Origin of the sequence: Lacinutrix himadriensis, assembly GCF_001418105.1 — a bacterium.
In the GTDB taxonomy this organism is placed as follows: Bacteria; Bacteroidota; Bacteroidia; order Flavobacteriales; family Flavobacteriaceae; genus Oceanihabitans; species Oceanihabitans himadriense.
Map to the genome: position 1 here is coordinate 115,343 of NZ_LIQI01000031.1, position 115,343 is coordinate 230,685.

Sequence of the window (115,343 nt, forward strand, 5' to 3'; positions counted from 1 at the left end):
TGTTTTATTGGAAAAGTACGTCTTCCAGATTTCTTGCAACAACAATTAAAACCTAAAGAAGGAGTTATTGTAGAAATACCAGAAAGCAATGCATCCTTTCATAAAGAAGTACCTAGTTTTTCTAATAAAAAAGAGGAGTTAGTATACTTATCTGAAAAAGCAGATTTTAAAGTCGCAGATGGTAAGGTGGTAGGGAAACATCAAGGAGCACATTATTTTACTAAAGGACAACGTAAAGGTCTTGCTGTTGGTGGTACCGTAGAACCTCTGTTTGTTATTGATACCGATGTTAATGAGAATGTCATTTACACAGGACAAGGAAAAAATCATCCTGGTTTATATAAAAGAGCACTTTTTGTGTCTAATGAAGAAATTCATTGGGTACGTGAAGATTTAGCACTACAGGTAGATGAAAGTATGGAAGTATTGGCACGAATTAGATATCGTCAAGATTTACAAAAAGCTACGTTGCATCAAGTAGATTCTGGAATGTATGTAGAATTTGAAGAACCACAATCAGCAATTCAAGAAGGACAGTTTGTAGCTTGGCATCATGGGGATGAGCTTTTAGGTTCTGGAGTTATTTCCTAAATAAAGATATATTAAAATTTTAAGCCTTTTTTCAGTAGAAGAAAGGCTTTTTTTTATTTCCGATGGTAAAAGTTTTAAAATATAAACTATTATTTGATCTATAACATTTCTATTGCCCAAGTGTAATCAAATTCTTAAATTACCATCTTTAAAAAGAAACCTCTTATGGCAAATAGAATTACACAGTTATTCAATATAAAACACCCAATAATTCAAGCAGGAATGATCTGGAATTCTGGATGGAAACTAGCATCAGCAGCAAGTAATTCTGGAATTTTAGGATTAATTGGAGCAGGAAGTATGTATCCAGATGTGCTAAGAGAACATATTCAGAAATGTAAAAAAGCAACCGATAAGCCTTTTGGTGTCAACGTTCCAATGTTATATCCTAATGTGGAAGAGATCATGAATATTATTGTGGAGGAAGGTGTAAAGGTTGTATTTACTTCTGCAGGAAATCCGAAAACATGGACCAAATGGTTACAAGAAAAAGGAATAACAGTGGTGCATGTTGTTAGTAGTGTAAAGTTTGCTTTAAAAGCACAAGAAGCAGGAGTAGATGCTATTGTTGCCGAAGGTTTTGAAGCTGGAGGACATAATGGTAGAGACGAAACAACAACGCTTACTTTAATACCAATGGTGAAAGAACAGTTACAAGTACCATTAATTGCGGCAGGCGGAATTGCAACCGGACAAGCCATGTTAGCGGCAATGGTTTTAGGTGCAGATGGGGTTCAAGTTGGGAGTCGATTTGTTGCTAGCGTAGAAAGCTCAGCACATCAAGCATTTAAAAAAGTAGTAGTAGATGCTAAGGAAGGCGATACACAACTTACATTAAAAGAACTCGCTCCTGTTAGACTGATTAAAAATAAGTTTTATAACGAACTTCAAGAACTTTATAAAACGTCTCCAACGCCAGAACAACTTAAAGAATTACTAGGTCGAGCAAGAGCAAAAAGAGGGATGTTTGAAGGCGATTTAGAAGATGGCGAATTAGAAATCGGACAAATAGCAGGATTGATTCATGATATTAAAACAACAGCACAAATTGTGGAAGATATGATCCAGGAGTTTGAAGCAGCAAAAGCCGAGGTTCTTAACTTCTAAAATACGTATAGGACTACATTATCTAATCAAAAATAAACATATACATGTTCCCTTTCATTCAAATTATAATTCTACTATTTTTTTGCAGTGCTATCTTATTTCTTATTTCTAATGCAAAACTACGCACTGTTATTTCTGTAATACTGAGTGCCTTTTTTAGCCTAGAATGCTGTTCTTTATATTATGGTGGTAGTCTAATAGATTATAAGTTTTACCAACATTTTAATTTTAATGATGTATCCAAAAGTATATGGTTTTTATGGAAGGAAGCAATTTTCTTAATTGTATTTACCATAGTAGTCTTTCTTCTTTTTAAATTTATCTACACTAGATTTAATACTAAAATTAAAAAAACGTTCGTAATTGTTATTGCTTTAATAAGCTTTATTCTATTAAATATTTCGGATAGCGTTTTTAATAATATTTATAAAATATTTAAACTGAATACGGTTGCAGAAGTTACTCTAGATAATGCCTTAAGCAATTTAAAGATAGACGAAAAAGACTATGTATATGCTAAAGATCTAAAGGCTGAAAAAGGGAAGAATATTGTGGTTATTTCTTTAGAATCTTATGAAAGAGGATTTCTAGAAGACGATTTAAAGAAATTAACACCCAACTTAAATGCTTTTAAAAACAAGTATAGTTTTTTTAATATGAATCAAGGAGATGGTAGTGAGTGGACTACAGGATCGATGTATACCTATCTTACCGGAACACCTATGTTTTTTAAAGGTCAAGGAAATTCGATTTTTCAAAATGCCGTTGCTTCAAAAATAACAGGAATTAGCCATGTGCTTGATAAAGCAGGTTACAATCAATTGTATTTAATAGGTAATCCTGAATTTTCAGGAGTAAACGATTTGCTTAAAACGTATGGTATTAAGCATTTTGAGCAATCGTATTATGACGAAAAATATGGGAAACAATCTTTTGGTGTGCATGACTTCGATTTATTTACTGAAGCAAAAGAACAAGTCTTAGATCTGAACAATAAAAATGCTCCTTTTGCACTATATCTCTCTACTATTAGTACCCATTTACCAAATGGAAAATACGATGAAAGAATGGAGAAGCATATATCTAAAAAAGAAACCGATTTTGAGTTTATGATTGCTTCTGTAGATTTTATGATTCAAGATTTTATAAAATTTTTGGATACTAAAGGAATCCTAGAAAATACTACTTTTTATATTTTTCCAGATCATTTAATCATGGGGAATAGTATTAATGTTTTAGAAAAAATGGATAAGGAAAATAGATCTTTATTTTTATTGTCTAATGCTAATAAAGAGAACCTAAGTACAATAAAAGCAAGCCAAGCTATAGAGCAAATAGATCTTCCTAGAATAATTTTAGAAGGAGCAGAAATTAAACATAATGCGAAATTTTTAACCGACTATATAAAAGGAGACAAAAAAGCATTCATTGAAAATAATAAGAAGAAAATTTTAGCACTTAATGAAGCCTCTATTAGTATAAACGGTTTTAATAAAGATTTTAAAATTAGTTTAAAAGATTTTAAAGATTCACTAACAGTAAATACCATAAAGCTTAAAACTAACGATAATTCCCTTCAATTTGAAACCGATAGTTTGTCTATAGATGATTATAGATATCACTTCTTTGTTTTTGATGAACACATGAGAGTTAAACATTATAAAAGGAAAAACGATAAAGGTTTTAGTAATCATCTAGACGATAGAGTTAATATTGTATTGGATATAAAAGATGTTAATCGAGTTAATGTTTTTATCAGAAAAGGAGGTCTTATCAGTAAAGCAAAAAGATATTTTACAAACGAAATAGAGATTCTAAAAGAAGACTTAGAAGATTTAAAACTATTAGAGGAGTATGATTTTAAAAGTGAAACTATCGTTGAAAATAAATATTTTAAAGTAAATAATACCGAAGGTACATTTTATGTTACCAGTGCTTCAAATTTAGGGTCTATAAGTAGTGTTCCTTCTTCCATAGTATTAAATAATAGAAAATTAAAAATCTCTAAAGGATTAAATATTATTCAATTAGATAATCCTAGTTGGACCCAGTTGTTTAAGACTGATAATGTGTCTGTTAATAAGCTTATAAAAAGAATTAGACAGTTAAAACAGGAAAACAGCCGATTTATTATTGTCGCAGATAATGTAGAAGAGATAGGGTCTCATGAATTAAGAGTGGAATTAAAAGAATTAGGACTCAATAAACTTAAATCTATACATAAAGGGTATGCCTATATCTCCTACTTTGAAAACGGCGTATTTGTAGAGCAAATGGATGATGAAACACTTTTTTCTCAAATAAATATTACGCAAGATGACAAATATAAAAGTCAAATTAATACCATAAAAAAAGATCCCACAAGATTTATAGCACATGCAGGAGGAGCCGTAGATGGTAACACCTATACAAATTCTTTAGAGGCTTTAAATTATAATTATAGTAGAGGTTTTAAGTATTTTGAACTAGATATTATTAAAACAATAGATAATCATTTTGTTGCTGCTCACGATTGGGGTAAATGGAAAAAAGATAATTTCTTTAAACCAGAAGATACTATTACGCTTAAAACATTTAGGAGTGTGAAAAATAAGGGCAAGTATTCTCCTTTATCTATGGTCGAAATTAATGCATGGTTTAAAAACCATAAAGATGCCGTTCTGGTAACAGACAAAGTGAATACACCTAAAGAATTTGCAGACACATTTGTGGATAAGAATAGACTAAGAATGGAGTTGTTTTCTAAAAAAGCTATTATAGAAGCAAACAGTAATAATATTAAGTGTTTAGCAGCGCCAAAAGTTTTTAAAGGATTAAATATCAGTCAAAAAATAAAGCTTATTGAAGATCTAAATATCAAATATATAACGGTTTCTAGAAAATCAATAATTAGTAATAAAACATATTACACCAGCTTAAAAGATAAAGGGGTGAAAATATATGCCTATAATATTTCCTTTGATAAATGGAAAGATGAAAGCTATACCGTCTTAAACGAAATGGAATTTATTTATGGAATTTATGCAGATAACTGGAACTTTAATTAAAAGGAAGTACCTTCATTAATTCATAAAATTTATTCGCATAGCAAAAACCGAAGCACTACTTTTGCCAAATGGTATTACAAGATTATACAAAAGAATTTAAATATAACTGGAAACTTGCAGCTCCTGTAATGCTAGGTATGCTAGGTCATACCTTTGTTCAGTTTATAGATAATATTATGGTTGGCCAATTGGGTACTGCAGAATTAGCGGCGGTTTCTCTTGGTAATAGCTTTATTTTTATAGCCATGTCTATAGGAATTGGTTTTAGTACCGCAATCACACCTTTAGTTGCAGAAGCAGATGCTGCAAACGATTTTAAACAAGGGAAATCGGCTTTTAAACACGGTTTGTTTTTGTGTACGGTTTTGGGTGTTTCCCTATTCTTTATGGTATATTTTGCCAAACCGCTTATGTATCTTATGCAACAACCAGAAGAAGTTGTTGCCTTTGCTATTCCTTATTTAGATCTGGTTGCTTTTTCTTTAATTCCGTTAATTATATTTCAAGCTTTTAAACAATTTAGTGATGGTTTATCTATGACTAAATATCCCATGTATGCAACCATTTTAGCGAATGTGATCAATGTGGTTTTAAACTACTTATTTATTTTTGGAAAGTTTGGTTTTCCAGAACTTGGTATTATTGGAGCCGCTTATGGTACTTTAGTTTCCCGCGTTGTCATGGTGATCTATTTATGGTGGCTATTAAGAGGAAAAGAAAAATCGAAAGACTATGTTACCAATATTAAATTTTTCGTGTTAGAAAGTAGCATGATGAAAAAAATTATTGGTTTAGGAACACCAAGTGCTATGCAAATGTTTTTTGAGGTTGCCATTTTTACAGCTGCTATATGGCTAAGTGGTTTACTAGGTAAAAATCCGCAAGCTGCAAACCAAATAGCATTAAATTTAAGCTCCATGACTTTTATGATTGCAATGGGTTTAAGTGTTGCTTCTATGGTACGAGTAGGTAACCAAAAAGGATTACAGAATTATGTGGAATTGCGAAGAATTGCTTTTTCGTTATTTTTACTAGGAATCATTTTTGCAACCTGTTTTGCTTTGCTCTTTTTTGCATTTCGTAATCAGTTACCGAAGTTATATGTAGATTTTGATGATGCCAAAAACTTGGTAGACAATACCGAAGTAGTTGCTATTGCGTCTAAATTAATGCTTGCAGCAGCCATTTTTCAAATCAGCGATAGTATTCAAGTGGTAGTGCTTGGCGCTTTACGTGGTTTGCAAGATGTAAAAATACCAACCATTATTACCTTTATTTCCTATTGGCTAGTTGGTTTTCCAATCAGCTGGTTTTTTGGTAAAGAAGATGCTTATGCTAGTTTTGGTATTTGGCTAGGCTTACTTGCAGGACTAACAACTGCATCTATATTATTGTATATTCGTTTTAACTATTTGACTAAAAAATTAATTAAATCAAAACATGGAACTACCTAAATTTATACTTGGTGACAATACAGATCATCCAAATGCAATCTTTGTAATACATACCGAATTTCCAATGTTTATTATCAACTTGGAAGACGATGAAGTAGAATGGCTAGAAGATTTTGACCAACACGATCAAAAAGAACTAGAACTAGAAACAGAGAATCTAATAACAGAAGCGACTGCTTTTTACGATAGAGAAGTAGCGCGTTACGATGAATAATTGCGTTAAGGATTGCAGTGAAAATCCTTTTTTATTTTTCTTAAAAAAGATTGTAACGTAAAGCCTGACTTTTTGCTATTCTGAAGGATTAGTACTAAACTTGTTTTTGGTATCTAAACATGACAGATAGGAGCAAAAAGGAACGCCCAAAAAATAGAAAATGCTAGACCAACTGATACAATACGATAAAGAATTATTTTTATTTTTGAATAATTTAGGAACTCCAACTTGGGATGCTTTGTGGTTAATTATAACGCATAAACTCACCTTTATCCCTTTGTATGCTTTGTTGTTATTTTTAATCTATAAGCAATTCGGATTAAAAACATTAGTCTTTTCTGTTTTGCTAATTGCACTTATGGTTACGTTTACCGACCAAATAACCAATCTTTTTAAACACGGTTTTCAACGTGCAAGACCTTGCCGACAAGAAGGTGTCATGGAACAAATGCGTTTTATAGCAGAGCGCTGTGGACCTTATGGTTTCTTTTCAGGGCATGCCTCAAATACCATGGCAGCAGCAGTTTTTTCAGGTTTATTACTAAGACCTTATTATAAAAAACTCATTTTTATTTTACTTCTTTGGAGTGCAATTGTTGCGTATAGCAGAATTTATGTAGGCGTGCATTATCCTTTAGATATTCTTTGCGGAATGACTTTTGGCGCACTATCTGGTTTTATGTTTTATAAAATAATGAACTATATTATTAAACGCTATGTTGTGCCTGAGCAGGTTTAAATAAGAATCTGTATAAGTATTTAAAGCGAGAAATTCGTCTTATTTTCTAGTCAGCACATAATAATCACACATCAATCTGCCATTATAAGATCTAGAATCTGCAGCAACTTTGTTAAGGTCGTAAGTAGCTACTTTTTTTATAGTATATAAGGTGTTTAACTTTTTTTGATCTTCAGGATCTATACCATTAGCCAGCATACCAAAAGTGTTCTCTTTAGGAAAGTTATAGATGTTGTCTTCATTTTTTATCTCCGGAATTTTAGTTCCGAATTGCCAAATCATTTCTGGCGAAACATAATTAAAACCATATACTTTTAGTTGGTTTGCTGAAGCTTCTTCTTGCAACGTAGAAATAGGTTTATAGTTCGCACTAGTAAAGGCATTACTTAGCGGTAGAGCAGTTAGTAAAACCGAAGCGAAGAATAATACGGTATATATAAAAACCTGTTGTATGTTCTTCTTTTTTAAATGCATTAAAATCAAAATGCCGAGCGTTACTAAAACGATAGATGCCAATACATACCAAAACCAATAACCTGTTAAGTTATCTTTTAAAAACACATAAGCTATAACAGGAAAAGCGATTCCGATACAACCAATTAGTCCGAAATTAAAATAGACAGGAATGGTTTCTTTTTTATCTTTTAAGTCTTTAAATCTTCGGATTAAATATTCGATATAAAAACCAATGTTTATGGACAACGGAATTAGAACAGGCATGAGGTAACGCGATTTTTTTTCCGGAATTATTGAAAGTAAAACAACGGCAAGTACAGTCCATAAAAGGCTAAATCGGTAGGCTTTTTTGTTACGCACTCTATTTTTTAAATAGGGATAAAGTAAGCTGATAAATGCAGGGATGGTCCATAAACCACTTTGTGTAAAAAAGCTCCAATAGTAATAAAAAGGTCTCACATTATAACTCGACCAATTACCAGTTTCTTTTTTAGTAATCGCTTCAAAAGTAGCAGGATCTTGCAATCTTACATAGATAAACCACCAAGTCCAATGATTGCGGTTAGGATAATAATACTGACATACGAAAATGCTTTCGCTTTAAAATGGGTATATTTAAATGTAAATCCATACGCTATTAAAAACGGTAGTAGTAATGCATACATCGAAACGGGGCCTTTACACATAAAGGATAATCCAATAAAAATTCCAGAAATAATGGTGTGTTTCCAGTAGTTTGTCTTTTTATTAAAAAGTTGCAGCAAATGAAAAATAGCTACTAGCATAAAACCATGTGCAAAAATATCCCAAGGTGCTTCTATAATAATTCCAATGATATAAAAAGAGCTAATGGTAATTAAGGCATTTATAAAACTGTGCTGGTTATTTTTAAGTAGTGTATGCGATAATTTATAAACAAAAGTTCCAATAAGCATTACCATAATCACCGCTGGTAAACGCAAACCAAAAACACTTTTGATCCCGAAAATAAAACTGGAAATAGCAGCTAGCCAAGTTGGTAGAGGTGGCTTTTGGTAACGCGCGATGCCATTCATTGTGGTTAATAGCCAATTATTATCTACATGCATTTCACGAGCAGTAATAAAATTTCGAGCTTCCATAATAGAAACAGGAATAGCTTCTAGGTTCGGTAAAAGCATGAATGCTACCAATATGCAGATACTAATTACGGGGTATTTTTCAAGTGTTTTTAACATGACTCTTTTTTAGCAACATTAAATTCCGACTATAAATAACGGCTCCAAAAAGCTGTCCTATAAATAATACAGGATCTTTTCTAATAATAGCATAGGTTAAAATTAAAATAGAGCCAATTAAGCTTAGTAGCCAAAAACCTAAAGGTAAAGAAGATTCTTTTTGTTTTTCGGAATATAGCCATTGAAATACAAAACGTAACGTGAAAACTACTTGCGAAACAATACCTAAAGCCAATAGCCAAAACGGAATGGCTTCGTTTTTAAACAAGCGTTCTACGTCAATAGTATTGTTATTAAAATAAAATATAGAAATAAAAACAGGAACTAAAAGTAAGAACCAACGCATTACTTTGGGGAATTTCTCCCATTGCTTTTGCAATTGTAAATTTCTTATATAAATAAAATAGGTGAGTCCTTGACCTAGCATAATAGCAAAGTCATCACGTAAATAACCATATACAAATAATAAAAAGGAAGCGAATAAGCTTAGTGTCCAGAAAAGTGTAGGTGTCGTTACTTTTTTTTGTTTTTCGCTAGTAATCCATTGTATTATTAGTCGAGAGGAGAATAATATTTGTGCTGCAAACCCAATGCTATATATTATCCAAGTACTCATTATACCAATTTAATTATAAAATGTTGTTTCAAAATCGCAGGTATTTTTAAATGTAAATAGAACAAGATAATATGTTTTATGGTTAAATAGGTATTAACCTTGTTTTGCAACTTTATAATTAATGTATTTTCTTTTCATCCATAAATAAGCAAAGCAATCTGCCAAAGGACCAAGCAATCGATTCCATACCCCGAAATTTGCTTGACCAGCAATTCTAGGAAAGTGTTGCACAGGAATTTGAATTACTTTTCCGTTTTGCAATAAAATCATTGCAGGCAAAAATCGATGTAAACCTCTAAACATAGGAATACGTTTAGCGTAGTCTGTTTTTATCACTTTTAACGGACAACCAGTATCGTCCATGCCGTCATGGGTAAAACTTCGTCTAATGCCATTGGCAATTTTTGAAGACATATTTTTTACAAAGCTATCTTTTCTGTTAGCGCGTACTCCAGTGACCAAGTCGTAAGGACCAATATGCTCTAAAAGTAAATTAAAATCTTCAGGAGCAGTTTGTAGATCACTATCTATATAACCAACAAATTCGGTTTCCGTATAATCAAAACCAGCTTTAACAGCAGCACTTAATCCTCTGTTAGATTCGAAAGAGATAAATGAGAATTCGGGGTTTCTGTTACAAATAGCCTCGATTAATTCTTGGCTTTTGTCTTTAGATCCATCATTTACAAATAGAATTTTGGTTTTCTTTGTTGCTATTTTGGTATAAGCAAGTAATTCTTTTTCTACACGAAATAGATTATCTTCTTCATTATACACAGGAACAATGATGGTAAATTGGAAATTCATATATACGAAACTTAATACTGCAAATGTATTCTTTTTTGGCCAATAGAAATTCTTTGTAAAAAAAAATCTGTTTCTTTGTGTTATAAATCTTTTATAGGTAACATTCATAACCAAAACTTGATAAGCAAGAATACAGATTAAATGGATGTTACATATAACCTTTGAAAAATTATAGATATACACATGAAAATTTTAATAACTGGAGCAGCAGGTTTTATTGGTTCACATACAGCAGAACGTTTACGTAGCTTAGGCCATGAAGTTATTGGTGTTGATAATTTTTCATCTTACTATAGTTTAGAATTAAAGAAGCTAAACGAAAAAGCCCTTACAGATAAAGGAATTACTATAATTAATAAAGATTTACGTGATACCGATTTAGCGGAAGTTTTACCAAAAGACATCAACTATATCTTTCATTATGCTGCACAACCAGGAATATCTAAAACATCTACGTTTGAAGATTATTTTAGTAACAATATCATTGCTACCAAAAACCTGATTGATTATGCACTAACTTTAAGCCATTTAGAATTGTTTGTAAATATTGGTACTTCTTCTATTTACGGATTAGAAGCTACTTTTCCAGAAACAGTTGCTGTAAAACCAGCTTCTCATTATGGGGTTACTAAATTAGCAGCAGAGCAATTAGTACTTCAAAAAAGTAGAGAAAATATTTTTAAAGCCTGCTCTTTACGTTTATACTCTGTAATAGGCCCACGTGAAAGACCAGAAAAAATGTACACCAAACTTATTGCTTGTGCATATAATGACACTTCTTTTCCTTTATATAGTGGTAGTGCAACGCACTTACGAAGTTTTACTTATGTTGGTGATATTGTAGATGGGGTGGTTAGTGTGATTAGTAATGAAGAAAAAGTAAATGGTGAAATCATAAACCTTGGGACAGAAGTAGAGCATACTACACAAGAAGGTATTGAAGCTGTTGAAAAAGTAATTGGGAAGTCTATAAAAATAGATCATGTAGACGCTAGAATAGGAGATCAATTACGCACTAAGGCAAATATTGATAAAGCTAGAAAGTTGCTAAACTACAATCCGGAAACGACTTTGTTAGCAGGAGTAGAAGCGCAAGTGAATTGGTATAAAGAAAACTTTTTGTAGGCTTTTTTTAAGGTTGGTTTATGGTTTTTATTTAAGGTAAGTAATTCCTTTAAGAAATAGAATCCAAATTTAAAAGGTATAGTTTCACTAAGACATTCGGGATTTGAATTTAATGATGTATATTTATGTCTAGCATATCTATTTAATAAATCCCAAAAACATATTGCATGCATTCCTTTAAGTTATTTATTGTTTGTCTTTTATTAAGTGTTTCCGTTCAATCCCAAGAAAATAAACTTAAAATTGAAGGTGTTATTTTAGACGAATCTCAATTAAGTATTCCTTATGCTGCAATTGGTATACCCTCAAAATATCTTGGTACTTCAAGTAATGAAGACGGACGCTTTTATTTAGAATTATCAAAGAAAAATATTGCAGATACATTAGAAATTTCTTCTATAGGATTTATAACTTCCAAAATAGTTGTAAAAGAGTTTTTAGCATTAAAAGATAAAACTATAATCTTAGAGGAAGATATCGTATCGCTAGATGAAGTTAGTATCTTAAATCCGGAGCAATATGTTAGATTAGCTTTTAAAAATTTAAAAGAAAATACCGTAAGTGCTACGCATGAATTAAAAATTCTGAATCGGTTTTTTGCTGTGGAAAATGATAAAGCTAAATTTTTTATAGAACATTATGTCAAAGTTAGAGATATTGGTCCGAAAGGCGGACAAGAAGTTCGCAAAATAGAGGTGGTAGAAGGTAGAAAATCTGAAGATTATCGTCTTTACAAAAACGCAAATATTGGAAGAATTTATCCAATAAATTTTATGAATAGAATAGATCCTTTGCGAAGAGGTATTACTATTAATAATTATAAATGGACAAAAATAGGAGATACCTCTTATGATGGCGAAGATATTGTTATTATTCAAGGAGTCAATCAAGTGGAGAAAAGGAAAAATTATTTAGATCCAGTGCTCTATATTGGTGTCGATACGTATAAGGTGTATAAAACTAGAAACAGAGCTTCCAACGTGGTTTATATTTATAAAAAAAATAAAGATGGAAGACTTTATTTAAGCTATCATAACCATTATACAAGGAGGTTTATGGATTTAAGTGAAGAGCATCAAAAAATACTTCAAACCACAAATCAAAAAATAAAATTATCCAAGAGAAATGAGGTGATTGTTTTAGGAATAGAAACGAATAAGAAGAAATTAGACGCTAAAAACACCTATGTACATAAGACCAAGATGGAAGAGGTAGATGTAAAATATGACTCGCTTTTTTGGAAAAACTTCAACTTACCACCTGCAACAGAATATTACAAAAAGAGTGTGAAAGAATTAGAAGCAAATTTTGGAGTCGATATTCATACCCAGTTTGAATTGGTGAACAAATAAATAATTATTAGGTAACAGAATTATTACCAGGACTCATTATTAAAGGATAGGCTAATTGCAGTAGGCTTTCTTTTTCTTTTAACGATAAGGTAATTGGTAGTTGGGCTAATCCAATTAGTCGACGCATGACTTCAATACCGGTTATTTGGGATAAAAGTTCAGAATCGATAGTATTCGGATAGTTTTTTTGAATGATAGAAAGCGCTGTTTTATTTTTAGCGATTAAAATAGCATGCGCAGCAAGAACACCAAGATCAAATTCTGGGAAACCTAAAAAGCTAAATTCCGGGTCAATAATATACACACGTTCCTTTTTGTTCATCCAACTTCCAGGATAAAAGTCACCATGTATTAAAGTCGTACCGTCGGATAGATATTTACTTCCTATCTCCTTAATTTTTGCTTTCAGTAAGGTGTCTTTTTTGTAGGCAGTAGAAAGGTTTTCTAATCCGGGTTGTATCTCATTTAACGAAAAACCATTGTTTTCCATAAATGGAAGTTCAAAAATATGCTGATAATTCAATAGACGTAAATCTGTGTTTTTCGGATAGTCTTTAGGTGCCTTTGCATTATGAATATTAGCAACAATTTCAACCAATAATTCCAGTTGTTTTGTTTCTAATGTACCAGTGTTATACAAATACGTCATGTCTTCACATGCGCCTAAATCTTCAAGAATTAGTAAATGATTTTCCGAATTGTATTTTAATATCTTAGGAAAGTGCTTATTCAATAAAGTATTGCTAGCAATCGTTTTATAAAATTGATACTCCACATCAATACGTGCAATAGGCGCTTCAATATCTTTATATTTTTGAACAAACGGTCTAGATTGTTTTAAAATAAAGGAACGTAAATTAGTAGTAACACGTAATACGACATTCATATTCCCTTCACCAGGTTTGCTTACTTTGGTAATGTGTTCTTCTGTAGTATTAAAAAAGCCAATCTTTTGTAAAAGGCCTTTAATTGCTGCTATGGGAGTTTGTTGATCAATAAACATAAACGTATTCGATTATAAATTTTTTAAAGCGTTCCAGAAATTAGCTTTCATTGCAGGAACGTCTATTTGGGTATGTATACCAATGTTGCGCTGTGTGTTTTCCGGAGGTGTTGTAAATGGTTTGACAGTAGACAATTCTGGGTATGCTAAAGCTTCAATAATAGCAACATCCCACATCACCCATTTTTTCTTTTCAGGATCTTCTTTCGTCCACCAACGATCATAGGTTTCCCATCTGTTTATTAAATAACTGGCAATCCCTTTTTTATTTTTTAAATGGCTATCCACTTCTTGTTTTGTGAAAGTTAAATGCTGACTAGTGGTCGCCGTCATTACGTCAAGATCTAATGTTTTGGTGTTGAGCAAAACTTCTACAGCAATAGGATCATTCCCAGAGTTGAATTCTTTTTTATTATACACATTGGTATCTGGTGTGTGCCAAAAACCAAGATAATGTACTTTTAATTTCGGAATTATGGAAGGATCTTCTAAAATAGCGGAAGCTACATTGGTAGTAGAACCCAAAATAACGACATGCAATTTTTGATGCTCTTTCATTTGATGGGCTGTTTCAATGATAACACGAGAAGCTTCGGAAGGAGCAGGTATTCCATATGTTGTTAATGGTTTATTACTCCCCAACGGAAGCATAATTCCTTTCACATCCATTAATCGAATAATTTCTTCATTAATGGTTTGGCTTTCCATAACCGTATTTTCTGAAGCTAAAGGCGAAGTATGGAACTGTGCAGAAGTTATTGCGTGTAGATTAAATTTAGGCTGTAAAATAGCGCTTACAATAGCATATAAATCATCTACTTCATTTGCCGTATCTGCATCGATAATTACATCTATACTTTTGGCAGAATCTTGTGCTTTTACATTTAAGAAACAAAAAAGTAAAAGTCCGTTAAAGAAGTGAAAAATCATTTTTTTAGCAGAATTCTTTAGGTGTAAATTTTTTAATAATGTCATTATAATATTTTTATCTCCTTTCTTTTAAAAAGGATTTTTTTGATGGTTTCTATATAATTGTAACTTTTAGATACAGTGGTTATTCCAAATTTAATATCTGCAAAAGGGCTGCAATAAAATACGTGCTGTGTATGAGTCGTAAATTTTGTGTTTTATTACTAATATTAAATTATAAAATATAGAAAAACTAAAAGCACCGTTTTTAAAAGGTGCTTTTTTATTGATTTGTTTTTTTATCTGGTTAGTAAGAGATAAAGTTGTTTTAAGGGCTTATGTCATGTGTTAAACGAAATTCAATAGAAAAGAATAAATTCGAATGTGTTAAAAATTACAAGTCTTGCGCTAGTCCCAATAAATAATCTGCAGCAGCAAAAGGAGTCGTTTCATTGTCTTCAATTCGTTGCAGCTGTATTTGTAGAGCATCTTTAATTTTTTCATTGTTGAAGAAATCCGTTTTTAAACGGTTTTCGATAGTTTGAAGTAGCCAAAACTTGTTTTGCTCGTTTCGTTTATGGTTGCCGTAATTATTTTTAGAGGTAATAGAAATGTACTCTTCAATAATTGTCCAAATTTCTGCAATACCTTGGTTGTGTAAAGCACTACATAAAGTAACTTTAGGTTGCCAACCAGAATCTTTTTCAGGATAGAGGTGAAGCGCTCTGTTGAATTCTACTTTTGCAATTTTAGCACTCCTTGCGTTGTCGCCATCTGCTTTATTAATAGCAATAGCATCGGCCATTTCTATAATACCGCGTTTTATACCTTGTAATTCGTCTCCAGCTCCAGCGAGTTTTAACAGTAAAAAGAAATCTACCATACTATGTACCGCAGTTTCACTTTGACCAACACCAACAGTTTCAATAATAATAGTATCAAAACCAGCAGCTTCGCAAAGAATAATAGTTTCTCGTGTTTTTCTAGCTACACCACCAAGAGATTCTCCCGAAGGCGAAGGTCTAATAAATGCATTTTTATCTTTTACCAAGTCTTCCATTCTGGTTTTGTCACCAAGAATACTTCCTTTGGTTAGCGAACTGCTAGGATCAATGGCTAAGACAGCAACCTTTTTTCCTTGACTCGTTAAATACGTTCCAAAAGCTTCAATAAAGGTGCTTTTTCCAACTCCAGGAACTCCTGTAATACCAACGCGAACCGATTTGTTTGCATGGGCTAAACAGGCTTTAATTATGGTGTTTGCTTTTTCTAAATGCGCAGCGTTCTTACTTTCTACTAAAGTAATAGCTCTACTTAATGCGGTAATATTTCCTTTTAAAATCTGCGAAACTAAATCTGCAGCACTAGGTTGTGCTTTTCGTTTTTGTTTAATTTTATTTATAGAACTAGCATTGGTAATTTCATTTTGTGAAACTCCTTGCTTTTCTTGTAATGCAGATTTTTTTTGTTTTGCCACTTCGATGTTATTCTTAAACGTTCAAAATTTGAGCTATTTTATAAAGGAATAAATGTAAGGTTTAAGTACCTAATTTAGCAAATATAAATGGAATTTAAAATAGGATAAGATTATAATTGTGAGGAAAGAATGCATACTTAAAGTACTAACTTTCTCACTATTATTCATTTGTGACATTTCCATTTATAAACGTTTTTAAACATTTTATTTCGCTCAATGCGCTGGTTTTAGTCTGTAAAGGGTTTTTATTTAGGATAATAAAATCAGCATACTTCCCTTTTTCAAGAGAACCTATTTTATCTTCCATGTTAATTTGCCAAGCAGCATTTATGGTTAAAGCTTTTATTGCTTCCATTACGGTTATACTTTGGTTTTTACCTAATGTGTCTCCAGATATTGTTTTACGCTCTACCGCAGTTTGTATGAGTCTAAAAGGATTGCTTTCAAACATTGGTTGGTCGGCGTGCAAAGAGTATTTTATGTTATTATCTTGTACAGTATGTATTGGTAATATTTTTTCGGCTCGTTGTTCTCCTAAAATACCCGCTTTTAAAGCATCCCCATAATAATACAAATGATTTATATGAAAACTCGGCGTAATATTTAACCTTTTCATTCTATCCATATTTTCTAATGGAAATAGTAAACAGTGTTCTAATCGATGTCTTGATGTTGAGAAATCCAGTTCGTTTTCTAGTTCCTCGAAAGCATCCATCACTTCATTTATAGCCGCATCTCCTTGTGTATGCATTGCAATTTGCCATCCTTTGGAATGCTGTTTTCTAATAAAGTTTTTTAGACTATCTTTTTTAATCAAGGCTTTCCCTTTACTATTAAGTGGAATGTGTAGTTTGGTATTTGTGAGTTCTGTGTTTAGATAAGGTTCGCTTAGGTACATAGAACCAATGTAAGGCGAGCCATCATACCAATGTTTAATTCCTACAATATCATAAAAATCATTTTTCTCTTTTATCTGTTTTGGTAACAAATGTGCCATGTCATGTCGTAGATACATAAAATGTCTAGGTCTTTGTTTTCTTTTAGGAAGAATGCCAATTTTGCCTAAAAAATTCCCAAGTAATTCCGGTTTGTTATTCGATAAATGATTAAATAATAAAAGTGGTTTTTTATCCGAAATAGTAATTCCTGCAGATACGATAGTTGTGTTTCCATTTTTGGCATAGTCAGACATTACTTTAGAAGCTGCTTTTGAAAGTCTTTTTGGTGTTAAAACTTCTTCCTTTAGGATGTCGAAAAACGGTTTAACCGCTTGTTGTTCTACGATTAAACCATTAAGGTTGCCTTTTTTATCTTTACCATAATAACTATGATTTGTTGGATTAGGCGTGTTTTTGTGGATGCCTACAAGTTCAAAAGCCTTAGTGTTTGCCCAATAGTTATGTAAACTCTGACTAAAAAAAAGAACAGGGTTTTCTGGAGCAATGCTATCTAAGTATGTTATAGATGGGGGAATTAAATCGGATACTAATATAGGATCAATTCCTTTGCAGATTATCCATTCTCCGTTATTTGTTTCTTTTACGATGTTTTCAAAATCCTTCCAAACCTCGTTGTTAGAACGGTGTTTAAATCCGGATAAATCGTGCATTTCAGATAAAAACATACTTATAGAAAAGTGGGTATGCGGATCAATAAATCCTGGTAATACAGTAGCTCCTTTTAAATCTACAATAGATTCGCTTTTTGAGATGAGTTTTTCAAGTTGCTTGGCAGAACCAATCTCTACTATTTTACCATCTTTAATAAACATTGCTTCCGCAAAAGGTTGCTGTTGGTTTAATGTTATAATGTTACCATTGGTATATAGGGTAGGAGCTGTTCTTTTAAAATCTTGTATGAGGTATAGGTAAGAAATAAACAATAAACCGATAAGGAATAGGCTTATTTTTAGCAGTTTTTTCATGGATAGAACTTTGGTTATTGCAAGCCGTATGATATAAAGATATAATTAATAATTGGAATCTTTAAGAATGACTAGCTTGATTTAAAGAATCTATTTCATCCATGAGTGTTTCAAATAATATAAAAATATTAGATAAACTTTCGGAATCTTTTTTTCGAATACCCCCTTTAAAAAGGAAACTTTTCCCATCTAATTCTATGCTTGGATTTTTACTATCCATTAAACATTGTGTTTCTACATTTTCAAGAAGCAATTCCGAAAAAACACTTTTTTCACCTCTAAAATTATACGTTTCAGATCTGGAGATGAAAGTGAAAAATTGTGATTTACTAAGCGTACAGGAAAGGAAATTAGATTTTAAATCTGTTTTTCTGGAGTTTATAGTTATTGTTGTATTCCTTCTATTCCATTTTACAAATACATGAATAACCCAACTATTATAATTTTCAACAAAATGAACATCTCCTTTTAGAAGTGTTTTCATAGAGTTAATTATAGATGGAGTGTATTTATGTTTTTCTTCCAAACGATTTTTAAATGTTAATCAATAACGGATAATTATCAGGGAATACTTATTTAAGAGGCACCACAACCATCGTGTTATCCCAAGCCATCGTTAAAGATAAGTTGTCTGTAGAATTATCAAAACCAATAGTGAATTGCTCCACAGTAGTATCTATTTTCTTTACAGGAACACTAATGTTTACCACATCAAATTCTGGAACACGCATAGGTTTCATTTCCATATCTACGCCCCAAGAATATTGTTTGGAGTTAAACATGACATTCCATGTAGAATCATGAGGTATAGTCCAAACCGTATATTTTCCAGCAGGAAGCGAATCTTTACCAATTCTTAAAGGTTTATTGGTTTCAAAAGTAGTAGCTTCATTAGCTCCTGTACGCCAAACTTGATTGTATGGTACAAGTGCACCAAAAACTTCACGATCTCTTTTAGAGGGTCTATTATAAAAAACTTGTAGCTTAATATCTTCTACTTGAAAGCTTACTGTTTTTTCCGGACTTAATCTACTGCTTAATAAGCCGTCATTTTTATATGAATATATAGAAACGGCAACTAATGCAATAGCTAATAAACCGATAACCCATTTTAAAAACCTATTCATTTTTACAAATTTTTTAGTATAAATTAAGAATGTAAAGATACTTTAAAGTAAGCACCTTTAAAAAGGTAATGCAAATTTCTTACCAATTATTAAAAATATATTATCTTTTTTGCAACACTATGATTTTTTAATCGTCTTTAAGGAGAACAAACCAAAAACCAAAACTAAAAAGCGTGTTTCAAACAGAAATTATTGAAAAATGCAAACAGAACAACCGACTAGCACAAATGCAGTTGTACAACCAGTATTGCAATGGTATGTATATAGTTGCTAATCGGTTTGTAAAGGATGCAGCAGAAGCAGAAGATGTAGTGCAAGAGGCTTTTATTAAAGCATTTTCGAAACTACATCAATATAAAGCAGAAGTTACTTTTGGTGCTTGGTTAAAACGAATTGTTGTTAATAAAAGTATCGATTATTTAAAATCTAAAAAGCAACAAGTAGTTGCATTAGAAGAAGTGCACTTAAAAGTAATAGATACTTCCAATGATGACAAATGGTTAGTAGATGACACAACAACGGTAACAGAAGTTAAAAATGCGATAGATACTTTACCCGAAAAATACAAATATGTGATTACGCTTTTTTTATTAGAAGGTTATGATCATCAAGAAATCTCAGAGATTTTAAACATATCGCAAGTAGCATCTAGAACCCAGTTATCTAGAGGAAAACAAAAATTGCAAGAATTATTAAAACACAGAAAAGATGGCACAAGATATTAGAGACTTATTAAAGCAAGATCTGCAAGAGCAAAATAAAAAAATGCCAGAAAATCACGAAGCTAGATTTCTTGATAAACTAAACAAAGCATTGCCAGAACAGCAAAAACCTAAATTTAATTGGTTACAAATTGCTGCAAGTATGGTATTGTTTGTTGGTTTAGGTTATGGAGGCTTTAAGTATTTTAATAATCCAGTTGTACCTGTAGATAATAATACAACAGTTGTTGCTACTAAAAGCTTAGGAGATGTATCTCCAGACTTAAAAAAGGTAGAAGATTATTACTTAGCTAATATTAATCTAGAACTATCTAAAGTGAAATTAACACCAGAAAACAAAGAAATGTTTGATGGATATGTACAACGTTTAGAAGATTTAAAAAAGGAATACAGTAAGCTATCTGTAGAGTTAACAAACAATGGTCCTGACGAGCAAACCATTAATGCACTTATCGATAATTTGAAATTTAGATTAAACTTATTGCACCGATTAAAAGAACAATTAAAAACCTTAAGTACGTTGGATGCCAATCCAGATGTAATTTAAAAAGATATACTAAAATGAAAAAATCAAAGAATTTTCACGAACATTTATACCATAAGAATAACGTGAGTAAAAATTTAAGAATAACAATCCTAACGCTTTTTGTCGCTATAAGTAGTATGGCACAACAAAAGCTAGAAAAAATATCGCAATCTATCAACGTAGATAAAGACGCTATAATACATTTAAATACAAGTCATACCAATATTGAAATTGAAACTTGGAACAAAGATGTTATTGAAATTGAAGCATATATTGAAAGCGATATACTGTCTAATGAAGAATTGCAAAAAGCCTACAATGCTTGGCAAGTAAAAGTAGATGGTTCTAAAAATTTAGTTACCATTGAAACAGAAGGAGTATCAAACTCTTGGTCTAACGAAGGGATTGCTCTTTTTGATGAAAGCTCCATAGATGCTCTTAAAGAACTAGAATTTAAACTGGCAGATTTACCAGTAATGCCATTGGTAGAAGGTTTAATGGAATCTTTGCAAATAAAAGATATGCCAAAAATGCCTAACCTTCCAGATTTACCAGATGGTATGAATAACTTTAATTTCGACTATGAGAAATACCAAGAAGAAGGGGAAGAGTATCTAGAAAAATGGAGTAAAGAATACGAAGATAAATATGGTAAAGAGTATTCTGATAAGATGGAAAACTGGGCGAAAAACTTTGATGATAAAGATTGGAAAGAATACGAAAAGAAAATGGAAGCTTGGGGAGAGAAATTTGGAGAACAGTTTGGAAGTACGTTTGAAAAAAACATGGAAGCTTGGGGAGAAGAATTTGGAAAGAATTTTGAGCAAAAGATGGAAGCTTGGGGGAAAAATTTAGAAAAAACAATTGAAGAAAGCGACTTTGAAGAAAACATGGAAGCTTGGGGAGAGGCGCTAGGAAAACGTATTGAAGAATCCATAGAGCGCTCTTTAGGAGAAGGAGATAAGTATAACGATGCTCCTGAAGATCTTTTCTCTAGTTCTAAAAAATCGAACTTAAAAGTAAAGAAGACCATAAAAATTAAAATGCCTAAAAAAGCAAAACTTAAATTGAATGTAAGACATGGCTCGCTTAATTTAACATCTGTAATACACAATTTAAAAGCAGATATTTCGCATGCTAGTTTAACAGCAAATACCATTGATGGAAGCCAGACTTCCATCAATGTTTCCTATTCACCTGTTAGAATAACAAATTGGAATGCAGGCGAATTAAAACTGAACTATGTAGATCAAGCACTAATAAATTCTGCTACTAGTTTGGTTTTAAGCGCAAATTCTTCTAATGTTATGCTTAAAAATATTTTGAGCAATGCCATAATTGATGGTAGTTTTGGCGATTTAGTAATTGGAAATATTTCTAATGATTTTAAAAATATTAATCTTGTTTTAGAAAATAGCGAAGCCAATGTAAAACTGCCTCAAGGCGATTATAACTTATTTTATAAAGGCACAAAATCTTTATATAATAACGAAAGTACTTCTAGTAAAACTATAAATAGTGACAGTAATAAAACCATCGTTATTAACGCAAAGTATAGTAATGTAGTAGTGAAAAAGTAACCATTTTTAAACTATAATTTTTGTCCGTTTGAAGGTGTTTTCTATTCTATAATAAATGTAGAAGAACAAAACATCTCTTTTTAAACTTCAGTCATTTATGCTTACTTTTGAAAGAAACTAGATTAAATGAATGCTGAAGATTTCCTCTTATTCTTAAAAAGCATCGACACAAAACCGCTTCGTGTATTAGATGCTGCTATCCCGATTTCAGAATATACTCCTATCGATTTATCGGAAAACAATTCCGACTTAAATACTTTTAATGTTTCTTCTTCTCAAGCTTGGCAAACCTATGTCGAGCAATATCTAAAAAAGCACAATAAAAAAGTGGCTTTTGGTGGTTATGCCGAAAAACGAAATATCTACAAACGTAGCACGTATTTTAAACCCCAAAATATCGAGGAAGAGAGAAACATACATCTAGGTATGGATTTATGGATTGCTGCAGGAACTAAAATATACACACCTTTAGATGCAACAGTACATAGTTTTAAAAACAATACTAATTTTGGAGATTACGGACCAACCATAATTCTAAAGCATCAGATTAATGAGCAAGTATTTTATACGCTTTATGGCCATTTAAGTCTAGTATCTATAAATAACTTAAAAGTGGGGCAGCCTTTTCAAGCAGGAGCATGTATTGCAACCTTAGGAGATGCATCCGTTAATGGCGATTATGCGCCACATCTACACTTTCAGATTATAAGAAATATGGAAGATTATTTAGGGGATTATCCTGGCGTTTGTAGCAAAAAAAATCTGGACAATTTTATAATTAACTGTCCAGATCCTAACACATTACTAAAACTAAATTATTGATTAATTAGTACTTTAAAAGTGGCAACCTCGTTTGCTACTGATCTAATGGTTAAAAAATAAAGCGCATCTTCTAGATGTCGAATAGGAATAGCTATTTGGTTTGAAATAGGATTTATATCTTCTATTTGCTGGATACGTTTCCCATCGATACTGTGAATACTTATGCTGTTAATTTCTGAAGCCGTATTTGTTTTGATATAAAGCACATCACTTGCAGGGTTTGGAAATATAGAAAGACTTTCGCTAAAGTTGTTTTCTTGAGAGGTAAGTGTTGCTAGTATAATACTGTTTGAGCTACCAGTTACGTTTTCTAAAGCGGAATTTATAACGATGGTACCATTACCATTAGTTGCATTATCATATAATTGATGTTCAATCATGACACTTTCACTGGTGCTTATAACTTCAAAAACAGCAGTAAATAGAGGTGCTGTTCCAGAATAAGTAGCCCCAGCAGCGCCAGCACCATAGGTGATTTCTCCAAGCGTACCAATTCCTGGAGTACCAATATTAACTATTATAGACTCATCAGGTGTTAGGCTGTTTAATTGAATAACAGAGGGATTGTATTCTAGGTCAATTTGCAAGCCAAGGTATTCCGTTGTTCCTGCTACAGCTTGAAGTGAATACGTGAATGTCTGACCTATATTTAAAGGAGGAATTGCATCAACGCTAGCAACTAAATCTACAGTTTGTGCGGTAAGCATTAAACTACTAATGCTCGTTATTAGTAAAAATACTTTTTTTAGTGTTTTCATAATTATTGTTTTAATCGTTTTGTGAGTTTCCAGACTGTCCAAAGTTTAAGGATAGTAGTGCATAGTCAAATATGTTTATTATGTTATTATTATCAAAGTCTGATCTATCGTCATAACCCACTTGCATAGGTGATAAACCAAAGGATGGCGAAAGAATTCCAAGGTCAAAAATATTTATTATGTTATTGTTATCGGCATCTCCAGCTAATAATTCGGTGACAGTCTCTGTCTGGTCCCCAATTAAATTAACAGTTAAGAGGCGTTGTAAATACATAGCGTGTTTTACTAATACTTTGTAATTTCCTGGTAAGATTTCTGTACTAAGAATAATATTTCCAGAGGTATCTGCTGTCTCGTTTAAGTTATACGCTGGAGTAACTAAATCATTTATATCATAAATAATTACGGTATAATTACCGGAGTAATCGGTTCTGCCTTGTAAAGAAACATTTAGGTTTAAGCTATAAGTGGAAGTAACCGTTATGGTTTGTACACAAGTTAGCGAATCATTTCCTGAAGCATCTGTTGCAGTCCACGTTATGTTTGTGTCTCCTAAAGGATAAGGATCTGTTAACGGTAAGGCGTCATCTCTTATTCCGTTATAGGTAATAGTTGTGGTGCAATTGTCTGTTGCTGTTGGTTCAATAATCGTTATCGTTGCTTGGGTGATACCTTCAGCGACAAGTTCTTCTATATTTGAAGGACAAGTCATTACAGGTAATTCGTCGTCTGTAATCGTTATGGTTTGATCACAACTAATCGAATCATTATTAGCTGCATCTGTTGCAGTCCATGTAATAATAGTATCCCCAACTGGATAAGGGTCTGTTAATAATAAAGTGTCATTTCTTGCACCATTATAAGTAATAGTCGTGGTGCAATTATCTGTTGCAGTTGGCTCTATTATGGTAACAATCGCATTACAAGAAGCAGTGTCTGCAGTTTGTATAATGTCTAACGGACAGGTAATCACAGGAGGTTCTGTGTCTTCAATAACGTTCCACAGAAATGTTTCCGTAGCATCTGTACTACCAAGTTTAGAAACCGTAACGGTTACTTGATGTACACCATCACTATTTAATCCTCCAGTTATTGCACTAGCATCTATAGTTCCAAATATAAGCCCATTAGTTGGTTCAATTTGCAATCCGCTTGGTTGTCCGCTAATTGAATAGGTAAAGTTTTCAGTAGCGCTTCCGCCATTAGCAATAGCCGAAAAATCTGAAATTTCTAAGGCACAATTGGTAATATCTGCAATAGGATCGATAATAATATCCGAAGCTTGTAAAGCAAGAATTTCAATAGCATTTACCATTGGGTTTTCTAAGATTCTGAAAAATTCAATTTCTAAAATACCATCTAGTACAAGTACGTTTTTCTGAATCATACCAGCAACTCTGTGGCCATAAGTTCCAGAAGGATCAAAGTTCTCTAAAAATCGCTGATTTTCAATATCTACACTAAATAAGCGTTCTTCAGGATTTGAGGTTCCGTTATATAAGTTTGCAACATAAAAATTCACGATATAATCCCCATTAGGAACAGGGATAGAAAATATCATAGGAATAGAAGACGCGCTAATACTTCGTTGCGAATTCATAACTGTTTCATAAGTCGTTTGATCTATATAGGTAGGAATAGATGCATCTTTTGTTACATAATCTAAAGTAGAAATAACATATTTGGATCCAGAGGAAACAGAATAGGACGCGCCTGTATATGTTCCATTAACATCGTTTACTTCCCAATCTGGACCAGAATCACTAGCAGATATTAAAGGTCCTCCAGCGTTTATTCTAACTATTGGCGAAAAAGCATCTGTGATTTCTCCCGTTAAATTTATTTGAATAGGAGGGTTGTTACCAGAATGTACAATTTCTAAAGAAGCACTTTTTGCTCCTAAAATAGCATTAGAAATAAAGTGTATAGGAATATCTTCACTAGTTCCAGCATTAATGGTTAATGGTAAGGATACATTGGTTGAAAACATAGAGGCATCTGCTCCAGAAAAGTTAAGTGCTGTTATGGTAATGGCATCATCTGTTGGTCCGCCTTCATTATTAACGTTTAGGTGTTTTGTTCTTAACGAATTTGTAGTAGGAGTTAAGCCAAAATCTAAAGGATTTGGATTGGAAGTTAAGATGCCGTTTTGATTTTCATACACTTCAAAATAATCCCAAGTAGCAGTAAATGGATTTGATGAATTTCCAGATGCATCTTTGGCTGTTGAAACCATACCAATAGCTAAACCTTTGTTGTCTGTTGCGTCTAAAAAGTTTAATGGTAAGTTAATTGGACTGCCTAAAACTACTAGTGTTTGTCCGTCATCTATAGAATAAAATGGTTGTGCTGTATTTGCGGAAGGATTTATACTAAAGTATAAGCTTACGGAACCTGCATTTAATATTCCGGGAATGTCATAACTGTTGTTGGATGTAATAACGCCATTGTCTTCTAATAAAACTTGTAGTCCGCTCTCGGTATCACTATTACTAACACCATTCATTAAAACAAGTTTTAGGTAGTTGTCTTGATCTCCATTACCAAAACTAATACCATAAGACTGATGATCTATTGGTGTTGTTTGCGAGCCACTAATTCCGAAAAAAGGAGACTCTATTTTAGAATGAATGGTAAAAGGATTAGAATTGGTATCTACATTTACTCCAAATTGAAACCCGTTTTTTTGGTCATTCGTAACGGTGTCACCTCCAGTTGTTAGATCTACAGTTGCTTTTCCTGCAGCACCACCAAAAGATAAATTAACTTCTATGAATTGTGTTAAATAATCTGTAGTTCCAGAAGGGTCTAACATTAAACCAGTAAAGCCTAAGCCAAACAAACCAGTTCCTGGGTCATTATTCCAAAAAGGTAAATCTACTGGGAGATTTGTGTTTAAACCATTGTTGGCATCTAGAGCAAATACATCATTTACATCAAGTACACCATCGTTATCATCATCGGTATCATTTAAATCGGAAATAAAATCACCATCATTATCATTAGGCTTGCTTCCTTGGGAGCATATATTGGTGCCATTATCTAATTCATCTTGATTAGAAAATCCATCTCCATCGTTATCTGCAAGCGCATCATAACCAGGTTCACCGGGTTGCGTACAATCTAAATCCGATGGTTCAAAAATAGTAATGTTATTTGCGCCATAAGTTGCCGCCCAAACGGTACCGGGAAATACGTCTGCATCACCTTGAGCTGTAACATCTAAAGGTAAAGCACCAAAACCGCTAAATACCACTTCGTGCTCTAAAACACTATCTCCAGCGGCATTTAATGCATATCTATTAATGTCCCCATTAAAGGAAGCGGTTAATAGATTGCCTTGCATGATACCTCCAAAATTACTAGCCGTATATTCTGTTATTCCATTGGTAGAAGAGGATCTAAAATCTAGAATATTAATTTTCGAACTGCCAACAGGTTCATCTACTAGGTATTCTGCTAAACGAGGGTCATCTGGGAAATCTGCAATAGTAAAAGAAGTATTGAAGTATCCAGAGGTACCTGCGATAAGTGTTTGTAAATCATTAGTACTTGTTGCAACCCAGGAGCCACTTATGTTTTGATACGCTATAATACTCGCTCTAGAAGGAAAGGCGTTAATAGGAATTGGGTGTCCGCCATAATAGGTTTTATTGGCATCATTTACCGTACCAACAAAATGTAAAGGATCACCAATTAAACTACTTCCAGACTCATTCATTTCATTAGTTATATAATGATTTAACGGATCGTAGGTTACGGTGCTTTCATCTCCCAAAAACGTATTTGTTGCACTGTCGTAAATTTTAGGAACACCTCCCCAAAGAGAATTAGGGCCATTATCTGAAGTATAGATTCTTCCGCTTTCTGTAATAACAACATCGTAGGCATTTCTAAAACCAGGAGCAAATAGTTGCACTGGACCTCCAATTTCAGGAAAAGCCTGGTTTAAACTATTATGCCCTCCAAAGGGATCGTTGATATCGATGGTTGCATCTCGCAATGGGTGTCCAACTGGATATGGAAAATCTACATGCGTTTTATCGATATCTAATCTAGTAGGGTCATTTAAAGTTGGTAAATCATAAACGTAATCGGTATTATTTCTAGGGTCTGTATATACAGGCATCTGGTCTAGTTGCGTAAGATTTACGATTAGCATAGAACCGGATAAAAAATATTCTGGAGTACCAGCAAAATTATTACTTGGTGCTCCTTTATTGGTGTTTCCACCTTGTACAATTAAAAGGTAAGTGCTTCCGGAGCGTTCAAAAATATCCATACCGTTTATGGCGTGGTTTTCTTCACAACGAGGTAATCCTCTAATTAGATCGACTTTATTCCAAGTAGAACCAGTCCATTCTAATTTTGATAAAACACTAGAATTGGTGTCTAAGTTGGTGTCGCTTCCAGCACCTCCACCACCAAATAGGTAATCGGATGAGGTTACATATATAATTGGATTTGTAGAAGTTCCTGCGGTAACTATTCCTGTTATTAAACGTTGTTGTGTTGTATTCGAAATACCAGAATCATTATGATTAACAATACCTGTTTGAATGGCTGTAATCTGTTCTGTATTTGTTATTGTGTAGGTTCCATTTCCTGATGTAGCAGCATCTCTACTTATGGTGTATGCCCAAATTTTACCATCTTGTTGTGCAACATATAATCTGTTGTCTGGACCAAATTCTAAAGAAGTAGGGTTAAGTACCGATTCTCCAACCAAACCAGATGCACCAAAACTAATCGTTTGCGCAATAATATTGGATGAAAAAGGAAATGCAGAAATTAAGATAAATAGCACAAAATTTCGCTTTAATGTAAAGTAAAGCTTCATAATTTTTTTTCGTTTTTTATTAAGTGCTATTAATCGAAAAAAATATAGGAGTATGTGTTGCGTCTAGCAACGTAATAAATTTAAGAAATATTGAATAGACTACCTTGTATACCGAAGTATATTCGTTGAAACGAAATAAAATCGGTTGTTTTGTTTATTTGAAAAAAGAATTATTAGAGGAGAAATTTATTCTTCATTCATTTTATTAATAGCAGCTATTCTACCAAGAAAAAAAGCAGCAATAACAGCAATTATTCCTGTAATTACAGACCATGTTGGATGTGACATAGCAAAAGAGCCACCAATAGACCCTAAAATGATTATTCCTGCAACAATATATGCGGGAATTAAAGAAGTTTCTGAAACTGCTGTAGATGCTATCATGCCACCTATAATTCCGAAAAAGTGAGCTACAATAACTAAAATCATTGCTCCAGTAGGTATTAAATGCATGTTTTGTTTAATGGAATCTGGATCCATAGGATTTGCTCCTGGGGGAAAAGTGAAAAATTGAGGTCCTAAAATGTATAATAAAAACACTACTAATCCAGAAACAACTAGACCAACAGCAATAGCAAATGCGTTTCTCATATCTTCAATTTTTGGTTTGGTTTTTTAAAGATACAAAAAAATATTTGTTAAAAAATTACGACTTACATATTGAGGTGTTCTTTTATTTAGAAATAAGGCAATAAAAAACCTGAAGTGTGACCTTCAGGTTTTAATATTTTGAAACAAGTCCAATTTGGGTATTCTATTTTAGTTATTACTCCACTAAAACCCATTCGCCTTTTGCAATTAAAGGCTCTGCTTGTTTGTATTTTAAGGTTTTGTTTTCCCCACTCATAACGTGTTTAATAGTAACCTTGTCGTTACGTCCAACTTTTGGTTTGTCACGTACAATTGTTTCTACTACTTCTGGTTGACGTTGCGTGTTACCAGCAGCTCTGCTTTGTGCAGAACGTTCGTCCATGTTTGGGATTTCTTCTTTTTTCGTTTGTAAGTTTTCCTTTTTACGCGTTTCTTTTGCTTCTTGAATATTAGATTCTTGCGTTGGCAATTCTCCTTTAAATAAGAAAGAAATTACATCTTTATTTACTTGGTCTATGGTTGTTTTGAACAACTCAAAAGCTTCAAATTTATAAATTAATAAAGGATCTTTTTGCTCATGTACTGCTAATTGTACCGATTGTTTTAACTCATCCATTTTACGTAAATGCGTTTTCCAAGCATCATCAATAATTGCTAGTGTGATGTTTTTCTCAAAATCGGTAATAAGTTGCTTTCCTTTCGTTTCATATGCTTTTTCAAGATCTGTAACTACTTGTAAAGATTTTACACCATCTGTAAATGGTACTACTATTCTTTTAAATTTATCGCGTTGTGTTTCGTATACATTTGCAATAATAGGGAATGCTATTTCTGCATTACGTTCCATTTTAGCTCTGTAATGATCAAAAGCAGCTTTATATACACGTTGTGCAATATCTAGCACAGGAAGCTTTACAAATTCTGCTTCAGTGATAGGCGAACTCATAGAGAAATAACGAATCAATTCAAATTCGAAATTCTTAAAATCGGAAGCTCCTTTATTTGTTTCTGTAATGTTTTCAGCAGTATCATAAACCATATTGGCTATATCTACACGAAGACGTTCTCCAAATAAAGCATGATATCTACGTTTGTAAACTACTTCACGTTGTGAGTTCATTACATCATCATATTCTAGTAAACGCTTACGTACACCAAAATTGTTTTCTTCTACTTTTTTCTGTGCTCTTTCAATAGATTTTGAAATCATAGAATGCTGAATCACTTCACCTTCTTCTAATCCCATTCTATCCATCATTTTAGCAATACGTTCACTACCAAAAAGACGCATTAAATTATCTTCTAACGAAACATAGAACTGTGAGCTACCAACATCTCCTTGACGACCAGCACGACCACGTAATTGTCTATCTACACGACGCGAATCATGACGTTCTGTACCAATAATTGCTAAACCACCTGCTGCTTTTACTTCGTCAGATAATTTAATATCTGTACCACGACCAGCCATATTGGTTGCAATAGTTACTTGTCCAGATCTACCAGCTTCGTCTACTATTTCTGCTTCTTTTTTATGTTGTTTTGCATTTAATACATTGTGAGGTACTTTACGAATAGAAAGCATTTTTCCTAAAAGCTCTGAGATCTCTACATTGGTAGTACCAATTAAGACAGGTCTTCCTGCTTGTGAAAGTTTGGTTACTTCATCAATAACAGAATTGTATTTTTCACGTTTTGTTTTAAATACTAAATCTTGTCTGTCATCACGGGCAATTGGTTTGTTTGTCGGAATTTCTACAACATCTAATTTGTAAATTTCCCAAAACTCACCAGCTTCTGTTACCGCAGTACCTGTCATACCAGAAAGCTTTCGGTACATTCTAAAGTAGTTTTGAAGCGTTACTGTTGCAAAAGTTTGCGTAGCATCTTCAATTTTCACATTTTCTTTAGCTTCGATTGCTTGGTGTAAACCGTCAGAATAACGACGACCATCCATAATACGACCCGTTTGCTCATCTACAATCATTACTTTATTATCCATTACCACATATTGGTTGTCTTTTTCAAAAAGAGCATATGCTTTTAGTAATTGGTTTAATGTATGTATACGTTCCGATTTGATGCCGAAGTCTCTGAATAAATCTTCTTTTTCTTCTGCTTCTTCCTCTTTACTTAATCCTTTTGCTTCAATTTTAGCAATTTCAATACCAATTTCTGGCATCACGAAAAAGTCCGGATTATCTTTTCCAGAGATGTATTCAATACCTTTATCTGAAAGTTCTATTTGATTGTTTTTTTCTTCAATTACATAGTACAACTCGGCGTCTACCTTTGGCATTTCGCGATTGTTGTCTTGCATGTAATAGTTTTCTGTTTTTTGAAGTAGTTGTTTAACACCTTCTTCACTTAAAAACTTAATTAATGCTTTGTTTTTAGGAATACCTCTATACGCACGAAGTAGTTGAAAACCACCTTCTTTTTCATCGCCAGAAGCGATAAGCTTTTTGGCTTCGGCTAAAACACCTGTTAAGTATTTACGTTGTACAGAAACAATATCTTCTACTTTTGGTTTTAAGGCATCAAACTCATGTTGATCTCCTTTTGGTATTGGACCAGAAATAATTAATGGTGTTCTTGCATCATCGACTAAAACAGAATCCACCTCATCGACTATAGCATAGTGATGTGGACGTTGCACTAAATCGTCAGGATTATGTGCCATATTATCACGTAGGTAATCAAAACCAAACTCGTTGTTGGTACCATAGGTGATGTCTGCGTTATATGCTTTTTTTCTAGCTGCAGAATTTGGTTTGTGGTAATCTACACAATCCACACTCATACCATGAAACTCAAATATTGGAGCCATCCATGCGCTATCTCTTTTTGCTAGGTAATCATTTACGGTTACTAAGTGCACACCACGACCAGCTAATGCGTTAAGATATACAGGAAGTGTTGCTACTAATGTTTTACCTTCTCCAGTATGCATTTCGGCAATTTTACCTTGGTGCATGGCAATACCACCAATTAATTGCACGTCATAATGAATCATGTCCCAAGTAATTGCTTTTCCAGCAGCATCCCAAGAGTTTGCCCAAATGGCTTGGTCACCTTCTAGGGTTACATAATCGTGTTCTCCAGAGATTACTCTGTCAAACTCATTTGCAGTAACGTTTATAGAAGTGTTATTTGTAAAACGTTTAGCCGTTTCTTTTACAACAGCAAAAGCTTCTGGTAAAATATCGTTTAATACGTCTTCTGTAACTTTGTAAACCTCATCCTTTATAGTATCTATTTCTAAATAAATATCTTCGCGTTTATCAATATCCTCTTCTTTTTCTGCATCTTCTAAAAGAGCATCTATTTTAGTTTGAAGTGGTTTACGTGCTTCCGCTATTTTTTCTTTAAAGAAATCTGTTTTTGCTCTAAGTTCATCGTGAGATAATGCTTCTAGTGCAGCTTCAAAGGTTTTAATTTTATTTACTAAAGGCGTTATGGACTTTACGTCTTGTTTAGACTTGTCTCCAACAAACATTTTTAGTACAGAATCTAAAAAATTCATGCGTGGTATGTTTTTGTTTTTTATATCCCTTTAAACATAGCTTAATGGGATGTAAAGTTTTTGATTGTTATTGTGTATTTATTGAAATCCTAAATGAAAAGGATATCAAAGATACGTTAAGTTGTTATTTTATTTTAGTTATAGCCAATAAAAAAAGCCTCGATATGAGACTTTTTTATTGATAATTTTTTGATATTAATACTCGTCCTCATTCCAGAGGTAATCTTCGTCGGTTGGATAATCAGGCCAAATTTCTTCAATAGAGTCGTAAGAGTCTCCTTCGTCCTCAATAGCTTGTAAATTTTCAACAACTTCTAAAGGTGCTCCTGTTCTGATTGCGTAATCAATAAGTTCGTCCTTTGTTGCTGGCCAAGGTGCATCACTTAAATAAGATGCTAGTTCTAATGTCCAATACATTTCTAAATTGTTTTTATTTTTGCAAAAATAAATTTTTAGTTTAGATAGTCAAGAAAAAAGTGAATTATTTTTTCAATAAATTAAAAGAACGTCAATTTTAACTGTAAGCTACTGGCTACTAAAGTATTTTGCAGTTGTTACTAATTGCAGATGAAAAAGGCTATTGCTTTTCAGGAATCCATTTTACTTCGTCTGCCTTCAAGTCATAAGACAACTTTCGTGCCAAGACAAAAAGATAGTCTGATAATCGGTTTAAGTACATTAAAGTAGTTGGTTCTACCGTTTCGATGTCGTTTAATGCCGAAGCTAAACGCTCTGCACGTCTGCAAACACAGCGTGCTATGTGACAGAATGACACGGTTTGGTGACCACCAGGAAGTACAAAGTGCGTCATCTGTGGCAAGTCTTCATTCATGGTGTCCATTTCCTTTTCTAAGAGCTCTATATTTTCGTTAGAAATCTTAGGGATGTTTAAACGTTCTTTTCCATTTTTAAGCACTGCTTTTTCTGGATCTGTTGCCAAAACGGCTCCTACCGTAAAAAGGCGGTCTTGTATATGGATAAGAATTTCTTTGTATTTGGTGTTTATGTCTTGATCTCTAATTAAACCAATATGGGAGTTTAGCTCATCTACGGTTCCATAACTATTAATACGAATATGATGCTTTGCCACTCTGGTACCTCCAAAAAGTGCCGTGGTACCTTTATCTCCTGTTTTTGTGTATACTTTCATGTATGCAAGTTAAAAGTTATAAGGGAGAAGGCAAAAGAATGGTCGTTAAAAGTTGTGTTGTTAAGTGTTAAAATAAGAAGAGAGTCTTTTGTTTTTTCTATACACCCCTATGCGCTTTGCTTGGTATCTTCAATGAAAATATATTTTCATTTCAATAACCCTCAAGGGGATTTCTTGCGTGTTTACTCGGTATTTGAAACACCCCTATGAGCTTTGCTCGGTATCTTCAATGAAAATATATTTTCATTTCAATAACCCTCAAGGGGACAAGCCTAGCGAGTATACTCTAATTGTAAAATTAGTTCTTGTTTCATCTAGAATAATAAAAAGACACTAGATTTCAGCTCCTTCCTTTAGCTAAAGGAAGGTGGTTTTTTGTTTTAACAAAAAAGCGGAAGGTTTGTCTTAAAAGGCGAAGCCCTTTTATGGATTTAAATAAGATGGGAAGCTTTTGGTTTTGAAGCAGCGCTAATGCACTTTTTCGGTAGATTTAACACCCCTAAAGTCCCCTCAAGGGGACAATCCTAGCGAGTATACTCTAATTGTAAAATTAGTTCTTGTTTCATCTAGAATAATAAAAAGACACTAGATTTCAGCTCCTTCCTTTAGCTAAAGGAAGGTGGTTTTTTGTTGTAGCAAAAAAGCGGAAGGTTTGTCTTAAAAGGCGAAGCCCTTTTTAAAATGTAGCATTTAAAAAACGGATAGTCTAGATATTGGTAGCTTAAAAAGGACCTGAAGGGTTTACCCGCAATAAGGATTGTAGAGGTTAGCTATTGTAAAACTTCCATAAAAGGTTTTACAAAACTAGTAACGGAAAGCCTGGTTGTTTTTGGTTTTTTTCACCAAAAACAAATTGCCCAAATAAGAAAGAGATTTCTCGACAAGCTCGAAATGACAATATTCTAAAAACCAAATATTACCTATTTCTAGTATCACTCTCCACAACACCATCTCGTAAACGAATTACGCGATGTGCATGTGCTGCAATTTCTTCTTCGTGGGTTACCATAATAACGGTGTTTCCTGCTTTGTGGATTTCATCAAACAAGCCCATGATTTCTAATCCTGTTTTAGAGTCTAAGTTTCCTGTTGGCTCATCGGCAAGAATAATGGATGGATTGTTTACTAAAGCTCTACCAACTGCTACACGTTGGCGTTGTCCACCAGAAAGTTGGTTAGGTCTGTGGTCCATTCTGTCGGCTAAACCTACGTCTGTTAAAACTTCAGCAGCACGCGCATGACGTTCTGATTTCGATTTTCCTGCATAAACCATTGGTAATGCCACATTATCTAGAGCGGTGGTTCGTGGTAATAGGTTGAAGGTTTGAAATACAAAGCCAATTTCTTTATTACGAATATCTGCAAGTTGATCGTCAGACATCTTACTAACATCTTGACCGTTTAGCAAGTAGCTACCAGAAGTTGGTGTGTCTAAGCAACCTAAAAGATTCATTAATGTAGATTTTCCGGAACCAGAAGGTCCCATAATTGCTACATAATCACCACGTTCTATATTTAAATCGATTCCTTTTAAAACATGTACGGTTTCTGTTCCAAGTTTAAAATCACGAATAATATTTTTAATTTCAATAACGTTGCTCATCTTTTATTTTTTGTTGCTACAAGTTAAAATATTCTATAAAGGTAAGACGCATTTTAATAAAAGTTGTTACACTCTAATAGTAAAATGTTCTTTTTCTTGTTCTTTACGGAAGCATACGAATCCCCAGAAAAAGGTGTCTATAGTTACGGTGACTTTTGGGTGTTTTTTTATTTCTTCCCAAGCTTCTGTCATGGAAGGAGACCAATGAATATCATCAAAAATGAGTACCGAATCATTATGGATATTATCCAGTAAAGTTTCAAAATAGTTTAAAGTCGCTTCTTTTTGATGGTTTCCGTCGATATAAATAAGGTCGAAAGTTTTATTTTTTAGCTTGGCTAATTCCGTTTCAAAATTATTATTTTTTAAATCGATATTCTTCAAGTTAAAAGCATCAAATTGCTGCTTTGCTATTTTTGCAGTTTCGGGGCAGCCTTCTATGGTTAGTAAATTTCCTTTTTTATTTCCTAAGCTTAAAGCCGCGGTTGCTAATCCTAAGGAGGTTCCTAGTTCTAGCGCATTATTAATTTGAAAGTAATCTGCAATGCGGTAGAGTAGGCGTGCTCTTTTTTTTGTGATTCCTGCGGTTTTTGCAATTTTTGAAATGGGTCTTTGATCGGATTTAAACACGCGACTTCCAGCACCAAAGTCGGTTACTGCGATGGTTGTATTGTTTTGGTATAGTTTTTCTCTGTATTGTTTTAGCGTATGGTAATCTTCAAATTTTGTTTTGTTGTAAAAACATAAGGTTACTAGTTGGTAAACAAACGGAGAGTGTATACCATGTTGATTGGTGGATTTTTTTAGGAATTTTACGTATTGTTTGATTTGGTATAGCATGGTTTTGGGTAAAGAGACAAAGGTAATAAGGGTGAAGGCAAAAGGCAAAAGTTTAAAAGAGATTTCTCGACAAGCTCGAACTGACAAATGTTTTAGTGTTCCGTGTTCTGTTAAAAAAGATTTCTCGACAAGCTCGAAATGACAATTTCAATTAACAATTAACAATTAACAATTAACAATTAACAACTAACAACTAACAACTATAACATAAATCAACCCTCAATCACAAAACTCCTTCCCTTTTTTCAAGGGAAGGTGGATTTGATTTCCATAAAAGAAATCAAAGACGGAAGGGTTTTTTTAGCTTTATATTTAGGTTTTATCTTCATTAGATCTATAATCACCTGGAAAAAAACACCCCTAAAGTCCCCTCTAGGGGACATCCCTACGGGAATACTTAAAGAGTAAAAGTAACTCTTGTTTTACTATAATACCCTAACTAATCTCGATTCCAGCTCCTTCCTTTAGCTAAAGGAAGGTGGATTTTTGTTTTAACAAAAATCCGGAAGGTTTGCCTTAAAAGGCGAAGCCCTTTTATAGTTGTAAAAAAGAAGGGAGGTTTTTGCTTAATTTAGCTCTGCCCTTAAACACCCCTATGAGCTAGGCTCGGTAATTTCAAAACAAAATGCATTTTGTTTCTCATTAACCCTCCAGGGGACATCCCTACGAGAATGCTTAAAGAGTAAAAGCAACTCTTGTTTTACTATAATACCCTAACTAATCTCGATTCCAGCTCCTTCCTTTAGCAAAAGGAAGGTGGATTTTTGTTTTAACAAAAATCCGGAAGGTTTGCCCTAAAAGGCGAAGCCCTTTTATAAATGTAAATAAGACTGAAAATCAGGATGGAAAACTTCTGAATTTTTTAACATATTCTGCCCACTGCCTACTTTTTCTCACTCCTCCAATTTTTCCATAAGTTCAAACCAACGTGCTTCTTTGGTTTCCATTTCTGTAATGATATTTTGTAATTTATCAGAAAGTGCTGTTATGGCGTCTTGCGATAAAGTTTCGTCTAGGAATTTTGCTTCTAATTCCTTTTTGTCGAACTCTAAAGCTTTCAGCTTGCTTTCCATGTTCTTATATTCTTTTTGCTCGTTGTAAGAAAGTTTATTATTGCTTTCTTTTTTCCAAGATTTCTTTTCTTTTTTGTCGTCGTTGTTTTCTGCTATTGCTGGCTGACTGTCTTCGTAGGTTCTAAAATCACTATAGTTCCCAGGGAAATCTTCCACAACACCTTCTCCTCTAAAAACAAAAAGATGGTCTACAATTTTATCCATAAAATACCTGTCATGCGAAACCACAATCAAGCAACCAGGAAAATCCAGTAAGAAACTTTCTAATACATTTAGGGTTACAATATCTAAATCGTTAGTAGGCTCATCCAGAATTAAAAAATTTGGGTTCTGAATTAAAACCGTACATAAATACAGCCTTTTTCGTTCGCCACCACTAAGTTTTTCTACAAAGTCATACTGCTTTTTTCTGTCGAAAAGAAAACGTTCTAAAAGCTGTTGTGCACTTATTTGTTTTCCTTTTTTTAGTGGAATATAATCCCCGAATTCGCGGACTACATCTATCACTTTCTGGTTGGGTTTGATGTCAATCCCACTTTGCGTATAGTAACCGAATTTTACCGTTTCCCCAATTACAATTCTTCCAGAATCCGGATGTGCAGTTTCCGTAAGAATATTTAGAAAAGTAGATTTTCCAGTTCCGTTTTTACCAATAATTCCAACACGTTCTCCTTTTTGAAAGTTGTATTCAAATTGGTCTAAAATGATTTTGTCTTTAAAAGCTTTCGATATTTTATGAATCTCGACAATTTTGGTTCCAAGACGTTCCATGTTCAGCTCTAGCTGCATCTCATGGTCATTTCTACGTTGGTGTGCTCGGTGTTTTATTTCTGTAAAATCATCTATTCTAGATTTCGACTTTGTAGTTCTAGCCTTTGGCTGTCTACGCATCCAGGTCAGCTCTTTTTTATACAGTTGCTTCGCTTTACCTGTTTCTACCGTTTCTATGTTTATGCGTTCTTCTTTCTTTTCTAAGTAGTAGGAGTAATTTCCTTTGTAGGAGAATAATTCGCCTTGGTCTAGTTCTATAATCTCATTACATACACGCTCTAAAAAGTAACGATCATGCGTTACCATAAAAAGAGTGATGTTTTCTTTTGCAAAAAAGGATTCTAACCACTCAATCATTTCTAAATCTAAATGATTGGTTGGCTCATCCAGAATTAGTAAATCGGGTTTGTTAATTAAGGCATTCGCCAAAGAAAGACGTTTTTTCTGTCCACCAGAAAGCGTACTCACTTTTTGATCAAAACCTTCTAGATTTAGCTTGAATAAGATTTGTTTGTATTGTGTTTCAAAATCCCAAGCGTTATGAATCTCCATATTTTCAAAAGCTTTTTGATAGGCTTCTGCGTCTTCCGGATTTAAAAGTGCTTTTTCATAAGCTTGAATCACTTTTAGAATTTCATTATCCGAACTAAAAATGGTTTCTTCAATTGTTAGATTTTGGTCTAAAATAGGTTCTTGTGGTAAGAAAGAAACCACGATATCTTTTCTAAAAATGACTTGACCAGAATCTGGTTCATCTAATTTTGCTAGAATGTTTAGGATAGAAGTTTTTCCGGTTCCGTTTTTAGCTACAAAAGCTACTTTTTGATCTTTATGAATACTAAAAGAAATGTCTTGAAAAAGCGTAAGCTCTCCATACGATTTCGATATATTTTCTACGTTGAGATAATTCAAATTATATGTTTTTTACAAATAACGTACAAAAAACCAAAAAAAGTTCCATAAGTTTTTATATTCCTCTTGAAAAGTTATATTTGTTAAATAACATTAAACTTCAAAAATGAAGAGATTATTTTTGGTATTTTCTTTACTAATTACTGTGTTTGTTAGCTCTTGTATTCCGCATAAAGACACCTTATATATTCAAGATAAAGGAACTGCAATAGATTCCTTACAAACGATAGTAGAACAGCAAAAGCCATATCGCGTACAAATTAACGATATCTTAAACATTCGTGTTAAAGCATTAGATCAAGAAAATGTACAGATTTTTAATCCTATAGGAAATGGAGATCTAAATGCAAGTGGTGTAGAGAAATCTTATTTTGATGGGTTTACGGTAGATTTACACGGTAATATTAGAATTCCAACCTTGGGTAAAATGAATGTGCTGGGCTATACTACCGAAGAGATTGAGCAAATGATAGAAAAAAAGCTATTGGCAGAAGAGTTTAAAGAAACCGCCAATATCTTTGTAACGGTAAAACTTACGGGGTTAAAATACATTACCACAGGAGAAATAGGAAGCACCGGAACTAAAGTATTGTTTCAAGAACGTGTAAATATATTAGAAGCTATTGCGAATTCTGGAGACATTCCGGTAACAGGGGATAAAAAAGATGTGTTGATTATTAGACAATATCCACAAGGGCAAAAAATTCACCATCTAGATTTAACAGATATCAATGTGATGAATTCACCGTATTATTATATCCAACCCAACGATATGATTTATGTGAAACCTTTAAAACAAAAAGCTTGGGGTACAGGAACCAATGCACTGCAAAATATTGGTGCTATTGCTACGGTCTTATCTGTAATAACTACTACTGTTTTATTATTACAACGTATATAAATTATGGCCTACAACGAATTTGATGATATAGAAAGCATGGAGTCTAGTCGCATAGCTTTCGATTTTAAAGGCTTCTTGTTTAAGATTGTTAATTTATGGAAGTTTGTATTACTATCTATTGGTGCAGCTTTAATTATAGCCTATCTAATCAATGTGCGAAAAGAGAATGTGTATAAACTAGACTCTTTAATTAGTGTCGAGAATGATCAAAATCCTTTTTTTACAGCCAATACCAGTATTTCTTTTAACTGGGGAGGTGTTTCTGGAAAAATGGGAAAAACCATCACCACGCTGCAAACCAGAACCCATAATGAAAAGGTGGTAGATTCTTTACAGCTTTATATGGATTATCTGGTGGAAGGAAAATACAAAAAGCTGGATATTTATAAGCGAGCGCCATTTAAGGTTACATTAGATTTAACGAAACCACAAGTACTTAATAAATATATTGGTGTTCGATTTACTAGTGCTGACCAATTCGAGATTTTTACAGAATTTGAAGGAGCTAATGGTCGGGCACAACGATATGATACTAAAGAAACGACTGCTGTTGAAGTGCCTGTAGGTGCATTTAGCAAAGTATATACTATTGGAGAAAAAGTGGCATTGCCATTTTTTAGTGGTACGCTTGAGTTTAGAAATGAAAGACAAATAAAGCCTGGGACAGCGTTTTATTTACGTTTTAAGAATTTTGACGGTGTTGTAAATGGGTATAAGAATAATATTATGGTGGGTTCTTTTAATAAAACAAACTCCCCAGTATTAAAGCTTTCTTTGGCAGGTACGAATAAAGGAAAGATTGTAGATTTTCTAAATACAACCGCTGCTATATTAAGTAGAACCGAATTGGAACGCAAGAATTTATATGCTACCAATACCATCAAGTTTATTGATAGTAGCTTGGCGGCAGTAGATACCAGTTTAAAAGGATTTACTAAAGAAATGAATAGCTTTAGGAAGAAAAATAAGGTCTTTGATGTGGATGCAGAAATGCTGGATGTTTCAGGTAAATTAAAAGATTTTGAATCCCAAAAAGAAGCAGAGCAAACCAAGCTAAACTATTTGAACAGGCTAGAAAGCTATTTACAAACCAAAACAGATTATACCAATATCGCAGCGCCAACTTCGGTTGGGATTTCTGAAGGAAATATTTTGACTAGTGTTCGTAAAATAACGAGTTTGGCTATAGAGCGTAAAAGTTTAGAGTATACGACACGAGAAGAGTCGGAGATCTTTAAAAATATTGACCGACAAATAGACGCAGAAAAGAATGTATTGCTAGAGACTATTAAAGCTACTATTAGTACGATTAATATCCAGCTGGGAACTCTGAATAGGAATATTGCTAATTTAGATGTTAAATTGAGGGGGCTTCCAGAAGACCAACAAGAATATTTAAAGATCCAACGAAAGTTAGATATTAGTCAAGAAGCTTATGATATATATATGAATAAACGAAGTGAAGCTGCCATTGTTAAAGCGGCTAATATTTCGGATATTTCTATAATAGATGAAGCAAAAGATATAGGAGGCGGAAAGATTGGTCCTAATACTTCTCTAAATTATATGATGGGATTGATGCTTGGTTTCTTTATTCCATTATTCTTAATTTTTGTTGTTTTCTTATTAGATAGTACCATTCATGGTTCCGATGAAGTAGAGCAGCTCACCAGTATTCCTATTTTGGGATTAATAGGGAAATACAGGTATCATAACAATTTAGTAGTATTTGAAAAACCGAAATCGGCAGTAGCAGAATCTTTTAGAGCCATCCGTTCTAGTTTGCAATTTTTCTATAAAAATAAAATGAAAAAAGAAGAACAAGAAGGGGGTAAAACCATTATGATAACTTCTTCGGTTAGTGGGGAAGGGAAAACATTTACCTCTATTAATATTGCTACCGTATATGCTCTGTCTGGGAAGAAAACCATTTTGTTAGGACTGGATTTACGTAAACCAAAAATATTTGATGACTTTGATTTAACCAATGAAAAAGGAGTGGTAAATTATTTTATTGGGGACAGTACTTTTGATGAAGTAATAAATCATACCAAAATAGATAATTTAGATGTGGTTACATCTGGACCTATACCACCAAATCCTTCCGAGTTATTAATGAGTGATAAGATGGGGGATTTAATTAAGAGGCTGCGTCAAGAATATGATATGATTGTATTGGATACGCCTCCTTTAGGTTTGGTAACCGATGCTTTAGAATTGGTGCAATATGCAGATGCTTCTATTTTTATGGTGCGTTTAGACTATACCAAAAAGGGAATGCTGCAATTAATCAATGCCAAATATAGAGCAGGAGAGGTAAAAAATATTAGTATCGTACTTAACTTTTACAAGCATAAAACCAATCATAATTACGGGTATGGTTACGGGTATGGCTATGGATATGGTTATGGTGTTTACGGAAATTCTTATCATGAAGACAACAAAAAATCATTATTTAAAAAAGCTAAGGCATTTATAAAAAGTATTTAATATATTCGTTAACGCTATTAATCAATAAAATACATAATGAAAACGCATAAGATAACCGTTATCGGTTTAGGGTATGTTGGATTGCCATTGGCAGCAGAATTCGCAAAAAAATACCCAGTAGTTGGCTTTGATATTAACACACTTCGAGTAGGAGACCTAAAGCAAGGAAAAGATAAAACCTTGGAGGTGGAAACCGAAGACCTGAAAAAAGTATTGGTCACGAATACCAAAGAATCGAAAGGGCTTTTTATAACCAATAACCCGGAAGATTTAGCAACATCTAACGTTTATATAATTACCGTTCCTACGCCAACCGATGCTTTAAACAAACCTATTTTTACGCCGCTTGTAAAAGCGAGTGAAACGGTTGCCAAAGTATTAAAAAAAGGAGATATTGTTATTTATGAATCTACAGTATATCCTGGGGTTACCGAAGATATTTGCGTGCCTATTTTAGTAGCCCAATCGGGTTTAGAATACAATGTTGACTTTTTTGCAGGCTATTCCCCAGAACGTATTAATCCAGGAGATAAAAAACATACCGTTACTAAAATATTAAAAGTAACCTCTGGTTCTACACCAGAAATAGCTACAGTAGTAGACGATTTGTATAAATCTATTATTACAGCAGGAACCCACAAAGCACCATCCATAAAAGTTGCAGAAGCAGCAAAAGTGATTGAAAACTCCCAACGCGATATTAATATTGCCTTTGTAAATGAGTTGTCTAAAATATTTAGAATACTAGATATCGATACCAAAGCCGTTTTAGAAGCAGCAGGAACCAAATGGAATTTCATCAACTTCACGCCAGGATTGGTAGGCGGGCATTGTATAGGAGTAGATCCGTACTACTTAGCGCAAAAAGCGATTGAGTCTGGTTACAACCCTGAAATTATTTTAGCAGGCCGAAAAATGAATGACAGCATGGGAAGCTATGTGGCGCAGGAGACCGTTAAAATGATGATTAAAAAAGGGGCTACCATTAAAGGTGCTAAAGCATTAGTTTTAGGAATCACCTTTAAAGAAAACTGCCCAGATATTAGAAACTCTAGAGTAATAGATATTATTAAGGAATTAGAAACCTACCATGTAGATGTAGATGTGTTTGATCCTTGGGCTTCGGCAGAAGAAGTAAAGCACGAATATGGTTTTGATTTACTATGCTCTAAAACAGAGATTAGTAATAACTACGATGCTATTATTTTGGCGGTTAGCCATAATGAGTTTCTGAAGATGGATATCGAAAAGTTAAAGTCGCCAATAGGTGTAATATTTGATGTAAAGTCTTTATTGCCTAAAGAAATGGTAAACGGAAGACTTTAAAACTTCTCGTCCTTGCGAGAAGCATAGCGACGAAGCAATCTCATAATTAGGAGTCTAAAAAATAAATACAATGTCATTTCGAGCTTGTCGAGAAATCTCTTTGGAACGGATGACTGAAAACAATGTCATTTCGAGTGATCCCGATATTTTTTCGGGATGGTATCGAGAACAGGTTAATGAAATGCTTAAAAGAACACAGAACACCGAACACCGAACACTGAAACCAATGTCATTTCGAGTGATCCCGATATTTTTTTTCGGGATGGTATCGAGAACAGGTTAATAGAAATGCTTAAAAGAACACAGAACACTGAAACCAATGTCATTTCGAGTGATCCCGATATTTTTTCGGGATTGTATCGAGAACAGGCTAATGAAATGCTTAAAAGAACACCGAACACTGAAACCAATGTCATTTCGAGTGATCCCGATATTTTTCGGGATGGTATCGAGAACAGGCTAATGAAATGCTTAAAATAATCAAGGAACAACGGATAACAAAAACCAATGTCATTTCGAGTGATCCCGATATTTTTCGGGATGGTATCGAGAACAGGTTAATAGAAATGCTTAAAATAATCAAGGAACAACGGATAACTAAAATACAATGTCATTTCGAGCTTATCGAGAAATCTCTTTTGAACGGATGACTGAAACCAATGTCATTTCGAGTGATCCCGATATTTTTTCGGGATAGTATCGAGAACAGGTTAATGAAATGCTTAAAACAACACAGAACACCGAACACTGAAACCAATGTCATTTCGAGTGATCCCGATATTTTTTCGGGATAGTATCGAGAACTGGTTAATGAAATGCTTAAAAGAACACCGAACACCGAACACTGAAGACTGAAATACAATGTCATTTCGAGTGATCCCGATATTTTTTCGGGATAGTATCGAGAACAAGTATAACGAGCCTTGCAACAAAAATTAAAGACCAAAACCATGTATACACAACCATACCACAAACAAGATTTATCTAATTTTAGTTTCTTAGTAACTGGAGGAGCAGGTTTTATAGGATCTAATTTGGTAGCATACCTATTACAATTCGGTGCAAAAAAAGTACGCGTATTAGATAATTTTTCTAATGGCTATAGAGAAAACTTGACCGAGTTTATGGACAACCCAGCATTCGAGTTATTAGAAGGCGATATTAGAGATCTTGCTACCTGTAAAAAAGCCATGTTAGATATAGACTATGTTTCGCACCAAGCAGCATTAGGTTCGGTGCCGCGTTCTATAGCCGATCCAGCAACTACTAATGACGTTAATATATCTGGTTTTTTAAATATGCTTATCGCATTAAAAGAAAGCACTAGTGTAAAGCGTATGGTATATGCAGCATCTAGTTCTACCTATGGCGATAGTACTTCTTTGCCAAAAGTAGAAGAGACTATTGGTAATCCTTTGTCTCCTTATGCGGTAACCAAATATGTAAATGAATTGTATGCCAATGTTTTTGGTACTACCTATAATACCGATGTTATTGGCTTTAGATATTTTAATGTATTCGGACCAAAGCAAAGTCCTAATGGCGCTTATGCCGCAGTAATTCCTTTGTTTATGCAAGCATTAAAAGAAGGGAAAGCACCAACCATTCATGGCGATGGCGGACAAACCCGAGATTTTACCTTTGTAGCTAATGCCGTACAAGCCAATGTAAAAGGGATGTTTGCATCTAAAGAAGCAGCTAATCAAGTATTTAATATTGCCTGTGGCGAACGTATTTCTGTGAATTATTTATGGGATACGTTAAACCAAGCAGCCAATACCAATCTAGATGCGATGTATGGACCAACACGCCAAGGCGATGTAAGAGATTCTTTGGCAGATATTTCTAAAGCAAATAAATTGTTAGGTTATGATCCACAATTCTCTGTACAAGAAGGGCTTGCTTTGACGTATCAATGGTTCAGCAATAGGTAAAAATGTGTTGAACTTATTTATAAACCAATCTAAAAAAAATAGAAAGTAATTTTTTTTACATGGTGCATGTATATTTAAATTGTAATTAGTTTATATAATAAAACTACAAGGCAGTTTAATTAAGAAAGAATCCTTCAATTATTCTTTTTTTAAATTAGGAAAAGATCAGGTAATTTATAATATGTATTTTAAAATTTGTGAGGAATTACTATATTAGCCATATATCGAATATTATATAAGTTTATATTTATATTTGGTTTTTCATTCTATTATTTATGTTAGAAAGGTTATTTGTTTAGCTGATAATATGGTGGCGTGGATTAGATAACAATTATGAAAGAATACAAATGAAGGTAAACAATTTAGTAAAGCTTATAAAACAGGATTATTTACTACTTGCTTTATGTATATTAAGTTTATTTTCAATACTACGAACCCTTATAATTCCATTACAAGGAGATGAAATAACCTATTTTAAGATAAGCGAACATATACTTTCTGGAAAATATTATTTATATGATTTTCCATCTTCAGTTTCTCCTATATTACCATTTATTTTTGCTATATTTTCTACACCATTTAATTACATTATTGGCATTAGTTTATTAAAATGTTTTAATATTTTATTAGCTTTTTTTGGACTGAACTATATGTGTCTTTTCTTGAAAAAGCAAAATGTACCTATTTCCATTATAGCTAGTATTTTTATCCTTACCTTAACTAATACCAACAGTATTAATTGGTTTTCTAGTCTTTTTCCAGAGTCTATTTTGTTTTTTGGTTTTTGGGGTTTTGTGTATTATTTTAACAAAGAACTTTCGGTATCACACTTTAAGAAAATGCTACTTTTCTTTGTGTTATTAACCATGACACGTTACGTATTTGCAGTATTAGGAATAGCAGTATTGTTTTATATATATAGATGCTACAAAGCAGAAACTTTTAAAAATAACCAAATTAAAAAACTCGTGTTTTTTTCAATCCTATGCGCTATACCAGTGTTGTTTTGGTTTAAATATGTGTATTATATAGAGATGAGTAACGTGAGTGAAATAAGTTATTTTAAGAGATATAAAGAAGGAAACAATGGTCTTTGGACAAATATTAAAGCTGGATTAGGTTTCATGATTCATCCAGAAGTTAGAAATTTAAGTGGACTTCCAGCATTTGTAACCTTATTTATACCTATAACAGGTTTTCGGCACTATCTAATTAGTGCTATATTATTCGGTTTATTTTTATTTGGGTATATTAAAACCAATAAATCAAATGGCATTCAGTTTCTTTTTTATGCAACACTTTTAGTCATGTTAGGGTTGGTTTTCGCAGGTACAGGCTTTAGTCGTTATTGGTTAGTTTTTTTACCTTGTTATTATTTAGGATTTTATTACGCTTTTAAAACGTTTAAATTAAAAGATAGTTGGTTCTTTTTATTGTCAAAAATAGTTGCAATTATTTATGTAATTAATGAAATTCGATTAGATTTTTTAATTTTTGATAGGCATCTGTAAAGTCAAGTCTGTTTCTATACTTTTTTCAACAAAACATCTTTATACAAATTTTTAAAATATGGCTCACCTATTAATTTATATGCCTGCCTTAAATGAACAAGCAACTATCTTTAAAGTACTGGAATCTATTCCTAAAAAAATTAATGGTTTTACAAATATTGAGCTTTTAGTAATTAATGATGGTAGTACCGATAATACAGAAAAAGAAGCTTTAAAAGCAGGTGCAACAGTTATTAATCATAAAAATAATAAAGGGGTTGGAAGTGCCTTTGGCACAGCACTTAAATATGCTTTACAAGTAAATGCAGATGTTTTGGTAAGTATTGATGCAGATGGTCAATTTGATGTGAATGAAATTGAAAACATGATTTCACCAGTTCAGCAAGAAATTGTCGACTTCTGTATAGGAAATAGATTTCACAATAAGAAACCTTCAAACATGCCTTCTGTTAAGTATTGGGGAAATATGCGAGTAAATAAGCTTATTAGTTTTATCTCTAATAAAGAAATATTGGACGCTTCTTGTGGTTTTAGAGCATATTCCAAAGAAAGTTTGCTAAATCTTAATTTACACGGAAACTTTACGTACACACATGAAGTTATTTTAGACTTACTTAACAAGGGTTTTAGTGTGCAACAAATTCCGATTCACGTAACATACTTTGATGATCGTAAATCACGAGTTGCCCACAACTTAGTTAGTTATGGATTAAAAACATCTAAAATTATTATTAAAAGCTTAAGAGATTATAAGCCTTTTTATTTTTTTGGAATCATAGCGATGTTGTTTTTTATACTTGCTTTTGGATTGGGATTGTTTGTTTTTATACATTGGATAGAAACTGGGTTCATAACGCCTTACAAATCATTTGGAATAACTAGTCTGATTCTATTTTTAGTGTCTGTTTTATTTCTTGTGCTTGCATTATTAGCAGATATGTTAGGTAGTATTAGGAGTAACCAAGAAAAGATCTTGTTATTAATTAAAAAAAGCGCTTACAGAAATGATTGATAATTCTAAACTGAAAGCAACACCAGAACTAGAAGATTTTGCTGGTAAATATGAAAATTCTAGTAAAATTGCTACATATTTGGTAGACAGCTATTTTAAAGCTGTAAAGAAACTACTAACTAAAACCGAGAATGTTTTGAAGGCGCATGAAGTTGGCGCAGGTGAAGGACGCTCAACCATGCGATTGAGTAAAATGGTTCCATCCTTGAGTGCATCCGAATTTGTCCCACATTTAGTAGAATTGGCCATTAAAAATAATCCAACGATAACTATTTTAGAAGAAAGTGTTTATGAACTAAATTATAAAGATGAGTCTGTAGATTTGGTTTTTTTACTGGAAGTTTTAGAGCATTTAGATTACCCAGAAGCAGCACTAGAAGAATTAAAACGAATTTCTAATCGCTACTTAATTTTAGGTGTGCCTAGAGAACCAATATGGAGAATTTTAAATATGTGCAGATTTAAATATATAAAGCATTTAGGGAACACTCCAGGACATTTAAATCATTGGTCTAAGTCATCTCTAATTAAATTAATAGAAGAAAAATATGGAAAGGTTCTTGCTGTAGAAAGCCCTTTACCTTGGACGATTGTTTTGGCTGAAAAATATTAAATCCGACTTCAAGTGAGTAAGCTTAAAAAAATAGGAAAACCAGAAAATATAATTCTAATAAAGAAATATGTATCCTTAAGCCTAGTGGGTTATGCTTACGTTTTTTTAGTATTATACTTGTTGGTAGATTATTTTGAAATGAATAAGTCTCTAGCGTTTATTATGGTCTATAGCTCTTGGTATATTTTGCTTTATGTTTTGCAACTAAAATACTTGTTCAATAAACAACATGATAGTGCCAAATTTTTACGGTTTTATGGCACGTTATTGTTTTTTTATATTTGTGCCAATCTTTTATATAATTTAGGTATATATTTAGAATTAAATTATTTATTGTCTACATTGATAACCGTTATAGTTTTAATGCCTTTTAGACTTATAGCCTCTAAGCTTTATGTATTTAAAGATTAAAACCTGCCTGTATTAATTACCTGTTTTTATCAACTAGCACACCAAATTTAAGACGATAAAAGCTTTCTCTTTGATTACGATTAATTTTAATTAGTAATGTTTCTATTTTATAAAGCCATTGTTTATATTAGCCCTAACTAAAACAATACTACCATTGAATACACCTAAAGATGATGCATGGCTATATACCATTTCGTCTAAACACAAATTAATAGATTTTAATTTTAAAGAAATTTGGCGTTATAGAGATTTGCTGCTGCTGTTTGTTAAGCGTGATGTAGTAACGGTATATAAGCAAACGATATTAGGCCCATTATGGTACTTAATACAGCCTTTATTTACAGCACTTACTTTTACTTTAATATTTAATAAAATTGCCAATATAGAAACAGGAACCGTACCTCCTTTTTTGTTTAATCTAGCAGGAATATCTATTTGGGGGTATTTTAATAAATGTTTAACTGCTACTAGTGATACTTTTAAAAGTAATGCAGCCGTTTTTGGTAAAGTGTATTTTCCACGAATCATAGTGCCACTCTCTATCATCATTTCTAATCTATTAAAGTTTGGTATTCAATTACTTATTTTTATAGCCTTTTATGTATATTATGTTGTAAACGATGCTGCAATACATATAGATAGTAGTGTTGTGTTTTTTCCTTTATTAATACTACTCATGGGTTTACTAGGTTTAGGAATAGGAATGATTATTTCTAGTTTAGTCACTAAATACCGTGATTTAAAATTTTTGGTAGGCTTTGGTGTACAATTACTAATGTATGTTTCTGCCGTGATGTATCCATTGGCATTAATGCGAGAAAAATTGCCCAAAATAGCATGGATTGTAGAGTATAATCCTGTTGCTTATATTATAGAAACTGCTCGATTTATGCTTTTAGGTACTGGTACCTTTAGCTGGTTTGGTATTTTATATACCGTAGGGGTAACTTTTGTAATCTTGTTTTTCGGGATTATTATATTTAACAGAACCGAAAAAACGTTTATAGATACCGTTTAATTAGTGAAAAGTGAAAAGTGAAAAGTGGAAAGTGAATGGTGAAGTAGTGAAAAGTGGAGTAGTGAAAAGTGAATAGTAGTTTTATAACTCACAACTTGCATCTCACAAAAAAAATAAACAAATGAGTGTCATTTTAAAAGCAACCAATATTAGTAAACAGTACCGACTTGGTCTTGTAGGTACAGGTACTATAAGTCACGATTTAAACCGTTGGTGGCATCGTGTACGTGGTAAAGAAGATCCTTATTTAAAAATAGGAGCAATAAACGATCGTAGTGCCAAAGCAGATAGTGACTATGTTTGGGCATTACAAGACATCAATTTTGAAGTACAAAAAGGAGAAGTTCTAGGTATTATTGGTAAAAATGGTGCAGGAAAATCTACACTATTAAAAATACTATCTCGTGTTACAACGCCTACCACAGGCGATATAAAAACCAAAGGCCGTATTGCTTCTTTATTAGAAGTAGGTACTGGGTTTCATCCAGAACTTACTGGTAAAGAAAATATTTATCTAAATGGCGCTATTTTAGGAATGTCTAAAGCCGAAATAAAAGCCAAAGAAGAAGAAATTATTGAATTTTCAGGTTGTGACCGTTATGTAGATACGCCTGTAAAACGGTATTCTTCCGGAATGCGCGTACGTTTGGCATTTGCCGTAGCGGCATTTTTAGAACCCGATATTTTGGTGATTGATGAGGTATTGGCGGTAGGTGATGCAGAATTCCAGAAAAAAGCCATTGGTAAAATGCAAGACATTTCTAAAGGCGATGGTAGAACCGTTTTATTTGTGAGCCACAATATGGCAGCGGTAAAGAGTTTGTGTACACGTGCTATTGTTTTAGAACATGGAACTTCGGTTTTTGAAGGAGGGACGGACGAGGCTGTAAGTTATTATTTGAGAAATAAAGAAGAAAAAGAAACTGTAAATTTTCCAATAGCATTTGAAAAAGGCCAAATATTGGATTTTAAAGTTTTAGACTTTATGGGGAATAACTCTAATTTGTTACTTGGTGAAAAATGTACTTTTGATTTAAAATTAACAATTAAAAAACCACAATCCATTAAAATAAATATTAGATATCAGCTTTTTGATAAAGATGAAAAACTAATTACCACTTTTAATACGTATCATCATGACGCTAATAGAATTTTAGAAACAGAAGTACAGAACTTTAAATGTACTATTGATAAATTAAATGTTTCTCCTGGTTTTTATGATATTGGATTACAAATTTTAGATTTAAATAATAGGAAAATTCTTTATCAAACAGAAGGTTTGAAAGAAATAATAATTGAAACTGGTGATGTATTTAAAACAGGTAAGTTACCATCAAGGCAAAATTTAGGAGTGTTTTTAGCTGAACAGTCTTGGGAAATTTTTTAAGAATAGCATGATATCACATAAGCATAAATTTATTTTTATTCACATTCCTAAATGTGCAGGATCTAGTATTCGAGATTTTTATTTTGATACACCTAATTTAGATTGGAAAGTACCTAATTACGATTTATTGTATGGGTGGTGTCCTAAAAGAAAAATACATTTACAACATGCAACAGCTAAACAGCTTTTAGAAACAGGTTTAATTAGTAGGGAGATTTGGGAAAGTTATTATAAGTTTACTTTTGTAAGAAATCCATGGGATAGAGTTTATTCTGCTTATTTATGGGTAATGAAAGATTGTGGGTTAAAAGGACCCTTTCAGGATTTTATTTTAAGAGAAGGTGTATTTAAAGATGTTTTAACAAATCAAGAATCGAAAAGTACAAGATCGTGTCATATGTGGTCTCAAACTGATTTTTTCACGATTAATGGCAGTTATAATTTGGATTATATAGGACGCATTGAAACTTTACAAGATGATATTAAATATATTAATAATCAATTAGGGATAGAAAAACAATTTAAGGAGCATAGCAATAAGAGTCCTAAAAGAGCAAAACACTATTCTTTATCTTATGGACAAAAAAAACAAAAATTGGTTGAATCTTTATATAAAAGCGATATTGAATTATTGAAATATTCGTTTGAAAATAAAATATCAGGATTACATTTATTCAAAGATTTATTTAAATTAAAAGATGCCAAGTAAATTACATAGGGCACACAATATTTAAATTTATTTTTGGCAAATAAAAGATAATTATGATAAACTTTAATTTATATATTAGTAGTTAAAATGGGTGGAATTTTTACAGGAGAGCGATTAGAAACTTCAATATTTAATGGGAATACAATTAACCACTTGCATCGGTATGCAGTTGCAATGCATTTGGTTAAGGGTAAAACGGTTTTAGATATTGCTTCAGGAGAAGGGTATGGAAGTCATTTAATGAGTTTAGAATCTTTGAAAGTTTATGGGGTAGATATAGATAAAGAATCGATTGATAGGGCTAAAATTAAATATAGTCGAGATAATTTAGAGTTTCTTGTCGGTTCGACAAGTGATATACCTCTAGATACTAATAGTGTCGATGTTGTAATTAGCTATGAAACCATAGAACATCATGATGAGCATGAACAAATGATGACAGAAATAAAACGTGTTTTAAAACCAAAAGGGACACTAATCATTTCTTCACCTGATAAATATTTTTACTCGGATAAAAGAAACTATAATAATCCTTTTCACATAAAAGAATTATACAAGTCTGAATTCACTGATTTACTCTCTAAATACTTTAAGATTTACAAGCTATATAGTCAAAGTTATATTTATGGAAGTTCACTAATTCTTGATGATACTAATCGTGAATATTTTAAATATTATACTGGTGATTATGCTAAAATACAAGCTACGGAATCTTATCCAAATTTTCTGATTGCTATATGTGCAGATGGTGATTTACAAAAAATAAGTAATTCAATCTATGAAGGTAGAAATCTAATAGAGAGTCAGGATTTAGAAAAGAGATTAAATTATGTTTATAACTCAAATACTTATAAAGTAGGTTCTTTTATTTTAGCGCCTTTAAAATTTTTAAAACGGTTTTTTTAGTTTGATTAACAATATGGAAAGGATTAATGTTGCGATAATATTAGTTACATACAACGGTATGCAATGGCTTAATACTTGTTTGCAAAGCTGTAAAAATTATTCTGTTATTATTGTTGATAATGCCTCTACCGACGAAACCGTTACTTTTATTCAAAATAATTATCCAAATGTTACTTTATTAAAACAGACAAAAAACTTAGGTTTTGGACAAGCCAATAATTTAGGGATTCGTTATGCTTTAGACCAAGGAGCAGCACATGTGTTTTTGTTGAATCAAGATGCCTATTTAATAGGTAATGTTTTAGAGAATTTAATGACTTTTCAAAAAGCAAATCCAACATATGGCATATTAAGCCCAATTCATATTACTGGTGATAAGCAAAGATTAGACACCAATTTTTCTAAGTATATGTTAAAAGAAAAAACAGGAAAGTTTTATTCCGATTTTGTACTGGGTAATCCTTTGGCAAAGGTGTATGAGGTTCCTTTTGTAAATGCAGCAGCTTGGCTATTATCACGGGAATGTTTAGAAACTGTAGGTGGTTTTGATCCTTTGTTTTTTCATTATGGGGAAGACGATAATTATTGTCAAAGAATCATTTATCATGGTTTTAAAATAGGTGTTTTACCAAAAGTTTTCGTTATTCATGATAGAGGGAATCGTGTTCAATTGCAGCCAGAAGTCTTTAGTAAACAATATTATAAAGAAATTGAGAAAAGTTACAAAGTTCGTTTTGCAAATATTTTATTAGATAATACTATTAAATTAAAACGAGATAAGTTAAGTCGTACCATATTGAAGTTGCGCTTAAAAATTAAATTTCAAAGAGCTAGTTTACATGCACGCGAATTATCTCTATTAAAACAATTGCAACCTGCTATTGAGAAAAGTAGACAAATTAATAAAACAAAAGGTACTCATTATTTATACAAAAAAAACGGACACTAAAGCATCCTTTCTTTTTGTTTTAGATAATTAGTAATTTCGTTATAATACATCCAAGATTTGTAATGCATTAAAGGTTCCGTTTTTAAGTTGAAATTGCAAGTTCTTAATTTATTGAAAGAATGCTACTTTTTCTGTTTTTTAGTATTCTTTATTCCTTTGACTTTGTATATTAGTCGGGTAAATAGTACTCATGTCAGAACAACCTTTAGTTTCTATACTTATCCCCACTTTTAACCGCGCAGATTTGTTAAGCGAAACACTAAATAGTGTTTTTGCGCAAACCTATACCAATTGGGAGTGTATTGTGGTAGATGATGGTTCTACAGATGCTACAGCAGGCTTACTAGCCAGTTATATAGCTAAAGATTCTCGTTTTAAATATTACAAGCGCCCAGATACGTATTTGCCAGGAGGTAATGGTGCTAGAAATTATGGATTTGCATTGAGTAAAGGGGAGTTCATTCAATGGTTTGATGACGATGATGTGATGTTGCCTGATTTTTTAAATTTTAAGATAGCCTCTTTTAATGACACTTTGGAAATGGTTATTTGCTCTGGGAGTTATGTGGATGAGAACTTATCTAATCCTAAAAATATTGATTTAAGGTTACAAACGTTTTTGTATAAAGATTATGTTTTATGGCAATTTCGTGTTTTAACGCCTTCTATTTTATTTAGAAAGACCTTTTTAGAAGGTAAATTATTGTTTACCGATAAAATAATTAGAGGTCAAGAAACAGAGTTGTTCTCCCGTTTATTTTTTAAGTTGACTTCTGTGCATTATAAAATATTAAATGTACCATTATTTTTATACAGACAACACGAAACCACAAAGTCAGCTGAAAATAAGATTTATGTTCCTGCTTATAAATACTCACAAAGCTATATTAATATACAAAACCTGAAACGAGCGATAGAAATTAGAGATTGCCAATTAATAAATAGATGCTTTCAAACACTTATGGTGTATTTTTTTATGAGTTTAAAACATGGAGATTATAGCACGACAGCATTTGTTTACAAGCAATTAGGTCCCCTTTTAAAATATGAAAATAAATTCATTTTTATGGAGTTTAAATTTATATGTGGTTTTTTGTTAAGGTTTAAAAGGTATAGTTATAGAATTAATAAACGATGGAAAACTATGGAATTATGTTAGAAACATCTTTAATTTCCATAATTATACCCACCTATAATCGTGCGCACATTATAGGAGAAACCTTAGATTCAATAATAGCCCAAACACATACCAATTGGGAGTGCATTGTAGTAGATGATGGTAGTACAGATACTACGTCAGAGGTTATGTCAAAGTATATAGCAAGTGATACTCGCTTTCGATATTATAATAGACCAAAAAATAAGCCCAAAGGGCCTTGTAGTTGTCGTAATTATGGTTTTGAAAAAAGCAAAGGAGACTATATTAATTTTTTTGATAGTGATGATTTGCTAAAGCCAGAGGCTTATACTAAAGCGATTAGTAGTTTTAAAACGGAAACGGATGCTGTGATCATAAATACGGCTCTTATAGATTTTAAAACAAGTAAACATATAAGTACTAATAAAATATACTCTGATAATTTAATGATAGATTATTTTATAGGTAAGGTTACTTTTTTAGTTTGCGGCCCTGTTTGGAAGCGTTCTTTTTTAAAGCAGCAGCCTTATTTGTTTGATGTAACTATTGGAAATGTAGATGACTGGGATTTTAATTTGCGTATGCTGTATGCTAACCCTAAACTGGTTTATATAAATGAAGAATTAATTTATTATAGAAAAAATCATGGTTCATTTTCTGAAGAAGTAAGGAAATTAAATAAAGAGGAGATTATTTCCGATTTTAAAGCAAGAAAGAAACAATTACAGTTAATTGAAGATTACGGTATAAAACCTAATGATGCAATTAAAAACTATATAATTAATAGGTATTCCAAACATTTAAAGATTGCTTTAAGACGTAATGATTCTTCTAAGTATTTAATATTTAGAAAATTGATTGGCCAGTCGTTAGCTTTTAAGTATTATTCTCAAGCATTAAGTTTTATTTTTGGTTTTATACTTTTTATAACTTTTAAAAGAGGAATTAAATATATAACATTTAGATTGTAAATTAATGATGAAGCCTTTAGTAACAGTTATTATACCTACATTCAATAGGGCAGGATATGTTATTGACACATTGAAATCAATAGCCCAACAAACTTATAAGCATTTTGAGTGTTTAATAATTGATGATGGGAGTACAGACAAAACGAAAGAAGTTGTACTTAGTTTTTGTGAAAAAGATTCCAGATTTAAATATTTAACAAGGCCTGTAGACTTACCAAAAGGAGCTAACTCTTGTCGTAATTTTGGAGTGAATAATAGCAAAGGCATTTTTATTGCATTTTGTGATGATGATGATTTTTGGGTTCCCGAAAAGTTAGAAATACAATTAGCTGTTTTTTATGAAAAACCGGATGTTTTTGTGGTAACCGGTGATATTGAATATGTTGATAAAAATGGAGTTAAGATAAATAGAATAAAATCACATTATCCTCATAATCAAGGTTGTGTTTTTGAGAAATTCTTGATAAAGAATAGAACTTCTATGGTTACGCCTTTATTAAAAAAAGAAGTTTTTGAAAAGGTAGGTATCTTTAATACTCATTTTGTTATTGCTGAAGATTGGGAATTTTGGAGGCGTGTTAGTTATTATTATAAGTTTTATAGCATTAATAAAGTCTTGGCTCTAGTTAGATTACATGGAGAAAATATTTCAAAATCAAGATCAGGAAAACCTTTTGAGAATTATAAATTGTATAGAAAACTGACAAAATCTTTGTTAAAATGGGGGAAGAATAGATTTGAACCCACTGATTACAAGTTAATATATAAAATGGAATGGAAAACGTATAGGAAACTTATGGGTAATCATTATCCTGGAATTTTAAAAAAAGGTGCGTTTTTATTAAAAGTCTTCCTTGGTAGTATTACTGATGGATTTCATTTAATATATTTAATAATGAGATTTGCTAGGTAATACGAAAGCCGTAAAATTTGTTTCTATGCAGATGGATGGTCTAAAACGAATAATGTTAGAAGAAGTAGTTAGTATTATAACAGGATAATGGAGAAAAATAAATTTTGAATTAATTCTCTTTTATTTTAAAAAACCTCTACTGTTAATAGATGAAAAATACACAAAAAAAGGAGGTAAATATGCAGATAAAGCAATGTTTTTGTGGTGATTAAGTGATCTTAAAATTCCACTTAAATTAAAATTGTATTATTGGCTTACCAAATTGCCGGAAATATAAAATAAGTACTTTTTTAATTTAGCATAAACTTATCTAACTTTAATTATTGTAATAAGATATTTCCATTTATATTTAGCGTGTAACGTTACTTAACACATTATGCTATTTAAAAGTCGTCAAACCAAAATATTTTGTATAGGACAAAACAAAACAGGTACTACTACTATAGAAACTGTTTTAAAGAGTTTTAATTACCGATTAGGAAACCAAGTAAAAGGAGAATGGCTCTTAAATTCATGGTACGAAAGAGATTTTAAAAAGATTATTAAGTTTTGTAAAACAGCAGAAGCTTTTCAAGATGTGCCATTTTCATTGCCTTATACGTATCAACACTTAGATGTAGCATTTCCAAAGGCTAAATTTATTTTAACAGAAAGGGATTCTGACGAGCAGTGGTACCAATCAATGGTTAAGTTTCATACGAAACTATTTGGAAATGGAAATCATACGCCTACTTGGGAAGATTTAAAATTAGCAAGATATAGGTATGAAGGCTATATGGCTGATGTAAGAAGAAAAGTGCATAGTATTACTGAGGGCGAAGAACCTTATGACGCGATTAAATTAAAGCATTTTTATAATACTCATAATGCTTCTGTAAAAAACTATTTTAAAAGTAGACCAGAAAAATTGTTAATTATTAACGTTGCCAATGCTAAAGATTATGGTAAATTATGTGCTTTTTTAAACCAACCAAAACAAGGAGATGATTTTCCTTGGGAAAATAGAACATAAGAAACGATTATGATGATTAACGTAACTAAAACTTTTTTACCAGCTCAAGAAGAATATCAAGCTGTTTTACAACGTGCTTGGGAAACTGGCTGGATGACGAATAGAGGGGTTTTAGTACAAGAGTTAGAGGCTACATTAATATCTTATTTGGGTGTAAAAAATATAATTGCTACCACCAATGGTACGCTGCCTTTACAAATAGCCATTAAAGCTTTAGAATTATCAGGCGAAATCATTACCACCCCTTTTAGTTATGTAGCCACTACAAGCAGTATTGTTTGGGAAGGCTGTACGCCAATTTTTGTCGATATTCATCCAGAGTTTTTAACGATAGATGAAACCAAAATAGAGGCAGCCATCACACCAAAAACCAGCGCTATTTTAGCAACCCATGTTTTTGGAAACCCTTGTCATGTAGAAGCTATTGCATCTATTGCTAAAAAACACAACTTAAAAGTAATTTATGATGCCGCACATTGTTTTGGTGTAAAGTATAAAGAGAAAAGCATTTTTAATTATGGGGATGTAAGTACCTGTAGTTTTCATGCTACGAAACTTTTTCATACCGGAGAAGGAGGTGCTATGTTTGCTAATAATGAAACCATACATAAAAAATTGTACTACCATCATAATTTTGGTCATGATGGTCCTGAGGCTTTTCAAGGTATTGGTATTAATGCTAAAATGAGTGAACCTCAGGCCGCAATGGGACTAGCTGTGATTCCTTATATGGATGTAATTATTGAATCTAGAAAAAATACTGTCACTTATTATAATTCTAAGTTAGATTTAAGTAAATTAAAACCACTAAAAATTAGAGAGCACACGCAATGGAATTTTTGTTATTATCCTATAATTTTTGAAAGTGAAGCACAATTATTAAAAGTAAAACAAGCTTTAGAAAAACAAAAAATATTTCCAAGAAGGTATTTTTTTCCAAGTTTACATACCTTACCCTATGTAGAAGTTGCTACGGTTCCTATTTCTGATTGTATATCTAAACAAATATTGTGTTTGCCACTTAGTTATAACTTGGAGAAGGTTCAGTTAGATACAATAATAAATATCATAAATAAAGCAATCAAATAGGTTTTAATGAAAGATAAATCTCCTTTTTTTATATTAGCAAACCCAAGAAGTGGGTCTTCATTATTGCGTATTATTTGTGATAGTCATCCCGAAATTGCTGTACCACCAGAATCTGGTTTTTTAGAATGGTGGTATACTAAATATAAAAATTGGGAAATTAAAGATTCTAAAACAGAAGCTAAGGTTAATGCATTCTGTGAAGATTTAAAATCCTCACGAAAATTCGAAACTTGGATTTTTAATTTTGAATCTTTAAAAAAAATGATTTTAAATCGGCAGCCTGAAAATTATAACGAGTTAATAAATCTAGTATATATCAACTACGGAAAAAATCAAGGTAAAGAAGTTAAAGTTTGGGGAGATAAAAATAACTATTACATAAAAAAACTAAAAGACATATACACTATTTTTCCAAACGCTAAATGGATTCATTTAATAAGAGATGGTAGAGATGTTGCATGCTCATATTTGGAATTGAATAAAAGAAAACTTAAAAGTAAATATGCCCCAGTTTTGCCAAATGAAATTATTGATATAGCTAACGAGTGGGATGAAAATAATTTAAACATTTCTAGTTTTTTTAATTCTATATTAAAAAAGAATACTTTGGTTGTTAAGTATGAGGATGTTGTTTTAAATAATAAATATGAAGTAAAACGTATTTGTGAATTTTTAAACGTAGAGGTTAATGAGAAAATGTATCATTATTATCTTATAAATAAAGAAAAAAATATAGAACCGGTAGAGTTTTTAGAATGGAAATCTAAGACGTTAACAAATCTAGATAAAACTAATATAGGAAAGTATAAAGAAATTCTAACAAGTGTTGATATCCATGAGTTTAATCAAGTTGCTAAATCAAGCTTAGAGAAGTTTAATTATGAGTGAAACAAAAAATATAATGTTAAGTGTTCGATTAATGACATTTATGCATGATGCATTCATTTTGGAAGCTTTAAAAAGTATAGATATTCAAGAAACAAATTTTTATTTTGAAGTTGTTATTGGTGATGATTTTTCTACAGATAAGACATTAGAAATTATTAAAAATTATGAATTCCAAAATGCAAATATTAAAGTTGTTATTTTAAATAGACAAAAGGGAGATGATTATTCTATTAAAAGGGAAAGACTAGGGAGGATATATAATTTTATTAATATTTTAGACAACTGCAAAGGCAAGTATGTTGCTCTTTTAGATGGGGATGATTATTGGGTAGATCCACTAAAATTACAAAAGCAAGTAGATTTTTTAGAAGCCAATCCAGAGTATGAAGTTTGTTTTACAAATATATGCATTGTTGATGAAAATGATAGCATTACAAAACAAGCTTTAATTACGGATAATCGTAAAACAGATTACAAACGAAAAGATTTGCCTATTTGGGCGCCAACTTTAACTCGCGTTTTTAAAAATAGAGATTTTAGTACAGTACCTTCTGCTCCAGGTTTAGATACGGTTATGTTGTTATGGCAATCTCAGTTTGGTAAAATAAAATTTATAAATGAGGTTAGTGGTGCATATAGAAAACATCAAGGTGGGATTTATAGTGCTATATCAAAAGTAAAGCAGAAAGAACATCAATTAACTACGCTTTTAGTTAGTTTAAGTATTATAGAAGCTAATTTATATGCTAAATACTTTGGGATGTTGTTTAAACAACTAATAGAAATTAAGACTTTAGACAAGCTATTCTATAAAAAGAATAAACAATTAATTCAAGATGCCTTTGTAAAGTATAATACACAAATGTCTTTTAAATTAAGATTAAGTATCCATTTTGCTTTTGTTTTAGCTTCTTTGCCAGTAAATTATAAGCAATTAACTATAAAAAAATATTGTTTTAAAGTTTTAGACCATATGTTTATTTACTAAACTATTTTAATTACTTTAGATATCTTCAATAATATATTCAAAAATGTCCATTAAAGTCATTCAGTTATTTCATTCTTTTCCTTTATTTTATCAGCCTTATTTAATGTCTGTAGTGGATAGATTAGATGCACAAGATGATTTAGATTTTAATGTGGTTCATTTTCATGGTACATCAAGAACTAATGCTATAAAAGTGCCAGGTTATTATAAGAGAAGGGTTTATGAGCGCTTACAGAATATATATAATAAGCAGCCATTAAAATTGAATTATATGGAACAATACTGTTTAAAAGAACAGGTAGATGTTTTACATGTTATGGATTCTTTTTTGTTTCCTAAAGTGCTTAATTTATTAGAGCTTGCCGCTAATAAACGCCCTAAGGTTATAGTAACCATGCGTGGAGATGACACTTATGTAAAACCTCTTTTGTACGATAAATGGAAGTTGTTTTATAAGGAACAGGCCAATAAGATAGATGCTTTTATTGCAATGAGTACCCAGCAAAAAAAGCAATTAATAAAATTAGGTGTTGAAGCTTCAAAGGTTAATGTTATTCCTATTTCGTTTAAACCTTCGCAAGTAACTCCAAAAATAAAACCAGATCCTAATGAAATTCGTATTACTTCTGCTTTTAGATTTGTTTGGGAGAAAAATATAGATGGCAATTTAAGAGTTATTAAATTTTTAAAAGAGTCAGGTTATAAAGTACGTTATCAATTATTTGGTTCTGGGCACAGGATAAAAGAATTAATGTTTTTTATAGAAAAATATGATATTTCAGATTGTGTTGTCCTAAAAGGAAAAATGCCATACCAAGAATTAATGACAGGGCTGTTAGAGTCTGATTTTTATTTGCAATTAAGTCATTCAGAATCTTTAGGTATGTCAGTTATTGAGGCACAATCTTTAGGTCTTCCAGCTATTATTTCTAATGCAGGTGGTTTGCCAGAAACTATTGTTCCAGGTAAAAGTGGTTATTGTGTAGATGCTTGGGATGCGGCACAAGCTGCTAAATATATTATAGATCTTTGGAAAAACCCTTCCAATTACGCTTCTTTTTCTAAAAATGGGATGGTGCATAGTCATGAGAATTTCACAGTAGATAAAGAGGTAGATGCACTTAATGCACTTTACACTAAATTATTAATACCTTAATTTATGTGTGGATTTCTGGGTGAATATACATTTCAAAACCATGCCATAACAGAAGCAACATCCTTTAAAGAGCTTTTGGCATTATCTAAACATCGTGGTCCTGACGCTACTGGTATTACAAGGGGTTCTGGCTTTCAATTGGGCTTTAATCGTTTGGCTATTTTAGATGTTTCCCCGAAAGGTAATCAACCCAAACAAAGTCCAAGTGGTCGTTATCAGGTTGTGTTTAATGGCGAAATCTATAATTATAAAGACTTAGCCAAGACGCATGCACTCACTAATTTAGTATCTACATCAGACACAGAAGTCCTCATGCATTTACTAGACAAGCAAGGAGTAGAAGCTACCATAAAACTTCTAAATGGTATGTTTGCCATTGCCATCATAGATACTAAAGAAGATTGTTGGTATCTCACGCGTGACTTTGCAGGAATCAAACCTTTGTTTTATGGAATCCACAAAAATGGAGTAGTAGCTGCTTCGCAATTTGACCAAATTTTCAAGCATCCATGGTTTTGTAAAACTTTAGAATTACAACCAGAAGCTGTCAAAGAATATTTTGGGTTTGGCTATATGCAAGCGCCAAATACTATTTACGAATCTGTTTTTCAAGTAAATCCTGGGGAATTACTTCAAATAAATAGAGAAGGAAACGTTTCTAAAAAAACAATAGTCTCCTTTAATAAAATACAAGAAACGGTACAGGCTAAAACAAATTTATCTCCTATTTTGCAAACAGCTGTTTCCAAACAGTTGGTGAGTGATGTGCCCATCGCTACTTTTTTAAGTGGAGGTATTGATAGCCCTTTAATTAGTGCGTATGCTAAAAAACATATTCATGATATAGAAGCTTTTACTTTAGAAGTTGCTAATCCTAAATTTAACGAAAGTGAGATAGCAAAAGGCTATGCTGCATATTTAAATATAAAGCAACATACTGTTGCTGTAAAGGAAACGGATTTAGTATCGGAAATAGATGCACATTTTAAGGCTTATTCAGAGCCTTTTGGTGATTATTCCAGTATTCCAACCTATGTTATTTCTAAAGAGGCTAAAAAGAAACATACCGTAATGCTGTCTGGAGATGGTGGAGACGAGTTGTTTTTTGGTTATCCTAGAATGTTAGATGTTTTACAAAAACGTTGGTGGTTTAAGTTGCCTTTTTTTATTAGAAAACCTTTAGCCCAGATCACCAATACCTTAGGAATAACTAAAACTTGGGCACCATATTTTAAGACTTTGGATGCTTTTATTGCGAATAAACATGTAAAACTTCCAGCAGCAACTCTAAATGCTGCTTTTCCAAATATATCGTTTTCTAAATACGTAAATGCATTATATGCCTTTCAAAACGCAAACAAACAAACCCTGTTGCATGAAATGCGTTGGAATGAGTTTTATGCACATTTACAACGTGTTTTAATTAAAGTAGATAGAGCAAGTATGGCAAATAGTTTGGAAGTTCGTGTGCCTTTTTTAGATAAAAATAGCATTATTTGGGCTTGGCAACAGCATGGAAAATTAACCAGTAAAAAAGATTTAAAGAAGGATCTTAAAGCTTTATTAGCCAATGAAGTTCCGGAAACACTAATAAACCAAAAGAAAATGGGCTTTTCTGTACCATTATTAGATTGGCTACATCAGCATTTGAAAAAGGAAGTCATACGGGTTGTTTTTCATACCCCATTTTATGGAGAAGAGGTAATAGATGTTGCTGTATTACGTAATTATGTACAAGAGTTTTTTGACCATAAGCATGATAATTCTTGGGGAGTTTGGCATATTTATGCCTGGCAAAAGTGGTGGTTGGAGCATGGTGTAGATAATCTAGAAGGTATACCAAATAAAGAATAAATGCCTTTTCAGCACTATTCTTATTTTGAAATAAAAATTTAGTAGAAATTAAAAACATTTTTTTCTTTACAATTTTAATGACAAGGTCTTTTTATTATATTAGCTCTCCATTATATGATAACCATAAAAACGCCCATATTACCTACTAAATTGCAGTTTGCAAAACTGCATAAAGCTCATGAGCTAGATTATGAAGCCATTTGCATTTTTGCTGCTACTGGTTTTTTTATGGATGGAGATACCTACTATAAAGATGCGGTTTGTTTACTTCCAGGACATAAGCATACTTTAGATGAAAATGGGTATCTTATTAATAGCGAAGCTTGGTTTCATTGGCAGTATACACCAAGAGATATTTCTTTTGAAACTGCTCTTGAAGAATATAAAGAGTTATTAAAAAAAATCACAAAGGAACAAATTGGAGAGGCACCTGTTATTTTACCACTTTCAGGAGGTTTAGATAGTAGAAGTCAAGCACTAATTTTAAAAGATTTAAAAAATCCGGTACATGCCTATAGCTATTCTTTTCCAGGTGGTTACCCTGAACATAAAATTAGCAAGCAAATTGCCAAAGTTTGTAACTTTACTTTTGATGCTTTTACTATTCCTAAAGGATATTTATGGGATGGTATTGACGATTTGGCACAATTAAATGGGTGTTTTTCAGAGTTTACACATGCAAGACAAATGGGGGTTTTAGACGAGCTAAAACAAATGAAAGGCATTTTTTCGCTTGGACATTGGGGAGATGTGCTTTTTGATAGAGGTGCGCCTGAAGGAATAGGAGAAAATGAGGTGATTCCGTTATTGTTGAAAAAAATGTTGAAACCTGGAGGGCTAGAGTTTGCAGAATCCCTTTGGAAAGCATGGGGATTAGATGGAGAATTTAAAGTTTATTTGGAATCTAGAATAGAAAGTGCTTTGTCTAAAATTAAGATAGATAATATTAGTGCTAGAGTTCGCGCTTTTAAAACGGCACAATGGGCACACCGTTGGACTACCACGAATCTAAGTGTATTTGCAGAAGCACATCCAATTACTTTGCCGTATTATGACGATAGAATGATGCAGTTTATTTGTACTATTCCAGAAGAATTTTTAGCAGATAGGCGTTTGCAAATTGCACACTTGAAAGAGTATAAAGCATTAGCAAATATTACGTGGCATGAGCAAAAACCCTTTAATTTAAATACCTATAAGTATAATAAAACGCCTTTTAATTTGCCGTATAGGGTATGTAATAAAATAAAGCGCGAGTTTAATGCAGCTATTGGAAACCCATATATTCAACGTAATTTTGAATTACAGTTTTATGGAGAAGCAAATGACAAACAATTACAAGAACGGATTTTTCATCCTTCTTTTCTAGAGTTTGTGCCAAAAGAAGTGGTTATGGACTTTTATAAAAAGTTTAAAAATACGAACCCAGTTTTTTATTCCACTCCAGTTAGTATGTTATTAACAATGTCTTTATGGCATAAACATTTTTACAACAAATAAAATATGAAATTATCTGTAGTTATTCCTGTGTATAATGGAGCAGATTTCATTCAGAAATCGTATCTCTCTATTATAAATCAGCAATTAGAAGATTTTGAAATACTTTATGTAGATAATAATTCTAAAGATGCTTCTGTAAAAAACATAGAAAAACTAATAGAAAAAGATACTAGGGTAAAGCTTTTTACACAACCGAAACAAGGAGCAGCTCCAGCCAGAAATTTAGGAATTGAAAAAGCTTCAGGAACCTATGTGTATATTTTTGATGTAGATGATGAAATATATCCGGAAGCATTACATAAAATGATTGCCGTTTTAGATGCTAATCCAGAAATCGATGCGGTATTTGGAAGGATGATCAAATCTCCTAAAGGAATTTCTGAAACGGAAAAACCAACCGATGAAACGGATAAAGTAATCTTTCAAGAGAAACCCTATTGGGGAATGTATTGGTTTGAACATTTAAAACATGTGGTAGGCCCACCTGCATTTCTCTATAAAAGGACAGTTTTCTGTAAAATTGGAGGTTACAACGAAGACCTAAAGATTGGTCAAGATACTGCGCTAGATATTAAATTAGGAATGACCTGTAATGTTGCCTTTTTAGATACATACATATATTTGTATTTTAAACACTCTACATCTACTCTAGAAAAAGCTAAAAAGAAAAAAGATAACATATCGCTTCATTGGTCAAGATTTGTAAAATCACATCTGCCTTTTTATTTAGAAAATGAAGTGCCATTAAAGTATAAAGACTTGTTGTATAGCTATTTATATGCTACTATTGGTAAATGGATTTGTAATACAAAAGGTTTAGCAAAAAGAAGTGCTTTAAAAAAGCAATTACTTGAGGAAATTACTCCAATTTCCTTGCCTTTATTATTACGATGGTATTTATCTATCTTGGTAATTATTCCAGTAAATATCGCTTTGAAATTTTATGTTTATTACCTTGTTCCTTTTTATATTAATAATTCTATAAAAAAACTTTAAATTGCTTTAGCTATTATGAAACGGTTCATTTTTCTTGTAAAACATGTTTTTAAAAAATTGCTTTTAATAAAGTTGTTTAACCGTTATGTAGCCGAAAATAAAATTATTCAACAAGATATTGTTCAAACAATAAGTGTTAGAGGTTGTAAAGTAAATCCAGATACCCTAAAGAAAAAGTTTGAACATCTCATGATTTATTATCCGGAGTTTGCGGTTATATTTTTTTGGCGTACAAAAGAGCGCCGACAGTGGGTAAAAAAAATATTTATAAAAGAATTTCTTTGTAAAATTTTTGAAAGCACAAAAATTGCGGGTGGCCTCATGTGTTATCATCCTTTTGCAACGGTTATTAATGCAAAATCTATAGGTGAAAATTTTCAATTTAGAAATGGATTAACCATTGGGAATAAAGGAAACGATAACACCTTAATTCCTACTATAGGAGATAATGTAACGGTAGGCGTAAATGTGGTAATTATAGGCAACATTACTATTGGTAATGATGTGGTTATTGGAGCAGGATCGATAGTGGTAAAAGACGTTCCTTCCCATTGTGTAATCGCAGGAAATCCTGCACGAATTATTAAATAAAGCAAATGCTTTTATGTCGAAAAAAATAAAAGTTTTATATACCATACCCAATTTTAACACCGCAGGAAGTGGTCGATCGGTTTATGATTTGGTTGAAAAATTAGATCGTAACCTTTTTGAACCAGAAATATGTTGTTTTCATAATAAAGGAAACTTTTACAAGGAAGTAGAAAAGCTAGGGGTTAAGATGCATCTTTTTCCTTTTACAGCAAGCTACAGACCTAGAATTACTTTTCTATCTCGCGTTTTAAAAATTAGAAAATTTTTTAAAGACAACCAGTTTGATTTGATTCATTCTTGGCATTGGAGTTCGGATATTTCGGAACCTCTAGCGGCCAGATTAGCAGGAATACCTTATGTGTATACCAAAAAAGCAATGGGTTGGGGAAATAGGTATTGGTCTTGGCGCTCGAAATTAAGCACCAAAGTTATTGTGGTTAATGAAGATATGATGCAGCAGTATTTTAATACCATGCTACATAAAGCAAAGAAGTTTCCATTAGCCATAGATACCAACCGTTATCAAGCTACAGTAGGTAAGGATACTTTATTAGAAAAATACGCTTTTAAAAAGGAGGATTTTGTAATATTATCTATAGCAAACTTGGTAGCTGTAAAAGGAATGGAGATCCTTTTTGAAGCGGTACAGCAATTAGAGGATACTTCTATAAAGGTTTTAATTGTTGGTAATGACACCAATGATTATGGCCAAGAATTAAAAGAACGATATCGTGAAAATACAAATATTGTCTTTGCCGGAAAACAGCTAGAAGTTAGACCTTATTTAGCTTTAGCAGATTTATTTGTTATCCCTACTAAAGACGAAGGAAGGCGAGAAGGCATACCCAATGCACCACTAGAAGCCATGGCTACAGAATGTGTGGTGGTAGGTTCTAATGTGTCTGGTGTAAAAGACATTTTAAAGGAGTTTCCAGAATACTTGTTTGAAGCGAGTAATGTGGCTATGTTAGCCGAAAAAATACAGGCCGTAAAGAATATGTCGGAAACCGAAAGAAGTACGTTAGGGAAAGAGATGCGAAAGCAGGTGATCAAAGAATTTTCAATAGAAGAGTTTCTAAAAAACCATGAAGCCTTATATTTAAGTATTGTTAAATAGATTGTATGGCAAAGAATACACAAGATGTATGGAAATCTAAAACACCAGAGCATCTACCAGATTTTATTATAGGAGGTGCCATGAAATCGGGTACCACTAGTTTGCATGCTATTTTACATAGTCATCCAGATATTGCTATGGCGCATAATGAATTGGGTTTTTTTGATATCGATAGCATTTTACAGCATCCGGATTATAATTTTTATGATCCTAAAAAAGAGACTTGGACCAGCCAATCCATGCAAGAGCAGCCAACGCTATTATGGAATTGGTATGCATCGCAATTTAAAAGTATAGAGAAAAAAGCAAAAATAATAGGCGAAGATTCTACTACGTATTTAACTTCTGAAATTGCAGCAAAACGAATCGCTTTACAAGACAAGCCTATAAAACTTATTTTTATATTACGCCATCCTACCAAAAGAACGATATCTAATTATTTACATTTACTAAAATCAGGAAGAGCAATATATTCTCTAGAGGATACTTTAAGATATAATCCGAATAGTATTATTAGACGAAGTATGTATCCGGAGCAGTTAGAAGCGTATTATAAGCATATCCCGTTCGAAAGAATTAAAGTAGTTTTGTTTGAAGATTTATTAGAAGATAAGGAAAAATGCATCCAAGAAGTATGTGAATTTTTAGAAGTAGATTTTTCTAAGTTAGATACCAGTGTATTTAATACACATTCTAATAAAACAAAAACACCAAAGCATATAAAATTACAGCTTCTTAGAAATCGTTGGTTACGTAAAAGTGGTAACTATAGGTATTCTAGTTTTTTGCCTTTACAACCAGATTTTCAAGGCAAAATGCCATTGCAATATCGCATTATGGATCGATTACATAAAAAGCTGAATCCCTTAAAAAGCACTATTAAATTTAAAGCATCTAAGGCTACCGTAGCATTATTAGATGATTTTTTTAAAACAGAATTTAAAGATTTGGATAGCCTTGTAAAAAAGGAAGTTTTTTCTAAATGGTTTAAAAATTAGATTGTAGATATGCTGTTTAACTCTATAGATTTTGCGATTTTTTTACCAATAGTTTTTGTACTGTATTGGTTTGTTACCAAGCGTTCTCTGTCCTTACAAAACGTACTTATTGTTTGTGCTAGTTATTTGTTTTATGGGTGGTGGGATTATCGTTTTTTAGCATTAATCGCTTTAAGTACCCTTGTCGATTTTTTAGTTGCTAGACAATTGCAAAAGGAAACTGTGCGTAAAAGAAGAAAAGCACTCCTTTTTGTTAGCTTAGTTTTCAATTTAGGCATGTTAGCCTTTTTTAAATACTTTAACTTTTTTATAGAAAGTTGGGTAGATGCATGGCAGCTGTTTGGCATAGAAATGCAAACTGCTACTTTAAAGATTATTTTACCAGTAGGTATTTCGTTTTATACCTTTCAAACGTTGAGTTATACCATGGATGTGTATCGAAAAAAAATAGATGCGACCAATAGCTTCATGCAATTTGCAGCATTTGTGTCTTTCTTTCCGCAATTGGTAGCAGGACCTATAGAAAGAGCTTCCCATTTATTACCACAGTTTCAAACCAAACGTATTTTTAACAGTGAATTTGCTATCAGCGGATTTTATCTCATTATTTGGGGATTATTCAAAAAAGTAGTGGTAGCCGATAATTGCGCCTATTTTGTAAATCAGATATTTGATGGGTATGGTAGTTATTCTTCCATGGAATTATTTCTAGGCGCTGTTCTTTTTGCTTTTCAAATTTATGGCGATTTTTCAGGGTATTCCGATATTGCCATTGGGGTTTCTAGATTATTTGGCTTTGATTTAAAAACGAACTTTTCCTTTCCTTATTTTTCTAGAGATATTGCCGAGTTTTGGAGACGCTGGCATATTTCTTTGTCTACATGGTTTCGTGATTATTTATATATTCCGTTAGGAGGTTCTAGAGGATCTACTTGGCAAAATGTTAGAAATGTATTTATCGTGTTTTTAGTCAGTGGTTTTTGGCATGGTGCCAATTGGACCTTTGTGGTTTGGGGAGCTATTCATGCAACACTGTTTTTACCTTTATTGCTATTGCAATCCAATAGAAAACATATTACATCTACCAAATTAAGCCTGCAACAAGTACCTATGTTAGTGGGCACCTTTGTAGTTGTAACTATGGCATGGATCTTTTTTAGAGCAGATAGCGTAAGTATAGGCTATCAGTATATACTAGATATCGCTAGTTTTAATAGTGGCACTACACAAGTCTTTTATAAGACCTCTAAAACCGTATTATTTACAGCCATTATTGTTGTAAGTATTGGTATATTGCTCCTGTTTGAGTTTTTAGCAATTCAAAAAGATAAAAAAGAGGTTGAGTTAAATAGGTATACCGCTATAGCTGTTGTGCTCTTAATCTGTTTTATGGGGGTGTTTAAAAATCCGTCAGCGTTTATTTATTTTCAATTTTAATGATGCAGTTGTTTTTTAAAAGAATCGGTTTTATTCTGTTACTAGGTTTTGGTATCGCCATGCTAGTGTCTGCTGGTAGCCTATGGCTTTTACGTCAGTCATCCTTTTATAAGCCTTCTTTTTTAGTAAATGATATCCCGGAAAAGAACTTTGATTATATCGTGTTAGGAGCAAGTACAGGCTTAACTACATTAAATACTACCGTTATAGATTCGGTGATACAAACGAAAGGAATTAACCTGTCTATGGATGACACCGCTTTATCCAGTCAGTACTTAATGTTAGAACATTTTTTAGCACAAGGAAAAACGACGAAATTTTGTGTTTTGGCACCAAGCGCTGCTAGTTTTGATGCTAAAGATCCTGATATTAGTGATAATGATTATCGGTTTTTACCATATATTAATGAAGATTATGTTTTTCAATATTTTAAGCAGTACACTAGTACAAGAGCAAAGTTGGTAAGCAATTCGAAATGGTTACCCATGTTGGGCGTTTCTTATTTTAATGTGGAAGTATTTTATCCTTCTCTGTTTACTATTATACAACCCAAAAAGAGAAATAGATTTGATGCTAAAGGGAATTATACCTATCCGATAAAAAATAATAAAGAGGCTGCTATTTCTGAATTTAAAGCATTTCCGGTTTCTTTTTCAAACCATTATATAGCGAAAATAAAAGCCTTATGTATGGCTAATAACATAGAACTGATTTGTTATTTTTCGCCTATAAAAGGGAGGAAAGTGATTGCGGAAACCACTAGTTTTTCGATCATTAATCATAGCGATGTATTAAAAAACGAAGCTTATTTTTATGATGTCTTACATGTAAATACAAGAGGAAGGCAAATGGCGAGCATACATTTTGCCAATGTATTTCAAACTTTATTAAAGTAATGATATCTAATAAATGAAAGATCAATTAAAAATAGCTGTTTATTCTGGAGATATACCAAGTACTACTTTTATAGAAAGGTTAATACTTGGTTTGTCTAATACCGGAAATAGTATCTATTTGTTTGGCTTTATTAAAAAGAAAGTAAAATACCAGGATTCGGTTTCTGTTTTTGGGTATAGAAATACGAGATTGCACAAGGCTTTACATTATCTAAAATATAGCTTTTTATTATTCTGTTTTAAGCATAAAGAAAAACGAAAACTAGATGCAATATTAAAAAAGCAATCTAAAAATCTATTATTAACTAAGGTAAAGTGCTATCCTGTATTATGGCATAAACCAGATGTTTTTCATGTGCAATGGGCAAAAGGTTTAGCAGACTGGACTTGGGTGCAAGAATTTGGAATGAAACTCGTGCTTAGTTTACGTGGTGCACACATTAATTATTCTCCTATTGCGGATAAAAAATTGGCTGCAATGTATAGCGCATACTTTCCACAAGTAGATGGCTTTCATGCCGTATCTAATGCAATAGGTTTGGAAGCGGTAAAATATGGTGCGTTCCAAGAAAAAATACATGTGGTGTATAGTGGTTTACCATGTATAGAAGAAAAAAAGACAGCAGCAAAACAAAAGGATGTTTTTCAAATAATTTCTGTAGGAAGAGCGCATTGGAAAAAAGGCTATACCTACGCATTAGATGCTTGTAATATATTGAAAGCGCAAGGGTTTAAGTTTCACTATACGATTGTTGGTGGTACGAAGGATATTGAATTTGCATACCAAATTCATGATCTACACTTAGAGAAGGAAGTACGCTTGATAGATAATTTACCTTATGCCAAAGTGCAAGGGTTAATGCAACATGCCGATTTGCTTTTATTACCAAGTGTAGAAGAGGGCATCGCAAATGTAGTTTTAGAAGCCATGCAAAATACTACATTGGTATTAACTACTAATTGTGGTGGTATGGATGAGGTTATTACAGATGGCGTTAATGGGTTTATGGTGCCTATACGGGACTCGGAAGCCATAGCAACAAAAATATTAGAAATAGAAGCGATACCAGAAACAGCAAAAGAAGAAATACGTAAAAAAGCATTACATACCATTAAAACAAAGCATCGTGAAGACCAAATGGTAGATCAAATGCTAGCATTATACCAAAGCATATACCATGACAAAGCATAAAACAGAAAAACCAACGATTGGTATTGTTTTATCGACAGTGCCTAGATATTCGGAGACCTTTTTTAGAAATAAAATTAAGGGCTTACAGGATAACGGTTTTCGTGTTATATTATTTGTGGATTATTTAGAACCAGAAGATGCTAATTTTGCTTGTAAGGTTGTTGCTTCTAATGCTTTTAATAAAAATACCTTTAAAAGGATTTGGTGTAGTTTTTTAGCCTTATTAAAGTCTTTGTTTATGCATCCTAAAAGGAGTTCTGTTTTATATACGCTAAACAAGAAGGATGGGATTTCTTTTAAAGAAAATATGATACAAGTGATCCTTAATCAGTTTTTTCTTAAAGAGGAAGTAGATTGGTTGCATTTTGGGTTTGGTATGCTAGCGGTGAAAAGAGAAAATGTTGCAGCAGCCATGTGTGCAAAAATGGCTGTTAGTTTTAGAGGGTATGATTTATACTTATCGCCTTTAAAGCATCCAGGTTGTTATAATATGCTCTTTACAAAAGATATTCAATATCATGTTTTGTCGCAAGAAATGAAACAAGAGCTGTTTCGTTATAAAATTCCTTCCAATAAAATCCAAGTGATTACTCCGGCAATAGATATACCCTTTTTTACAGCAAATACCACTTTGGAAAAGAAAAATAGATTAGAACTAGTAACGGTTGCAAGACTACATTGGAAAAAAGGGTTGGTGTATACTTTAGAAGCTTTAGCGCTTTTAAAACAGTCGGGAATAGCCTTTCATTATACTATTATTGGCGCAGGAAGTGAAAAAGAGCGCCTTGTTTTTGCAGCGTACCAATTGGGGGTTTTAGAAGAGGTTACGTTTACCGGAAAACTAGTGCAAAACGAAGTGAAAAAACAATTAGAACAAGCTACTATTTATTTGCAATACAGTATACAAGAAGGATTTTGTAATGCCGTTATAGAAGCACAAGCTTTAGGTTTGCTCTGTGTGGTTTCTAATGCAGAAGGCTTAGCAGAAAATGTATTAGATGGTAAAACGGGTTGGGTGGTACCAAAGCGTAATCCAGTACTTTTAGCTAATAAAATAGAAGCAATAGTAAAACTATCGGAAGCCGAAAAGCAAAAAATAAGTAAAAATGCCATAAGTAGAGTACATAAGGAGTTTGGTTTAATAAAACAACAAGAAGCATTTGTTCGTTTTTATAGTGAAAATTAAGAAGCTAAAGCCTCTTTTTTGTTTTGCTGTATAGCTTTTGCTCAAACAATACCATTTTTTAATTCATAATATCTATTATTGTACTACTATAAAATTAAAACAGACTATTTATACGTAATTATGACACAATATGAATTCCTGCGTTGGTTCACTTTTCCTATAATGACCACACATTTAGTTACCGTTCGCAATGACATAAAAAGATTGATAAAAGGACATAAAACGAATGGCGAGAAGCTACATATTTTAGATGTTGGCGGACGAAAATCACCATATACCATTCAACTTCCCGCAAATGTTACTTTGTTAGACGTGCCACAAGAAGAAGGGACTCGTGAGGAATTAAATTTAGGTTTTACCAAAGATATTCTAACCACCATACAGAAGAAACGTAGTAATATAAAAGATGTCATTATTCAAGACATGACAAAATCTACACTGCCAGATGCTTCTTATGATGCCGTTGTTTGTATTGAAGTGATAGAACATGTGGAAGCAGATGATATATTCATAAAAAACATAGCAAAAGTAATTGCCTCAGGAGGGTGGGCATATTTTACAACCCCTAATGGGGATTATATAAAAAATGAAGGTCCTAATAAAAACCCAGATCATGTTAGGCATTATACCCGATTAGAATTACAAACGTTACTAGAAAAGTACTTCGATAGGGTAGATGTACATTACGGTGTAAAAACTGGAAAATACAGAGTGCAAGGATTAAGAAGTTATAGTGTAAAAAGACCCATACAAACTCTGCAATCTATTTTTTCTAATATTATCAATAGGATGCAATCTAAAGACGTAGCAGATACCGCGGAAGAAACAGCGCATTTAATTGCTATTGGGTATAAATGAAAAAGGTAGCAAAAATGATTTGTAATCAGATCTCAAAATAATAAAATATGTTTAAAAAAGTATATTCAGGAGTAAGAAAAATTATAAAAGAAATTGTAAAATCTAAACAAGAAATAAGACACGCTCTTGTTGGGGCTCCAAACGTATGGAAATATACACGAGAATTTCAATTTCAATTTCTAATAGATCAAGGATTGCAAAAAAACGATACTCTGATGGATATTGGTTGCGGAACGCTTAGAGGTGGTATTCCAATGATTCAGTATCTTAATAGTAGGAATTATTATGGTATAGATGTTAGAGCAGAAGTTTTAAATGAAGGTAGAAAAGAAGTGAAAGATGCTAAGCTTGAAAATAAAAACCCTAATTTAATTTCATTTAATCATTTTTCAGATCTAGCGATTGAAACGAAATTCAATGTTATGTTTGCTTTTTCTGTTTTAATTCATTTAGAAGATAAAATTGCAGAAAGCTGTTTTCAATTTGTATCTGAATCATTGGTAGTAGGAGGCGTTTTTTATGCAAATGTTAATATTGCAGATTTTCAAGATGGACAATGGGTGGAATTTCCAGTTGTTTTCCGTAGTCAAGAATTTTATAATAATCTAGCAGTTAAAAATGGTTTAGAGTTAGAGGTTATGGGAGATTTATTAGGCTTAGGGCATAGCACCAACAAGAATTCTGATAAGCAACAAATAATGTTGAAATTTACAAAAATATAAAGAAGTAAAACTTTAATTAGCTTTTTCTCAAACTAGGATTAATAAATAGGAAAATTTTAGCAATAATTTTATAGCGTTTTACTTTAGTATATATTTGAATGATAATATCGAATAAAAAATCAAACACTTGAAAATTCTATTATTCCATACCTACAATCAGGGCTATCTTTCTAGCTTTTTTCAGGAGTTGTCTGTAAAGCTAATTCATGAAGGACATGAAGTAGTTAGTTTTTCATGGAAGAATTCCATAAGTGATAGGATTATCGATGGCGTACGCGTTATAGTTAAAAAAAAGAAAGGGTATGTAAACAATTACCGCAATGTTTATGGCCTCATTAAAAAGGAAAGACCAGACGTTATTTTGTCTAATTTCAGCTATGTGAATCCTGCATTATTATTTGGTAAACTATTTGGTGTTAAAAAAAACATAGTATGGTTTCATTCTTTAAACGAGCAAATAAAATCAAGTAAAACAAATGTTTTTATAAAAAAACAGTTTTTAAAACTAGCAGATATTGTTATTGCAAACTCGTATTTAACAAAAAAAGAACTTTATAAGTATTACGATGTATCGGAAAGAAAAATACAAGCCATTCCTTTTTGGAGTACTATTTCGGAACAAGTGATTTTGCCCTCTGATATTACATTTGCATCCAACAAAAAGGTAGTCAAGATTGGCTGTCCGGGCAGAATCGCAACAGATAAAAATCAAAAAATAATTATTGAAGCACTTTCTAAGTTAAAAGCTAATTCTAATTATGCGTTTCATTTATATTTTGCAGGAATTGGAGAAAATCTTTCTAATCTAAAAAACCAGATTGAAGCATTAGGTCTTGTAAATGAAGTTACTTTCTTTAAGCACTTATCGGCTAACGATATGTTACATTTTTACAATACGCTTGATGTAGTTGTTTTGCCAAGTTTATACGAAGCATTTGGGTTGGTGTTTATAGAGTCCATTTCTTTAGGTACACCTGTTATCGTATCTTCTCAGTTTGGAGCGTTATCTTTTTTAAAAGAGGGTAATAAAACGCTTTCTGAAATTACATTTCATCCGAATTCAGTAAAAGAACTTCAAGAAAAATTAATTCCCTATTTAGAGAAAAAAGGGTTGCCAAAATCGTACTTTAAACAATTATATCACGACAATTTTAATAAAGAAATGATTTTTAAAAGCTTCTTAGAGAGTATTAAAATTAAAGAAACTTAAATTGAAGATATTAATCCTATATACCTATAACAAAGGCTTGCTTTCTAGTTTTTTTCAAGAACTTTCTGAAAAGATTTATCAAGATGGCTATGAGGTGGTGAATTTCTATTTAAAGCATCGTGAAGATTTTTTTGTTCAAAACGGAGTTCGTATTTATGGAGAAAAAAGAAGCGGGTATTTTAAAAATTATTATCGCATTTATAAGTTCGTAAAAAAGGAAAAACCAGATGTTGTTATTTCTAATTTTAGCTATATTAATCCAGCTATTTTAGCAGGGCGTTTATTAGGTGTGAAATCTAATATAGCATGGTTTCATACCGCTTATGGTCATACAAAACCTAGTGTTGTTAAAGTACTAAACAAGACTTTATATTTAAATATGGCTAATCTCGTATTAGCAAATTCTAAACGTTTACAAGAGGAGATGCATACCATCTATAAAGTACCAAGAAAAGGTACGAGACGCATTCCGTTTTGGACTAATATATGCAATTACAATCCTTGTGCTAATACTTTAAACGCGCTTAAAAAAAACGATACTTTTAAAATAGGTTGTCCTGGACGTTTGGTTTCCGACAAGAATCACCAAACGGTAATAAAAGCAATTAGTGGGTTAAAGAGTAAAAAAAATGTAGCGTTATATATTGCTGGTAATGGATCTTATAAACAGGAATTAGAAACATTGGTTGAGCAACTAGGTTTAAATAGTCAAGTCGTATTTTTAGGAAACTTATCGATACCAGAAATGGTTGCCTTTTATAAAAGTATGGATGTTGTAGTATTACCTAGCTATCATGAAGCTTTTGGATTGGTATTTATAGAAGCTTTAGCTATAGGTGTTCCTGTAATTGTATCTTCTAAGTTTGGTGCTTTAGACTTTATTGATACACAACAATTTTCATTAAATAACTTTACCTTTAACCCTAATTCTGTTTCAGATTTAGTAAATCAGTTACAATTGTATGTTGAGAATAATGGAGTAGCTAGTGCATTTTTTAAAGATTTATATTTGAATACTTTTGATAAAGAGCTAATTTACCAATCTATAAAATATATTATTACCAATCCGAACCCTTTAGATTAACCTTGTTTTAAATACGCTTTACTGCTTTATATGCTATTTCATTTTTTAAAATACTTACAACCAACCCATTATTTCCAGCTATTTACAAAAGCGAATACCTCTGTTTTTCCCATTGTAAAAAGTATACCAGAATCTGTTTTATTGCAGTTAACAGTAGATACAACATATACCTCTACTTTAGCACAAGATTATGATTTGTCTTGGCAAGCAGTGCAAAAAGGATATATTGGAGAAGCACCAACATATACCACTTTTGAAAAACTGTCTGCACAAGATAACTACCATTTTATACGTAAGTATTTTAATAAAGCATGGGTTTTTTATGTGTTAGTACTTCGTTTGTTTTCGTTTAAAAATCCTTTTAAAGAAATTACAGCTTGGTTAAAAACGCGACAGGTACAACGTGTTTCTATAGGAAGTAATCCTATTGTATATAACGATTACAATACCTTTGAATCGGCATTAATAAAAGAAAATCAAAAGGTAAGTGTGGTCATCCCTACGCTAAATCGTTATGATTATTTAAAAGCGGTACTAAAAGATTTGGAGCAACAAGACTACAGTAATTTTGAAGTTATTGTTGTAGATCAATCCGAACCTTTTCATCCAGATTTCTACAAAGATTATACCCTAGATATTAACTTAGTTCGACAAGAAGAGAAAGCACTTTGGTTAGCGAGAAATAATGCTATTAAGAATGCAAAGGGAGCTTTTATAGCATTATCTGAAGATGATGTGCGTATCGCACCTAATTGGATTTCTAGTCATTTAAAATGTTTAGATTATTTTAAAGCGGAGGTATCTGCAGGTGTTTTTTATCCAGAAGGAAAACAAATCCCAAAAGACAGATCTTTTTTTGCAATAGCTTCGCAATTTGCGACAGGAAATGCCATGTTGTATAAAACCGTTTTTAAAACCGTTGGCTTGTTTGATAGACAATTTGAAAAACAGCGTATGGGAGATGGGGAGTTTGGGATGCGTCTTTATTTAGAAGATATCAAAAGTGTATCCAATCCAATAGCATCTTGTATAGATGTAAAAGCAGGAACTGGCGGTTTACGCGAAATGGGAAGTTGGGACGCGTTTAGGCCATCCAACTTTTTTGCACCAAGACCAATACCAAGTGTATTGTACTTTTTTAGAAAATATTTTGGGAATAAAGCTTCCCGCTTAGCCATGTTACGTATGGTGCCTTTGTCTATTTTTCCATACCAATTCAAAAAAAATAAACCCTTATTAGTATTAGGTGTTTTACTAACCATCTTGATTTTACCTATCGTTTTTTATCAGGTTTTTAAATCTTGGAATCTTGCTAGTAAGAAGTTGAAGGAAGGGGATAGGATTGAGAAGTTGTAAGGTTTAATTAAAAATGAATAATTAAAAATGAATAGTTAAAAAGGAATAGTTAAAAAGGAGATGTTTGTCAGTTCGAGTGAAATTGCTTTTTCTGTTTTGTATTATGCGTATTGTCGTCCGAGTAATCAAGAATGAGTTATCCAACATGAGTAATCCAACATGAGAATTCAAGCATGAGTAATCACATATGAGTGATGTCCCCTCGGAGGGGACTTTAGGGGTGTTATTGCTCTGAGGGGTGTTTTACTTTAGGGGTATTTTTTTTCTTTAGATGTCTACAGATTTGATGAAGAAGAAAGAGAGGTATAAAGTTTTAAAAACCCTTCCGTCTTTGATTTCTTTAAGGAAATCAAATCCACCTTCCCTTGCAAAAAGGGAAGGTGTTTTGTGATTTGGGATGGATTTGAATGAAAAGGTTAAAAGTGAAATAGAGAAGAGAGAAGAGAGAAGAGAGAAGAGAAAAAAGAGAGGCGTGTGAAGTAATAGAATATAAAGGATGAGTAATCACGTGTGACTATTCAAGCATGAGTAATCACATCTGAGTATTGCCGTCTGAGTAATCACATCTGAGTGATGTCCCCTTAGAGGGGACTTTAGGGGTGTTTTTGCTCTAAGGGGTGTTTTACTTTAGGTATTATACATTTGGTGTATATGAAATAAAAAATAATAGAATATAAGGCACATGAGTAATCAAGCATGAGTAATCCAACATGAGAATTCAAGCATGAGTAATCACATATGAGTGATGTCCCCTCGGAGGGGACTTTAGGGGTGTTATTGCTCTGAGGGGTGTTTTTCCTCTACGCGTGTTTTTTACTCTAAACCCGTTTTTCACCATAAGTTTTATATTATCAGATTACCAAGTGCCAATGCCACTCGCAACAACAACAACACATTAATAATGAAGAATACCATATACCATTGAAAAATAAACACATACTAATAGTTACTTCCGAGTTTCCACCACAACCTGGAGGCATAGGAAATCATGCGTACCATTTGGCTTTGTCTTTGTGTGCAGCAAACTATAGTGTGCAGGTTATTGCAGACCAACGCTCCTTAACCGGAGCGGAAGAAGCGGTATTTGATAAAACGCTACCTTTTACCGTAGTTAGAATACCACGTTACCAACAACGGTTTAAAATGTATGTAAAACGCATCGTGGCGACCAATAAAAGTTTTTCTAATGCCTCGCATGTGATAGCAACCGGTAAGTTTTCCCTTTGGAATGTGGCATTTATTAGGCTATTTAAACGAAGAAAAACACTAGCTGTAGTGCATGGAACTGAGGTCAATTTTAAATCGGTTTCCTTGAAAAAGTCCATAGATCTGTCTTTAAAACAAATGGATACTATTGTTGCTGTTTCTACCTATACAAAAAGCTTGATGTCCCATTTAAAAAAAGACGTTGTGGTGATCCCAAACGGTATTCAGCTGGAAAATTGGACCACAGAAAACCTGCATGAAATTATAGTAAAAGGAAACCCTGTATTAACAACAGTGGGTAGAGTGAGTAGTAGAAAAGGACAACTACAAGTGATTCAACAAATCCCAGAACTGTTAAAACAATTTCCAGAGCTACAGTATCATTGTATAGGTATTCCTACCGAGGCAGCAGATTTTTTGGAAAAAGCGAAAGCCCTAGGCGTGGCATCGCATATTACTTTTCATGGCAGTGTTACCGATATCGTTTTAAAACAAATGCTTTTAAAAACAGATGTGTTTGTAATGCTAAGTACCGAAAGTAAAACTGGAGATGTGGAAGGTTTTGGTATCGCTATTTTAGAAGCAAATGCTTTAGGTATTCCAGCTATAGGATCTGTAAATTGTGGTATTGAAGACGCTATTAAACCAAATGTTTCGGGGGTTTTAATTGATGCTGAAAATACGGAAGCATTTAAGAAAGGAATAGAAAGTATATTACAAGCAAAAGAAACCTTTGCTGTGGAAGCAAAAAAATGGGCAAAACAGCATGATTGGTCCACAATAATTAAACGTTATATCGCTTTACTATCATGAGAACATTAACGATTATTTCACATACAGAACATTATAAAACACCAGATGGAACTATTGTTGGTTTAGGATCTACGGTTACAGAAATAAACCATTTAATAGCTGTTTTTGATCGCGTAATACATGTTGCTATGCTGCATGAAATTCCTGCGCCACCTAGTGCATTGCCATATACTTCCAATAAAATAACCTTTGTGGCATTACCAGCAGTAGGCGGAACAAAAATAAAAGATAAATTAGCGATCCTTTTTCAAGCACCTAAAATAGTAGCAACGATAAAAAAAGCCATTAACCAAACCGATTATTTTCAATTTCGAGCACCAACAGGAATTGGTGTTTTTGTTATTCCGTATTTAATGTTTTTTAGCGCCAATAAAGGATGGTTTAAATATGCCGGAAACTGGAAACAAGAAAATGCGCCATTAGCATATCGTTTGCAACGTTGGTTATTAAAAAAACAAAATAGAAAAGTAACCATAAATGGCATCTGGCCAGACCAACCAAAACAATGTCTTACTTTTGAAAACCCGTGCTTAACAGATGCTGAGGTAGCTCTAGGACAAACCATCATTAAAAATAAAGTGTTCGATACTACCTCTCTTCATTTTTGTTTTGTTGGTAGATTAGAAGAAGAAAAAGGAGTAGGCGTATTCATTGAAGCTTTTAAAAGGCTAACGGAAACAGAAAAACGTAGTGTGCATGCGATTCATATTGTTGGGGACGGAAAAGCAAAGCAGAAATATATAGAGACTACTAAAAATAGTGGTTTACCATTTCAATTTCATGGTTTTCTGTCTCGTAGTGATGTACATAACATATACAAAATAGCACATGCCATTGTGTTGCCATCTGCATCCGAAGGTTTCCCAAAAGTAATAGCAGAAGCTATGAATTATGGCTGTTTGCCTATCGTTTCTAATGTTTCTTCTATCGGACAATATGTACAATCGGATGGGAATGGGTTTTTATTAGATACCATTTCTGTAGATAGTCTTGTGGTTGCTTATAGAAAACTGTTGTCTTTAAATGCGAACCTTTTTAATGAAATGGGGCAAACCCAAGGTGCATTGCAAAACAAATTTACCTATGCGTACTATAATAGTAGAATCACTAAAGAACTATTATAATAATGGATGTCTCATTTTTAGTGTATTAATGCTTGTTAATTTTGCAAAACATTAGGTCTAACAAAAAAAAAATTTTACATTTAGCGCAAAGCTATCCAATTAATTTATCTGAATGATTTTAAAAAAAGTGTCATGGTTCTTTAAACGACACCATTTTCTATATATAACGCGCTTTAGGTTGCTTTCAAGAAACTCTAGTATTGCAGATATTGCTAGTTGCTCTTATAATCAATGCAATACAGAAAAAGACATTCCGAATAGCTTTAAAGAAGTTAATCATACTATTTTTAAAGAAGGTAAGGCAACTTCAGATTTGGAAATTATTAAACAATTGAGTGTTTGGTTACAAAATAATATTAAAGGAGGTCCAGGGTTGAGTGAGCCTTCGGATGCAGCTTTGCAAATCATGCTTGCCGGTAAAGGAGGGGTTTGTAGTGATATGGCGCAGATTTTTAATAACTTTTGTGTGATTAATAATATTAAAGTACGAGAGTGGGGAAACACAAGAGCGCCTTTTAATAAAGAGTTTGGCGGACATTCTTTTAATGAAGTTTTTATTAAGGAATTAAATAAATGGGTGCTTATTGATGTGTACGGAAGTCTTATGTTTTATGATGAAGCATCGGTACCATTATCTGTTATAGAACTATACCAAAGCGTGCGAAATAAAAAGGAAATAACGTTTAAAAGCTTTGCTACAGGTAGAGAAGTGGATCATGCGAATGTTATAAAAAACTATTTAGACCCAGATACGACACCCTTTTTAATTTGTAAGTATTCCAATAAAACCTACGATGCCTTTTTAGGTCTATTCAGACCACATGTTCCTGTTTTTATAATACACTTTATGGTGTTTCTTTTAGGAAAAAGCTATCACTACCGATTTCCTTTAGATGATTATAAAAAAATATATTCCTAACTACATATACTTAATATTCCATTACCTATTGTTTAATTGTGGTTTTGTTAGCTTATTTTTACTTTTTATACAATTTAGTAATTAATTACACTTTTTTTGAAGACTAATATTACCTATATAACAGTTATTGGATTCCATGTTCTTCTTGGAATACTTATCTATTTTAATGAAAGTTTAGCGAAGGTGTATTTTTTTGGAGCATTGTTCTATTTTTTGTACCGTGTGATTCTTTCACCAGATCATTTAAAAACCTTTGAAGTATTAAAAGCTTGTGCTTATTTTGTAGGTGCTGAGGTGTTGTTTAGAACCACTAGAGGTTCCATTTCTTATGAAGCGGCAAAGTATTTGGTGATTGTATTTATGGTAATAGGGATGTTTTATAAAGGGCTTTCTGGTAAAGGCTATCCTTATTTTATTTACCTCATGTTTTTAGTGCCATCTATTTTTGTTGCCTCTACCACATTGAGTTTTGATGCCAATTTTAGAACGAATATCGCTTTTGTCCTCAGTGGTCCGGTTTGTTTGGGAGTTGCTGCTCTTTTTTGCTATGATAAAAAAGTAAGTATAGGCCAAGTACATAAAATATTGTTGTATATGGTTTTGCCTATTATTACAAATACCATATATATCTTTTTTTATAACCCTAGTGTACGGGAAGTCATCTCTAATACCGGTTCTAATCGAGATAGCTCTGGAGGTTGGGGTGCCAATCAGGTGGCTACTATTTTAGGTTTGGGCATGTTTGTCATGGCGATACGAATTTTCACCAAATCGCCTACAGTATTTTTAAAGGCTTTAAATATTATTATATTTTCAGCGATTTCCTTTCGTGCTATTGTGACCTTTAGTCGCGGTGGTGTTATTACGGGTATTATTGCAATCATAGCCTTTTTGGTGATGTATTTTCTGAAAGTGTCAGCAAAGCGAAAGAACGAAATTGTAATGATGGGTTTGGTGTTTCTATTTAGTATGGTGGGCACCTGGGTGATTAGTTCTAGCCAAACCGATGGGTATATTGATATGCGTTATGCAAATGAAGACCACTTAGGACGAGAGAAAAGTGATGTAACCACCGGTAGAGGGCAATTGTTTGCGGAAGAACTAGAAGGTTTTGTGACACATCCTTTTTTCGGAATTGGTTCTAGTAGGGCTAAAGATGCTCGAATAGAAAAAGAAGGACAAGGAGTTACCTCCCATAGTGAAACCAGTAGACTGTTAGCAGAACATGGGATGTTTGGTGTGGTGATATTATTGATATTAATTTTTAAACCCTTAGAGTTTCGGTCTAGAAATAAAAGTAGTTATTTTTTCTATGCTTTTTTATGTTTTTGGTTTGCTACTGTAAACCATTCCTCTATGCGGCTAGCAACTCCTGCATTTATTTATGCATTGGCTCTATTAAATGTAACTTATGAAAAAAATCCTATACATAGGAAACAACTTAAAAAACAAGAAGGCTAACACATCTACCATCCAGGTTTTAGGAAATTTGTTAGAAAAAGAAGGATACACATTGTATTACGCGTCTTCAAAAACGAATAAAATTTTGAGATTGCTAGATATGGTAAAGTCCTGTGTAAGCCTATCTAAAGAAGTCGATTTTGTACTTATAGATACCTATAGTACTACGAACTTTTATTATGCACTAATAGTTGGTCAAATTTGTAGGGCCTTAAAATTGAAATACATTCCAATATTGCACGGGGGGAATTTGCCTTCTCGATTAGATAGTAGTCCGTTTTTATCCGATTTAATATTTAAAAATGCCTATAAAAATATTTCCCCTTCGGTATACTTATTAGAAGCTTTTAAGAAGAAAGGCTATGAGAATATAGCATTTATTCCGAATACCATCGAAATTGAAAAATACCCGTTTAAAGCACGAAACTTGGAAACCATAGAGCTACTTTGGGTGCGATCTTTTTCTAAAATATACAACCCAAGCTTAGCCATTGATATAGTAAAAAGATTAAAAGAGGAAGGGATACCTGCAACGCTTTGTATGGTTGGTCCAGATAGTGATGGTACTTTGCAAGAAGTGAAACAATTAGCCAAAACCTTAAACGTAGCCGTTACGTTTACGGGGAAGTTACCCAAAGAAGAATGGATAAACTTGTCTGAAAAATATACTGTTTTTATAAATACAACGAACTTTGATAATATGCCCGTAAGTGTTATAGAAGCTATGGCATTGGGTTTACCTGTGGTTTCCACAAATGTTGGAGGAATGCCTTTTTTAATGGAAAATAACAAAGAAGGAATACTAGTAGAAAAAGGTAATATAGCGGATTTTGTTTCTGCTATAAAAGGATTGGTAGATGCACCAAAGAAAGCTGAAATAATAGCTAGTAATGCAAGAAAAAAAGTAGAAACTTTTGATTGGGAAATGGTAAAATTGAAATGGTTTAAACTACTTGCGTAAATGCTTGGATTTTTATCTTAACTTATTATCTTTACCTTAAGGTTTCCCCTAACTACATGACTAAGAAAAAAGACATTCATTTTAATATTTCAGAAAGAAAAATACTCCTTCGTGTTTTCGATTTAGTGTTTATTTTTGCTGCATTATATGGTATTGGTCATTTTTTTGAATTTGATTATTTTTATATTACTAGTAAGAATTGGTCTTGGAATTTAATCTTGGCGTTGTATATTTCTGTTTTTGGGACCGTATTTGAATTATACGATTTACAAAAAGCAAGTAAACCAGAATCGGTTCTTGCTAATATTATTTTAACCTCTTCGGTTACCGTACTGTTTTATTTATTTACTCCATATTTCACACCTTTTCTTCCAGAGAATAGAATACAGATTTTTTATTTCTATTTGGCAATAAACGTAGCTTTAATTCTTTGGAGACTCGCGTATATTAATTTTATAACCTCTCCAAGATTTTATAAAAAAGCACTAATAGTAGGAGAGATTTCTAATATTCAACCCATAATCGATGCCTTTAGAGGTGCTGATCCAAATTATAAAGTTTTAGGATTTATTAATTGCGAGGAAAAAAGCACGGAAACCATTAATGTTAAAGGCATTAAAGAGTATCAGCCAAACCAGTTATATGATATTATTGCTAAAGAAAATATCTCTGAGATAGTTGTAGCTAGTTATAATTCGGAAACCATTACTCCAGAAATTTATCATGATTTAATTACCCTTTTAGAAAAAGGTTTTCCTATTAAAGAATATACACAAGTGTATGAAGACATGACCTATCGTGTTCCTGTGCAATTTGTTGGGAAGGATTTTTATAAGTATTTTCCTTTTAGTAGAAGTAATCAAAATAAGTTGTATCAATTTTTTCATCGTTTTTTTGATATGTTTTTCTCTATTGTAGGAATTGTATTAGGTGCTGTTATTTTACCACTAATATTATTGGGTAATTTAATAGCCAATAGAGGTTCTTTGTTTTATTTACAAGAACGTGTTGGTAAAAATGGCCATACTTTTGAGATCATTAAGTTTCGAACCATGATAAAAGATGCCGAAAAAAATGGTGCAGTATGGGCAACTAAAAACGATGCTAGAGTAACTTTGTTTGGTAAATTTTTACGAAGATCTAGATTAGATGAAATACCTCAGTTTCTTAATATACTTAGAGGGGATATGAGTTTAATTGGTCCTAGACCAGAACGACCTTACTTTGTAGAAGAGTTATCTCAAGTAATCCCTTTTTACGAAACGAGACATATTGTGAAACCCGGACTAACAGGTTGGGCGCAAGTAAAAGTTAGGTATGGTTCTAGCGTAGATGATAGCTTATTAAAATTACAATACGACTTGTATTATATTAAGCATAGAAGCTTCTTTTTAGATGCTAATATTATCGTTAAAACCTTAAGTACTATGATCTTCTTTAGAGGGCAGTAGTGGAGGGGAAACCAAATTCTAAATTCCCAAAAAAAAAACAAATTCCAAAAAGGCTAGTTTTAAAATAGCTGCGCATTATAGATTCGATGCTCCTCCGATTCTGTAAAAAAGGAATACACCTCTCTTTAGTTTCAATGATGAGCGGTTAATTACCTGCTTTTAGTAAAATAATATACTAAATAGATGTATCTAATTGCTAAAGCTAGTAGTAGTGGTATAAGTCCGAAAGCAAATCTTTGCACGCCTGATATCCAATGAAATGTTAATAAGCACAAGAGTATAATAAGCAGTCTCAGGTATTTAATAAACCAGGCTTTTGGTTGCGCTTTTAATGTTTGACCTATTACAAATACGTTTAGAGCGAAAGCCCATAATAAGTTGTAGTTATTAGCGGTTGCTGTATGGTCTGTTGCAAACCATAATAGTAAAATAAATACACCAATACTTCCAGTAATTAAAAAGATACCAAAGTCTAGCCATTTACTTCTATTTCCTTTTTTATAGTCGGTATAGGTAATAAAAAGCATGAAAATACCTAATACCCCAAAAGCAAATATCGGGCTACCGAAAAAGTTTTGTTCTTGCTTTTCTTCCGTTTTACTATACACGATATTCGATTGCTTTACTAAACTGGTATTCGTACTTTTTAAGGTCGCAGTTTCAAAAAAGGAATGTATATATTTTGGTAAAAACATATACTGATACTGTGTTGCTTGTTTGTCTATTATTGATCCTAATGCAATATCAATACCAAAGCTTCCCCAAGAATTCCAATATAAATTTTGCTGGATTAAATCTCTAAAAGTACTTTTGTCTAAAGTTTCAATTTCATTAAAATGAATATTATTATTGGTAATTTCTTCAGCTACATCTCTAATTTTTGTTGCACAATTGTCGTAAAAGAAATCGTATAAATACTCTCTGTTTTGCGGAAGTGCATTGGTTTCTAGAAAAGCATGCATGTCTTGCTTTTCTTTGGTAGTTAGATCTAAAACTTGTTCTCTTATAGATCTGTTTTGGCTTTTGTAAAAGTCAATAACCGCGTAGGTATTACTAAAACCTTGTGAGTAAAGCAGTTTTCCTCTTGCAAAATTCAAGTAAAAATTTGGATCGCTAAATGGAAACCTTCCGTAATCATAAACCACATCGTTATACGGCGTTTTAACACGAATACCATTATGTCCAAAAGCATCGTTTAATGATGTTCCTGGTCCTATGGTTAAAACACTTATTTCGGTGTTTTCGTAGGCATTTTGTGCTTGGATAAGTACAAAGGAGAAAAAGAATAGAACTAGATATAGTTTTTTCATATACGAAACTATCTAAAACAACTAAAATCAATTTTTAAAGAAAACACGTTGGAGTATAGGGCAACACTTTGGTCACCAATATCTGTAAAAGCGTAATCTACCTGAATGCAATTGTATTTAAAACCAATTCCAATACTTGGCTGAAAGCTTGTTTTTTCAGAATTATCTATTTGCGTTTCATTTTGAAAATTACCAACACCACCTCTTAAGTACACCATGTCTAAGTAGCCAACTTCAAATCCGGCAGAAGGCGTAATACTTGCAAATGAAGTAGAGATTAAGTCATTGTTTTGTTCAAATCTAATATTTAAATCCACCTCTGCAAGGATGGAGAAATCGTAACGATATATAAATTTTTTAGCAACACCAAATTGTAATTTTGGTATGGTAAGCTCTGTGGTTTCTGGTAATTCTTGATTTTGTCCTTCTACGGCATCTTGTACTTTAGCAAACTCGTCTTCATCAATTGCCCAAGAATTAAAGGTGGTGGTTATATCTCTTGCCATAAGTCCGAATTTCCATTCGTTCTTCGTTTCAAACTGCACTGCTGCATCTAAACCAAATCCCCAAGAATTGGCGAATTTACCAATAACACGACGAATTACTTTTGCATTGATCCCATAATTAAAACCAGGAATAGGAAGCTTTCTAGAATACGAAAAAGTGACACCATAATCTGCAGTAGAAAATAAACTAACTCGGTCATAGTTTATGTTTCCGTCGTCATCAATTAATTGGGTTGTATTTAAAATATCATCTACAGCAAAACGAATCAACGAAACACCAATGGCGCTATTATTATCTAAAGGCATTGCAAATGCAGCATAATCATAACTAGCAATATTTGCAAAGTAGCTAGAGTGCATTAAAGCCAATTGTTTGTCTTCAATATTTACTAATCCAGCAGGATTCCAATAGCCAGAATTTACGTCATGCGAGTAAGCGGTTACTGCGTTGCTCATTCCTAAGGCAGCAGCATCCACACCAATATTCATGAACTCATTAGAATATTTTCTAACCGTTTGTGCAGAAACTGTGACACAAAAAGTTAATAGTAATATAGTTAGTAGTCTTTTCAAGGATAATTTTTTTTACAAATATGCCATTATTTTTCAACATATTAAACTTGAAAAAGCAATAGATATTGTTTAATACTTTTTATAGTTTGCATATTACACGATATAATAAGGAGGTTATTTTCTTTAAGAAAGGTTAGAAATCTAAGTATAGCAATAGGTGCGATTGGTTTTTAATAGTTATTAGAAGAGATATAACAACACGTAATTGTAATAAAATGCGTGTATAAATAGTATAACTTTTGTTTTAGACGAAAATAGTTTGCTATTTTTACAGCTTATATTCAATTATGCAACTAAAAAGCTACATTCCGAATTTTATAACCTTATTAAATTTATTCTGCGGATGCATTGCAGTAATTTTAGCAGTAAACAATTTGTTTGTTGCTTCGGCAGTATTCGTGTTTCTTGGAATATTCTTTGATTTTTTTGACGGATTCTTCGCTAGAAAACTAAATGTGCAAAGCGAATTAGGCGTACAATTAGATTCTCTAGCAGATATGGTAACTAGTGGTTTAGTACCAGGTATTGTGATGTACAAATTGCTTTCGTTAGCTAGCGATACTCCTGGAGTAGCATTTTCTTCGTGGAGTTCTTTTATGCAATGGGAAAGTTTTAAAATTGTTCCAATAGCCTTAGTAGGTTTGTTTATTACTATGGCTTCTGCCTATAGATTGGCGAAATTTAATATAGATTCTGACCAGCAATCTTATTTTAAAGGGCTACCAACACCAGCAAATACATTACTAATTATTTCTTTACCGCTTATTTTAGAGTTTCAAAATAGCGACGCTATGAATGCTATTATATTAAATAAATGGTTTTTGTTAGCAGTAACTATCTTAAGCTGTTACTTATTAAATAGTTCTATAAAACTCTTTGCTTTAAAGTTTAAAAATTACAGTTTTAAAGACAATGCAATACGTTATATCTTTATGCTTTTAAGTTTGGTCTTTTTAGTGGTGTTGCATTTTGCAGCAATCCCTTTAATTATCTTACTTTACATTATTTTATCTTTATTAAACACTAAAAACATTTAACTAATGGCTGGAATTATTTTTACGTTATTCATGCTAATCATGCTTCAAGCAGTATTAGGATTTGATAACCTTTTGTATATATCATTAGAATCTAAAAAAGCACCAGAAGCCGAGCAAAAGCGCGTGCGAAAAGTAGGAATACTAATCGCTATTGTTTTGCGTATTGTCTTATTATTTGTACTCGTTTCTATTATTGATTTTTTTCAGGAACCTTTTTCTTTTTTAACAGGAGAGATAAAAGACATTATCCAATTTGCTTTTAATGGACATAGTTTAATTGTCTTAGCGGGTGGAGCATTTATTATTTACACCGCTATTAAAGAAATTTGGCACATGATTTCTACATCTGGACTTACAGTTGCCGAAATGGCATCTGGTAAAAGTACCAAATCAGCAAATGCGGTTATTACCAGTATTGTAATTATGAACTTGGTGTTTTCTTTCGATTCTATCTTAGCAGCCATTGGTCTTACTAGCGATATAGAAAGCAGTACCACCGCATTTATTGTTATGGCAATTGCTATTGTGATTAGCGGATTGTTAATGTTGATTATGGCAGATAAAATTTCTACGTTCTTATCTAAAAATAGAATGTATGAGGTGTTAGGACTTTTTATCTTATTTATTGTGGGAATAATGCTAGTTACCGAAGGTGGTCATTTAGCACATTTAAAACTCTTTGGAAACGAAATTGTTCCTATGAGTAAAACAACATTCTATTTTGTGTTATTTATTTTAATCGTTGTAGATGTGGTGCAGGGGAGATATCAAAAACGACTTACGGCAGAAAAAGCATTACTGGAAGTGCAAAAAGGAAAAGAAGCAAAAGATATTTAATCGTTTTGCTCCGTATTTCTTTTTTTTGGACTACGCTTTGCCTTTTTTAGACTTTCATTAAGCATCCATTCGATTTGACCATTAGTGCTGCGGAATTCATCCGCAGCCCATTTTTCAATAGCTTTGATCATATCTTCATTTATTCGTAATGCAAAAGCCTTCTTTTTAGCCATTTAAAGTATTAATTTTCTTAATAAATTTATCTGTAAATATATTCATTATTGATTTAAAGTACCTGTATTTAAAACAGGAGACGCCTCTTTATCGCCACAAAGTATCACCATTAGATTACTTACCATTGCAGCTTTTCTTTCATCATCTAAATCTACAATATTCTTTTTGCTCAATTCATTTAATGCCATTTCTACCATACTAACAGCACCTTCTACAATTTTATGTCTTGCAGCAACTATAGCTGTAGCTTGTTGCCTTTTAAGCATCGCGCTAGCTATTTCTTGTGCATAAGCTAAATATCCTATTCTTGCTTCTAACACTTCAATTCCTGCAATAGATAAACGTTCGTCAATTTCTTTTTCAAGTGCTTCACTAACTTCATTTACACTAGAACGTAAGGTGATGTCTTCTACATGACCTTCGTCTGCAAAATTATCATAGGGATACATGCTCGCTAGTTTTCTAACGGCTGCATCTGTTTGTACTCTAACAAAGTTTTCATAATTATCCACATCAAAGGATGCCTTGTAGGTATTAGTAACGCGCCAAACTAAAATAGTACTAATCATTATTGGGTTTCCTAATTTGTCATTTACTTTTAAACGTTCACTGTCAAAATTACTTGCTCGTAAAGAAACGGTTCTTCTACTATACAAAGGGTTTACCCAAAAAAGTCCGTTTGATTTTATACTACCAATATATTTTCCGAATAAAAGTAAAACTCTAGAATTATTTGGGTTTACAAGTACAAATCCTTTAAATAGTATAATTGCAAGGATTAGGAATAATGCATATTCCGGATTTTCAGTTGTAAAAGTTAAATAGATACTACTAACAATTAGTGCAATAGTAATTGCTAAAATGAAATAGCCATTAATTGGTTTGATTATTTTTTCTTGGTCCATGTAGTTTTATTTAAAATGATATTATTTTGATATCATAAAGATATATAAAATTTTGATATGTTGGCTGTTTTTTTTAAAATTTAATGGAATGTCTATTTTCTAATAAAACAAAACAGCTACACTCTTAACTTAAGAGTATAGCTGTTTCATTATAAATTTATGGAAGCTTGTGTTTAGAAATCTAGCTTCGTTCTACGTAATTCAAAATTCTGACCTAAATATACTTTACGTACCATTTCGTCTTCTGCTAGTTCTTCTGGTTTTCCTGCTTTTAAAATACCACCTTCAAACATTAAGTAGGTTCTATCTGTAATAGCAAGTGTTTCTTGTACGTTGTGGTCTGTAATAAGAATACCAATATTCTTTTTCGTTAGCTTGGCTATAATACGTTGAATATCTTCTACAGCAACAGGATCTACACCTGCAAAAGGTTCATCTAATAAAATAAAATTTGGATCGGTAGCAAGCGCGCGAGCAATTTCGGTACGTCTACGTTCCCCTCCAGAAAGTAAATCTCCTCTACTTTTACGAATATGCCCTAAACCAAATTCTTCAATAAGCGATTCCATTTTATGCAACTGTTCTTTCTTGCTTAATTTGGTAAGTTGTAGTACACTTAGAATATTATCTTCAATACTTAATTTTCTAAAAACCGAAGCTTCTTGTGCTAGATACCCAATTCCGTTTTGTGCACGTTTGTACATTGGGTATTTGGTAATATTAGTATCTTCTAAATAAATATTTCCACCATTAGGCTTAATAAGTCCAACAATCATGTAAAACGAAGTTGTTTTTCCTGCTCCATTTGGTCCTAAAAGTCCAACAATTTCTCCTTGATTTACTTCTAAAGAAACGTCTTTTACCACTTTTCTTCCGTTATAGGACTTCATTAAATGTTCTGCTCTAAGTTTCATGGGGTATATTTATTGTTGTTAAAAATAGTAAAAACCAAAATACTACGGTGTGTACACTAGTACTTTAAGTAAAGTTTAACCTTGTACTTCTTCTAAAAGATCCCAATATTCGTATGCTTTTCGTAAATGTGGAATCACAATAGTACCACCAACTAAATTCGCTATACTTAAAGATTCCACCACTTGTTCTTTGGTTAATCCTTCTTTATGGCATGCTTCTAAATGGTATTTTACACAATCATCACAACGTAAAACCATTGAGGCTACAAGACCTAGTAACTCTTTTGTTTTTTTATCTAGAGTGCCTTCCGCGAAAGCGTTAGTGTCTAAATTAAAAATACGTTTGATTACCTTATTATTATCTGCTAGAATTTTATCATTCATTTTAGAACGATATTCATTAAATTCGGTTACTATATTAGACATGCTTTTTAATTTTATTATCTGAAGATTTTTTAGCTTCGTTTTTAACTACAATTTTTGAAATATAAATACTTACTTGATACAGTATTAATATGGGTATGGCAACAATAATCTGACTTGCAATATCTGGAGGTGTTATAATTGCTGAAAGAATTAGTACGATTACTAATGCGTATTTTCTATATTTTTTCAGGAATTGAGGCGTCACTAAACCTACTTTAGTTAAAAAGTAGATAATGATAGGAAGCTCAAAAATTAATCCGGAAGCGATAACAGTTGCTCTAACTAAACCAATATAACTTGCTAAATCGAAATCGTTATGTACTTCTTGACTTACCGAGTAGGTTCCTAAAAAGTTTATCGATAAAGGGGTTACTATATAATATCCGAAAAGGACTCCTAGAAAAAATAAGAAAGAGGAAACAATAATAAAACCTTTTGAGTGTTTTTGTTCATTTTCATGCATTCCCGGACTTATAAACGACCATAGTTGGTAGAGTATGTATGGAAAGGAAACAATAAAACCAGCATAAACCGAAGTCCATAAATGCGCAGAAAATTGTCCGGCAAGGGTTCTACTTTGAATTTCAAACGGAAAGCTTTCTCCGCAAAAAGAGGAGTTTTCTATTCCTATTAATTGACTTGCGCTGCATAACCATCTGTAGGTTGGGAAAGACATTTCTTTTGGTCCAAGAATAATAACGTCAAAAATAAAACCTTTAAACAAAAAAGCCACAATACCACAAAGTACTACTGCAATACTGATGCGAACTAAATGCCACCTTAAATCCTCAAGATGATCTAGAAAAGACATCTCGTTTACATTTTTTTTAGCCATTATAAAATTCCTTCTCTTATTAAATCATGTACATGTACCACTCCTGCAAATTTACCATCGTCTTCTACTAGTATTTGCGAAATGCCGTAGGTTTCCATAACATCCTTAGCTTCCACAGCCATTGCGTTAGCATCTATTCGTTTTGGATTTTCACTCATAATGTCTTTTGCAGTAAGTTTAGAAAAATCGTCCACTTTGCTTAACATTCTACGTAAATCACCATCGGTAATAATTCCTATAATTTTTTCATCTTCAACTACAGCGGTTACACCAAGCATTTTTTCGGTAATCTCCACAATTACTTGTTTAATACTTGTGTTTGGGGATACTTTTGGTTTTTGGTTTACCGAAGATATATCATGTACTCGTAAATATAATTTTTTACCTAAAGCACCTCCAGGATGGTATTTTGCAAAGTCTTTACTAGAAAAACCACGTAATTCTAATAAGCAAACCGCTAAAGCATCCCCAAGAACTAATTGTGCTGTTGTGCTAGTAGTAGGAGCAAGATTGTTAGGGCAAGCTTCTTTTTCTACATAAGCGTTTAAAATATAATCTGCTTGTTGCCCCAAAAAGGAATCTTTATTTCCTGTAATAGCAATCATTTTATTACCAGCATTTTTTATTAAAGGAACAAGCACTTTTATTTCTGGTGTGTTTCCACTTTTAGAAATACATATAACTACATCATCTTTAAGGATTAATCCTAAATCTCCATGAATGGCATCTGCAGCATGCATAAAAATAGAAGGCGTACCTGTAGAGTTTAATGTAGCAACAATTTTTGTAGCTATAATGGCGCTTTTGCCAATTCCTGTAATAATAACCCTACCTTTTGCATTATACATAAGGTTCACAGCAGCTGCAAAATCATCATTAACTAAACTAGATAAATTTAAAATTGCTTTGCTCTCTAACTCAATAGTTTGCTTAGCTGTAGATATAATAGAATGTGTATTGCTCAAAATTTATGAGTTTTTTAAGTTGTTGCTAGTAAAGATTTTTTTATCTTTAATGTTGGTCAATATTATTACAATTTTCTTACAGTAAAAATGTGATGCAAAGTTAACTAAAAATTAATGAGCTTGATTATATACACTACTAATTAATAGCAAAAATAAATTAGTGTATTTTTATTATAATTTTAATATTAAAAACAATACATGTCAATTATTGAAAAAGACTTACACGTCTCCCTAAAAAAGTATTTTGGATTTAGTAAGTTTAAAGGATTACAAGAAGATGTAATACAAAGTCTTTTGTCAGGCAAGAACACATTTGTTATCATGCCAACAGGAGGAGGTAAATCTTTATGTTACCAATTACCAGCATTAATGCATGAAGGTACAGCAATAGTTGTTTCTCCTTTAATTGCTTTGATGAAAAATCAAGTAGATGCCATACGAAGTGTTTCTGAACACGATGGTGTTGCTCATGTTTTAAACTCTTCCTTAAATAAAACGGAGGTAAAACAAGTAAAGCAAGATATTACAGATGGTGTTACGAAACTATTATATGTAGCTCCAGAATCTTTAACAAAAGAAGATAATGTAGAGTTTCTTCGTTCTGTTAAGATTTCATTTATGGCTGTAGATGAAGCCCATTGTATTAGTGAATGGGGACACGACTTTAGACCCGAATACAGAAACTTAAAAAGTATTATTGAGCGTATTGGAGATAATATTCCAATTATTGGTCTTACAGCAACTGCAACGCCAAAAGTACAAGAAGATATATTGAAAAATCTTGGTATGCCGGATGCTACCACTTTTAAAGCATCCTTTAATAGACCTAATTTATATTACGAAATACGACCAAAAACCAAAACCGTTGATGCCGATATTATCCGTTTTATTAAACAAAACGATGGTAAATCGGGTATTGTTTACTGTTTAAGTAGAAAACGGGTGGAAGAACTTGCGCAAGCTTTACAAGTAAATGGTATTAAAGCAGTGCCATATCATGCAGGTTTAGATGCCAAAACAAGATCGAGACATCAAGATATGTTTTTAATGGAAGACATTGATGTTGTTGTTGCTACCATTGCTTTTGGAATGGGAATTGACAAACCAGATGTTCGTTTTGTAATACATCATGATATACCAAAAAGTATAGAGAGTTATTACCAAGAAACAGGAAGAGCAGGACGTGATGGAGGAGAAGGACACTGTTTAGCTTACTATGCATACAAAGACATAGAGAAGTTAGAGAAATTTATGTCGGGAAAACCGGTTGCTGAGCAAGAAATTGGTCATGCTTTATTACAAGAAGTTGTGGCATTTGCGGAAACTTCTATCTCTAGAAGAAAATTTATTCTTCATTATTTTGGAGAAGAATTTGATAATGAAACTGGAGAAGGAGGAGACTTAGATGATAACGTTCGCCATCCTAAAAAACAGCAAGAAGCTAAAGAACAAGTAAAACTAGCATTAGAAATTGTTGCTAGTACCAACGAAAAATACAAGTCTAAAGACTTAGTAAATGTTATTACAGGTAATGAAAATGCCTTAATAAATTCACATAAAACCAACGAACAGCCCTTTTTTGGTAAAGGTAAAAGTTACGATAAAACCTATTGGATGGCTTTAATTAGGCAAGCACTTGTTGCTGGTTTATTAAAGAAAGATATAGAAACCTATGGCGTTATCATGCTAAAGGAAGGTGGGAAAGATTTTATTAAGAATCCGACGTCTTTTATGATGACCGAAGATCACGTTTTTAACCAAACAACAGACGATTCTATAATTACTGCAGCCAAAGGAAGTGGCGCAGTTGCAGATGCCACGTTAATGGCAATGCTAAAAGATTTAAGAAAGAAAAACGCAAAGAAACTTGGTGTACCGCCATTTGTTATTTTTCAAGATCCATCTTTAGAAGATATGTCTTTAAAATATCCTATTACTTTAGAAGAACTTTCTAATGTGCATGGTGTTGGAGATGGTAAATCTAAAAAATATGGTAAAGATTTTATTGCACTTATTTCTAGTTATGTAGAAGAAAACGATATTATTCGTCCAGACGATATGATTGTTAAATCTACAGGAATGAACTCTGCATTAAAACTTTATATCATTCAAAACGTAGACAGAAAATTACCATTAGATGATATTGCTTCGGCAAAAGGAATGGAAATGGCTGCATTTATAAAAGAAATGGAAGCTATTGTGTTTTCAGGAACCAAGCTAAATATTGATTATTGGATTAATGATCTTTTAGACGAAGATCAGCAAGAAGAGATTCATGATTATTTTATGGAATCGGAAACGGACAAAATAGATGCTGCAATTGATGAATTTGATGGCGATTATGATGATGAAGAATTACGTCTTTACCGAATTAAGTTTATTAGTGAAGTCGCAAATTAAGACTTTAATATACCGTAGTAAGTTATAAATAATTAAGAGTAATCACAGGATTGTGTCTTTTCTATTCTATAGAAGAGAGTTAAAAAAAGACATTACTCTTCATTTTTTACCGTAAAAACAACTTCCTTTTTCTTAATAATAAGGGTTAGTTGTTTCATTGTAGATCTCTTTAGGTTCTCGACAGCCGATTTTTCGATCTCAAAATCAATCTTGGTAACATAAGCATCTAATGGTGTAGCTGGTTCCGATTCAAATTCTAACATATCTGAATTTAGCTCTAAGGTATAATCATTACCTTCAATGATAATTTTGGCACCTGCTTTTGTTTTGATTTTTAAGCGTCCAATTATAAAAGACTGTAAGTAATAATAACCACCAAGTTCGTTATATCCAACGTAAATTAAGTTGTTGTTAGAAATCCCTAAAGGTGCATCTTCACTAGATTTCAAGATGGTTTCGATGTACTTATCATCTTCTAGTTTGTCTTCCTTTTGGTTACTTCCAAATAGCTTCGAAAAAACGCTCATATAATTTATTAATTTGATTTCAAAGCTAAGAAAATTTTAAGTGAATTTATAAAATAACGATGCATTTTGTGTGGAATCTTCAGAGTTTTGCTTTATAATTTTCAGTAATTACAGCCTTTATTAATTGTAAAAATCTGTATCAAAAATAAGGATACCTACCCTATATCATATTACTTCAAGTATTAGATGCTAATAGAAACGCATTTGCAATAACTCTATGGATTAGATGCTGTTAGAAGCATATTATTCCTGTCGTTATTCAAAAAATGTTATTCGTTATTCATAAATCTCAAATCATTCCCTATCTTTGCACTTTATTAAAAAACAATAAGATGCAAGACGGATTATACGCAAAATTTAATACAACAAAAGGCGAAATATTAGTAGCTTTAGAATATCAAAAAACTCCAGGGACGGTAGGTAACTTTGTTGCTTTAGCAGAAGGAAACCTAGAAAACAATGTAAAAGCACAAGGGACTCCTTATTATGATGGTTTACAATTTCATAGAGTAATTCCAGATTTCATGATTCAAGGAGGTTGTCCTCAAGGAACAGGAACAGGAAATCCAGGATATAAATTTGCTGATGAGTTTCATGCCGATTTAAAACATGATACTCCAGGAATCTTATCTATGGCAAACGCAGGACCAGGAACAAATGGTAGTCAGTTTTTTATCACACACATTGCAACACCTTGGTTAGATAATAATCATACTGTTTTTGGAAAAGTGGTAAGTGGACAAGATGTAGTAGATGCTATTGCACAAGGAGATGCTATTGAAACTTTAGAAATAGTAAGAGTAGGAGCAGAAGCAGAAGCTTTTAATGCTGTAGAAGCTTTTAGAACTTTTGAAGGATCTCGTGAAAAACTTTTAGCAGATGCAAAAGCAAAACAAGATGCTGCATTAGATGAATTAGCAGCAGGATTTACTAAAACCGAAAGTGGTTTACGTTACCAAATTTTACAAGAAGGTAGTGGTGCAAAAGCAGAAAAAGGAAAAACAGTTTCTGTACATTATAAAGGACAATTAGCAGACGGAACCGTTTTTGATTCTTCTTACAAAAGAAAAGAGCCAATTGAGTTTCCATTAGGAGTAGGTCAAGTTATTTCTGGATGGGATGAAGGTGTTCAACTTTTAAAAATTGGTGATAAAGCTCGTTTTGTAATTCCTAGCCATTTAGGTTATGGTAGCGCAGGAGCTGGAGGAGTAATTCCACCAGATGCAACACTAATTTTTGATGTAGAGTTAATGGATGTGAAATAGAGTTCACTCAAAATAAATTTAAAAATCGCCTCATTTCAAATGAGGCGATTTTTTTTGTTAAATAACACTCGATGAAATGTATTATTTTTCCTTCAATAAGAGGATATTTCGGTTGAAGTGCATAGAGCTGTTTTTTTTCAAATTAATGGCTTAAATTATTTTTTGTAAGGTCTTTAAATTCCTAACTTTGAACCGTAATTGTATTAATCCCAAATCTATACAGTATGAAAAGTGTTAAAGAAACAGGCCTATATTCCGAAGTTTTAAAAGAGCTAAATTATACTTTTGCAGATGTTTTTATCTTTGCAGGTTTTGTGATATCCGAAATTAAAGAAAATGTAAATTTTACATTAGAAAACCATGGTAAAGTTATTATTGAAGATATTGCCAATTATTTAAATACGGGTACAAATGGTATGGATATTATTTATATTTCTAATAGAGTACATCCCTATACCATAATAGCAACAGATTGGTTGAAATTTTATAGAAATAGATATAGTTTAAAAGGATATTATGTGGTTTTAGGAGCGCATAAAAGTAGTATGATTAATACTGTTTTTGAAAATATGTTTTTAAATTCTAAGATAAAAAAGTTTATATCCTTACAAGATGCCGTGGGTAATGCAAAAGAAGAATTAGCAGATATGCCTTTAAGTGTTTCATCCAATTAAGAGGTTTAAAATGAATTTACATTATTAATGTATATGCCATAAATAGTAACAAATTGTAATAATAATCGTCTCATAAATATAATGAGACTTTTTTTTGCTCTATATGTTATACTAAATCCATCAAAAAATGAAAACTAAAATTGTAATATTCTCCTTCTTTCTAGCAATCATTACTATAAGCTGTTCCAAAAATGTAAAATATACTCCTGAATTTATAAAGGAAACGTCTGGTAAATACTTGTATAACCAAGATGATGTAATTGAAGTGTTTTATGAAAATAATAAGCTGTTTTTAAAGTGGCGAGGAGCAGATAAAATAGAGCCAGTAATTATAGATGAAAACACTTTTTTTATAGTAGATCTATATAAAAAACTGCGTTTTGTAAAACATCTAGAAACAAACAAACAGTACTTGTCTATTGTAGCAGAAGATAATGAGAGCAATATTACCTACGATTATTTAAAAGTTACAGATACTTTTAAAACACCAAGTATGTATTTAAAGAATGGCGATTATAAAAATGCGCTTGCTGGTTTTTTAGAAATTAAAAAACAAGATTCAACAAGTGTACTCATTAATGAAAGAGAATTTAATACGCTTGGCTATGCGTTGTTAAGAGATGAAGAATACCAAAATGCTATAGATGTGTTTCAAATGAATGTGGCATTAAATCCGGAAAGCGATAATGCTTACGACAGTTTAGCAGATGCCTATTTGCGCAGCGGAGACAGTTTGCAAGCCTTTAATAATTATAAAAAGGCATTAACATTTAATAACCGAAATAAAACAGCTAATAGATTTGTTAAAGCCTATTCTGAAAAGAAAGAATAACGATTAAATTTTAGAATAATGACACTTCTTTTAATGTGCTTTTTCTATATTTAAGGATGATACATTCAGACTTAGAAAAACTTAGATTTCCTATAGGACCATTTCATTGTCCAGAGTATATAAAAGCACAACATATTGAAGAATGGATTGCTGTATTAGAACATTTTCCTAATCGGTTAGAAAATCTGGTTGCTTCCTTAAATGATGAACAACTAGATACCGCATATCGATTGGAAGGTTGGACGATTAGACAAGTAATACATCATCTTGCAGATAGTCATCATCATAGTTACATTCGTTTTAAATGGGCTTTAACGGAAGATAATCCGGTTATTAAATATTATTACGAACAGCTTTGGGCAGAATTAGATGACGCTAAGAATGCGCCAATTGAAATGTCTATACTCCATTTAAAAGCAGTTCACTTAAAACTGGTGTATCTATTGAAAAATTTGACTGAAGCAGATTTAAACAAATGTTTTATTCATCCAGAACATAATGAAGAAGTGCCTTTAAAAAAGAATATAGGTATTTATGCTTGGCATAGTAAGCATCATTTTGCACATGTTGAAAATGTAATGCAACAGAAAGGTTGGCTTTAGGAAGTTGTATCTGTATGATTAGTAGCTTGTTGTTGGTTATGATTTAAGGTAAATTATGTAACAAATATTTAATACATAATACTAATTATAAAAATCACAATAACATGAAAAAAATAACGAAAAGAAAAACATTAATTCTAATATCTATTGGAATGTTTGTTATTGCGACTTCTCAAATACTTTCTCAATTTATGGGATTAACGGATTTGACGAAAGGCGCATTTATGGGAATTGGCATCGGACTATTACTTACCCCTATGATTTTTGAAAAATTTAAGACTGCTTAATAGCCTTTTATTTTAAGAATCTGTAACCAAATAAAACATCCTTATTGGGATTTTATTCACACAAAAGATTATAATCCGCTACTAATTCCCTGATGTTTTCTAACTTGTATAAATCATTATCTAAATAAAGAACTATTTCGCTACAGTCTGAAAAATATTTTTTAGCATTTAAAATGAAATTATTAAAACTATTTGGATCCACTATTAATGTTGCTTTTTGTTCTTTATCTCTTATAATAAAGAATTGCGTATCATCATAATATGTCGTAGTTGATGGAGAATAATGATTTTTTGATGGAGAGTTTTGATTTACATGAGGTGTGCTATAGCTGTTTAAAACAGTTCTTGTATATAAATTTGCTTTTCCGCGAACAGCGAGTTCCATTAGAACGGATTTATTCTTTTTTATAGGAATATATTTATAATGTACTGTTGCAAAATATGCATCTCCAAAAATCACTTCATCAACGCTTTCACTTCCGTATTTTTTAGTAGTTCCTTTTTTGTTTTTTTTATATTTAAATTCGGTGCTTCCAATCGATATTAATCCTCCAGAGTGTTTTGGGAATTTCACCAAACCTCTAAGGGATTCACCATTTTTTAATATGACTTTTGCGGGTGTCCATTCATATTGTGCATGAACGGAAGAAAAGAAAAGTACAGCAAGTAGTATTAGAATGTTTTTCAAGGTTATTGGTTGTTTTTCGTTTTATAATAATCCATCCAAACTCGTATTCTACCTACAAACATTTTAAGATAGTTTTCGCTTAAAAATATATTAGACCAATCAAATCGTTGTGCTTGTACGCCTAAATAGAAAATAAATATAGAGGCTCCAGCATCTGGTATTAAAGCCATTTCTTTATCCGATAATTCGCGTTGGTTTCTATATCCCTTTAAAAAACGGGCTACTTTTTGCTCGTATATATCTTTGTTGGCTTCAATAAAAAATAATTGTTTGCAAAAATAGCCAACATCTAGAATGAATAAACCGTTTCCACAATTATCAAAGTCGAAAATAGTAATCTCACTTTCGTTTTTGACACTTAAATTATCGTACCAAATATCGAGATGCACAATTCCTGTTTGGTTTTCTTGTGCTTCAAACTGCTCAAAGTTTGTGGTAATGGTTTTGCCTACTTCTTTAATCCATTGCATTTCTTTTAAATCTTCAGCAAAAAAGGCGTTCAAATAATTGTAGGATTGCTCTACAAGCACTTTGGCAGTATAATCCACACGATCCATTTTTTTATTCGCGGTAACGTTATGCACTTTTGCCATAAGTTCACCTATAGCAAAACAGGTGTCGTTATTCATAAATCGCATTTTCTCGCCTTCTGCAAAAGTGAAAAGTACTGCATAGCGTTTTCCTTCTGGAGCATTAATTACGTGAATTAATTTTCCGTTGGTATCTGCAACAGGAGAAGATACAGAAAGGTTATTGTCTTTAAGTAACGTAAGTAGTTTTAGTTCTTCTTCAATTTCTGTTTTAGTTCGCCAGTTATAACAATATACTCGAACGGCATATTTTGTGGTTGCGTTAGATAAAAAATAAGTGTGGTTTATCCCTGTTCTGAATAGTTTACATTCAAAATCTGGTGTTAAATTGTATTTTTCAATGATAAAATTACCCAACTCTTTTTCAGAAAGGGTAGAAGTGGTTACCGGAAAAGTATGCATTGTAAAGCCTTAATTTTTGGCGATTATTTTTTAGGTAAAGGACTAATGATTTCTACATTTTGAAATGCAATTGCTCCTCTAATAATTCCTGCAATAACATCTTGTAACGCTTCAATGATTTGCATTTTAAGTTCGCTTTTATGGTATATCATACTTACTTCTCTTGCTGGAGAAGGATCATTAAAATAGTGTATGTTTTCTTTAGCCTTGTCTTGCATGTCTAAAGTGTGTAAATATGGTAATAAGGTCATGCCTAGTCCTTCGTTAGATAGCTTTATAAGGGTTTCTATGCTTCCGCTTTCTAATTGAAAATGGTCTTCTTTACGATCCTTAAACGTTTTACATAAATTAATGACACCATCTCTAAAACAATGTCCGTCTTCTAGTAAAAGCATGTCGTCGATCTCTAAATCGGAAGTACTAATTTTCTTTTTGGTGTGTAATCGGTGGCTTTGTGGAATGTATCCTACAAAAGGTTCAAAATAAAGAACACGTTCTTTTATGTTTTCGTTTAGTAAAGGTGTTGCAGCAATTGCAGCATCTAAATGTCCTTCGTTAATTCTATAAATAATTTCTTCGGTAGTAAGCTCTTCAATAATAAGCTTCACTTTTGGATATTTTTTTATAAACGTTTTTAAAAACATAGGAAGCAGTGTTGGCATGATAGTAGGTATAATTCCTAATCTAAATTCGCCTCCAATAAATCCTTTTTGTTGGTCTACAATATCTTTAATTCTATACGATTCGTTAACGATGTTTTTTGCTTGGTTTACAATCTTTCTACCAACGTTTGTAAGTTCTATAGGTTTTTTACTTCTATCAAAAATTAGAATATCTAATTCGCTTTCTAGCTTTTGTATTTGCATACTTAATGTAGGTTGTGTAACGAAACATTTTTCAGCAGCTTTGGTGAAATTCTGATTTTCGGCTACAGCCAAAACGTAGTATAATTGTGTAATTGTCATCTATATCAATTTAGACTATAAAAATATAAAAACTATCAATAAAACTTATACTGAAAACTATTAATTATTGAATAAATTTGTAGAACAAAATAAAAGCAAGAATTATGACACTAAATAGTATAGGATTAGACTCAAAAATCACAAAAGAATTAGCACAAGATTTAAATGGTTTGTTAGCTAATTTTCAAACGTATTATCAAAATTTAAGAGGTATACATTGGAACATTAAAGGACGCGGATTTTTTGATCTTCATGTAAAGTTTGAAGAATTATATACAGACGCGAATATGAAGGTAGATTTAATTGCAGAACGTATTTTGACTTTAGGGGAAACACCGTTGCATACTTTTGAAGATTATAGCAAGCATGCTAAAGTTCCTGTTGGAAAAAATATATCTCAAGATACAAAAGCAGTACAATTAATTGTAGATTCTTTGTCTGCATTGTTACAAATAGAGCGTGCTATTTTAGATAAAGCAGGTGATGCTAATGATGAAGGAACAAACGCTATGATGGGGGATTTTATTGCAGAACAAGAAAAAACAGTATGGATGATGAAAGCTTGGTTGAATGAAACCGTCTAAGTAAATGTTATTCCCTAAATAACGGATTGATGGTTAGTGATAAAGCCACGAGAACTTTGTGTTTCGTGGCTTTTTTTTGCTTTTTAGAAGTATTAAATACGAATCGTAATATTTAAATCTTCGTTTTCTTTTACAATAAGTTTTGCAAGATCAAAAGTTGGTGGTCCGTAAAGAATAGGGTTGTTAGACATGCCGTAGTTTTCTTTAGGCATTCCGTTTAGTTCAAAGTCCATTTTTTTATTATCATTTTCATCGTGCACACACATAATAGCATAGGCACCTGGAAGTATATTTTTGTAGGTAACAATTACCGTGTTTCCAACAATGGTGGTTGCTGCTGTTTGAACTCCTTCTTTTCCTTTCATAAAAGTAGTTTCATCATGTAAGCTTGCTAATATTTTTCCGTTTGTGTTTCTAATATTTTCCACGGTAACGGTAATGGTGTTTCCTGTAGTTTCGTTTTGTGCTTGACTACTTAAAGTAGATGCAATAAATAATGCTATTAGTACTATAGATTTACTTGCCGATGTTAATTTGTTATTTTTCATTAAGAAGTTCATGGTGTATGTTTTATTGGTTACTATGTAAAGGTGCTGTAAATAGAAAGGGTTTCTAAAAAAGGTTTACCGAGGTGTAGATTAATACTGATGAATTGTATTTTAAAAGTTAAATGCCATAAATTGCAGCGTTTAAAAATTAAAATTTTCAAAATAGTTTTATGTTTTATATCATCGATATTTTAGGAACCATTGCTTTTGCAATTTCTGGGGTTTTAATCGCTATGAATAAAAGGATGGACCCTTTTGGTATTCTTATTATTGCATTTGTAACTGCAGTAGGAGGAGGAACTTTACGTGATATTCTTATTGGGCAAACACCAGTTGCTTGGATGACAGATATGACCTTTACCTATGTGATATTAATCACTACAATTTTGACGATACTCTTTAGAAGTAAGATTAATTACTTAAGAACATCGTTGTTTTTATTTGATACTATTGGTATTGGTTTATATACCGTTGTTGGAATAGAAAAAGGACTTTCTGCAGGATTGCATCCTATAATTTGTATTGCACTTGGTACTATTTCTGCATGTTTTGGAGGAGTTATACGAGATATCTTATGTAATGAAATTCCTGTAATTTTTAGAAAAGAGATTTATGCCACGGCTTGTATTCTTGGAGGACTTACTTATTTTTTAATACGAAAATTTCCAATAGAGAATGATTTTGTTTTTGTTATCGCAGGAGTAGTTGTTATGATAGTAAGGCTAATTGCGGTTAAATTTAAAATTAGTTTGCCTAATTTATATAAGAAGCAGTCGGAAGGTATCTAGAAATAGAGCCTGTATTCGTTTCTCTCTTTAGTTAAAACGAAGTGATTTCCTTTAAAAATAAAAATTCGGAGCGTTGCATAAAACAAACTCCGAATCTTACTTATTTATGTGCCTTCTTTTATTCCGTAATCGGAAAACCTCTGTCTTTCATTAATGCTTCAATTTTAGCATCACGACCTCTAAATAATCGATATGCTTCCGCAGGATCCATAGCGTTTCTAGGTGCGAATAAATATTTCACTAGTTTGTCTGCTGTTTCTTTATCGTAAAAACCATCTGGAGCTTCCGCAAAAGCTTCCGAAGCATCGCTAGTTAAAACATCTGCCCACATATAACCATAATATGCGGTTGCATATCCTTCCCCAGAAAAAACATGTCCAAAGTGTTGTGTTCTATGACGCATTGGTAATTCTTTAGGCATTTTTAATTCCGCTAAAGTTTCTCTTTCAAAAGCATCAATATCTATATTTGTTGGATCTGCAAGATGTAATTTCATGTCTATTAAAGCAGAAGCCAAATATTCTGTCGTCCCAAATCCTTGATTAAAGGTAGCCGCTTTTTTAATTTTTGTAACTAAGGATGCAGGAATAGGTGCTCCTGTTTTATAGTGGACTAGAAACTTATTAATAACTTGATCTGTAGATAGCCAACGTTCTAATAATTGCGATTGGAACTCGGTGTAATCTCTAACGCCTCCATTTAAAGTTGGATACTTTACATTCGAAGAAAAGAAGTGTAATGCATGTCCGAATTCATGAAAGAAAGTAGTAGCATCATCCCAAGAAACAAGCACAGCTTCTCCCGGAGCAGGTTTTACGAAGTTAGAATTGTTAGATGCAAGTACATTGGTTTCGCCTTCAAAATTAGTATAGCTTCTGTAGGTTGTAGCCCACGCACCAGAGCGTTTTCCTTCACGAGCAAAAGGATCTAAATACCATAATCCAATATGTTTTCCAGAGTCTTTGTCGGTAACCTCCCAAACGTGAACATCTTCTTGAAATACAGGAACTGTACCTTCTTTTACCGGAGTGAATTTGTAGTTAAATAACTTTTCAGCAGTAAAGAATAATGCTTCCGTTAATTTATCTAATTGTAAATATTGTTTTACTTCATCACTATCCAGATCGTATTTCTTTTTTCTTACTTTTTCCGCATAAAAGCGATAATCCCAAGGTTCTATTGTAATGTTATCTCCATTGTCATTGGCAACGGTTTGCATATCTGCAACCTCTTCTGCAACTCTTCCAATTGCAGCAGGCCAAACAGCCATCATTAAATCCATAGCATTTTCTGGCGTTTTTGCCATTCTATCTTGTAAACGCCATTCCGCATAATTATTATATCCCATTAAAGCGACACGCTCTTTACGTAGTTTTAATATTTGTGCAATAATAGCGTTGTTGTCAAAGTCGTCTCCGTTATCTCCTCTAGAATAATAGTTTTCCCAAACCTGCTTACGCAATGCACGATTGGTAGCGTAGGTAAGAAAAGGGTCCATAGAAGATCGTGTATTTGTAATGGCGTATGTACCATCTTGTCCTTTATCTGTAGCTATTTTTGCTGCGGATTTTATAAAACCTTCCGATAAACCATCTAATTGATCTGCATTTAAATAGGTCACATAATTCTCTTCGTCATGTAAAACGTTATCCGAAAACGTATTGTATAAAGACGAAAGTTCTTTGTTAATGGCTGCATAGCGTTCTTTTTTGGCAGGATCTAGATTGGCACCATTCATCTCATACTTTTTATACGTAAGATCTACAACACGTTGTTCTTGTAATTCTAATGGTGTTTCTTGCGATGCATCATAAACGGCTTTAATGCGTTGGAAAAGTTTTTCGTTTTGTGTTATTTTAGAACTGTATTCCGATAATTTTGGCGCTAATTCTGACTGAATACTTCTAAATGCTGGCGAAGACATATTACTACTTAAAATGCCGTAGTAGTTAAAAACTCTGTCTAATGTTTTTCCGGAAGCTTCTATAGCAGCAATGGTATTGGTGAAGTTTGGAGCTTCGGTATTGTTTGCTATTTTATCAATATCTGCTAAGCTTTCGGTCATCCCGAATTCTATCGCTTCTTTAATGTCTGTAACTTTCATTTTATCGAAAGCGGGAACGCCTTGATACGGACCATTCCATTCTTGTGTTAATATATTTTCGCTCATTTTTGTAGGGTCTTGTTTACAATTGGTAAACGTAATTAAAGCGCAGATGCTTATTGCTTTTATGTATTGCAAAGGTTGGGGTTTTTTCATTTTAATTTTTTATGTTTAAGGTTTTAAAGATACAGATTGCTAGATTAATTGCTGTATGGTCTAATATTCGTTTTTTATTTTTTTTTCAATCATCAATCATCAATCATCAATCATCAATCATCAATCATCTGTCGCCCGTCTCTATTCAACAACTACTCGATAATTTCTACCTTTGTAATATATACATTATGCAAAGGCCATTCTGCATTATCGGTTTCTTGTTGTGCAATCTCATCTACGACATCCATGCCGCGAATCACTTTACCAAAAATGGTATAATCGCCATCTAAATGGTAAGCGCCGTCTTTACTTTGTACTATAAAAAACTGATATGGAGAAGCTAGTTTATACGGGTTTTCAATGGCGCCACTTGGCATACTTAAAGATCCTCGGTCGTGTTTGTAACCGCGTTTAGTATCTGTTGGAAGCAAATATTTACCTATTTTTTTTCTTTTTCGTTTTACTTTAGGATCATCTGTATTACCACCTTGAATGATGAAGTTATTTACAATTCGGTAAAACTGTGTGTTATCAAAATAGCCTTGTTTGGTTAGAAAGATAAAATTGGCACGATGAAATTTCGTTTTATCATAGAGTAGGATGTCTATATCTCCAAAATGGGTAGAGATTCTTACTTTGTTTTCTTTGTTGTGCTTTTCATATTCTAAAAAGAACTCCATGGCATTATCATCTGTTAGCAGCGGAAACTCTCTTACAGGTTCTAAGACAGTATCTTTTTTTGCTACTTTTTTTTCTTCGGAAGTATTTTGAACTACTTTTGGAGGCTTCTTTGTATCTGTTTTTTTATCTTCACAATTCAGAAAAAGGAAACACATAACAGATAATAATATAAGTCGCATAGATGAATTTTAATCAGTTTTTAAAAGCAACATCAAAAATAAGCAATTTAGCCCTTCCGGCCGAAGCATCGCAATTTAAAATGTCACCTCCTTTTAGAGAAGCATTTTTAAAAGAACAACAAGGCAAAATAAAAAACGCGAAACAATCTGCGGTTTTCGCATTGTTTTACCCCGATGCTGCACAAGAAACAAAGTTTGTTTTAATTTTAAGAAAAACCTATAAAGGCGTGCATTCTGCGCAAGTAGGTTTTCCTGGAGGTAAAGTAGAAAAAGAAGATGCCTCTTTAAAACATACTGCTTTGCGAGAGACAGAAGAAGAAATAGGGGTGCCAAGGCACAGTATTGAAACGCTTAAGGCTTTAACACAAGTATATATTCCGCCAAGTAATTTTTATGTACATCCTTTTATTGGCTATAGTAATACCACTCCTCGTTTTATTAAACAAGAAAGCGAAGTGGAAGCTATTATAGAAGTATCCCTTGCTCATTTTTTAGATGATCGAAATGTGATAACCAAAACGGTTTCAACGTCTTATGAGGAAGATGTGGATGTTCCTGCTTTTAGCCTTAATAATCATGTGGTTTGGGGAGCGACTGCCATGATGCTAAGCGAAATTAAAGACTTGTTAAAACTAGTCTTGTAAACGCTTAGTTTTATTACATTTGTATTCTAACTAAAAGCAAAACATATTTATGGGATTATTTGATAAAAATCCTTTTGGTCATAATCTTTTTATTAAAAAATGGCTAATTCGTATTTTAGGAGCGATTTCGCATAGACGTTTTCGTGGTTTTAATGAACTGCAAATTGAAGGGTCAGAGATTATTAAAAACCTTCCAGATACCAACGTATTGTTTATTTCTAACCACCAAACTTATTTTGCAGATGTAGTTGCAATGTTTCATGTGTTTAACGCGAGTTTAAGCAATAGAGACGATTCTATAAAGAATATCGGATACCTATGGAATCCTAAATTAAACTTGTATTACGTTGCGGCAAAAGAAACCATGAGTGCTGGTTTACTTCCTAAAATATTAGCCTATGTTGGTTCTATTAGTATTGAACGTACCTGGAGAGCTAAAGGAGAGGATGTAAACAGACAAGTAAAAATGAGTGATATCTCTAATATTAGTAAGGCATTAGATGATGGTTGGGTGATTACATTTCCGCAAGGAACAACAACTCCTTTTAAGCCTATTAGAAAAGGAACAGCGCATATTATTAAGAGATACAAGCCAATTGTTGTACCAATAGTGATTGATGGTTTTAGACGTAGCTTTGATAAAAAAGGATTACGTATTAAAAAGAAAAATATCATGCAGTCTTTTGAAATCAAACAACCTTTAGAGATTGATTATGAAAACGAAAGCATTGCTAGTATTGTTGAAAAGATAGAATATGCGATAGAACAGCATCCTTCCTTTTTAAAAGTTATACCACAAAAAGAGCTTGCTTTACAAGAAGAACTGAATAAGAAACGTAAATGGAAAATTAAGGAGTAATCTTAAATTTCTAACTTTTTTAATTCTTTATAATTTCTATTTAAGCGTTTCAGTAAGATACCATAAACGAGGTAGTAAAACAGTAATAAAACACCTACTGTAACTACAAGTACAAGAAATACTCCTAATGCCATACCGGCGTAAAATTTAAAAACGTCACCATTTGCAGTCGCTTTTTCAATGAGAGATTTTGTACGTTCGTCATGATTAATAGCGTAAGGCAGCATTACAATGATACTAAATACCATAAAAGCTAAATTAAAACCAACATACTGTTTTACGGTACGTCTGGTTTTAAGGATGTTTTCCATTAAAATGGTAGCATTATCTGTACTGTTTATTGTTTTATAGTTTATATAAAACTTATAAAAGAAATACCCTAGAACCGAATACGAAATAACAGAAAGCACTATAAATAAAGTGCTAGATTCCATACTCGTAATTTTATCACTGTTTCTGGTTGCTTTAAGGATGGTTGCAAATGCCAACCAAAAAACAAATTCTAGCATACTTATAATAAAAATCCATTTTACTATTGAAGAAGATTTCTTCAATATCATACTGTATATATCATTATAGGAAAGTTTAGGATACCGTGCGGTATCATCCTTCTTCCAATCTTTTTTTAATAATTCTAATTCATCCATAGTTTTACGGATTTAAAATGGTTCTTAATTTGTTTTTCACTCTATTCATTTTCACTCTTGCATTTACTTCGCTAATTCCCATTGTTTCACTAATTTCTCTATAGTTCTTGTCTTCTAAATATAAAAAGACAAGCGCTTTTTCAATGTCATTTAGTTGGTGTACCGCTTTGTATAATAGTTTTAATTGCTCCTCTTCTGTATCATCATACTCATCGGCCTTAATTTTAAACTGTATAGCGTCAAAGTCTTGTGTGCTTACCCTGCGTTTACTTTTTCTATACAGTGTAATTGCAGTGTTTAGTCCAACGCGATACATCCATGTACTAAATTTAGCGTCTCCTCTAAATTTAGGGAATGCACGCCAAAGCTGTATGGTTATTTCTTGAAACAAATCATTATGTGCATCTTGATTGTTGGTATATAACCTACAAACTTTATGTACAATGTTTTGATGTTTTTCAAGTTGCTCTACAAAACTATGTTCTAACTCTTTATTCAATTTGGTGGTTTAGTTACTCTATAAGTAGCATTAATTTAAAAACGTTACAATATAAGATTAAGAATATTTAAAAATAGTGTTTAAGAGGCTAATTTTGTACCTTTGTATGCTAATTTTTAGTCTTCATTTATGAATATTCCTGAATCAAAAACTCCTAGAATTGTTATTGTTGGAGGAGGCTTTGCTGGTGTTAAGCTAGCTAAATCTTTAAAGAATCAAAACGTACAAGTTGTTTTAATAGATAAGCGGAACTATCATACTTTTCAGCCTTTATTATATCAAGTATCTAGTGCGGGATTAGAACCTGATTCTATTGCATATCCTTTGCGGAAGATTATAAAAAAACACGAAAATGCTTTTTTTAGGTACGCCGAAGTCGAACAGATTTTTCCGGAAACTAAATCGATTCAAACCAGTATTGGTGATTTGAGCTATGACTATTTAGTGATTGCTACTGGTACCAAAACGAATTATTTTGGTAATGCCGCTGTTGAAAAATATAGTATGGCAATGAAAACCATTCCGCAAGCTTTAGATATTAGAAGTTTAATGCTTCAAAACTTAGAAAAAGCTGCTATTTCTAGTTCCGACAATGATAGAAAATCGTTTTTAAACTTTGTTATTGTTGGTGGTGGCCCAACAGGAGTGGAGCTCGCTGGTGCAATTGCGGAGCTTAAAAATAATATACTTCCAAGAGATTACAGGGATCTAAATCCTAGAGATATGCGTATTCATCTGTTAGAGGGGAATTCTAGAGTATTACCACCAATGAGTGAGCATGCTTCTAAAAAAGCGGAACAGTTTTTATTGGATCTAGGAGTGCAAGTGCATTGTAATACGTTTGTAACCGATTATGATGGCAAGACAGTGAAGACAAATTCAGATTTGATATTAGAATCGGAAACACTTATTTGGGCTGCAGGTGTCACAGGAAGACCTATTAAAGGTTTAAATGCAGATGTGTTAACCGAACGCGTAAATCGTTATTTGGTAAATACCTATAATCAAGTTAATGGTTATAAGTCTATTTTTGCTTTAGGGGATATTGCCTTAATGAAAACAGAAGATTATCCTAATGGGCATCCTCAAGTTGCGCAACCTGCAATTCAGCAAGGCCAACTTCTTGGTAAAAATTTGATAAAGCTTATAGAAGGTAAACCACTAAAAGAATTTGTTTATAAGGATAAAGGTTCTATGGCTACTATAGGAAGAAATAAAGCGGTTGTAGATTTAAAACGTTTTAAGTTTGGCGGCTTTTTTGCTTGGTTTGTTTGGATGTTTGTTCACCTAATGTCTTTAGTAGGATTTAGAAATAGAGTGATTGTTTTTTTTAATTGGGGATATAATTATATTAACTTTGATAAAGCCGCTAGATTAATTATTAGACCTTTTAAAAGATTAGATTAATTGTTTATATAAAAAAGAATAAACATTTCATAGGTAGGGTTTTGATCTGTTTGGATAGATTTTGTCTATCGTGGCTTTTTAGCATTAAGAACAGCTGTTATTGGTGTGTAAAATATTGCTGTATTGCTAACTCTAATAAACTTAGTGTTTCACTAATCCATCCATTCTCCTCTATGTGGTTTTAAGGTGTCTCTAAAGATTTTTTTGTCTTCTTCGTTGATAACCATAAAAGCAATAACGTGAAGTTCATGAATAATTTCATGACCAACGGAATCTACGTTTGTAGTTTGATTTTGTATGTATTCTTTTAAGTGGATCTCATGGTGCTGCGCTGTTTTTTCTGCTGCAGGTCCTCTAAAATCCCAGATAAGTTTTAGTTTACGCATTTTGGATAGATATTTTGGTTTCAGCAAATTTTTTAAAGTCTGCTAAATATTTTTCAGATTGTTTTTTAAATGCTCCAGGCATTAGTAATAGCATCATTCTAAATAAAAAGGAGGTTGGTGAAAACTCGTTTTTATTTATCCACTTCGTGTGACCCTTCGGTGTTTTTTGAAAACTATTTTTTTGTGTGTTTCGCATTCCTTTTGTTTCGTAAGAAATAGAAATCTCATGAGGTAAATTCATGTGAGTAATGGTTTCAGTAAGTTTCATCTTACGTTTGTTTACCATGTAATTTAGTTTCATTGTATTACCAACAGTTCCCGGTGTTCCAGAAATATGCTCAAAGCTTACTAAGTCTTTTTGCCAATGTTTCATGTTGTCTGCATTTAGAAAAATAACAATGAATTCTTCTAAAGGAATTTTAATAACAATTTCTGTGGTGTATTTCATTATAATGAAATGATTAAATATAGTATAAAGATAGTTTTTTAGTGTTTTAATACTACAAAAGTATATATAATATAAGTGTTTTAGCGTAAAAACAATTTAATTAAAGAAGCCTTGCTTGAATTTTACAGCTTATTTTAAGTTTAACACGAAACGGGAATTACCTGCTAATTAAAACTTATTAATGCTTTGTTAATACGGCTTGTTAAATAGGTTTATATTTCTATTTTTGCAAGAACCTATATATTATATATTTATCTAAATTATGAGATTTATTTTAACCCTTTGCGTTTTAGTATTTACATTAAGTTTTCAAGCACAAGATAAAAGTAGTGATGTGCTTTTTACAGTAGATCAAGAACCTGTTTATGCTTCCGAATTTATTCGTGTTTTCAATAAAAATTTAGACTTAGTAAAAGATGAGTCTCAAAAAGATGTAGATGCATATTTAGAACTTTTTGTCAGCTATAAGCTAAAATTAAAAGAAGCGAAAACCTTAGGATTTGATACAATGCCTAAGTACAAAAGAGAATTAAGCAACTATAAAAATCAACTTGCTAAAAACTATT

Annotated in this window: 105 protein-coding genes (2 of these 105 running past the window's edge); 67 read left to right on the plus strand and 38 right to left on the minus strand. The window is 32.4% G+C overall.

The window, feature by feature from the left end; translation table 11 throughout:
- From mnmA to AMD28_RS16515, 6 genes are all read left to right on the plus strand, one after another.
- Window positions 1-591: the final stretch of a tRNA 2-thiouridine(34) synthase MnmA gene (mnmA, locus tag AMD28_RS16490; protein ID WP_055445244.1), read on the plus strand. 597 nt of this gene lie to the left of the window's left edge; only the last 591 of its 1,188 coding nucleotides appear in the window; its start codon lies beyond the left edge, outside the window; its stop codon occupies window positions 589-591.
- 165 nt (window positions 592-756) lie between these two features.
- Complete coding sequence (locus AMD28_RS16495) at window positions 757-1,698, plus strand: NAD(P)H-dependent flavin oxidoreductase (RefSeq protein ID WP_055445245.1); 942 nt, start codon at window positions 757-759, stop codon at window positions 1,696-1,698.
- 44 nt (window positions 1,699-1,742) lie between these two features.
- Window positions 1,743-4,745 (plus strand): sulfatase-like hydrolase/transferase, encoded by a 3,003-nt coding sequence (locus AMD28_RS16500; protein WP_055445246.1) that lies wholly within the window; start codon window positions 1,743-1,745, stop codon window positions 4,743-4,745.
- A 68-nt stretch (window positions 4,746-4,813) separates the two neighbouring features.
- Window positions 4,814-6,199: an MATE family efflux transporter gene (locus AMD28_RS16505; RefSeq protein WP_055445247.1), complete on the plus strand. Its 1,386-nt coding sequence runs from the start codon at window positions 4,814-4,816 to the stop codon at window positions 6,197-6,199.
- Complete coding sequence (locus AMD28_RS16510) at window positions 6,186-6,413, plus strand: hypothetical protein (RefSeq protein WP_055445248.1); 228 nt, start codon at window positions 6,186-6,188, stop codon at window positions 6,411-6,413. Before AMD28_RS16505 ends, AMD28_RS16510 begins: the two co-directional genes overlap by 14 nt.
- A 160-nt stretch (window positions 6,414-6,573) precedes the next feature.
- A complete protein-coding gene (locus AMD28_RS16515) occupies window positions 6,574-7,152 on the plus strand; it encodes a phosphatase PAP2 family protein (protein ID WP_055445249.1) in 579 nt (192 codons plus the stop codon).
- A gap of 39 nt (window positions 7,153-7,191) precedes the next feature.
- Here AMD28_RS16515 and AMD28_RS18965 read toward each other — a convergent pair whose 3' ends face one another.
- The 4 genes from AMD28_RS18965 to AMD28_RS16530 form a co-directional block, all read right to left on the minus strand.
- Complete coding sequence (locus tag AMD28_RS18965; protein ID WP_241492537.1) at window positions 7,192-8,133, minus strand: hypothetical protein; 942 nt, start codon at window positions 8,131-8,133, stop codon at window positions 7,192-7,194.
- A gap of 2 nt (window positions 8,134-8,135) precedes the next feature.
- Window positions 8,136-8,825 carry an ArnT family glycosyltransferase gene (locus tag AMD28_RS18970; RefSeq protein ID WP_241492538.1) on the minus strand — a complete coding sequence of 230 codons (690 nt, stop codon included), beginning with the start codon at window positions 8,823-8,825 and terminating at the stop codon, window positions 8,136-8,138.
- Complete coding sequence (locus AMD28_RS16525; protein ID WP_055445250.1) at window positions 8,809-9,441, minus strand: lipid-A-disaccharide synthase N-terminal domain-containing protein; 633 nt, start codon at window positions 9,439-9,441, stop codon at window positions 8,809-8,811. Before AMD28_RS16525 ends, AMD28_RS18970 begins: the two co-directional genes overlap by 17 nt.
- A gap of 93 nt (window positions 9,442-9,534) precedes the next feature.
- Window positions 9,535-10,248 (minus strand): glycosyltransferase family 2 protein, encoded by a 714-nt coding sequence (locus AMD28_RS16530; protein WP_055445383.1) that lies wholly within the window; start codon window positions 10,246-10,248, stop codon window positions 9,535-9,537.
- Between the two features lie 183 nt (window positions 10,249-10,431).
- Here AMD28_RS16530 and AMD28_RS16535 point away from each other — a divergent pair, with 183 nt between their 5' ends.
- On the plus strand, window positions 10,432-11,373 hold the full coding sequence (locus AMD28_RS16535) for an NAD-dependent epimerase/dehydratase family protein (protein WP_055445251.1): 942 nt from the start codon (window positions 10,432-10,434) through the stop codon (window positions 11,371-11,373).
- 167 nt (window positions 11,374-11,540) lie between these two features.
- Window positions 11,541-12,725 (plus strand): carboxypeptidase-like regulatory domain-containing protein, encoded by a 1,185-nt coding sequence (locus AMD28_RS16540; protein ID WP_055445252.1) that lies wholly within the window; start codon window positions 11,541-11,543, stop codon window positions 12,723-12,725.
- Window positions 12,726-12,732: 7 nt separating this feature from the next.
- Here AMD28_RS16540 and AMD28_RS16545 read toward each other — a convergent pair whose 3' ends face one another.
- The 6 genes from AMD28_RS16545 to AMD28_RS16570 form a co-directional block, all read right to left on the minus strand.
- Entirely contained in the window at window positions 12,733-13,728 is a 996-nt protein-coding gene (locus AMD28_RS16545; RefSeq protein WP_055445253.1) for a phosphotransferase, read from the minus strand.
- A 12-nt stretch (window positions 13,729-13,740) separates the two neighbouring features.
- Window positions 13,741-14,703 (minus strand): nucleoside hydrolase, encoded by a 963-nt coding sequence (locus tag AMD28_RS16550; protein WP_055445254.1) that lies wholly within the window; start codon window positions 14,701-14,703, stop codon window positions 13,741-13,743.
- A 328-nt stretch (window positions 14,704-15,031) separates the two neighbouring features.
- Window positions 15,032-16,114: a methylmalonyl Co-A mutase-associated GTPase MeaB gene (gene meaB / locus AMD28_RS16555; protein WP_055445255.1), complete on the minus strand. Its 1,083-nt coding sequence runs from the start codon at window positions 16,112-16,114 to the stop codon at window positions 15,032-15,034.
- 160 nt (window positions 16,115-16,274) lie between these two features.
- A complete protein-coding gene (locus AMD28_RS16560) occupies window positions 16,275-18,038 on the minus strand; it encodes an amidohydrolase (protein WP_055445256.1) in 1,764 nt (587 codons plus the stop codon).
- 61 nt (window positions 18,039-18,099) lie between these two features.
- A complete protein-coding gene (locus AMD28_RS16565) occupies window positions 18,100-18,522 on the minus strand; it encodes a hypothetical protein (protein WP_152975640.1) in 423 nt (140 codons plus the stop codon).
- An 88-nt stretch (window positions 18,523-18,610) separates the two neighbouring features.
- Window positions 18,611-19,165, minus strand: coding sequence for a DUF2911 domain-containing protein (locus tag AMD28_RS16570; RefSeq protein ID WP_055445258.1), 555 nt, complete (start codon window positions 19,163-19,165; stop codon window positions 18,611-18,613).
- 173 nt (window positions 19,166-19,338) lie between these two features.
- Here AMD28_RS16570 and AMD28_RS16575 point away from each other — a divergent pair, with 173 nt between their 5' ends.
- The 4 genes from AMD28_RS16575 to AMD28_RS16590 all read left to right on the plus strand — a co-directional run bounded on the left by AMD28_RS16575 (window position 19,339) and on the right by AMD28_RS16590 (window position 22,815).
- Window positions 19,339-19,890: an RNA polymerase sigma factor gene (locus tag AMD28_RS16575; RefSeq protein ID WP_083478356.1), complete on the plus strand. Its 552-nt coding sequence runs from the start codon at window positions 19,339-19,341 to the stop codon at window positions 19,888-19,890.
- Window positions 19,874-20,434: a hypothetical protein gene (locus tag AMD28_RS16580; RefSeq protein ID WP_055445259.1), complete on the plus strand. Its 561-nt coding sequence runs from the start codon at window positions 19,874-19,876 to the stop codon at window positions 20,432-20,434. Before AMD28_RS16575 ends, AMD28_RS16580 begins: the two co-directional genes overlap by 17 nt.
- 14 nt (window positions 20,435-20,448) lie before the next feature.
- Window positions 20,449-21,993, plus strand: coding sequence for a hypothetical protein (locus AMD28_RS16585; RefSeq protein WP_152975641.1), 1,545 nt, complete (start codon window positions 20,449-20,451; stop codon window positions 21,991-21,993).
- Window positions 21,994-22,119: 126 nt separating this feature from the next.
- Window positions 22,120-22,815, plus strand: a complete 696-nt coding sequence (locus tag AMD28_RS16590) for a peptidoglycan DD-metalloendopeptidase family protein (protein WP_055445261.1) — start codon at window positions 22,120-22,122, stop codon at window positions 22,813-22,815.
- Here the strand turns inward: AMD28_RS16590 and AMD28_RS16595 are convergent.
- From AMD28_RS16595 to AMD28_RS16635, 9 genes are all read right to left on the minus strand, one after another.
- Window positions 22,809-23,573, minus strand: coding sequence for a T9SS type A sorting domain-containing protein (locus AMD28_RS16595; RefSeq protein ID WP_083478357.1), 765 nt, complete (start codon window positions 23,571-23,573; stop codon window positions 22,809-22,811). The genes AMD28_RS16590 and AMD28_RS16595 overlap by 7 nt on opposite strands.
- A gap of 10 nt (window positions 23,574-23,583) precedes the next feature.
- A complete protein-coding gene (locus tag AMD28_RS16600) occupies window positions 23,584-28,413 on the minus strand; it encodes an HYR domain-containing protein (RefSeq protein WP_055445263.1) in 4,830 nt (1,609 codons plus the stop codon).
- Window positions 28,414-28,599: 186 nt separating this feature from the next.
- Window positions 28,600-29,004: a hypothetical protein gene (locus AMD28_RS16605; RefSeq protein WP_055445264.1), complete on the minus strand. Its 405-nt coding sequence runs from the start codon at window positions 29,002-29,004 to the stop codon at window positions 28,600-28,602.
- Between the two features lie 175 nt (window positions 29,005-29,179).
- Complete coding sequence (secA, locus tag AMD28_RS16610; RefSeq protein WP_055445265.1) at window positions 29,180-32,530, minus strand: preprotein translocase subunit SecA; 3,351 nt, start codon at window positions 32,528-32,530, stop codon at window positions 29,180-29,182.
- 195 nt (window positions 32,531-32,725) lie between these two features.
- Window positions 32,726-32,947, minus strand: a complete 222-nt coding sequence (locus tag AMD28_RS16615) for a DUF2795 domain-containing protein (protein WP_008272287.1) — start codon at window positions 32,945-32,947, stop codon at window positions 32,726-32,728.
- Between the two features lie 160 nt (window positions 32,948-33,107).
- Window positions 33,108-33,680 carry a cob(I)yrinic acid a,c-diamide adenosyltransferase gene (locus tag AMD28_RS16620; RefSeq protein WP_055445266.1) on the minus strand — a complete coding sequence of 191 codons (573 nt, stop codon included), beginning with the start codon at window positions 33,678-33,680 and terminating at the stop codon, window positions 33,108-33,110.
- A gap of 916 nt (window positions 33,681-34,596) precedes the next feature.
- Window positions 34,597-35,283 carry an ABC transporter ATP-binding protein gene (locus AMD28_RS16625; RefSeq protein ID WP_055445267.1) on the minus strand — a complete coding sequence of 229 codons (687 nt, stop codon included), beginning with the start codon at window positions 35,281-35,283 and terminating at the stop codon, window positions 34,597-34,599.
- Window positions 35,284-35,349: 66 nt separating this feature from the next.
- Window positions 35,350-36,123: an O-methyltransferase gene (locus AMD28_RS16630; RefSeq protein ID WP_055445268.1), complete on the minus strand. Its 774-nt coding sequence runs from the start codon at window positions 36,121-36,123 to the stop codon at window positions 35,350-35,352.
- 893 nt (window positions 36,124-37,016) lie between these two features.
- Window positions 37,017-38,879 carry an ABC-F family ATP-binding cassette domain-containing protein gene (locus AMD28_RS16635; protein WP_055445269.1) on the minus strand — a complete coding sequence of 621 codons (1,863 nt, stop codon included), beginning with the start codon at window positions 38,877-38,879 and terminating at the stop codon, window positions 37,017-37,019.
- A gap of 106 nt (window positions 38,880-38,985) precedes the next feature.
- Here AMD28_RS16635 and AMD28_RS16640 point away from each other — a divergent pair, with 106 nt between their 5' ends.
- The 41 genes from AMD28_RS16640 (at window position 38,986) to AMD28_RS16850 (ending at window position 87,133) form a co-directional block, all read left to right on the plus strand.
- Window positions 38,986-39,780, plus strand: coding sequence for a polysaccharide biosynthesis/export family protein (locus tag AMD28_RS16640; protein WP_055445270.1), 795 nt, complete (start codon window positions 38,986-38,988; stop codon window positions 39,778-39,780).
- A gap of 3 nt (window positions 39,781-39,783) precedes the next feature.
- The gene (locus AMD28_RS16645; RefSeq protein WP_055445271.1) at window positions 39,784-42,270 is read left to right on the plus strand and encodes an exopolysaccharide transport family protein; all 2,487 of its coding nucleotides are present in this window, start codon (window positions 39,784-39,786) and stop codon (window positions 42,268-42,270) included.
- A 36-nt stretch (window positions 42,271-42,306) separates the two neighbouring features.
- A complete protein-coding gene (locus AMD28_RS16650) occupies window positions 42,307-43,596 on the plus strand; it encodes a nucleotide sugar dehydrogenase (protein WP_055445272.1) in 1,290 nt (429 codons plus the stop codon).
- 950 nt (window positions 43,597-44,546) lie between these two features.
- On the plus strand, window positions 44,547-45,530 hold the full coding sequence (locus AMD28_RS16665) for an SDR family oxidoreductase (RefSeq protein WP_055445275.1): 984 nt from the start codon (window positions 44,547-44,549) through the stop codon (window positions 45,528-45,530).
- A gap of 347 nt (window positions 45,531-45,877) precedes the next feature.
- A complete protein-coding gene (locus tag AMD28_RS16670; protein ID WP_055445276.1) occupies window positions 45,878-47,041 on the plus strand; it encodes a hypothetical protein in 1,164 nt (387 codons plus the stop codon).
- A 58-nt stretch (window positions 47,042-47,099) separates the two neighbouring features.
- Window positions 47,100-48,053 carry a glycosyltransferase family 2 protein gene (locus AMD28_RS16675; protein ID WP_083478358.1) on the plus strand — a complete coding sequence of 318 codons (954 nt, stop codon included), beginning with the start codon at window positions 47,100-47,102 and terminating at the stop codon, window positions 48,051-48,053.
- Window positions 48,046-48,666 carry a class I SAM-dependent methyltransferase gene (locus AMD28_RS16680; RefSeq protein ID WP_055445278.1) on the plus strand — a complete coding sequence of 207 codons (621 nt, stop codon included), beginning with the start codon at window positions 48,046-48,048 and terminating at the stop codon, window positions 48,664-48,666. Before AMD28_RS16675 ends, AMD28_RS16680 begins: the two co-directional genes overlap by 8 nt.
- A gap of 565 nt (window positions 48,667-49,231) precedes the next feature.
- Entirely contained in the window at window positions 49,232-50,095 is an 864-nt protein-coding gene (locus AMD28_RS16685) for an ABC transporter permease (protein WP_055445279.1), read from the plus strand.
- A gap of 121 nt (window positions 50,096-50,216) precedes the next feature.
- The gene (locus tag AMD28_RS16690) at window positions 50,217-51,482 is read left to right on the plus strand and encodes an ABC transporter ATP-binding protein (protein ID WP_055445280.1); all 1,266 of its coding nucleotides are present in this window, start codon (window positions 50,217-50,219) and stop codon (window positions 51,480-51,482) included.
- Window positions 51,483-51,489: 7 nt separating this feature from the next.
- Window positions 51,490-52,191: a sulfotransferase family 2 domain-containing protein gene (locus tag AMD28_RS16695; RefSeq protein WP_055445281.1), complete on the plus strand. Its 702-nt coding sequence runs from the start codon at window positions 51,490-51,492 to the stop codon at window positions 52,189-52,191.
- Between the two features lie 87 nt (window positions 52,192-52,278).
- Complete coding sequence (locus AMD28_RS16700; protein WP_055445282.1) at window positions 52,279-53,097, plus strand: class I SAM-dependent methyltransferase; 819 nt, start codon at window positions 52,279-52,281, stop codon at window positions 53,095-53,097.
- Window positions 53,098-53,110: 13 nt separating this feature from the next.
- Complete coding sequence (locus AMD28_RS16705; protein ID WP_055445283.1) at window positions 53,111-54,046, plus strand: glycosyltransferase family 2 protein; 936 nt, start codon at window positions 53,111-53,113, stop codon at window positions 54,044-54,046.
- A gap of 190 nt (window positions 54,047-54,236) precedes the next feature.
- On the plus strand, window positions 54,237-55,205 hold the full coding sequence (locus tag AMD28_RS16710; RefSeq protein WP_055445284.1) for a glycosyltransferase family 2 protein: 969 nt from the start codon (window positions 54,237-54,239) through the stop codon (window positions 55,203-55,205).
- On the plus strand, window positions 55,199-56,155 hold the full coding sequence (locus tag AMD28_RS16715; protein ID WP_161804648.1) for a glycosyltransferase family 2 protein: 957 nt from the start codon (window positions 55,199-55,201) through the stop codon (window positions 56,153-56,155). Before AMD28_RS16710 ends, AMD28_RS16715 begins: the two co-directional genes overlap by 7 nt.
- A gap of 4 nt (window positions 56,156-56,159) precedes the next feature.
- Window positions 56,160-57,068, plus strand: a complete 909-nt coding sequence (locus AMD28_RS16720) for a glycosyltransferase family 2 protein (protein WP_055445286.1) — start codon at window positions 56,160-56,162, stop codon at window positions 57,066-57,068.
- A 376-nt stretch (window positions 57,069-57,444) separates the two neighbouring features.
- Window positions 57,445-58,080, plus strand: a complete 636-nt coding sequence (locus AMD28_RS16725) for a sulfotransferase (protein WP_055445287.1) — start codon at window positions 57,445-57,447, stop codon at window positions 58,078-58,080.
- A gap of 12 nt (window positions 58,081-58,092) precedes the next feature.
- The gene (locus AMD28_RS16730) at window positions 58,093-59,169 is read left to right on the plus strand and encodes a DegT/DnrJ/EryC1/StrS family aminotransferase (protein ID WP_055445288.1); all 1,077 of its coding nucleotides are present in this window, start codon (window positions 58,093-58,095) and stop codon (window positions 59,167-59,169) included.
- A 6-nt stretch (window positions 59,170-59,175) separates the two neighbouring features.
- On the plus strand, window positions 59,176-60,057 hold the full coding sequence (locus AMD28_RS16735; protein WP_055445289.1) for a sulfotransferase family protein: 882 nt from the start codon (window positions 59,176-59,178) through the stop codon (window positions 60,055-60,057).
- Window positions 60,050-61,045, plus strand: a complete 996-nt coding sequence (locus AMD28_RS16740; protein ID WP_055445290.1) for a glycosyltransferase — start codon at window positions 60,050-60,052, stop codon at window positions 61,043-61,045. Before AMD28_RS16735 ends, AMD28_RS16740 begins: the two co-directional genes overlap by 8 nt.
- A 43-nt stretch (window positions 61,046-61,088) precedes the next feature.
- Window positions 61,089-62,201: a glycosyltransferase family 4 protein gene (locus tag AMD28_RS16745; protein ID WP_055445291.1), complete on the plus strand. Its 1,113-nt coding sequence runs from the start codon at window positions 61,089-61,091 to the stop codon at window positions 62,199-62,201.
- A gap of 3 nt (window positions 62,202-62,204) precedes the next feature.
- Complete coding sequence (gene asnB / locus AMD28_RS16750) at window positions 62,205-64,055, plus strand: asparagine synthase (glutamine-hydrolyzing) (RefSeq protein ID WP_055445292.1); 1,851 nt, start codon at window positions 62,205-62,207, stop codon at window positions 64,053-64,055.
- Between the two features lie 114 nt (window positions 64,056-64,169).
- Window positions 64,170-65,555 (plus strand): asparagine synthase-related protein, encoded by a 1,386-nt coding sequence (locus AMD28_RS16755; protein ID WP_055445293.1) that lies wholly within the window; start codon window positions 64,170-64,172, stop codon window positions 65,553-65,555.
- A 3-nt stretch (window positions 65,556-65,558) separates the two neighbouring features.
- Window positions 65,559-66,551 carry a glycosyltransferase family 2 protein gene (locus AMD28_RS16760; RefSeq protein ID WP_055445294.1) on the plus strand — a complete coding sequence of 331 codons (993 nt, stop codon included), beginning with the start codon at window positions 65,559-65,561 and terminating at the stop codon, window positions 66,549-66,551.
- A 15-nt stretch (window positions 66,552-66,566) separates the two neighbouring features.
- Window positions 66,567-67,142, plus strand: a complete 576-nt coding sequence (locus AMD28_RS16765) for a serine acetyltransferase (protein ID WP_083478359.1) — start codon at window positions 66,567-66,569, stop codon at window positions 67,140-67,142.
- A gap of 13 nt (window positions 67,143-67,155) precedes the next feature.
- The gene (locus AMD28_RS16770; protein WP_055445296.1) at window positions 67,156-68,259 is read left to right on the plus strand and encodes a glycosyltransferase; all 1,104 of its coding nucleotides are present in this window, start codon (window positions 67,156-67,158) and stop codon (window positions 68,257-68,259) included.
- 5 nt (window positions 68,260-68,264) lie between these two features.
- Entirely contained in the window at window positions 68,265-69,257 is a 993-nt protein-coding gene (locus tag AMD28_RS16775) for a sulfotransferase family protein (RefSeq protein ID WP_055445297.1), read from the plus strand.
- 9 nt (window positions 69,258-69,266) lie between these two features.
- Window positions 69,267-70,694 carry an MBOAT family O-acyltransferase gene (locus AMD28_RS16780; protein ID WP_055445298.1) on the plus strand — a complete coding sequence of 476 codons (1,428 nt, stop codon included), beginning with the start codon at window positions 69,267-69,269 and terminating at the stop codon, window positions 70,692-70,694.
- The gene (locus tag AMD28_RS16785) at window positions 70,694-71,590 is read left to right on the plus strand and encodes a hypothetical protein (protein ID WP_055445299.1); all 897 of its coding nucleotides are present in this window, start codon (window positions 70,694-70,696) and stop codon (window positions 71,588-71,590) included. Before AMD28_RS16780 ends, AMD28_RS16785 begins: the two co-directional genes overlap by 1 nt.
- A 13-nt stretch (window positions 71,591-71,603) precedes the next feature.
- Entirely contained in the window at window positions 71,604-72,782 is a 1,179-nt protein-coding gene (locus AMD28_RS16790; RefSeq protein WP_055445300.1) for a glycosyltransferase family 4 protein, read from the plus strand.
- Complete coding sequence (locus AMD28_RS16795) at window positions 72,769-73,968, plus strand: glycosyltransferase family 4 protein (RefSeq protein WP_055445301.1); 1,200 nt, start codon at window positions 72,769-72,771, stop codon at window positions 73,966-73,968. The genes AMD28_RS16790 and AMD28_RS16795 overlap by 14 nt, the downstream gene beginning before the upstream one ends.
- Before the next feature lie 162 nt (window positions 73,969-74,130).
- Window positions 74,131-74,826 (plus strand): class I SAM-dependent methyltransferase, encoded by a 696-nt coding sequence (locus tag AMD28_RS16800; RefSeq protein WP_055445302.1) that lies wholly within the window; start codon window positions 74,131-74,133, stop codon window positions 74,824-74,826.
- Between the two features lie 47 nt (window positions 74,827-74,873).
- A complete protein-coding gene (locus tag AMD28_RS16805; protein WP_055445303.1) occupies window positions 74,874-75,548 on the plus strand; it encodes a class I SAM-dependent methyltransferase in 675 nt (224 codons plus the stop codon).
- A gap of 127 nt (window positions 75,549-75,675) precedes the next feature.
- Window positions 75,676-76,758 (plus strand): glycosyltransferase family 4 protein, encoded by a 1,083-nt coding sequence (locus AMD28_RS16810; protein WP_083478361.1) that lies wholly within the window; start codon window positions 75,676-75,678, stop codon window positions 76,756-76,758.
- Between the two features lies 1 nt (window position 76,759).
- The gene (locus AMD28_RS16815; protein WP_055445305.1) at window positions 76,760-77,842 is read left to right on the plus strand and encodes a glycosyltransferase family 4 protein; all 1,083 of its coding nucleotides are present in this window, start codon (window positions 76,760-76,762) and stop codon (window positions 77,840-77,842) included.
- Between the two features lie 30 nt (window positions 77,843-77,872).
- A complete protein-coding gene (locus AMD28_RS16820; RefSeq protein WP_055445306.1) occupies window positions 77,873-79,198 on the plus strand; it encodes a glycosyltransferase family 2 protein in 1,326 nt (441 codons plus the stop codon).
- 921 nt (window positions 79,199-80,119) lie between these two features.
- Complete coding sequence (locus AMD28_RS16825) at window positions 80,120-81,217, plus strand: glycosyltransferase family 4 protein (RefSeq protein WP_083478362.1); 1,098 nt, start codon at window positions 80,120-80,122, stop codon at window positions 81,215-81,217.
- Window positions 81,214-82,341, plus strand: coding sequence for a glycosyltransferase (locus AMD28_RS16830; RefSeq protein ID WP_055445307.1), 1,128 nt, complete (start codon window positions 81,214-81,216; stop codon window positions 82,339-82,341). Before AMD28_RS16825 ends, AMD28_RS16830 begins: the two co-directional genes overlap by 4 nt.
- A 178-nt stretch (window positions 82,342-82,519) precedes the next feature.
- Window positions 82,520-83,260: a transglutaminase domain-containing protein gene (locus tag AMD28_RS16835; protein ID WP_055445308.1), complete on the plus strand. Its 741-nt coding sequence runs from the start codon at window positions 82,520-82,522 to the stop codon at window positions 83,258-83,260.
- 96 nt (window positions 83,261-83,356) lie between these two features.
- On the plus strand, window positions 83,357-84,721 hold the full coding sequence (locus AMD28_RS16840) for an O-antigen ligase family protein (RefSeq protein ID WP_055445309.1): 1,365 nt from the start codon (window positions 83,357-83,359) through the stop codon (window positions 84,719-84,721).
- Entirely contained in the window at window positions 84,672-85,682 is a 1,011-nt protein-coding gene (locus AMD28_RS16845; protein ID WP_055445310.1) for a glycosyltransferase family 4 protein, read from the plus strand. The genes AMD28_RS16840 and AMD28_RS16845 overlap by 50 nt, the downstream gene beginning before the upstream one ends.
- A 56-nt stretch (window positions 85,683-85,738) precedes the next feature.
- Window positions 85,739-87,133 (plus strand): exopolysaccharide biosynthesis polyprenyl glycosylphosphotransferase, encoded by a 1,395-nt coding sequence (locus tag AMD28_RS16850; protein WP_055445311.1) that lies wholly within the window; start codon window positions 85,739-85,741, stop codon window positions 87,131-87,133.
- Between the two features lie 149 nt (window positions 87,134-87,282).
- Here AMD28_RS16850 and AMD28_RS16855 read toward each other — a convergent pair whose 3' ends face one another.
- Both AMD28_RS16855 and AMD28_RS16860 read right to left on the minus strand, forming a co-directional pair.
- A complete protein-coding gene (locus tag AMD28_RS16855; protein ID WP_055445312.1) occupies window positions 87,283-88,443 on the minus strand; it encodes a lipoprotein N-acyltransferase Lnb domain-containing protein in 1,161 nt (386 codons plus the stop codon).
- 8 nt (window positions 88,444-88,451) lie between these two features.
- Window positions 88,452-89,522, minus strand: coding sequence for a putative type IX sorting system protein PorV2 (locus AMD28_RS16860; RefSeq protein ID WP_083478364.1), 1,071 nt, complete (start codon window positions 89,520-89,522; stop codon window positions 88,452-88,454).
- Between the two features lie 287 nt (window positions 89,523-89,809).
- Between AMD28_RS16860 and AMD28_RS16865 the strand changes: the two genes are divergently transcribed.
- Both AMD28_RS16865 and AMD28_RS16870 read left to right on the plus strand, forming a co-directional pair.
- Window positions 89,810-90,559: a CDP-alcohol phosphatidyltransferase family protein gene (locus AMD28_RS16865; RefSeq protein ID WP_055445314.1), complete on the plus strand. Its 750-nt coding sequence runs from the start codon at window positions 89,810-89,812 to the stop codon at window positions 90,557-90,559.
- Window positions 90,560-90,562: 3 nt separating this feature from the next.
- Window positions 90,563-91,396: a TerC family protein gene (locus tag AMD28_RS16870; protein ID WP_055445315.1), complete on the plus strand. Its 834-nt coding sequence runs from the start codon at window positions 90,563-90,565 to the stop codon at window positions 91,394-91,396.
- Here the strand turns inward: AMD28_RS16870 and AMD28_RS18440 are convergent.
- From AMD28_RS18440 to AMD28_RS16895, 6 genes are all read right to left on the minus strand, one after another.
- Window positions 91,393-91,569 (minus strand): type II toxin-antitoxin system antitoxin, encoded by a 177-nt coding sequence (locus AMD28_RS18440; protein ID WP_083478365.1) that lies wholly within the window; start codon window positions 91,567-91,569, stop codon window positions 91,393-91,395. The genes AMD28_RS16870 and AMD28_RS18440 overlap by 4 nt on opposite strands.
- A gap of 45 nt (window positions 91,570-91,614) precedes the next feature.
- A complete protein-coding gene (locus AMD28_RS16875) occupies window positions 91,615-92,475 on the minus strand; it encodes an SPFH domain-containing protein (protein WP_055445316.1) in 861 nt (286 codons plus the stop codon).
- A 173-nt stretch (window positions 92,476-92,648) separates the two neighbouring features.
- A complete protein-coding gene (lptB, locus tag AMD28_RS16880; protein ID WP_055445317.1) occupies window positions 92,649-93,389 on the minus strand; it encodes an LPS export ABC transporter ATP-binding protein in 741 nt (246 codons plus the stop codon).
- Between the two features lie 75 nt (window positions 93,390-93,464).
- Entirely contained in the window at window positions 93,465-93,815 is a 351-nt protein-coding gene (locus AMD28_RS16885; protein WP_055445318.1) for a carboxymuconolactone decarboxylase family protein, read from the minus strand.
- The gene (gene tatC, locus AMD28_RS16890; protein ID WP_055445319.1) at window positions 93,808-94,650 is read right to left on the minus strand and encodes a twin-arginine translocase subunit TatC; all 843 of its coding nucleotides are present in this window, start codon (window positions 94,648-94,650) and stop codon (window positions 93,808-93,810) included. Before tatC ends, AMD28_RS16885 begins: the two co-directional genes overlap by 8 nt.
- Window positions 94,650-95,615: a KpsF/GutQ family sugar-phosphate isomerase gene (locus tag AMD28_RS16895; protein WP_055445320.1), complete on the minus strand. Its 966-nt coding sequence runs from the start codon at window positions 95,613-95,615 to the stop codon at window positions 94,650-94,652. Before AMD28_RS16895 ends, tatC begins: the two co-directional genes overlap by 1 nt.
- 198 nt (window positions 95,616-95,813) lie before the next feature.
- Between AMD28_RS16895 and AMD28_RS16900 the strand changes: the two genes are divergently transcribed.
- On the plus strand, window positions 95,814-98,015 hold the full coding sequence (locus AMD28_RS16900) for an ATP-dependent DNA helicase RecQ (protein ID WP_055445321.1): 2,202 nt from the start codon (window positions 95,814-95,816) through the stop codon (window positions 98,013-98,015).
- Window positions 98,016-98,107: 92 nt separating this feature from the next.
- Here AMD28_RS16900 and AMD28_RS16905 read toward each other — a convergent pair whose 3' ends face one another.
- Window positions 98,108-98,542, minus strand: coding sequence for a hypothetical protein (locus AMD28_RS16905; RefSeq protein WP_055445322.1), 435 nt, complete (start codon window positions 98,540-98,542; stop codon window positions 98,108-98,110).
- A gap of 332 nt (window positions 98,543-98,874) precedes the next feature.
- Between AMD28_RS16905 and AMD28_RS16910 the strand changes: the two genes are divergently transcribed.
- The 5 genes from AMD28_RS16910 to AMD28_RS16930 all read left to right on the plus strand — a co-directional run bounded on the left by AMD28_RS16910 (window position 98,875) and on the right by AMD28_RS16930 (window position 102,202).
- Window positions 98,875-99,807 carry a peptidylprolyl isomerase gene (locus tag AMD28_RS16910; RefSeq protein WP_055445323.1) on the plus strand — a complete coding sequence of 311 codons (933 nt, stop codon included), beginning with the start codon at window positions 98,875-98,877 and terminating at the stop codon, window positions 99,805-99,807.
- 224 nt (window positions 99,808-100,031) lie between these two features.
- On the plus strand, window positions 100,032-100,481 hold the full coding sequence (locus AMD28_RS16915) for a hypothetical protein (protein WP_055445324.1): 450 nt from the start codon (window positions 100,032-100,034) through the stop codon (window positions 100,479-100,481).
- A gap of 127 nt (window positions 100,482-100,608) precedes the next feature.
- The gene (locus AMD28_RS16920) at window positions 100,609-101,313 is read left to right on the plus strand and encodes a tetratricopeptide repeat protein (RefSeq protein ID WP_055445325.1); all 705 of its coding nucleotides are present in this window, start codon (window positions 100,609-100,611) and stop codon (window positions 101,311-101,313) included.
- A 56-nt stretch (window positions 101,314-101,369) separates the two neighbouring features.
- The gene (locus tag AMD28_RS16925; RefSeq protein ID WP_055445326.1) at window positions 101,370-101,915 is read left to right on the plus strand and encodes a YfiT family bacillithiol transferase; all 546 of its coding nucleotides are present in this window, start codon (window positions 101,370-101,372) and stop codon (window positions 101,913-101,915) included.
- Window positions 101,916-102,019: 104 nt separating this feature from the next.
- On the plus strand, window positions 102,020-102,202 hold the full coding sequence (locus tag AMD28_RS16930; RefSeq protein ID WP_055445327.1) for a hypothetical protein: 183 nt from the start codon (window positions 102,020-102,022) through the stop codon (window positions 102,200-102,202).
- Window positions 102,203-102,254: 52 nt separating this feature from the next.
- Here the strand turns inward: AMD28_RS16930 and AMD28_RS16935 are convergent, their stop codons facing one another.
- The 3 genes from AMD28_RS16935 to AMD28_RS16945 are packed head-to-tail and all read right to left on the minus strand — an operon-like array spanning window position 102,255 to window position 104,847.
- Window positions 102,255-102,890 (minus strand): hypothetical protein, encoded by a 636-nt coding sequence (locus tag AMD28_RS16935; protein ID WP_055445328.1) that lies wholly within the window; start codon window positions 102,888-102,890, stop codon window positions 102,255-102,257.
- 2 nt (window positions 102,891-102,892) lie between these two features.
- Window positions 102,893-103,882, minus strand: coding sequence for a phosphotransferase (locus AMD28_RS16940; RefSeq protein ID WP_055445329.1), 990 nt, complete (start codon window positions 103,880-103,882; stop codon window positions 102,893-102,895).
- Between the two features lie 23 nt (window positions 103,883-103,905).
- Entirely contained in the window at window positions 103,906-104,847 is a 942-nt protein-coding gene (locus AMD28_RS16945; RefSeq protein ID WP_055445330.1) for a LysR substrate-binding domain-containing protein, read from the minus strand.
- A 104-nt stretch (window positions 104,848-104,951) separates the two neighbouring features.
- On the opposite strand from AMD28_RS16945, the gene AMD28_RS16950 reads away from it, so the two are divergent.
- The gene (locus AMD28_RS16950; RefSeq protein WP_055445331.1) at window positions 104,952-105,431 is read left to right on the plus strand and encodes a Dps family protein; all 480 of its coding nucleotides are present in this window, start codon (window positions 104,952-104,954) and stop codon (window positions 105,429-105,431) included.
- Window positions 105,432-105,523: 92 nt separating this feature from the next.
- Here the strand turns inward: AMD28_RS16950 and AMD28_RS16955 are convergent, their stop codons facing one another.
- Complete coding sequence (locus AMD28_RS16955) at window positions 105,524-105,979, minus strand: DUF2141 domain-containing protein (RefSeq protein ID WP_055445386.1); 456 nt, start codon at window positions 105,977-105,979, stop codon at window positions 105,524-105,526.
- A gap of 170 nt (window positions 105,980-106,149) precedes the next feature.
- On the opposite strand from AMD28_RS16955, the gene AMD28_RS16960 reads away from it, so the two are divergent.
- The gene (locus tag AMD28_RS16960; RefSeq protein WP_055445332.1) at window positions 106,150-106,767 is read left to right on the plus strand and encodes a trimeric intracellular cation channel family protein; all 618 of its coding nucleotides are present in this window, start codon (window positions 106,150-106,152) and stop codon (window positions 106,765-106,767) included.
- A 118-nt stretch (window positions 106,768-106,885) separates the two neighbouring features.
- Here AMD28_RS16960 and AMD28_RS16965 read toward each other — a convergent pair whose 3' ends face one another.
- Window positions 106,886-109,027 carry a M3 family metallopeptidase gene (locus AMD28_RS16965; RefSeq protein WP_055445333.1) on the minus strand — a complete coding sequence of 714 codons (2,142 nt, stop codon included), beginning with the start codon at window positions 109,025-109,027 and terminating at the stop codon, window positions 106,886-106,888.
- Between the two features lie 152 nt (window positions 109,028-109,179).
- A complete protein-coding gene (locus AMD28_RS16970) occupies window positions 109,180-109,887 on the minus strand; it encodes a peptidylprolyl isomerase (protein WP_055445334.1) in 708 nt (235 codons plus the stop codon).
- A 2-nt stretch (window positions 109,888-109,889) separates the two neighbouring features.
- Here AMD28_RS16970 and AMD28_RS16975 point away from each other — a divergent pair, with 2 nt between their 5' ends.
- Both AMD28_RS16975 and AMD28_RS16980 read left to right on the plus strand, forming a co-directional pair.
- Entirely contained in the window at window positions 109,890-110,531 is a 642-nt protein-coding gene (locus AMD28_RS16975; protein WP_055445335.1) for an NUDIX hydrolase, read from the plus strand.
- A 49-nt stretch (window positions 110,532-110,580) separates the two neighbouring features.
- Window positions 110,581-111,390, plus strand: coding sequence for a lysophospholipid acyltransferase family protein (locus AMD28_RS16980; RefSeq protein WP_055445336.1), 810 nt, complete (start codon window positions 110,581-110,583; stop codon window positions 111,388-111,390).
- A gap of 2 nt (window positions 111,391-111,392) precedes the next feature.
- Here the strand turns inward: AMD28_RS16980 and AMD28_RS16985 are convergent, their stop codons facing one another.
- Together AMD28_RS16985 and AMD28_RS16990 are read right to left on the minus strand one after the other, a co-directional pair.
- Window positions 111,393-112,037, minus strand: a complete 645-nt coding sequence (locus AMD28_RS16985) for a hypothetical protein (protein WP_055445337.1) — start codon at window positions 112,035-112,037, stop codon at window positions 111,393-111,395.
- Window positions 112,038-112,041: 4 nt separating this feature from the next.
- The gene (locus AMD28_RS16990; RefSeq protein ID WP_055445338.1) at window positions 112,042-112,536 is read right to left on the minus strand and encodes an RNA polymerase sigma factor; all 495 of its coding nucleotides are present in this window, start codon (window positions 112,534-112,536) and stop codon (window positions 112,042-112,044) included.
- Window positions 112,537-112,665: 129 nt separating this feature from the next.
- Here AMD28_RS16990 and AMD28_RS16995 point away from each other — a divergent pair, with 129 nt between their 5' ends.
- Complete coding sequence (locus AMD28_RS16995; protein WP_055445339.1) at window positions 112,666-113,943, plus strand: NAD(P)/FAD-dependent oxidoreductase; 1,278 nt, start codon at window positions 112,666-112,668, stop codon at window positions 113,941-113,943.
- Between the two features lie 152 nt (window positions 113,944-114,095).
- On the opposite strand, the gene AMD28_RS17000 is transcribed toward AMD28_RS16995, so the two are convergent.
- Entirely contained in the window at window positions 114,096-114,329 is a 234-nt protein-coding gene (locus AMD28_RS17000) for a hypothetical protein (RefSeq protein WP_055445340.1), read from the minus strand.
- Window positions 114,322-114,777, minus strand: a complete 456-nt coding sequence (locus AMD28_RS17005) for an SRPBCC family protein (RefSeq protein WP_055445341.1) — start codon at window positions 114,775-114,777, stop codon at window positions 114,322-114,324. Before AMD28_RS17005 ends, AMD28_RS17000 begins: the two co-directional genes overlap by 8 nt.
- 262 nt (window positions 114,778-115,039) lie before the next feature.
- Between AMD28_RS17005 and AMD28_RS17010 the strand changes: the two genes are divergently transcribed.
- Window positions 115,040-115,343: the 5' end (the start) of a peptidylprolyl isomerase gene (locus tag AMD28_RS17010; protein WP_055445342.1), read on the plus strand. It continues 1,628 nt past the right edge of the window; only the first 304 of its 1,932 coding nucleotides appear in the window; its start codon is at window positions 115,040-115,042; its stop codon lies beyond the right edge, outside the window.

What these genes read in the sequence shown, in the direction of transcription:
- AMD28_RS16495 (WP_055445245.1), top strand. Translation starts at nt 757, where the DNA reads ATGGCAAATAGAATTACACAGTTATTCAATATAAAACACCCAATAATT.
- AMD28_RS16500 (WP_055445246.1), top strand. Translation starts at nt 1,743, where the DNA reads ATGTTCCCTTTCATTCAAATTATAATTCTACTATTTTTTTGCAGTGCT.
- AMD28_RS16505 (WP_055445247.1), top strand. Translation starts at nt 4,814, where the DNA reads ATGGTATTACAAGATTATACAAAAGAATTTAAATATAACTGGAAACTT.
- AMD28_RS16510 (WP_055445248.1), top strand. Translation starts at nt 6,186, where the DNA reads ATGGAACTACCTAAATTTATACTTGGTGACAATACAGATCATCCAAAT.
- AMD28_RS16515 (WP_055445249.1), top strand. Translation starts at nt 6,574, where the DNA reads ATGCTAGACCAACTGATACAATACGATAAAGAATTATTTTTATTTTTG.
- AMD28_RS18970 (WP_241492538.1), bottom strand. Translation starts at nt 8,825, where the DNA reads ATGTTAAAAACACTTGAAAAATACCCCGTAATTAGTATCTGCATATTG.
- AMD28_RS16525 (WP_055445250.1), bottom strand. Translation starts at nt 9,441, where the DNA reads ATGAGTACTTGGATAATATATAGCATTGGGTTTGCAGCACAAATATTA.
- AMD28_RS16530 (WP_055445383.1), bottom strand. Translation starts at nt 10,248, where the DNA reads ATGAATTTCCAATTTACCATCATTGTTCCTGTGTATAATGAAGAAGAT.
- AMD28_RS16535 (WP_055445251.1), top strand. Translation starts at nt 10,432, where the DNA reads ATGAAAATTTTAATAACTGGAGCAGCAGGTTTTATTGGTTCACATACA.
- AMD28_RS16540 (WP_055445252.1), top strand. Translation starts at nt 11,541, where the DNA reads ATGCATTCCTTTAAGTTATTTATTGTTTGTCTTTTATTAAGTGTTTCC.
- AMD28_RS16545 (WP_055445253.1), bottom strand. Translation starts at nt 13,728, where the DNA reads ATGTTTATTGATCAACAAACTCCCATAGCAGCAATTAAAGGCCTTTTA.
- AMD28_RS16550 (WP_055445254.1), bottom strand. Translation starts at nt 14,703, where the DNA reads ATGACATTATTAAAAAATTTACACCTAAAGAATTCTGCTAAAAAAATG.
- AMD28_RS16560 (WP_055445256.1), bottom strand. Translation starts at nt 18,038, where the DNA reads ATGAAAAAACTGCTAAAAATAAGCCTATTCCTTATCGGTTTATTGTTT.
- AMD28_RS16565 (WP_152975640.1), bottom strand. Translation starts at nt 18,522, where the DNA reads ATGAAAACACTTCTAAAAGGAGATGTTCATTTTGTTGAAAATTATAAT.
- AMD28_RS16570 (WP_055445258.1), bottom strand. Translation starts at nt 19,165, where the DNA reads ATGAATAGGTTTTTAAAATGGGTTATCGGTTTATTAGCTATTGCATTA.
- AMD28_RS16580 (WP_055445259.1), top strand. Translation starts at nt 19,874, where the DNA reads ATGGCACAAGATATTAGAGACTTATTAAAGCAAGATCTGCAAGAGCAA.
- AMD28_RS16585 (WP_152975641.1), top strand. Translation starts at nt 20,449, where the DNA reads ATGAAAAAATCAAAGAATTTTCACGAACATTTATACCATAAGAATAAC.
- AMD28_RS16590 (WP_055445261.1), top strand. Translation starts at nt 22,120, where the DNA reads ATGAATGCTGAAGATTTCCTCTTATTCTTAAAAAGCATCGACACAAAA.
- AMD28_RS16595 (WP_083478357.1), bottom strand. Translation starts at nt 23,573, where the DNA reads ATGAAAACACTAAAAAAAGTATTTTTACTAATAACGAGCATTAGTAGT.
- AMD28_RS16600 (WP_055445263.1), bottom strand. Translation starts at nt 28,413, where the DNA reads ATGAAGCTTTACTTTACATTAAAGCGAAATTTTGTGCTATTTATCTTA.
- AMD28_RS16605 (WP_055445264.1), bottom strand. Translation starts at nt 29,004, where the DNA reads ATGAGAAACGCATTTGCTATTGCTGTTGGTCTAGTTGTTTCTGGATTA.
- secA (WP_055445265.1), bottom strand. Translation starts at nt 32,530, where the DNA reads ATGAATTTTTTAGATTCTGTACTAAAAATGTTTGTTGGAGACAAGTCT.
- AMD28_RS16615 (WP_008272287.1), bottom strand. Translation starts at nt 32,947, where the DNA reads ATGTATTGGACATTAGAACTAGCATCTTATTTAAGTGATGCACCTTGG.
- AMD28_RS16620 (WP_055445266.1), bottom strand. Translation starts at nt 33,680, where the DNA reads ATGAAAGTATACACAAAAACAGGAGATAAAGGTACCACGGCACTTTTT.
- AMD28_RS16625 (WP_055445267.1), bottom strand. Translation starts at nt 35,283, where the DNA reads ATGAGCAACGTTATTGAAATTAAAAATATTATTCGTGATTTTAAACTT.
- AMD28_RS16630 (WP_055445268.1), bottom strand. Translation starts at nt 36,123, where the DNA reads ATGCTATACCAAATCAAACAATACGTAAAATTCCTAAAAAAATCCACC.
- AMD28_RS16640 (WP_055445270.1), top strand. Translation starts at nt 38,986, where the DNA reads ATGAAGAGATTATTTTTGGTATTTTCTTTACTAATTACTGTGTTTGTT.
- AMD28_RS16645 (WP_055445271.1), top strand. Translation starts at nt 39,784, where the DNA reads ATGGCCTACAACGAATTTGATGATATAGAAAGCATGGAGTCTAGTCGC.
- AMD28_RS16650 (WP_055445272.1), top strand. Translation starts at nt 42,307, where the DNA reads ATGAAAACGCATAAGATAACCGTTATCGGTTTAGGGTATGTTGGATTG.
- AMD28_RS16665 (WP_055445275.1), top strand. Translation starts at nt 44,547, where the DNA reads ATGTATACACAACCATACCACAAACAAGATTTATCTAATTTTAGTTTC.
- AMD28_RS16670 (WP_055445276.1), top strand. Translation starts at nt 45,878, where the DNA reads ATGAAGGTAAACAATTTAGTAAAGCTTATAAAACAGGATTATTTACTA.
- AMD28_RS16675 (WP_083478358.1), top strand. Translation starts at nt 47,100, where the DNA reads ATGGCTCACCTATTAATTTATATGCCTGCCTTAAATGAACAAGCAACT.
- AMD28_RS16680 (WP_055445278.1), top strand. Translation starts at nt 48,046, where the DNA reads ATGATTGATAATTCTAAACTGAAAGCAACACCAGAACTAGAAGATTTT.
- AMD28_RS16690 (WP_055445280.1), top strand. Translation starts at nt 50,217, where the DNA reads ATGAGTGTCATTTTAAAAGCAACCAATATTAGTAAACAGTACCGACTT.
- AMD28_RS16695 (WP_055445281.1), top strand. Translation starts at nt 51,490, where the DNA reads ATGATATCACATAAGCATAAATTTATTTTTATTCACATTCCTAAATGT.
- AMD28_RS16700 (WP_055445282.1), top strand. Translation starts at nt 52,279, where the DNA reads ATGGGTGGAATTTTTACAGGAGAGCGATTAGAAACTTCAATATTTAAT.
- AMD28_RS16705 (WP_055445283.1), top strand. Translation starts at nt 53,111, where the DNA reads ATGGAAAGGATTAATGTTGCGATAATATTAGTTACATACAACGGTATG.
- AMD28_RS16710 (WP_055445284.1), top strand. Translation starts at nt 54,237, where the DNA reads ATGTCAGAACAACCTTTAGTTTCTATACTTATCCCCACTTTTAACCGC.
- AMD28_RS16715 (WP_161804648.1), top strand. Translation starts at nt 55,199, where the DNA reads ATGTTAGAAACATCTTTAATTTCCATAATTATACCCACCTATAATCGT.
- AMD28_RS16720 (WP_055445286.1), top strand. Translation starts at nt 56,160, where the DNA reads ATGATGAAGCCTTTAGTAACAGTTATTATACCTACATTCAATAGGGCA.
- AMD28_RS16725 (WP_055445287.1), top strand. Translation starts at nt 57,445, where the DNA reads ATGCTATTTAAAAGTCGTCAAACCAAAATATTTTGTATAGGACAAAAC.
- AMD28_RS16730 (WP_055445288.1), top strand. Translation starts at nt 58,093, where the DNA reads ATGATTAACGTAACTAAAACTTTTTTACCAGCTCAAGAAGAATATCAA.
- AMD28_RS16735 (WP_055445289.1), top strand. Translation starts at nt 59,176, where the DNA reads ATGAAAGATAAATCTCCTTTTTTTATATTAGCAAACCCAAGAAGTGGG.
- AMD28_RS16740 (WP_055445290.1), top strand. Translation starts at nt 60,050, where the DNA reads ATGAGTGAAACAAAAAATATAATGTTAAGTGTTCGATTAATGACATTT.
- AMD28_RS16745 (WP_055445291.1), top strand. Translation starts at nt 61,089, where the DNA reads ATGTCCATTAAAGTCATTCAGTTATTTCATTCTTTTCCTTTATTTTAT.
- asnB (WP_055445292.1), top strand. Translation starts at nt 62,205, where the DNA reads ATGTGTGGATTTCTGGGTGAATATACATTTCAAAACCATGCCATAACA.
- AMD28_RS16755 (WP_055445293.1), top strand. Translation starts at nt 64,170, where the DNA reads ATGATAACCATAAAAACGCCCATATTACCTACTAAATTGCAGTTTGCA.
- AMD28_RS16760 (WP_055445294.1), top strand. Translation starts at nt 65,559, where the DNA reads ATGAAATTATCTGTAGTTATTCCTGTGTATAATGGAGCAGATTTCATT.
- AMD28_RS16765 (WP_083478359.1), top strand. Translation starts at nt 66,567, where the DNA reads ATGAAACGGTTCATTTTTCTTGTAAAACATGTTTTTAAAAAATTGCTT.
- AMD28_RS16770 (WP_055445296.1), top strand. Translation starts at nt 67,156, where the DNA reads ATGTCGAAAAAAATAAAAGTTTTATATACCATACCCAATTTTAACACC.
- AMD28_RS16775 (WP_055445297.1), top strand. Translation starts at nt 68,265, where the DNA reads ATGGCAAAGAATACACAAGATGTATGGAAATCTAAAACACCAGAGCAT.
- AMD28_RS16780 (WP_055445298.1), top strand. Translation starts at nt 69,267, where the DNA reads ATGCTGTTTAACTCTATAGATTTTGCGATTTTTTTACCAATAGTTTTT.
- AMD28_RS16785 (WP_055445299.1), top strand. Translation starts at nt 70,694, where the DNA reads ATGATGCAGTTGTTTTTTAAAAGAATCGGTTTTATTCTGTTACTAGGT.
- AMD28_RS16790 (WP_055445300.1), top strand. Translation starts at nt 71,604, where the DNA reads ATGAAAGATCAATTAAAAATAGCTGTTTATTCTGGAGATATACCAAGT.
- AMD28_RS16795 (WP_055445301.1), top strand. Translation starts at nt 72,769, where the DNA reads ATGACAAAGCATAAAACAGAAAAACCAACGATTGGTATTGTTTTATCG.
- AMD28_RS16800 (WP_055445302.1), top strand. Translation starts at nt 74,131, where the DNA reads ATGACCACACATTTAGTTACCGTTCGCAATGACATAAAAAGATTGATA.
- AMD28_RS16805 (WP_055445303.1), top strand. Translation starts at nt 74,874, where the DNA reads ATGTTTAAAAAAGTATATTCAGGAGTAAGAAAAATTATAAAAGAAATT.
- AMD28_RS16820 (WP_055445306.1), top strand. Translation starts at nt 77,873, where the DNA reads ATGCTATTTCATTTTTTAAAATACTTACAACCAACCCATTATTTCCAG.
- AMD28_RS16830 (WP_055445307.1), top strand. Translation starts at nt 81,214, where the DNA reads ATGAGAACATTAACGATTATTTCACATACAGAACATTATAAAACACCA.
- AMD28_RS16845 (WP_055445310.1), top strand. Translation starts at nt 84,672, where the DNA reads ATGAAAAAAATCCTATACATAGGAAACAACTTAAAAAACAAGAAGGCT.
- AMD28_RS16850 (WP_055445311.1), top strand. Translation starts at nt 85,739, where the DNA reads ATGACTAAGAAAAAAGACATTCATTTTAATATTTCAGAAAGAAAAATA.
- AMD28_RS16855 (WP_055445312.1), bottom strand. Translation starts at nt 88,443, where the DNA reads ATGAAAAAACTATATCTAGTTCTATTCTTTTTCTCCTTTGTACTTATC.
- AMD28_RS16865 (WP_055445314.1), top strand. Translation starts at nt 89,810, where the DNA reads ATGCAACTAAAAAGCTACATTCCGAATTTTATAACCTTATTAAATTTA.
- AMD28_RS16870 (WP_055445315.1), top strand. Translation starts at nt 90,563, where the DNA reads ATGGCTGGAATTATTTTTACGTTATTCATGCTAATCATGCTTCAAGCA.
- AMD28_RS18440 (WP_083478365.1), bottom strand. Translation starts at nt 91,569, where the DNA reads ATGGCTAAAAAGAAGGCTTTTGCATTACGAATAAATGAAGATATGATC.
- AMD28_RS16875 (WP_055445316.1), bottom strand. Translation starts at nt 92,475, where the DNA reads ATGGACCAAGAAAAAATAATCAAACCAATTAATGGCTATTTCATTTTA.
- lptB (WP_055445317.1), bottom strand. Translation starts at nt 93,389, where the DNA reads ATGAAACTTAGAGCAGAACATTTAATGAAGTCCTATAACGGAAGAAAA.
- AMD28_RS16885 (WP_055445318.1), bottom strand. Translation starts at nt 93,815, where the DNA reads ATGTCTAATATAGTAACCGAATTTAATGAATATCGTTCTAAAATGAAT.
- tatC (WP_055445319.1), bottom strand. Translation starts at nt 94,650, where the DNA reads ATGGCTAAAAAAAATGTAAACGAGATGTCTTTTCTAGATCATCTTGAG.
- AMD28_RS16900 (WP_055445321.1), top strand. Translation starts at nt 95,814, where the DNA reads ATGTCAATTATTGAAAAAGACTTACACGTCTCCCTAAAAAAGTATTTT.
- AMD28_RS16905 (WP_055445322.1), bottom strand. Translation starts at nt 98,542, where the DNA reads ATGAGCGTTTTTTCGAAGCTATTTGGAAGTAACCAAAAGGAAGACAAA.
- AMD28_RS16910 (WP_055445323.1), top strand. Translation starts at nt 98,875, where the DNA reads ATGCAAGACGGATTATACGCAAAATTTAATACAACAAAAGGCGAAATA.
- AMD28_RS16915 (WP_055445324.1), top strand. Translation starts at nt 100,032, where the DNA reads ATGAAAAGTGTTAAAGAAACAGGCCTATATTCCGAAGTTTTAAAAGAG.
- AMD28_RS16920 (WP_055445325.1), top strand. Translation starts at nt 100,609, where the DNA reads ATGAAAACTAAAATTGTAATATTCTCCTTCTTTCTAGCAATCATTACT.
- AMD28_RS16925 (WP_055445326.1), top strand. Translation starts at nt 101,370, where the DNA reads ATGATACATTCAGACTTAGAAAAACTTAGATTTCCTATAGGACCATTT.
- AMD28_RS16930 (WP_055445327.1), top strand. Translation starts at nt 102,020, where the DNA reads ATGAAAAAAATAACGAAAAGAAAAACATTAATTCTAATATCTATTGGA.
- AMD28_RS16940 (WP_055445329.1), bottom strand. Translation starts at nt 103,882, where the DNA reads ATGCATACTTTTCCGGTAACCACTTCTACCCTTTCTGAAAAAGAGTTG.
- AMD28_RS16945 (WP_055445330.1), bottom strand. Translation starts at nt 104,847, where the DNA reads ATGACAATTACACAATTATACTACGTTTTGGCTGTAGCCGAAAATCAG.
- AMD28_RS16950 (WP_055445331.1), top strand. Translation starts at nt 104,952, where the DNA reads ATGACACTAAATAGTATAGGATTAGACTCAAAAATCACAAAAGAATTA.
- AMD28_RS16955 (WP_055445386.1), bottom strand. Translation starts at nt 105,979, where the DNA reads ATGAAAAATAACAAATTAACATCGGCAAGTAAATCTATAGTACTAATA.
- AMD28_RS16960 (WP_055445332.1), top strand. Translation starts at nt 106,150, where the DNA reads ATGTTTTATATCATCGATATTTTAGGAACCATTGCTTTTGCAATTTCT.
- AMD28_RS16965 (WP_055445333.1), bottom strand. Translation starts at nt 109,027, where the DNA reads ATGAAAAAACCCCAACCTTTGCAATACATAAAAGCAATAAGCATCTGC.
- AMD28_RS16970 (WP_055445334.1), bottom strand. Translation starts at nt 109,887, where the DNA reads ATGCGACTTATATTATTATCTGTTATGTGTTTCCTTTTTCTGAATTGT.
- AMD28_RS16975 (WP_055445335.1), top strand. Translation starts at nt 109,890, where the DNA reads ATGAATTTTAATCAGTTTTTAAAAGCAACATCAAAAATAAGCAATTTA.
- AMD28_RS16980 (WP_055445336.1), top strand. Translation starts at nt 110,581, where the DNA reads ATGGGATTATTTGATAAAAATCCTTTTGGTCATAATCTTTTTATTAAA.
- AMD28_RS16985 (WP_055445337.1), bottom strand. Translation starts at nt 112,037, where the DNA reads ATGGATGAATTAGAATTATTAAAAAAAGATTGGAAGAAGGATGATACC.
- AMD28_RS16995 (WP_055445339.1), top strand. Translation starts at nt 112,666, where the DNA reads ATGAATATTCCTGAATCAAAAACTCCTAGAATTGTTATTGTTGGAGGA.
- AMD28_RS17000 (WP_055445340.1), bottom strand. Translation starts at nt 114,329, where the DNA reads ATGCGTAAACTAAAACTTATCTGGGATTTTAGAGGACCTGCAGCAGAA.
- AMD28_RS17005 (WP_055445341.1), bottom strand. Translation starts at nt 114,777, where the DNA reads ATGAAATACACCACAGAAATTGTTATTAAAATTCCTTTAGAAGAATTC.